70 protein-coding genes and 1 pseudogene are annotated in these 95,923 nt (G+C 42.1%); 38 read left to right on the plus strand and 33 right to left on the minus strand.

All coding sequences use genetic code 11. The features are described 5' to 3' along the window. Nucleotides 1-240: 240 nt before the first annotated feature. Nucleotides 241-4,668, minus strand: a complete 4,428-nt coding sequence (locus VB836_RS07215) for a CHAT domain-containing protein (RefSeq protein ID WP_323218692.1) — start codon at nt 4,666-4,668, stop codon at nt 241-243. Between the two features lie 275 nt (nt 4,669-4,943). Between VB836_RS07215 and VB836_RS07220 the strand changes: the two genes are divergently transcribed. Beyond that, on the plus strand, nt 4,944-5,177 hold the full coding sequence (locus tag VB836_RS07220) for a type II toxin-antitoxin system Phd/YefM family antitoxin (RefSeq protein WP_323218693.1): 234 nt from the start codon (nt 4,944-4,946) through the stop codon (nt 5,175-5,177). Further along, nucleotides 5,174-5,560, plus strand: coding sequence for a type II toxin-antitoxin system VapC family toxin (locus VB836_RS07225; RefSeq protein WP_323218694.1), 387 nt, complete (start codon nt 5,174-5,176; stop codon nt 5,558-5,560). The genes VB836_RS07220 and VB836_RS07225 overlap by 4 nt, the downstream gene beginning before the upstream one ends. A gap of 115 nt (nt 5,561-5,675) precedes the next feature. On the opposite strand, the gene VB836_RS07230 is transcribed toward VB836_RS07225, so the two are convergent. The 3 genes from VB836_RS07230 to VB836_RS07240 are packed head-to-tail and all read right to left on the minus strand — an operon-like array spanning nt 5,676 to nt 6,802. Next, nucleotides 5,676-6,083 (minus strand): HNH endonuclease, encoded by a 408-nt coding sequence (locus VB836_RS07230; RefSeq protein ID WP_323218696.1) that lies wholly within the window; start codon nt 6,081-6,083, stop codon nt 5,676-5,678. Nucleotides 6,084-6,104: 21 nt separating this feature from the next. After that, nucleotides 6,105-6,497: a hypothetical protein gene (locus VB836_RS07235; RefSeq protein WP_323218697.1), complete on the minus strand. Its 393-nt coding sequence runs from the start codon at nt 6,495-6,497 to the stop codon at nt 6,105-6,107. A gap of 50 nt (nt 6,498-6,547) precedes the next feature. Further along, nucleotides 6,548-6,802, minus strand: a complete 255-nt coding sequence (locus VB836_RS07240; protein ID WP_323218698.1) for a hypothetical protein — start codon at nt 6,800-6,802, stop codon at nt 6,548-6,550. 268 nt (nt 6,803-7,070) lie between these two features. Between VB836_RS07240 and VB836_RS07245 the strand changes: the two genes are divergently transcribed. Continuing rightward, nucleotides 7,071-9,008 (plus strand): lipoxygenase family protein, encoded by a 1,938-nt coding sequence (locus tag VB836_RS07245; protein ID WP_323218700.1) that lies wholly within the window; start codon nt 7,071-7,073, stop codon nt 9,006-9,008. Between the two features lie 102 nt (nt 9,009-9,110). On the opposite strand, the gene VB836_RS07250 is transcribed toward VB836_RS07245, so the two are convergent. Together VB836_RS07250 and VB836_RS07255 are read right to left on the minus strand one after the other, a co-directional pair. Beyond that, nucleotides 9,111-10,151, minus strand: a complete 1,041-nt coding sequence (locus tag VB836_RS07250; RefSeq protein WP_323218701.1) for a catalase family protein — start codon at nt 10,149-10,151, stop codon at nt 9,111-9,113. 603 nt (nt 10,152-10,754) lie between these two features. Further along, complete coding sequence (locus VB836_RS07255) at nt 10,755-11,939, minus strand: NAD(P)H-quinone oxidoreductase subunit H (RefSeq protein WP_323218702.1); 1,185 nt, start codon at nt 11,937-11,939, stop codon at nt 10,755-10,757. 292 nt (nt 11,940-12,231) lie between these two features. On the opposite strand from VB836_RS07255, the gene rsmH reads away from it, so the two are divergent. The 5 genes from rsmH (at nt 12,232) to VB836_RS07280 (ending at nt 17,362) form a co-directional block, all read left to right on the plus strand. Then, a complete protein-coding gene (rsmH, locus tag VB836_RS07260) occupies nt 12,232-13,134 on the plus strand; it encodes a 16S rRNA (cytosine(1402)-N(4))-methyltransferase RsmH (RefSeq protein ID WP_323218703.1) in 903 nt (300 codons plus the stop codon). Between the two features lie 220 nt (nt 13,135-13,354). Continuing rightward, complete coding sequence (locus tag VB836_RS07265; RefSeq protein ID WP_323218704.1) at nt 13,355-14,542, plus strand: RNA-guided endonuclease InsQ/TnpB family protein; 1,188 nt, start codon at nt 13,355-13,357, stop codon at nt 14,540-14,542. A 76-nt stretch (nt 14,543-14,618) separates the two neighbouring features. Next, nucleotides 14,619-16,313 (plus strand): SpoIIE family protein phosphatase, encoded by a 1,695-nt coding sequence (locus VB836_RS07270; protein WP_323218705.1) that lies wholly within the window; start codon nt 14,619-14,621, stop codon nt 16,311-16,313. Continuing rightward, entirely contained in the window at nt 16,303-16,749 is a 447-nt protein-coding gene (locus VB836_RS07275) for an ATP-binding protein (RefSeq protein ID WP_323218706.1), read from the plus strand. The genes VB836_RS07270 and VB836_RS07275 overlap by 11 nt, the downstream gene beginning before the upstream one ends. Nucleotides 16,750-16,927: 178 nt before the next feature. After that, complete coding sequence (locus VB836_RS07280; RefSeq protein ID WP_046282047.1) at nt 16,928-17,362, plus strand: hypothetical protein; 435 nt, start codon at nt 16,928-16,930, stop codon at nt 17,360-17,362. Nucleotides 17,363-17,375: 13 nt separating this feature from the next. Here VB836_RS07280 and VB836_RS07285 read toward each other — a convergent pair whose 3' ends face one another. The 3 genes from VB836_RS07285 to VB836_RS07295 form a co-directional block, all read right to left on the minus strand. After that, entirely contained in the window at nt 17,376-17,822 is a 447-nt protein-coding gene (locus tag VB836_RS07285; RefSeq protein WP_046282048.1) for a nuclear transport factor 2 family protein, read from the minus strand. A gap of 87 nt (nt 17,823-17,909) precedes the next feature. Next, entirely contained in the window at nt 17,910-18,422 is a 513-nt protein-coding gene (locus VB836_RS07290; RefSeq protein ID WP_323218754.1) for an orange carotenoid protein N-terminal domain-containing protein, read from the minus strand. Between the two features lie 20 nt (nt 18,423-18,442). Then, a complete protein-coding gene (locus VB836_RS07295) occupies nt 18,443-19,579 on the minus strand; it encodes an RNA-guided endonuclease InsQ/TnpB family protein (RefSeq protein WP_323218707.1) in 1,137 nt (378 codons plus the stop codon). Nucleotides 19,580-19,893: 314 nt separating this feature from the next. On the opposite strand from VB836_RS07295, the gene VB836_RS07300 reads away from it, so the two are divergent. Continuing rightward, complete coding sequence (locus VB836_RS07300; RefSeq protein ID WP_323218708.1) at nt 19,894-20,118, plus strand: hypothetical protein; 225 nt, start codon at nt 19,894-19,896, stop codon at nt 20,116-20,118. 43 nt (nt 20,119-20,161) lie between these two features. Here VB836_RS07300 and VB836_RS07305 read toward each other — a convergent pair whose 3' ends face one another. The 3 genes from VB836_RS07305 to VB836_RS07315 all read right to left on the minus strand — a co-directional run bounded on the left by VB836_RS07305 (nt 20,162) and on the right by VB836_RS07315 (nt 23,925). Further along, nucleotides 20,162-20,353 carry a hypothetical protein gene (locus tag VB836_RS07305; RefSeq protein ID WP_323218710.1) on the minus strand — a complete coding sequence of 64 codons (192 nt, stop codon included), beginning with the start codon at nt 20,351-20,353 and terminating at the stop codon, nt 20,162-20,164. Between the two features lie 409 nt (nt 20,354-20,762). After that, entirely contained in the window at nt 20,763-21,941 is a 1,179-nt protein-coding gene (locus tag VB836_RS07310) for a DNA sulfur modification protein DndB (RefSeq protein WP_323218711.1), read from the minus strand. A 409-nt stretch (nt 21,942-22,350) separates the two neighbouring features. Next, nucleotides 22,351-23,925: a DGQHR domain-containing protein gene (locus VB836_RS07315; RefSeq protein ID WP_323218712.1), complete on the minus strand. Its 1,575-nt coding sequence runs from the start codon at nt 23,923-23,925 to the stop codon at nt 22,351-22,353. A 92-nt stretch (nt 23,926-24,017) separates the two neighbouring features. Between VB836_RS07315 and VB836_RS07320 the strand changes: the two genes are divergently transcribed. The 8 genes from VB836_RS07320 (at nt 24,018) to VB836_RS07355 (ending at nt 32,552) form a co-directional block, all read left to right on the plus strand. Further along, a complete protein-coding gene (locus VB836_RS07320) occupies nt 24,018-24,986 on the plus strand; it encodes an HNH endonuclease (protein WP_323218714.1) in 969 nt (322 codons plus the stop codon). Between the two features lie 26 nt (nt 24,987-25,012). Next, nucleotides 25,013-26,578, plus strand: a complete 1,566-nt coding sequence (gene dndC, locus VB836_RS07325) for a DNA phosphorothioation system sulfurtransferase DndC (RefSeq protein WP_323218716.1) — start codon at nt 25,013-25,015, stop codon at nt 26,576-26,578. 286 nt (nt 26,579-26,864) lie between these two features. After that, on the plus strand, nt 26,865-27,305 hold the full coding sequence (locus VB836_RS07330; RefSeq protein WP_323218718.1) for a GxxExxY protein: 441 nt from the start codon (nt 26,865-26,867) through the stop codon (nt 27,303-27,305). A gap of 92 nt (nt 27,306-27,397) precedes the next feature. Further along, entirely contained in the window at nt 27,398-27,637 is a 240-nt protein-coding gene (locus VB836_RS07335) for a hypothetical protein (protein ID WP_323218719.1), read from the plus strand. Further along, nucleotides 27,634-29,619 (plus strand): DNA sulfur modification protein DndD, encoded by a 1,986-nt coding sequence (gene dndD / locus VB836_RS07340; RefSeq protein ID WP_323218720.1) that lies wholly within the window; start codon nt 27,634-27,636, stop codon nt 29,617-29,619. Before VB836_RS07335 ends, dndD begins: the two co-directional genes overlap by 4 nt. A gap of 199 nt (nt 29,620-29,818) precedes the next feature. Beyond that, nucleotides 29,819-30,379 carry a hypothetical protein gene (locus VB836_RS07345; protein ID WP_235440866.1) on the plus strand — a complete coding sequence of 187 codons (561 nt, stop codon included), beginning with the start codon at nt 29,819-29,821 and terminating at the stop codon, nt 30,377-30,379. A gap of 89 nt (nt 30,380-30,468) precedes the next feature. Further along, nucleotides 30,469-31,644, plus strand: a complete 1,176-nt coding sequence (locus tag VB836_RS07350) for an NAD(P)/FAD-dependent oxidoreductase (RefSeq protein WP_323218722.1) — start codon at nt 30,469-30,471, stop codon at nt 31,642-31,644. A gap of 116 nt (nt 31,645-31,760) precedes the next feature. After that, nucleotides 31,761-32,552 (plus strand): calcium-binding protein, encoded by a 792-nt coding sequence (locus VB836_RS07355; RefSeq protein WP_323218723.1) that lies wholly within the window; start codon nt 31,761-31,763, stop codon nt 32,550-32,552. On the opposite strand, the gene hisA is transcribed toward VB836_RS07355, so the two are convergent. After that, the gene (gene hisA / locus VB836_RS07360) at nt 32,549-33,322 is read right to left on the minus strand and encodes a 1-(5-phosphoribosyl)-5-[(5-phosphoribosylamino)methylideneamino]imidazole-4-carboxamide isomerase (RefSeq protein ID WP_046278452.1); all 774 of its coding nucleotides are present in this window, start codon (nt 33,320-33,322) and stop codon (nt 32,549-32,551) included. The two genes, VB836_RS07355 and hisA, sit on opposite strands and share 4 nt — an antisense overlap. Nucleotides 33,323-33,351: 29 nt before the next feature. After that, nucleotides 33,352-33,957, minus strand: coding sequence for a dephospho-CoA kinase (gene coaE, locus VB836_RS07365; protein ID WP_323218724.1), 606 nt, complete (start codon nt 33,955-33,957; stop codon nt 33,352-33,354). Nucleotides 33,958-34,257: 300 nt separating this feature from the next. On the opposite strand from coaE, the gene VB836_RS07370 reads away from it, so the two are divergent. Then, entirely contained in the window at nt 34,258-39,651 is a 5,394-nt protein-coding gene (locus tag VB836_RS07370) for a CHAT domain-containing protein (protein WP_323218725.1), read from the plus strand. A gap of 117 nt (nt 39,652-39,768) precedes the next feature. Here VB836_RS07370 and VB836_RS07375 read toward each other — a convergent pair whose 3' ends face one another. The 3 genes from VB836_RS07375 to VB836_RS07385 all read right to left on the minus strand — a co-directional run bounded on the left by VB836_RS07375 (nt 39,769) and on the right by VB836_RS07385 (nt 42,280). Next, nucleotides 39,769-40,122 (minus strand): DUF1257 domain-containing protein, encoded by a 354-nt coding sequence (locus tag VB836_RS07375; protein ID WP_046278450.1) that lies wholly within the window; start codon nt 40,120-40,122, stop codon nt 39,769-39,771. Between the two features lie 171 nt (nt 40,123-40,293). Continuing rightward, the gene (gene ycf46 / locus VB836_RS07380) at nt 40,294-41,814 is read right to left on the minus strand and encodes a stress-responsive protein Ycf46 (protein WP_046278449.1); all 1,521 of its coding nucleotides are present in this window, start codon (nt 41,812-41,814) and stop codon (nt 40,294-40,296) included. 115 nt (nt 41,815-41,929) lie between these two features. Next, nucleotides 41,930-42,280: a hypothetical protein gene (locus VB836_RS07385; RefSeq protein ID WP_046278448.1), complete on the minus strand. Its 351-nt coding sequence runs from the start codon at nt 42,278-42,280 to the stop codon at nt 41,930-41,932. Between the two features lie 214 nt (nt 42,281-42,494). On the opposite strand from VB836_RS07385, the gene VB836_RS07390 reads away from it, so the two are divergent. The 3 genes from VB836_RS07390 (at nt 42,495) to VB836_RS07400 (ending at nt 47,338) form a co-directional block, all read left to right on the plus strand. Then, the gene (locus tag VB836_RS07390) at nt 42,495-42,929 is read left to right on the plus strand and encodes a hypothetical protein (RefSeq protein WP_235440865.1); all 435 of its coding nucleotides are present in this window, start codon (nt 42,495-42,497) and stop codon (nt 42,927-42,929) included. A gap of 42 nt (nt 42,930-42,971) precedes the next feature. After that, entirely contained in the window at nt 42,972-44,105 is a 1,134-nt protein-coding gene (locus tag VB836_RS07395; protein WP_323218726.1) for a glutathionylspermidine synthase family protein, read from the plus strand. A 221-nt stretch (nt 44,106-44,326) separates the two neighbouring features. Further along, nucleotides 44,327-47,338 carry a response regulator gene (locus VB836_RS07400; protein ID WP_323218727.1) on the plus strand — a complete coding sequence of 1,004 codons (3,012 nt, stop codon included), beginning with the start codon at nt 44,327-44,329 and terminating at the stop codon, nt 47,336-47,338. Nucleotides 47,339-47,405: 67 nt separating this feature from the next. Here VB836_RS07400 and VB836_RS07405 read toward each other — a convergent pair whose 3' ends face one another. Both VB836_RS07405 and VB836_RS07410 read right to left on the minus strand, forming a co-directional pair. Next, entirely contained in the window at nt 47,406-47,747 is a 342-nt protein-coding gene (locus VB836_RS07405) for a hypothetical protein (RefSeq protein WP_046279445.1), read from the minus strand. Between the two features lie 110 nt (nt 47,748-47,857). Further along, on the minus strand, nt 47,858-48,151 hold the full coding sequence (locus VB836_RS07410; protein WP_323218728.1) for an SH3 domain-containing protein: 294 nt from the start codon (nt 48,149-48,151) through the stop codon (nt 47,858-47,860). Between the two features lie 508 nt (nt 48,152-48,659). Here VB836_RS07410 and VB836_RS07415 point away from each other — a divergent pair. Continuing rightward, complete coding sequence (locus VB836_RS07415; protein WP_323218729.1) at nt 48,660-50,621, plus strand: ABC transporter ATP-binding protein; 1,962 nt, start codon at nt 48,660-48,662, stop codon at nt 50,619-50,621. A 132-nt stretch (nt 50,622-50,753) separates the two neighbouring features. On the opposite strand, the gene VB836_RS07420 is transcribed toward VB836_RS07415, so the two are convergent. Together VB836_RS07420 and VB836_RS07425 are read right to left on the minus strand one after the other, a co-directional pair. After that, complete coding sequence (locus VB836_RS07420; RefSeq protein ID WP_152964736.1) at nt 50,754-51,497, minus strand: WecB/TagA/CpsF family glycosyltransferase; 744 nt, start codon at nt 51,495-51,497, stop codon at nt 50,754-50,756. A gap of 221 nt (nt 51,498-51,718) precedes the next feature. Continuing rightward, nucleotides 51,719-52,825, minus strand: a complete 1,107-nt coding sequence (locus VB836_RS07425) for a DUF1611 domain-containing protein (protein ID WP_323218730.1) — start codon at nt 52,823-52,825, stop codon at nt 51,719-51,721. A gap of 180 nt (nt 52,826-53,005) precedes the next feature. Here VB836_RS07425 and VB836_RS07430 point away from each other — a divergent pair, with 180 nt between their 5' ends. The 3 genes from VB836_RS07430 to VB836_RS07440 all read left to right on the plus strand — a co-directional run bounded on the left by VB836_RS07430 (nt 53,006) and on the right by VB836_RS07440 (nt 55,042). Then, entirely contained in the window at nt 53,006-53,416 is a 411-nt protein-coding gene (locus tag VB836_RS07430; RefSeq protein WP_323218732.1) for a heavy metal-responsive transcriptional regulator, read from the plus strand. After that, entirely contained in the window at nt 53,409-53,654 is a 246-nt protein-coding gene (locus tag VB836_RS07435) for a thioredoxin family protein (protein WP_046279835.1), read from the plus strand. Before VB836_RS07430 ends, VB836_RS07435 begins: the two co-directional genes overlap by 8 nt. Before the next feature lie 62 nt (nt 53,655-53,716). Beyond that, nucleotides 53,717-55,042: a permease gene (locus VB836_RS07440; RefSeq protein WP_323218733.1), complete on the plus strand. Its 1,326-nt coding sequence runs from the start codon at nt 53,717-53,719 to the stop codon at nt 55,040-55,042. Between the two features lie 321 nt (nt 55,043-55,363). Here VB836_RS07440 and VB836_RS07445 read toward each other — a convergent pair whose 3' ends face one another. Continuing rightward, nucleotides 55,364-55,666 carry a hypothetical protein gene (locus VB836_RS07445; protein WP_323218735.1) on the minus strand — a complete coding sequence of 101 codons (303 nt, stop codon included), beginning with the start codon at nt 55,664-55,666 and terminating at the stop codon, nt 55,364-55,366. A gap of 199 nt (nt 55,667-55,865) precedes the next feature. Next, nucleotides 55,866-57,998, minus strand: coding sequence for an NB-ARC domain-containing protein (locus tag VB836_RS07450; protein ID WP_323218736.1), 2,133 nt, complete (start codon nt 57,996-57,998; stop codon nt 55,866-55,868). A 222-nt stretch (nt 57,999-58,220) separates the two neighbouring features. Here VB836_RS07450 and pap point away from each other — a divergent pair, with 222 nt between their 5' ends. Both pap and VB836_RS07460 read left to right on the plus strand, forming a co-directional pair. Beyond that, nucleotides 58,221-59,720, plus strand: a complete 1,500-nt coding sequence (gene pap / locus VB836_RS07455; RefSeq protein ID WP_323218738.1) for a polyphosphate:AMP phosphotransferase — start codon at nt 58,221-58,223, stop codon at nt 59,718-59,720. 243 nt (nt 59,721-59,963) lie between these two features. After that, a complete protein-coding gene (locus VB836_RS07460) occupies nt 59,964-60,950 on the plus strand; it encodes a YdcF family protein (RefSeq protein ID WP_046281709.1) in 987 nt (328 codons plus the stop codon). Between the two features lie 155 nt (nt 60,951-61,105). Here VB836_RS07460 and VB836_RS07465 read toward each other — a convergent pair whose 3' ends face one another. After that, entirely contained in the window at nt 61,106-61,390 is a 285-nt protein-coding gene (locus VB836_RS07465) for a hypothetical protein (RefSeq protein ID WP_046281708.1), read from the minus strand. A 351-nt stretch (nt 61,391-61,741) separates the two neighbouring features. Then, a complete protein-coding gene (locus VB836_RS07470) occupies nt 61,742-65,500 on the minus strand; it encodes a PAS domain S-box protein (RefSeq protein WP_323218739.1) in 3,759 nt (1,252 codons plus the stop codon). 292 nt (nt 65,501-65,792) lie between these two features. On the opposite strand from VB836_RS07470, the gene VB836_RS07475 reads away from it, so the two are divergent. After that, nucleotides 65,793-67,382, plus strand: coding sequence for an Hsp70 family protein (locus tag VB836_RS07475; protein ID WP_049559638.1), 1,590 nt, complete (start codon nt 65,793-65,795; stop codon nt 67,380-67,382). Between the two features lies 1 nt (nt 67,383). Here the strand turns inward: VB836_RS07475 and VB836_RS07480 are convergent, their stop codons facing one another. From VB836_RS07480 to VB836_RS07490, 3 genes are all read right to left on the minus strand, one after another. Beyond that, nucleotides 67,384-68,181, minus strand: coding sequence for a circadian clock KaiB family protein (locus tag VB836_RS07480; protein WP_323218740.1), 798 nt, complete (start codon nt 68,179-68,181; stop codon nt 67,384-67,386). Between the two features lie 166 nt (nt 68,182-68,347). Then, complete coding sequence (locus VB836_RS07485; RefSeq protein ID WP_323218741.1) at nt 68,348-69,637, minus strand: type IV pilus twitching motility protein PilT; 1,290 nt, start codon at nt 69,635-69,637, stop codon at nt 68,348-68,350. A 203-nt stretch (nt 69,638-69,840) separates the two neighbouring features. Continuing rightward, nucleotides 69,841-71,067 carry an RNA-guided endonuclease InsQ/TnpB family protein gene (locus VB836_RS07490; RefSeq protein ID WP_323218742.1) on the minus strand — a complete coding sequence of 409 codons (1,227 nt, stop codon included), beginning with the start codon at nt 71,065-71,067 and terminating at the stop codon, nt 69,841-69,843. Nucleotides 71,068-71,118: 51 nt separating this feature from the next. Here VB836_RS07490 and tnpA point away from each other — a divergent pair. Next, nucleotides 71,119-71,511: pseudogene (gene tnpA, locus VB836_RS07495) on the plus strand (IS200/IS605 family transposase); the annotation flags it as partial. 252 nt (nt 71,512-71,763) lie between these two features. Beyond that, nucleotides 71,764-73,164 carry an amidase gene (locus VB836_RS07500; RefSeq protein ID WP_323218743.1) on the plus strand — a complete coding sequence of 467 codons (1,401 nt, stop codon included), beginning with the start codon at nt 71,764-71,766 and terminating at the stop codon, nt 73,162-73,164. Between the two features lie 47 nt (nt 73,165-73,211). On the opposite strand, the gene VB836_RS07505 is transcribed toward VB836_RS07500, so the two are convergent. Further along, nucleotides 73,212-78,683 carry a trifunctional serine/threonine-protein kinase/ATP-binding protein/sensor histidine kinase gene (locus tag VB836_RS07505; protein ID WP_323218744.1) on the minus strand — a complete coding sequence of 1,824 codons (5,472 nt, stop codon included), beginning with the start codon at nt 78,681-78,683 and terminating at the stop codon, nt 73,212-73,214. A gap of 606 nt (nt 78,684-79,289) precedes the next feature. On the opposite strand from VB836_RS07505, the gene VB836_RS07510 reads away from it, so the two are divergent. Both VB836_RS07510 and VB836_RS07515 read left to right on the plus strand, forming a co-directional pair. After that, the gene (locus tag VB836_RS07510; protein ID WP_407659592.1) at nt 79,290-81,542 is read left to right on the plus strand and encodes an APC family permease; all 2,253 of its coding nucleotides are present in this window, start codon (nt 79,290-79,292) and stop codon (nt 81,540-81,542) included. 8 nt (nt 81,543-81,550) lie between these two features. Next, nucleotides 81,551-81,685, plus strand: a complete 135-nt coding sequence (locus VB836_RS07515; protein ID WP_323218745.1) for a hypothetical protein — start codon at nt 81,551-81,553, stop codon at nt 81,683-81,685. Nucleotides 81,686-81,754: 69 nt separating this feature from the next. Here the strand turns inward: VB836_RS07515 and VB836_RS07520 are convergent, their stop codons facing one another. Together VB836_RS07520 and VB836_RS07525 are read right to left on the minus strand one after the other, a co-directional pair. Further along, nucleotides 81,755-81,961 carry a hypothetical protein gene (locus VB836_RS07520; RefSeq protein ID WP_152964728.1) on the minus strand — a complete coding sequence of 69 codons (207 nt, stop codon included), beginning with the start codon at nt 81,959-81,961 and terminating at the stop codon, nt 81,755-81,757. 535 nt (nt 81,962-82,496) lie between these two features. Beyond that, a complete protein-coding gene (locus VB836_RS07525; protein WP_323218746.1) occupies nt 82,497-82,769 on the minus strand; it encodes a hypothetical protein in 273 nt (90 codons plus the stop codon). A 710-nt stretch (nt 82,770-83,479) separates the two neighbouring features. Between VB836_RS07525 and VB836_RS07530 the strand changes: the two genes are divergently transcribed. The 5 genes from VB836_RS07530 to VB836_RS07550 all read left to right on the plus strand — a co-directional run bounded on the left by VB836_RS07530 (nt 83,480) and on the right by VB836_RS07550 (nt 90,210). Next, nucleotides 83,480-86,377 (plus strand): WD40 domain-containing protein, encoded by a 2,898-nt coding sequence (locus tag VB836_RS07530; RefSeq protein ID WP_323218747.1) that lies wholly within the window; start codon nt 83,480-83,482, stop codon nt 86,375-86,377. Nucleotides 86,378-86,918: 541 nt separating this feature from the next. Beyond that, on the plus strand, nt 86,919-87,971 hold the full coding sequence (locus tag VB836_RS07535; protein ID WP_323218748.1) for a chlorophyll a/b binding light-harvesting protein: 1,053 nt from the start codon (nt 86,919-86,921) through the stop codon (nt 87,969-87,971). Between the two features lie 399 nt (nt 87,972-88,370). After that, on the plus strand, nt 88,371-88,880 hold the full coding sequence (gene fldA, locus VB836_RS07540) for a flavodoxin FldA (protein ID WP_323218749.1): 510 nt from the start codon (nt 88,371-88,373) through the stop codon (nt 88,878-88,880). A 172-nt stretch (nt 88,881-89,052) separates the two neighbouring features. Continuing rightward, the gene (locus VB836_RS07545; protein ID WP_323218750.1) at nt 89,053-89,811 is read left to right on the plus strand and encodes an alpha/beta fold hydrolase; all 759 of its coding nucleotides are present in this window, start codon (nt 89,053-89,055) and stop codon (nt 89,809-89,811) included. A 48-nt stretch (nt 89,812-89,859) separates the two neighbouring features. Further along, nucleotides 89,860-90,210 carry a hypothetical protein gene (locus VB836_RS07550; protein WP_323218757.1) on the plus strand — a complete coding sequence of 117 codons (351 nt, stop codon included), beginning with the start codon at nt 89,860-89,862 and terminating at the stop codon, nt 90,208-90,210. On the opposite strand, the gene VB836_RS07555 is transcribed toward VB836_RS07550, so the two are convergent. Then, complete coding sequence (locus VB836_RS07555) at nt 90,150-92,009, minus strand: hypothetical protein (RefSeq protein WP_323218751.1); 1,860 nt, start codon at nt 92,007-92,009, stop codon at nt 90,150-90,152. The two genes, VB836_RS07550 and VB836_RS07555, sit on opposite strands and share 61 nt — an antisense overlap. Before the next feature lie 327 nt (nt 92,010-92,336). On the opposite strand from VB836_RS07555, the gene VB836_RS07560 reads away from it, so the two are divergent. Beyond that, the gene (locus VB836_RS07560; RefSeq protein WP_046277555.1) at nt 92,337-92,621 is read left to right on the plus strand and encodes a hypothetical protein; all 285 of its coding nucleotides are present in this window, start codon (nt 92,337-92,339) and stop codon (nt 92,619-92,621) included. A gap of 1,044 nt (nt 92,622-93,665) precedes the next feature. Here VB836_RS07560 and VB836_RS07565 read toward each other — a convergent pair. Beyond that, the coding region (locus VB836_RS07565; protein ID WP_323218752.1) for a CHAT domain-containing protein at nt 93,666-95,923 on the minus strand (2,258 nt) is incomplete at its 5' end.

Raw genomic sequence — 95,923 nt, forward strand, 5'->3', positions numbered from 1 at the left:
CTCTCCCCCAACCCCTCTCCTACGAGGAGAGGGGAGTATTTTTTTTTATTATTAAATGTCTAAAACTATTAATTACTCCTCCTTCCCTTGCAGGGAAGGGGGTTGGGGGGTTAGGTCATCAAATTTCGGGTCGAGAATGAAACGGCCCTGCCCTTAAAAAGGGGGGTTGGGGGGTGGGGGGTGGGGAGGCAAGGAATGTGTTGAAAGTCCCCCTTTTGAAGGGGGATTTAGGGGGATCAATCACCGGGTTGAAAGTCCGGTTTTCCACTCTCCCTGAAACACAAACGGCGCCCAATAGAAAGGTGCATTGTAGTTATCAGATTGAATCATTTCTAACTGAACTTCTCGCATCGCTGTAGCGGGATTTGAACCCGCTTCCAATATTTTTCGATAATAATTTTGCATAAATTCCGAGGTTGAATTATCCGCAACCGCCCACAAACTCACCACAACCCGTTCCGCACCCGCATACATAAAACCCCTCGTTAAACTCACCAATCCTTCACCCCGAATATCCTGACCAATTCCGGTTTGACACGCACTTAATACCACTAATTCAGCCGAAAGGGTTAAGTTAAAAATATCACTCAATTGTAAAAATCCCGCTTTTTCTGTTCCTTGTTCATCATATAAAGAAAACACCAATCCTGATAATTCCGGTTGGCTTTCATTTAAGAGTCCGTGTGTGGCAAAATGAACGATTTGATATTGAGATAAATTAGAGTCAGTTGCAGTGTTACGGTTAGCATTAAAATCCAACGCCAATCGTTTTAAACCATCAGGAACTAACGCTAAAATGGCTTCTGCTTCTTGGCGAGTGTGTTGTAAACGACCAAAAGATTTACCCAGAAAATCCTCTAGAGATTGTCTTAATACGATTGTATTAACATCATTAGTTTCAGTTTTGGGTTGAGAAGCAATTTGAAAACGAGGGTCATTTTCTTCAAAAACGGGGTCAGCAATAACCACAACTTTTTTCGGGGCGGGTGTTCGTCCTTGAACTTGTTCTCGGAGAATTGCTAAACTGGAAGCGGAAGGTAATGTGATAATTTCATGTTGAACAATTAACGGTTTGTAACCCCTATTTTGACTTACTTTGATCCCCCCTTCCCCCCTTAAAAAGGGGGGTGAGAAAGGGGTTGGGAGTGAGGTCGAATTACCCCCCTCAGTCCCCCCTGAAAGGAGGGAAGAATTACGATTTTGACCCCCCTCAATCCCCCCTGAAAGGAGGGAAGAATTATCCCTTTTCTGACTCCCCTCGCCTTCTAGTGAAGTAAGTTTAGCCCCCCTAGCCCCCCAAGTTTGGGGGGAATTAATCTTTTCCAAGTCTCCCATTTTTACAAGTCCCCCATCTATGAAAGCCCCCATTATTGGGGGTTTGGGGGCGGAGGGATTTAGGGGGCGAGAAACGGGGCTTGAAATCGGTAACGCCGCAAAGGGAACAGTTTGTAAAATACCATCCCCAACGATAACTAACCGTTTATTTCCTAACTGATTAATAACGGGAGATAATAACATTTCACTCAACTTTTCACCCGAAGGCGGAACCACAGCCAGAGATTGAATTTCTTCTAAAAAAGATGTTGCTAACGCTTCAATATCTGAACGTTTGGGGAGTTGATAACTTTTCACTTCCGTTGTACTGACGAACCATAAAAAACTGCGTTCAGTTCCCAACGAATAAACCAACAACACCGTCTCATCGTCGAGAACTTGTTGCTGAATTTCCGAGGCGGTTAACGGTTCGGGATATTGTAAGTTGGCATATTGGGGACTGTTGCGTTTGATTTCAACTTCTAGGTTTCGGAGTTCGCCGCGAACCGCTTCAATTTCCTGCTTCAATTCCTCAAAATCTCTTTCCCCCGGATTGAGTTGTCGAGTTTGGTCTAAGGCATTGAGTCGTTGCAGCAACCTCTTTTCTTCCGCCAACAATTGCGGGTCAACCCCTTTTTTAATATCCGCCCCCGACTCCGCTAAAATATCTAATAAACTTCTCGCCCGACCCCGTTCGCTGGCATTTAAAGCTTTAGCATCATAACCTTGATTGGGGTTTTGTTGGTGCAACTCCATCAACAAATCAATATAAAATTGATAATAACTAAAAACACTGGCAAAGTAAGAGGTTCGCAGGTCTTGACTAATAATTTTGGTGCGGAGTTCTTCAATAATATTAATTGCTAATTCCATATCGGTTAAAGCTTCGGTGAGGTTGCCTTGACTGCGTTTTAGGAAGGCAAAATTAGAGAGAGTGGTCGCTTCCTGTGCTTTATCTCCCACCTGTCGCGATAGGGGAAGGGATTGGTTGAGGTAATCGAGGGCGGTTTGTTTGTCTCCCAAATCTGAGTAGACCATGCCAATATTGTTGAGAGTGGTGGCTTCCTGTGCTTTATCCCCCACCTGTCGCTTTAAAAGAAGGGATTGGTTGTAGAAATCAAGTGCTTGTTGTTTGTCTCCTAAAGCATAGTAGATGCTGCCAATATTGTTGAGGGTGGTGGCTTCCTGTGCTTTATCCCCCACCTGTCGCGATAGGGGAAGGGATTGGTTGTAGTAATCGAGTGCGGTTTGTTGGTCTCCCAAAGCATCGTAGACAACGCCAATATTGTTGAGGGTGATGGCTTCCCCCGCTTTGTTACCCACTTGTTGCCATAAAGGAAGGGATTGGTTGTAGAAATCGAGGGCGGTTTGAAAGTCTCCCAAAGCATTGTAGACATTGCCAATACTGGCGAGGGTGGCCGCTTCCCCCGCCTTATTCCCCACCTGTCGCATTAAAGGAAGGGATTGGTTGTAGAAATCAAGTGCTTGTTGTTTGTCTCCTAAAGCATTGTAGACAAGGCCAATATTGTTGAGAGTGGTGGCTTCCCCGGCCTTATCCCCCACCTGTCGGAATAGGGGAAGAGATTGGTTGTAGAAATCGAGGGCGGTTTGAAAGTCTCCCAAATCTGAGTAGACACGACCAATATTATTGAGAGTAGCCGCTTCCCCGGCCTTATCCCCCACCTGTCGGAATAGGGGAAGGGATTGGTTGTAGTATGAGAGCGCTTGCTGCTTGTCTCCCAAATCTGAGTAGACAAAGCCAATATTGTTGAGAGTGGTGGCTTCCCCGGCCTTATCCCCCACCTGTCGCCTTAAAGGAAGGGATTGGTTGTAGAATTCGAGCGCCTGCTGTTTGTCTCCCAAATCTGAGTAGACAGCGCCAATACCAGTGAGAGTCCTCGCTTCCCCCGCCTTATCCCCCACCTGTCGCGATAAAGGAAGGGATTGGTTGTAGAAATCGAGCGCCTGCTGTTTGTCTCCCAAATCTGAGTAGACCAGGCCAATATTGTTGAGGGTGGTGGCTTCCCCGGCCTTATCCCCCACCTGTCGGAATAGGGGAAGGGATTGGTTAAGGTAATCAAGGGCAGTTTGTTTATCTCCCAAATCTGAGTAGACAAAGCCAATATTGTTGAGAGTGGTTGCTTCCCCCGCTTTATTCCCCACCTGTCGCTCTAAGGCAAGGGATTGGTTGTAGTATTCGAGGGCGGTTTGTTTGTCTCCCAAATCTGAGTAGACACGACCAATATTGTTGAGGATGGTCGCTTCCTGTGCTTTATCCCCCACCTGTCGCGATAAGGGAAGGGACTGATTGTAGTATTCGAGAGCTTGTTGTTTGTCTCCTAAATCTGAGTAGATTCTACCTAGTAAAGACAAACTCAAAGCTTGTCTTTCCAGGTTCCCGGCTTCTTGATAAAGTTTTAGCGCCTTTTCCGAAACTGCAATTGCCTGTTTTAGAGATTCTGCTGTCCTTTGCTGAAAGAGTTCAAGTCCCTGCTTTAATAATCTTTCTGCTTCTGCATTGGGGTCTGTAGAGTTATTTTTTCCGAGATCTCTAATAAGAGCAAGAACTATAACTTCCCTATTTTTATCCCCCAGTTGTCGCCATAGGGAAAGAGATTGATTGTAATAATCGAGCGCTTTTTGTTTGTCTCCCAAATCAGAGTAGAGTTTGCCAATATTAGTGAGAGTGTTTGCTTCCCCCGCCTTATCACCCACCTGTCGCCTTAAAGGAAGGGATTGGTTGTAGAATGAGAGCGCTTGCTGTTTGTCTCCTAAATCTGAGTAGACACGGCCAATATTGTTGAGAGTTATGGCTTCCCCCGCCTTATCCCCAACCTGTCGCGATAAAGGAAGGGATTGGTTGTAGAAGTCGAGGGCAGTTTGCTTGTCTCCCAAATCTGAGTAGACACGGCCAAGATTGTTGAGGGTGGCCGCTTCCCCCGCCTTATCCCCAACCTGTCGCGATAAAGGAAGGGATTGGTTGTAGAATGAGAGCGCTTGCTGTTTGTCTCCTAAATCTGAGTAGAGTTTGCCAATATTGTTGAGAGTTATGGCTTGTCGTTGCAAGTTTCCGGCTTGCTGATAAAGTTGTAGTGCCTTTTCCCAAACTATAATTGCCTGTTTTTTAGATTCTGCTGTCCCTTGCTGAAATAGTTCAAGTCCCTGATTAAATAACCTTTCCGCTTCTGCATTGGGGTCTGTTTGGGCGATAACTTCTCCCCGATGAAGGGTTGGGGGTAGGGTTAACAAAGGGAAACCCAAGTTCAACAGAAAAATGCTGTTAACGCTGAGAATAGATAGCCACTGTTGGGGTAGACGCATGGATGGGATTTCCTCACCGCAAGAACCACTCATCACAATATATGTCTGATGTTCGGGAGCTTATGCAAATGGGGGCAGAGGGCTGTTTGATTTGACTCCACTTGTTAGCCCCCTAAATCCCCGCCCCCTAAATCCCCCAATTCTGGGGGTAGCTGGGGGACTTTGAAAATTATTTTCCCCCCAAAGTTGGGGGGCGAGGGGGGCTATCCCAAAGTTGGGGGCTGGGGGGCTTGAACAACCCTGTCAGACTCAAATCGGCTTTGTCGGGAGATAATGATAGAAGAACAAGAAAAGGAAATCTTGAAGCCATGTCAGACAAAACATTAGATATTACTCAATTATCCGATCACCTGTTAGATTTATTATCAGATATTCAGAATCAGATCGAAGTGATATTAACCCGTGATGGTGTTCCCTTGGCGAAAGTTGTACCTTTGTCTACTAAACCTCCAATAATTCCTCAACCGGGATTACATCCAGGTTCAATGATAATGAGCGATGATTTTGATGAACCGTTACCCGATTCATTTTGGGGCTTATGAAAATTTTATTAGATACCCATGCTTTTATTTGGTGGAATAGTGAACCGACTCAGTTCTCACCAGAGAGTTTAGCAGTGTTGTTACAACCCGATACAGTGCGAGTGGTCAGCGTTGTGAGCCTATGGGAAATTCAAATAAAAAGTCAGTTAGGAAAATTAACCCTAAGCCAACCGTTAGAAGAAATCTACAAAAGTCAGACTCAAAATGGCATCTCTTTTCTACCTGTCAATCCGTCCCACGTTTTTCAGTTAAATTCATTACCATTACATCATAAAGATCCATTTGATCGATTGTTGATTGCTCAGGCAATTACAGAAGAATTAACTATCCTAACAAGAGATGAAATGTTTAAGCTATATAGTGTACCACTGTTATCCGTTTAATAGGCAGTGTCTCGGTAAACGCATCATTCGGATTTCCTTACCGCAAGAACCACTCATAACACAGTATGTCTGATGTTCGGGAGGTTATGCAAATGGAGTTTGATTGAGGCAAATTTTACCCATTCCCAAAAATTCCCAAAGCCACCCAAAGCGACCTAGCAGTAATTTGTTCTGGGGTGTTCATGCGTAACCGTTCTACTGTAGCGCGACCAATCGGAGTTCTGCCCTGAATTTGATAACTTTCTCGATTAAAAACAAAATGTTCCTCCCAAGTATCAAGACGGGGGTTAAATAAGCGAACTTGCTCTTGAGTTTCGGTATCAATTCCATCGATAAAATCCGACTTCCGAAGATTACAAATTCGACAAGCCAATGCTAAATTTTGTAGTTCATTTACTCCTCCTTTGGCAATAGGAATAATATGCTCAACTTCAAAAGCCAGATTAAAAATGACTTCTGGCGCACAACAATATTCACACTGATGTCTAGCCCGGGCAGCAACAAATAGATAGTTGGGGTTCATCAAGTTTAAAGTTAATTAAAACTAAATATTCTCTTGAGATGAGGATTGCTGATGTTTAATTGTCTCTAAGAGCTTCTTTGCTCGTTCGTTGGCGGCTGCTAACTCGGCTTCCGCTAGAGTTTCTAATTCGTTCTGTTCTTCATTTGATAAGTCTTTTTGATGGTCTTTACTTTCGTGATATTTATTCATTAATTGTTGTAATTTCTGATGTTGTGGCTGAGGAAAAAAGCGATCCGGTAAAAATCTCTGAACGATGATTAGCGTATTTGTTTCGAGTGCTGAGAGTTGTTGTTCTAACTCATCCAAGGCTTGACCTGGAGAACGACCGAGAGCTTGTTTTTCTCCACAAATCGCCCGATAAGTTATTGGCTGATTCGGTTCTGATTCTTGAATAATTTCAATTGTGTTCATCATTGAAAATAATAAAGGAGTGATTGACAAAGGACGTTAAATTTCAAAATTGATTACTGTTTCTCAATATATTGGTATGCTCTGGCTTTGATTAATCTCATCAAATGTTCCAATTGCAAAAACTGATTTAATTCTGATTTTTCTTCTGTTGATAAGCCTGTCGTTTTCTCTCGTTCGATTAAATCTCTGACCCTTTCTTTGATGGGTTCAGAAGCTTGAAAAGAGACAATTTGCTGGGGTGTTGCTCCCGATGCGATAAAATCTATCAGTTCTTCAGAGGCTTGAGGAATTGTGATCGGCTGACTCATCGTTAAATCTGATGATATTAATAGCTTAATAATATAACACTTGATCGTTACTCTTAAACCATAAAGAATTGTTTAGGCGATACGTCTGACGACACGCTACGCGATCGCAGAAGGGTTGACTCTTTTAACCCGAGATGAGATATTTAAGCTATTAATATAATTTTAATTGTAAATTGGGGATGACGATCAAAAGTCACTGAATGATAATAGAACTGATTTAGGTTTGCTACATCAGTATCAGAACCCATCAAGTCTTTTGGAGCAATTTATGGTTTTCGATTTATCTCGCAGTGAGCAACAAGGCCAATATCGCTACAACCCAGACAGTTTGAAGACGGGCGGGCCGGCACGCATTTTTCCCCATGCAGGAGAGGATGGCATCCTGCGTTATATTTTAACCGAACTACGGCTTAATTTGACCAATAAGGGGCAGGTTTCCCAGCCTTTTAGCATGATTTTGGAACAGTTAGAAAAAAGCTTGGCAGCACTTGAAGAAGGTTGGTCTACATTAACGACTTTTCTAGCAGATGTAGAGTTTTTACACGAGGGATTGTTGAATTTTAATCTACCACCTAACGAACAGTTTAATAGTGATTTTATTAAACTCCGTAAGGAAATGGCAGAAGCGTTGAGGGCTGCTATTAACGCCGCAGAAGAAGTTCAGCGAGAGAATCGCTCATCTCAACTTTCTATCACAGAACAAGCCAAACGTCAAAGAGATAAATTCTACGAAGCACTGGAGAAAAAAGGACGTTCCCGCCCCCAAGTTAGCCTGATTCACGAACGAGAAGGGGGGTTAAGCGATCGCGAATTTACCCGTCAGCGCTTGGCCGGGCCGAACCCAATGATCTTGCGCCGCCTGCAACAACCCGAGAAAACAGTCCTAGAAAGTTGGGCATCATCCCCATCCTATCAATTGGTGAACGGCGAATCACTGGATTTGATCAATGCTGCCACAGCCAATCGCCTGTTTATTGCTGATTATCCCCTTTTAGACCAACTGACGGCAGCCGATTTGCAAGTCGATCGGTTTGTTCCCAGTCCCAAAGCCTTATTTTACAACACCGGGCGGAAACTCGAGCCAATTTTGATTCAATTGGAACCGGGCGGCATCTTTACCCCCGCAACTTCCGCAGATGCCGATGAATGGATGCGGGCAAAACTCTATTTTCAGGTGGCAGATATTACCCACCACGAACTGATCGATCACCTCTGTTACACTCACTTGGCGATGGAAGCCTTTACCATTGCCACCTCCCGACAACTGCCTTCCCATCACCCCTTCTATCGTCTGATCAAGCCCCACTTTCAGTTTTTATTGGCGATCAATACTCGCAGCAATGCCGTCCTTTTGGACGACGCCGCACTGGTGGATAACCTGATGGCGCCGACGAGAGAAGTATCCTTAGATCTGATCAACCAAGCCTATCGTCAGCGGCCCTTCTCAGATTATGCCCTCCCCAATGATATTAAAAACCGAGGGGTGAGTTCCGAGTTTTTGGCCGAGTTTCCCTATCGCGACGATGCCCTACTGTTGTGGAATGCGATCGCCAAATACGTCAGCGCTTACTTACAGCGATACTACCGCGATGACCAAGCCGTTAGTCAAGACCCTTACCTACAAGCGTGGGCGGCGGAGTTGGGCGCCCCGTTAAACACTCGCTCTTTGGCGGAATTTCCTCAAAAACCCGCCTGGTTGCCCTCGCAAGTGTCGGGGATGGTGGGTCTGGAAATAGAATCCTTGCCAGACTTTCCCCGTGTTCCCGGCTTTTCTGCCCAAATTACCACACTGCAACAGTTGATCGACATCGCCACCCAAATTATCTTTACCAGTGGCCCCCAACACGCCGCAGTGAACTTCAATCAGTTCGACTACGCCGGCTATGTACCCAATTTTCCCCTGGCTGCCCACGCCCGACCCGACGTTATTACCTCTACGGAGGAGATGTTGCCCTCTGTCGAAAAAGACTTGCAGCAGATGAAGATTACTTTTGCCCTCAGTGGGATATTTTTTGGAGAACTAGGCCGTTCTGATTTAATGGGATTTGTCGAAGACGGCGATCGCAAAATTCTTGCCAATTTCCAGGCTGAATTGTTGGAAATAGAGAAACAAATTAAAACTCGAAATCAGCAGCGTCTTTCCGACGATGGGGTAGACTATCGCTACCTGCTTCCTTCCCAAATTCCCAATAGTATCAACATTTAGCGATCGCGTATATTAACCGAAAAATTTGAGTTTTTGACACTCCCCGCCATTCGCTGACGTTCGGTGTCAAAAACTCTACAACCTGACCAGATTTACCCGATTTCACTGGGGAAAACGTTCTTCACCGTTGGGTTCTTGGGGAGAAACTTGATTGAGTTCGCGCCGTCGCTCGGATATCGTTTTATAGACTAAATTTCGAGCGCGATTCACTCCCCCTAAAGGTTGATGTGCCTCCAAACTGTGCCAGGGATTGTAGGAAAGATGTTCGCAGAATTCCATCTGTTCATCGGAGTCAAAAGTCTGAGGGGAAATTTTAATCGTAGCCACTTTAATAAAAGGGGAATCCCACTCAACAGTCGGATCTTCTATGGGCATTTTCACCGGATCGGTTTGCAACTGCACCAAAAAATCAAAACAAGCTTCCTGGGTTTTCAAATATTCAACCATCGCTTCTCGAAGGTAGTTTTCAGACTCAGGAATCGTTAGATTTTCGGGAGCGGGAGAAGTGGGTTTGGCAGAATATTTCATCGCCTGCGAACCCAACTTGTAGGGCGTTGTACTCCAATACTGAACGAGGAGCGGATTAACTATTTTATTACTTTGAATCCCTCGGATAATTCTAAATTCTGACAAACGCCATTTAAAAGGATTCAGACTCGGAAAGAAAAACTTCAACGGTGCTTTCCCCGGAGATTGTTTAAGCACATTAAAGAAATCCACATAGTCGGGGATATTGCGAATAAAAAACACCGGATGATTGATCATCAAAAAGTCCTGGGTGTGCTTTTCGTCATCCAACAACTTTTTCCCTTCCACGCCCATCAATTTAATCGTCATTCCCCTACCATCGCCTTTGGTATCGGGCTGTTGAGCATTCCCCGAACCGTTGGAAAAACGAATCCAAGCCGGGAAAGTCGCGGGTTCTTTAAAAACACCAACCCTGAGATTTTCAGGTAGGTTAGCCTCAACAATAAATTCCGCTTTCACACAACCGTGATGCTTGGCGTGTTGTCCTCGCCGAACGGGTTCTTGATCGGTTTGAAGACCTGCTTCTATAATAGCAGTCATGTTTGCGATCGCTTCTGCTTCACCTGGGGCGGGATATTCTTTGCCAATTTCTAAGGTTTTTGCTGGACTTGACATTGATTCCTCCGAATTGATTTAAGTATAGGGGGGTTATTGTTACTATCATTGCCACGACAGCAACCGCCTCCTATTTATCTTTTACGGTTCGATAACAGCGTTCCAGTTAAAAACTCCCTAAATTCACGGCGATCGCATCACAGCAGATTTATTTTATTTTATCCCCATTTTGCCAACAGTTCACCCAATAAACTTAAAAATTCCCTAAATTCCCCGTCTGGGCGCAAGGCCTTGCGCCCCTACTTTGTGGCTTAAAAAGATAGAATGAATTGGATTAGGATGATGTATATTTGTAGCCCAAAACCTGATTGTGAAAGTTAAAGGAATTATTCGATAATCATTTGGGGAACATACTCCTGTGAACATCTCTTAATGCCCTACCTACTATCCTACTTACGCTTCTACTCATGTTTATAACCATGCTCGTCAAAGTATGAACTATTGAATCATAAGAATATTTGATTTGATTATCGTCTAATATTTTTTCTAGGTGACAAATCATTTGTCTAAAATCAATCTCAGATTAAAATTAAAATTCCATTTTATCAAAACAAAAATAGGGGCAAAAAGCCCCCATCTTGTCAATGAATGTAACTCGATAACTTATCGATCCACTGAACCCATAATGATATCGATACTTCCCAAAATTGCAACGATATCCGCAACTTTTGTACCCTTCACAATGTCGGGGAAAATTTGTAAATTGCAGAAGTCAGCCGCCCGAATTTTGAACCGCCAGGGGAAGATATTGTCATCGCCAACAATATAAATTCCCAGTTCACCTTTCCCGCTTTCAATGCGAACATAATGTTCACCGGAAGGAATCTTGAATGTTGGGGCAATTTTCTTCCCAATAAACTGATAGTCAAAAGCATTCCATTCAGATTTCGGCCCTCCCATCATCCGTTGTGCTTCGAGGTTCTCGTAGGGGCCGCCAGGGAGTCCATCAAGGGCTTGATAGAGGATTTTAACCGATTCGCGCATTTCCCGAATTCGCACGAAATAACGGGCTAAACAATCGCCTGCGGTTTCCCAATGAACATCCCAATCGAAATCATCGTAACATTCATAATGGTCAACTTTTCGTAAGTCCCATTTCACACCCGAAGCGCGTAACATCGGGCCAGATAAACCCCAGTTAATGGCTTGTTCACGGGTAATGGTGCCTAACCCTTCAATTCGACGCAGGAAAATGGGATTATTGCTAATGAGACGTTCGTACTCATCAACTTTCGGTAGAAAATAATCGCAAAAATCCCGACATTTATCGACCCAACCGTAAGGTAAGTCAGCCGCTACACCGCCAATGCGGAAATAGTTGTTATTGACAAGACGATAACCTGTTGCCGCTTCCCAGAGGTCATAAATCATTTCCCGTTCCCGGAAAATATAGAAAAAGGGAGTTTGGGCGCCAACATCTGCGAGGAATGGGCCAAGCCATAACAGGTGGTTGGCGATGCGGTTCAACTCCAGCATAATCACCCGAATATAGCTGGCGCGTTTGGGAACTTCAATATTAGCGAGTTTTTCTGGTGCATTCACCACAACCGCTTCGTTGAACATTCCCGCAGCATAGTCCCAACGGCTAACGTAGGGAACATACATGATGTTGGTGCGGCTTTCGGCGATTTTTTCCATTCCGCGATGGAGATAGCCGATAACGGGTTCACAGTCTACGACATCTTCTCCGTCTAGGGTAACAATTAACCGCAATACCCCGTGCATAGAGGGGTGGTGTGGCCCCATGTTCAGAACCATCGGTTCGGTGCGGGTTTCTATTCGACTCATCGGTGTTTGCCTCTCAACCTCTATGTTTTATGCTGGTAGTTGTAGAAATAGGCGATACAACAAATGTATAGCGTTCCCTTGTCATTATAGGGAGTTTAGACCGTTTACAGTGAACGTAGGGGCGGGTTCGACAAAGATATGTGTTTTCCCACAGACAACTCATATAAACCCGCCCCTTGTATGTTGTAACAAGAAAGATAGGGCGGGTTGATATCGGTTATTAGTTTGTGACAGATATCTAGGCCTCACCCGCCCCAACTCCCAACTCCCAACTCCCAACTCCCAATTTCCTATGCCTGAATTGAATTTGAGTGAATTATCGACTAATTTTGTTCATGTTCCCGTATTGAGTCGAGAATTGATCACGGGGTTATCTGTGGTTGCGGGGGGACATTATCTGGATGCGACGGTGGGTGGTGGCGGTCATAGTTTGTTGATTTTACAAGCGGCGGCGGATGTGCATTTAACAGCCCTTGATCAAGATGAAGTGGCGATCGCAGCAACTCAAGCTAGATTAGCAGAAATTGAACCCAGTTTTGTCGAGCGAGTGCAGTTTTGGCGGGGAAATTTTGCGGAGTATCAACCGAAAGGTATGGAGTTTGATGGCATTATTGCAGATTTAGGCGTCAATTCCTACCAACTCGATACCCCAACTCGCGGGTTTAGCTTTCGTCATAGCGCCCCGTTAGATATGCGAATGAATCAACAACAATCGTTGAGTGCTGCTGATATTATTAATACTTACGATGAGGTTGAGTTAGCCGATATCTTTTTTGATTATGGCGAAGAACGATTGTCCCGTCGGATTGCCAGAAAGATTGTCCAACAGCGTCCGTTTGAGACAACCACTCAACTGGCGGATGTGATTGCCTCTTGTTACCCACCCAAGTCCCGTTATGGTCGCATTCATCCGGCGACTCGTGTATTTCAAGCCCTCAGAATTGCGGTTAACCAAGAACTAACAGCCCTGGAAACCTTTCTCAGCAAAGCACCGCAATGGTTAAAATTGGGGGGTAGAATTGGAGTGATTAGTTTTCACAGTTTAGAAGATCGCAGAGTCAAACAGAGTTTTAAAAGTGATTCGGGTTTGCAGGTGTTAACCAAAAAGCCCATTCAACCGCTAGCTGATGAAATCGCTGATAATCCTCGCGCTCGATCTGCTAAACTCAGACTGGCTGAACGAATAACGATCTGATGACTCACCAGTAGATTGAAATATTATTGATAAACACGGGAAACAGTCCGGTAGAGTGGTAGCCCATTGAATTTATTCAGGGGCGGAAACTTGCCACGAGCGACTAAAGGTCGCCTAAATACTACCAGTTATCAAACTGAATTCAGGAGTCAGGAGCAGTAACTTAGTTGACAATTTATGGTACAACACGGTACTATCTGTAAGATAACAGAATACATCTATGCAACGAGCCTTCAAGACCCAACTCAAACTTAATAACCGTCAAAAGACCTTAATGGCTAAACACGCGGGATATTCTAGATGGGTCTGGAATTGGGCCTTAGCGATGTGGAACGAGGCTTATAAAGAAGGACTAAAACCTTCAACAAACAAGCTTAAAAAATTATACACCAATCACATTAAACCTCAATACTCCTGGCAGTCAACGCTAAGTTCTAGAGTTTATCAATTTGCTTTTATGCACTTGGGAGAAGCATTTAGCCGATTTTTTCAAGGCATTGCCAAACATCCTAAGTTCAAGAAAAAAGGCAGAAATGATAGCTTTACTCTCGATAATTGCGGTAAGGTAATGAAGTTTTCGGGGAAGAGATTGAAGCTTCCTTTTATTGGATGGGTATTCACTTATGAACCCCTCCCGGAAATTCAGACTAAACGAGTCACAATTAGTCGAGTCGCTGATTCTTGGTATCTGTCTGTAGCCTACGAATTTGAACCAGAACAGACTGTTAAATCAAGAGTTTATCTGGGTGTTGATGTTGGGGTTAAGGCATTGGCGACCTGTTCAGATGGTACTGTTTTTGCCAATCCCAGAGCTTACAAAAAAGCACAGAAAAATCTGGCCAAACTTCAGCGCGAACTCTCGAGAAAACAGAAGGGTTCCAATAACAGGAATAAAGCCAAACTTAAATTAGCGAAAGCTTATCAGCGAGTCACAAACATCCGAAAAGATGCAATTCATAAACTTACCTCATGGCTATGCAAAAATCACGCAGTCATCGGGTTAGAAGACTTGAATGTTTCTCGGATGTTAAAGAATCATAAGTTAGCGGGTGCTATTGCTGATTCTGCTCTTTATGAAATTCGCCGCCAAGTTGAGTATAAGTCCGAGTGGTACGGCTCAGTTGTAGTTTTTGCTGATAGATTTTACCCGTCAACTAAGACCTGTTCAAGTTGCGGTCACGTTCAACAAATAGCACTGAAAGAACGAGTTTTTAACTGTAATAATTGCGGTGTAAGCGTTGACCGCGATTTGAATGCCAGCCTGAATTTAGAAGGTTATGCCGAGGGCTTCTCGGTAAAAAGCCTGTCTGACCGGGTGCTGCCGACAGTCCGGGGTGATGCAGCGCAAAGTCCGATCTCGGCGGTTTCCGTCGAGAAGGAACTTTGCAAGACAGGAACGAAACATTAATACGGTTTATACCGCGTTATATCAGTTTTCGATAGCAGTAGAAACCTAATCCATTCACCTGGGAGTAACCAATCGCATGAGTCGGGGAGAGCAGTCCAAGCTAAAACTAATGGTAGTTGATGACGAACCAGATAACTTGGATTTGTTGTACCGGACGTTTCGGCGTGAGTTCAGAGTATATAAAGCAGATAGCGCCCGAGGCGCTCTTTCCATTCTGGAAAAAGAAGGAGAGATGGCGATTATTATCTCAGATCAGCGAATGCCTGAAATGTACGGTACTGAGTTTTTAAGTCAGACGGTTGATCGTTTTCCAGATACGATCCGCATTCTGCTAACGGGGTATACTGATGTCGAAGATTTGGTCGAAGCGATAAACTCCGGTCAAGTCTTCAAATATATTACCAAGCCTTGGAGTCCAGAAGCGCTCAAATCAGTGGTTCAGCAAGCCTCAGAAACTTACAACTTTTCAAAACAGCGTACCCTGTCGTTGCGTCGTGCTTTACGTCGAGAGTCTCTTTACAATGATGTAATGAGCGCTCTACGGGAATCGTTAGATTACTCAAGTATGCTGCAAACGATAGCACAAACTATTGGAGAAACGTTTGAGGCGAAAGGCTGTCACATCCGAGCGGTCGAAGATGGACATCTGTCGCCGGAAGTGTTTTATTATACACCAACCCAGGGGGAGTCGCCCGAGTGGTTGTCTGATAGTGAATCGTTAATGCTGGCGGTTTTAGAAACTCGTGAAACGAAAATTCTACAAACTCTTGACCAGAATAATCTGATTCAAATTATTATTCCTCTAAGCTATCAATTTAATCTTCTAGCTGTGTTGGCTCTCTATCAAGAAAGTGATGCTAATACTTGGTCTGATAATGATATTCAACTCTTAGAAGCGGTCAGTGAACAAGCCGCTTTGGCTTTGTCTCAGGCTCGACTTTATCAGCGTACCGTTCAACTAGCTGAACAGATGCGCTCGGAGTTAGAAGTCGCTCGTCAAATTCAAACGAATTTACTGCGACAAAGCTGGCCGGATTTACAAACCGTCAAGGTGCAAGCTTGTTGCTATCCCGCGCGAGAAGTTGGAGGTGATTTTTTTGAGGTTTATGTTCATTCTCAGGGTGATGTTTGGGTGGCTGTAGGAGATGTTTCGGGTAAAGGCGTTCCGGCGGCTTTGTTTATGGCGAGTGCGATGTCAGTCATTCGTCGAGAACTTTCTCAAGATGCTTCCCCTGACCCCGAACAAGTGATGCACAATCTTAATAGGATTTTGGCTGATGATCTGATTGGCAATAATTACTTTATTACAATGGTGCTGGCTCGTTATACTCCGACGACCGGAGAGTTAATTTATGCCAATGCCGGACATATTTATCCTCTTGTTTGGTCTCAAAAAATGCTGATGGAACAGGCGGTTGATCCTGACTCCTCTATTACGGTAGAACCCTTATTTCTCAAAGCGCGAGGTATTCCTCTGGGGATTCTTCCGGCTTGGCGAGGGAAGATTGGGAATTTGATGCTGTCTCCTGGAGATATTTTTCTGCTTACCAGCGACGGGATTACAGAAGTGATGGTCGCTCAACCCAGTACAAATGAGGGACAAACTCATCGCACGATGCTTCATCAAGAGGGATTATGGAAGCTTTTGATGCAGCAAACTGAGCCGTTAAACTTGGAAAATTTACTGGCCTCTGTCCGAGAGCATAGTTCCGTTCAGGAAGATGACCAAACAATACTTGCGCTGGAGGTCTTGTTGACAGATGAAAACTGAGCTTCATGTGCCGAGCGACATTCGATTTTTAACGGTTGTCGAAAATTGGCTGTTGAGTAGTTTGGAGGTGGAATTGGGTCATCACATTGATTGGCCCCGTCAATCCAATCGCTTTCGTTTGGTACTGGCTGAAGCCTACTCAAACGTGATTCGTCATGCTCACAAAGACCAGCCCCATCTACCGATTATCATCCGCCTCGAATTGCAGGAGCGAGATATTGCTCTGGAAGTTTGGGATTGTGGAAGTGGTTATGAAGTAGATGAATATACCCCTCCCAACCCGGAAGATCGGCAAGAAAGCGGCTATGGCTGGCTGATTATGAATCGATTGATGGATAGAGTTGACTACTGTTTACAGATTAATGGTCATAACTGTCTGCGTCTAGAAGCCAGTCTGGGAGAAAAAGTCAATGAGTCTGAACAACTCCAAGCTTGAAGATTTACCCGGTTTTTCGGATGAAGCTTAAACCGTTATGCTGTCATATTCTTAACAAAACTTAACTGAAATCTACACAATTTTAATTTTTGTAAATTTTAGTTGCAATATTTTCGAGGGGTAAGTCAATAATATCTGAAATCAGTTTTGATGATATCTCAAGGACAGGAGACGCTCAGTGAATCAGCTTTTTCCACTTGCCCCCCGCTATCGCTTAGATGACGAAACTCCTTGGTTAAAGGGAATTGATCCGTCTCGCCATTATTGGATTAATATCAATGGAGATCAACAACTCACCGTTATTATACCGGGATTAATGGTATCTTCTGCCAGTGAGTTTAAACAAGCCATTCTGTATTGGCGATCGCTGCAACCGGGAGATCAGATGACGATTGAGCGAGCCGCCGGAAGCTGTATTCTCTATTGTATTAGTGAAAACTGCTACGCCATTGAAGATCAAAATGCACCGATCAAAGTTTGGCATTTATTTGATCAAGAAACCATTGAAAGCTTATTGATGACGAGCCATCCCGACTGGAAATGTTCGGCGAAAGATCTAGAACTCGGACGAGAATTACTCACTCGTTCTCTACAACTTCCCAGTAAAGCTTAGATTTAAACGGCTTTCAATCCGAATTTTCAGATGGGTTTTGAGAGGGGTTCTTGAAATTCAACAACTCCTGCAAAGAAGCCAACAGTTTAACCGTCACAACGGCAATTTCCCCATTGGGATTTAAAATAAATTGCCAAGCGACATTCACCCAAAATAAAGGCGTTTTCACTTTCCCAAACACTTGCACTTGTTGTTGACCATTCTCTAAGGTTTGGCTGACTCCCTCTTGGGGTTTAAGCTGCATTCCTTGAGCTTCTGCTGTTAGGTAGATGGCGATCGCTTCTTTTCCGTGCAGGGAATCTTCAAAGGGTGCTTCTAAGATGCCATCTTCTGCAAATAAAGCCGCAGTTGCTTGAAAATTGCCAGCGTTGAGGGTTTCAAAATATTGGAGAACTTGGGGTTCTGTAATTCCTTCGATTTGCAGTAGACTATCTGAATTTGATAAGGTTCTTGTCGGCATAACGTTCAATTCAAAACAGCAAATAAAACAAGAGAACAGCGATCATTTATGTATTTAGATCGCTGCTCTAGATCAATTATAGATTAACTAGGCGAGGGGATCGATTCCCATCCCTGAAACGACATTCCGCAGTACCGTAATTTGTTGACTGAATTCTAACTGCTCAATGGCAGCTAAAACTTGACTTGAAGCGCGAGAAACGGGATAACCTGCGGGTACTCCAATCACAGAGCCTTCTTTCATCCATTCTGCTAACTGATACCAAAACGCCAGTTTAGTGTTAGCGCCAAGAACACCGTAGGCGCGACTGACTGGGGTGTTAACAGAAGCCGCAATGTCACGCATTGCTTTGAGTTGATCTTGGGGAGGCATCTGCTTGATATCATTGAGCAGACCTTCTGCAAATTGGAGACGAGCTGCACCGGGAGCCGCAGGGGTAACAGTCCGACCCATTTTGGTATAGAGGAACCAAAGCACTCCAAGCTGCTGATCGACATTGAGAGCTTTAAAGCTGGCAGTTACACGAGCAACAGCGTTTTGATCGCTGGAAACGAATACTTGGCTAAAACTTGTAGTTGAGGACTGCTTTATAAAACTGATATAACGCGGTACAAACCGTGTTAACGTTTACTTCCTGCATCACCCCGGACTGTCGGCAGCACCCGGTCAGACAGGCATTTCACCAAGAAGCCCTCGGCATAACCTTCTAAATTCAGGCTGGCATTCAAATCACGGTCAATGCTTACACCGCAATTATTACAGTTAAAAACTCGTTCTTTCAGTGCTATTTCTTGAACGTGACCGCAATTTGAACAGGTTTTAGTTGACGGATAGAATCTATCAGCAAACACTACTCTTGAACCGTACCACTCGGACTTATACTCGACTTGGCGGCGAATTTCATAAAAAGCAGAATCAGCAATAGCACCCGCTAACTTATGATTTTTCATCATCCCAGAAACATTCAAATCCTCTAACCCGATGACTGCGTGGTTTTTGCATAGCCATGAGGTGAGTTTGTGAATTGTATCTTTGCGAATGTTGACAATTCTTTGATGTGCTTTTGCCAGTTTCAGTCTAGCTTTATTCCTGTTATTTGAACCCTTCTGTTTTCTCGAGAGTTCGCGTTGAAGTTTTGCCAGATTTTTCTGTGCTTTTTTGTAAGCTCTGGGATTGGCAAAAACAGTACCATCTGAACAGGTCGCTAATACCTTAACCCCTACATCAACACCCAGGTATTCTCTTGATTTTACAGTCGGTTCTGGCTCAAACTCATAGCCTACAGAGATATACCAAGAATCGGCAACCCGACTAATTGTAACTCGTTTAGTCTGGATTTCGGTTAGGGGTTCGTAAGTGTTAACCCATCCAATAAAAGGAAGTTTTAACCTCCTTCCTGAAAACTTCATTACCTTACCGCAATTATCTAAAGTAAAGCTATCATTTCTGCCTTTTTTCTTGAACTTAGGATGTTTGGCAACGCCTTGAAAAAAGCGACTGAAAGCTTCCCCTAAGTGCATAAAGGCAAATTGATAAACTCTAGAACTTAGCGTTGACTGCCAGGGATAGTTTGGCTTAATGTGATTGGTGTAGAACTTTTTTAGCTTATTCGCAGAAGGTTTTAGTCCTTCTTTATAAGCCTCATTCCACATCGCCAAAGCCCAATTCCAGACCCACCTAGAATATCCCGCGTGTTTAGCCATTAAGGTCTTTTGACGGTTATTAAGTTTGAGTTGGGTCTTGAAGGCTCGTTGCATAGATGTATTCTGTTATCTTACAGATAGTACCGTGTTGTACCATAAATTGTCAACTAGGTTACTGCTCCTGAAAATCACCCAGTTTGACTGAAGGTGCAAGCTGAGACTAAAATCAATTTAGGACTCAATGTCAATTGTGATACTTCTCACTCGTTAACCTGATCGAAATCACCAAATTAACTCATTTAAAATCACAACTTTTATTGATATATCTCACTTGCGATAAAGATCAAAATCAATTCCTCTTAACCCCCCTATCACTGAAACTATAGGAAATCTCGACTATAGATAAGGTGGGGAGAGGAACAACTTTTATGCAAAAATGTACAACTTGTCCGAAAACACAATGTCCTTTTAGATCTTCGGAGGTTAAAATATCGGGATTTTCACTCTTTATAGTCGGGTGTAAAATTAGCTATCGAGGAGAACAAATCTTTGATTTGAGTTGGCTACTTGCAGGTAAACCCATTATGCGCTTGCGAGAATCTCAAGTCAAAAAAGCACTGATTAAACTCAAAAACAATCAAATTGCTAGTTAATAAAAATCCCTGAATACCCAGAAAAAATCTGGAAAAATCCGTTTTAAAATACTCGATTTAGTAATTTTTTATCCAGTTCTCTAATGTAATCTCGACCATATCTTCCATTTTCTAAACCCTCAAATAAATGAGAGGGTAAATCTTGAGTGACTTCCTCACTACAGGAAGCCACCCCCATGGCGATCGCCTGAGTTCCATTTATAGCGCTACGCGCTAGGCAAAAGGCAACAGGCAAGAGGCAAAAGTGCCAGCAGAAAATATTTTCAGCATTTACCAATGTCCTAACCGTTATGCGTAGTGCTATAAAATAAAACAGTAGGGTAAACATCATTACAAAAAGTAAAAATGGTACAAACACCCGCCTGTTTGCCAGAGATTGAAATCTCTGTCTAATAGATGAAGTCCTGTTAACAGGACTTGGGGTTTTAGTCAGGGAATAAATTCCCTGAGTTTTGGGGACTTGGGGTTTTAGTTCCCCAGCCAGTTTGCCTGTTTGCCAGAGATTGAAATCTCTGTCTAATAGATGAAGTCCTGTTAACAGGACTTGGGGTTTTAGTCAGGGAATAAATTCCCTGAGTTTTGAGGACTTAGAATTTTAGACGGGGAATTTATTCCCTGATTAACTAACTCTGACTCAAGAGCAATTACATCCAACCTAACTGGGCTTTTGCTGTATTCACAGCGATTTTAATATTACTAGAACCAAATGACATCTTATACCGTTTAGCGGCATTTTTGGGATTTGGATCAATTGTAATCACATTATCCGCCCAAAGACTGCTACTGCGTGACCAATCCAGTTGAGCGAGTTGAGAAATTTTCTGTTCATCAAATGAAGGCTCATTTTCATTATAGCATAAATGGAGCAATCGAGCTAAAATTTCTAACCCAACAGCCACCCCTAAAATCGATTTTTCCTTGAAATCATTAATTTCATCAACCGTTAAATCTTTGGGGCTTTTACTGGCAATATATTGAGTTTGAGGGCATTCAGAAAAGAACTGATTAAACGCATCAGCCAAAGCCTGAGACGCTTCATCAACATCATAATCTTCTAACTTTGCGTCTGGATCATTTTCAAACGCACAACTGACCGCAGTCGCAATATATTTATTGGTATAAATCAACTTTTTCTTGGAATTAGGAGTGCGGTTAATCTTTTCGGTTTTTCCTCTAAACATTGACACTTTTTCAACCAATTGTTTCATAATGCCAACTAGACCTGTAAACTCTCCGAAGGACAATAACAAAGATTCAGCAAGTTCTTTGGTTTGTGCCATATCTCTAAAATCTTTCTGACACTGGTTTAAATTTCCTTCTAAAACCAATGTAATTGGAAAGAAATTTTTCCCGATTAATTTAATTTGTTTGTTTCGGTATAACTCATCAATGGCTTTCCAGCGATGCTGTCCGTCGGTAATATCAAGCGGTGTATCACGGGGAATGGCAACAAAACACATCCCTAAACCCAATTCAATCACTTGTATTTGTTCAGGATCAATATTAGCCGTTAACGTTCCTAAAATCCAAGGCTTATCTTGTTCGGCATGATGCACAATATAATCTTTGATTTCTTCGGCATGACCTTTCACAACCGGACGATTTTTTCCAGAATCAGGGTCATTATCTTCAGAGGGTTTTGCTTCTAATAGCGTAGGAATATCTCTAGCCGGAACATTGATTTGAATCATTTGCCGTTTTCCCTGTGGGAAAGTCAAACCCAGATAGCAGCAATATTCCTGACTATATTTTGAAAAAAGGGGGGCAAGTATAGCATCAATGCGGGGGTTTTGTTCGGGAAAATTATCACTAAGATCGTTCATGTTGGGTGAGGTCATGCTGTCGGTGATCAATAAAAATTTGTGAGGTCTATCTTTATATTGTAGGCGTTAAAATCCTCAGATGACTACTCCTAACAAACTGTATCAAACACCGTATATTATTGTCGGAGTTAATATCAAAAAAAGTTGTAATGTTAATATCTTTTGACCTCTCCCCCAACCCCTCTCCACCTCTCCCTAACCCTCTCCTACGAGGAGAGGGAAATGGTGTCCCTAATGGGACTATTATTTAATGGCGAGGGGAGGCACGATTTTCTTCCCTCCTTTTAGGGGGGACTGAGGGGGGTAAATTTGACCTCTCCCCCAACCCCTCTCCTACGAGGCGAGGGGAGGCACGATTTTCTTCCCTCCTTTTAGGGGGGACTGAGGGGGGTTGGTGGGGGTTCTTCAACTACAATATTTTTGGTAATGTAATCTCTCTCGGCTTGACAAACCGCCCCTCAAAACTGATCGCCCTATTTTCAAACGTCCTCGCCTCAGCCAACCCCCGTCGCAACTCCGCCCGATCCATCGGTTCATCTATTCCACCCAATATATAAACCAACAACTTCGCCGCCAGATCTCGTCCTGCTACTCGGATACGCCGTTTATTCGGATCAAATAACACCCCATACCACAAAGACTCGGGGTATTCTATCCCCTTAAAGCCGCCCATTGCATCAAAAGATCGTAACTTTTCAAACAAACTGACTATCGGTTTTTGCTGCTGAAACACCAACACCCCTAACCCCTGGGCGATCGCCACTTGACCGACGGGACGAAACAAAATATTACTCTCACCCCCCGGTTTCTCAAAGCTAAACCGTCGCAACACAGGCGTTTCTTCGCCCCTTTCTAAACGTTGATAACTCGGTAAACTCGCCAACGCATCCAACAACCGTCGCAACTCCTGCATCCCCTCCTCTAGTTCATCATCATCGGGACGCATGGGAACTAACCCCGGTTTGGGCGAAAACCAATGGGGAAAGCGATCGCCTAAATAGCGCTGTGTCATCTCTTTGAGGGCTTGTAACGTCGTTAAAACCGTAGACTTAGAAGCCACCGTCGCACTATCCCAGTTTATTCTAGGGTTGCGATCGCGTTTTTCTTTTAACAACGGATGAGTCACTGCCACCTGGCGCGTTACAATAGAAAATCCGTCATCTTCATCGAGTAGGGCTAACTGACCTTTACTCAGTTTCACCGCCATCAGGTTAACGTGAACAAAAATAGATCGAACTCGCTGACGGGCTTGTTGACGGGTTTCTCCAGTTACCACTGCGGGAATAAATTCTATCCCAATGGTTTCGGAGGCGAGGTTTTTGATCTCCTCTGGAGTTAACGCCGAAACCTCTGTCATATCCTCGAGGGTTATGGCTTCCCCGACTGCTTTTTTGATCTTGCTGTAGGGTTGCAGTTTTCCGGTTCGCAGAAGTCGCATCAAGCCTTGTATCCCCATCAGGCGATGTTGTCCGTCTAAGGCAAAGACAGCCTCATCGGAGTCTAACTGTAACAGTCCCAGTTTTCCTTGATGGTCTAACCCCTGAAAAGCGATCGCAGACTCGGTGGCCCGTCCGTCCTCATCCCACTCAAATGCTTTCGGGTTATTTACCCAAGAGGGACAGATAACAACTAATAAAGCGGGGAACTTATGGGCTTTGTGGGTTGCCAGGTATTGGGCGAGGGGAAGTTGACGAGACCAGTCTAAAGGACGTTGTAAGATATCTTCTACGGTGTCTGCGACTCGTTCGACATTTCCGGTTTCTGGGTTCAGGTGACGTTTAAATAGGGGAAGTTGGGAAGCATAACCCACATTGCGATCCAACCAGTCCAATGTTACTGAACCGATAAACGCCTCTGTTCCTCCCATCTGGGTTTTGTGTACGAGGAGATGCTGAGGGGAGTTGAGGAAGGGTTCAAGAAACTTCGCGATCGCTTCTGGGTCTTGGGGGTTGGGTTTTGGGGTTGGATCGGTTGCAGATTTCATTCGTAAGTATTAAGCTATGAGAACAAGTTTTTAAAAACTTTGGAATATAAGGTATTATAACTGAACAGGGTGCTAGTAAAGAGGCAACAGATATGAGTACCGCAGAACATTCGGAGGACAAACGAACGTTACTGGACTATTGTGAACGATTTTCAGAGTTGAAGGTTAGTAGTAACCGAAAGCGGGGTGATGCACCCTACAAGCCTATTTTGCTATTATCTATTATTGATCTGATTGCCCAAAGAATTATTAAGAATAACTACATTTTGGTTTCAGATGAGTTGATAGACACATTTAATAAGTATTGGAAAATATTAGGAAATCCATCTTATAAAGGGGGTTTACATTATCCATTCTTTTATTTACAAAATGAACAATTTTGGTATTTAGAATTTAAGCCGGATTTTAAGGGTTTACAACCTAAAACTACAAACAAGTTAAAAGAGGCTGTGGAGTATGCCAAATTAGATGATGAACTGTTTGAGCTATTACTAGATAAAACTTCTAGAAATGAACTCACTGATACCTTAATAGCGGTTTGGTTTTTTGAGAGTCAGCGAGAATTATCAGAAATTTTAAATGTCAATCAATCTTTCCAAAGTCAGATAGAGGAAGATAGTGTTAACGTTAGAGAAGTAGAGGAGGTTTCATTAAAACAATTTAGACTTCAAAAGTCCGTAGTCAGAAATGCGTTTTTTCGTAAAGCAGTTGTACATACTTATGGATATCGATGTGCATTCTGTGGTTTAAAGGTAACTCGAAAAATAACTCAAAGTATAGTAGATGGCGCACATATTAAACCCTTTTCGAGATTTTATGACAGCAGGATTGATAACGGAATCTCATTCTGTAAAAATCATCACTGGGCATTTGATAGAGGTTGGTTTACTATTGACGATGACTATAAAATTGTAGTAGCTAATGATTTACAAGAAGTTTCACCCAATGCTAAATCAATGCGAGACTTTCACGGCGAACACATAGCTTTACCAGTCTTAGAGGAATACTTTCCTAGACTAGATGCGCTTGAATGGCATCAAAAAAATATATTCAGATCGTAAAAAAAACAAGAGGACTTAAAACAAAAATGAGAAAAACTAAAGCACCACTAATTCCAAATCGTACCATAGCTGAGTTTGTAGAATATCTAGAAAAGTTATCTTTAGAAGTTCAAGAGTTATATTGTATCGATCAAATTCCTTGGGTAATTGGTTATTCAGGCGGAAAAGATAGCACTGCAACATTACAACTGATATGGAATGCGATCGCAGCACTTCCACCAGAAAAGCTGATCAAACCCATTTATGTCATCAGTACAGATACACTTGTAGAAAATCCAATAGTTTCTGCTTGGGTTGACAACTCTTTAAAAAGAATAAAAATTGCCGCTCAAGAGCAAAATCTTCCAATAGAAGCGCATCTATTAAAACCACAAATGACCCATACTTATTGGGTTGGTTTAATTGGAAAAGGTTATCCCGCTCCTAGACATAGATTTCGCTGGTGTACACCTCGGTTGAAAATTGATCCTTCAAACCGTTTTATTCGTAATGTTGTACGATCAAACCGGGAAGCAGTCGTTGTGTTAGGAACTCGCAAAACGGAGAGTTCAAACCGTGCGAAAATTATGGAAAAGCGGGAAGCTAAACGACTACGAGAGCGCCTTTGTCCCCATCCCCATATACCAAACTCTTTACTTTACACTCCTATTGAAGAATGGCGAACAGATGAAGTTTGGCTTTATCTCATGCAATGGGAAAACCCCTGGGGACATAGTAATAAAGATTTATTTGCTATGTATCGAGGGGCAACCGCAGACAATGAATGTCCGTTAGTTGTTGATACCTCAACGCCTAGCTGTGGAAGTTCTCGTTTTGGCTGTTGGGTTTGTACATTGGTGGATAGTGATAAATCTCTGACAGCAATGATTCAAAATGATGAGGAAAAAGAATGGTTACAGCCTTTGGTTGATATTCGTCTCGAATTAGATATTAGAAATGATCGAGACAAGAGAGATTTTAGACGAATATTTGGAACAGTACAACTGTTTGAACGGAATGTCAATGGTGAAGTCTCCGTCGAACCCATACCCGGCCCGTATGTCAAAAAATGGCGGGAACATTGGTTAAGACGAGTATTAGAAGCGCAAACGAAAATTCGTCAAACCGCCCCCGAAGAAATGCGAGATATTACGTTAATTCAACCGGAAGAACTCAGCGAAATTCGCCGAATCTGGTTAGAAGAAAAACACGAATTTGATGATAGTTTACCGAGGATATATAAAGAAGTGACAGGAGAAACCTTTATAGATACCTATCGTGGTAATGAAACGAGTTTGTTAGGTAGTGATGAATGGACAACCCTAGAAGATATTTGTGGGGAAGACGCCATGCACTTAGAATTAATGGCAAAATTATTAGATACCGAACGACAATATTATACCAAAGCCCGTCGTGTAGGATTGTTTGAAGACCTGGAAAAATGCTTTGAAACCAGTTCACGAACCAAAGAAGAAGCTATTGCAAATGCCCACCTGAAACGCAACTTAAAAATAGCTGCCCAAGAAGGAGATGTTGAAACCATTAAACAACTGACTTGGGAAAATCTGAAGTATTCCAATAATTCAGAAACCAACGATGAGGAGGAGGAATAACATAAAAAAACCACTGGTAACGGATTAAATTGGGGCGGAGACTGGTAACGGATTAAATTGGGGCAGAGACTGGTAACGGATTAAATTGGGGCGGAGATAATTAAACCAATGCCAAGATCAAAACGGATAGATCATCTGAAACCATACTCACCCCCGATCCATCCAACCACCCAAAGTTAACCTATCCGTTTCCAAAAGCATCAACCTCAAAAACCCCACCATTAATTCATCCGTTACAATATCCGTTACAACACCCCCTCCGTTTCCAGATCCGTTTCTAATCGCCATGTACAAACCCACAATACCCCATCAAGAACTAACCTATCAAATAATTGGCTGTGCAATGCGAGTCCATAGCCGCACCCAAAGAGGGCTACGAGAAAAACACTATCAAAGGGCATTAACTCTAGAAATGCGACAAGCAGGATTAACAGTAGAAGAAGAATACTGTAAAGAAGTGTATGATGGAGAAAACTGGATAGGAAGACTCTACCTAGACCATTGGGTAAACAACAGTATTGTCGTCGAAGACAAAGCCGTTTCCCGTAAAATAGAAGGTAAAGACATCGCCCAAATAGTAGCTTACTTGTCCATTACAAACGCCGAAGTCGGACTCTTCCTAAACTTCGGGCGATCGCGATTAGAATATCATCGAATATTACCCCCAAAATCGGTACAAGACTGGCGAAAAACCATTCAACCCTATCTATGGCAACCCAGATATTAAAATAACACTAAAATCAAAAACCCCACTGGTAACGGATTAAATTGGGGCGGAGACTGGTAACGGATTAAACTTCTGCTGAGATAATTAAACCAATGCCAAGAGCAAAACGGATAGATCATCTCAACCCACCCAAAGTTAACCCATCCGTTACAACACCCTATCCGTTTCCAAAAGCATCAACCTCAAAAACCCCACCATTAATTCATCCGTTACAATATCCGTTACAACACCCTATCCGTTACAACACCCTATCCGTTTCCAAAAGCATAAACCTCAAAAACCCCACCATTAATTCATCCGTTACAATATCCGTTACAACACCCCCACCATGATATTTCTCGAACTCGTCCTACAAAACTTCGGCCCCTACCAAGGTAGACAAACCATCAATCTTCGCCCCGAAGAAAATGGCAACCTACGCCCTATTATTTTATTTGGGGGGATGAATGGAGGCGGAAAAACAACCCTGATGGATGCTATTCGCCTCGCCCTCTACGGACAACGCGCCCAATGTTCAACAAGAGGAAATCTCAGCTACAACGACTTTTTAACTCAGTGTGTTAATAGCAACGCTTCACCCATTGAAAAAACCCGGGTTGAACTTGTATTTGAACACGTTAAAGATGGGAAAATGGCAGAATGGCGAATTGTGAGAACCTGGACAAAAAACCCCAAAGATGGTAAAGATGAATTAGGGATTGTCATTGGAGAATGGCCGGATAAATCCATTGCAAGTATTTGGGATGAATATATTGAGAATATTTTACCGTTAGGGATTTCTAAGTTATTCCTGTTTGATGGTGAACAAGTTAAAGAATTAGCCGAATTAGAAACACCTCCACAAGCTGTTATTGATGCGATTTATAACCTCCTGGGATTGGAACTGGCAACCCGTTTATCAATAGATTTAAGCATTCTCTCTCAACGCAAACGAAAAGACGTTGCAGATATTCAAGAACGGGCGGATATAGAAGAAATAGAACAACGCCTCGCCCAACAACAAGAGGAAAAAAAAGCGGCTCAACAGAAGTTAGATGAACTCAAACAGCAGTTAGTGTTAGCGGAGAAACATCAACAGAAAGCCTCGGATAAATTTGTTTCAGAAGGGGGAAAAATTGCTCAAGAAAGTTCTCAACTTCAAGCCAAAGTCAAAGACTTAGAAGAAGCCCGTGATAGCCTACGTCAAACCCTGCGAAAACTAGCAGCCGAAACTCTACCTTTAAACTTAATTTATCCTCTGCTTATTCAGGCTGAAATTCAAGCCGACAAAGAAATAAAGCGTCAACAATCTATCGCCGCCCGTGAAGTTTTACAAGAACGAGATAGCCGTTTAATTGATTATATCACTAAAATATCTCTGGATGAACAATCAGTTCATCAAATTCAATCCTTTCTTCAAGAAGAAAATCAAGCCCTAGAACAAGAAATAGAAACAGAAATTCAGCCCTATTTAGAGGTTGATACAGAAGCCGTTAATGACTTAAAAACTGTTCTTAATATTCAATTACCGAGTCAAAATAAACAAGCAAAAGACTGTTTAGAACAACTCAAAACTCTCCAAGATGAAATTGATGCCACTGAAACTAAACTTCAGACGGCTGCTGCACCCGAAGTCTACAAAAAATTAGAAGAAAAACTCAAACTCTCTCAAACAGAACTCCTGAAAGCCCAAGCCGCCTATGAAGAAGGACAACGCAACTCTGATCAAATTCAACGGGCATTTACCCAAACGAAAAAACAGTTAGATACTTACGGGGGTGAGACGTTAAAATCTAAAAGTAGTCAAGATCTGGTTAACCGAATTCAAAAAGTACAAGAAACCCTCACGCAATTTAAAGAAAAATTAACCCTAAAAAAGCTGAATAAACTTGAAGTTGAAGTTGCAGAATGCTTTCGATATTTATTACATAAATCAGATTTAGTTCATCGAGTCACCATCGATACGGAAAACTTTAGCCTCTCTCTCTACAACCTCGAAGGAAAACCCGTCCCCAAACATCGCCTTTCTGCTGGAGAAAAGCAACTTCTGGCGATCGCATTTTTGTGGGGACTCGCCAGAGTATCGGGACGCAACCTCCCCGTCGCCATTGACACTCCCCTCGGGCGCCTCGACTCCTCTCACCGCCACAACCTGATCGAACGTTATTTTCCCTCAGCGAGTCATCAGGTTATTTTGCTGTCAACCGATACCGAAATTGGTGAAGCAGAAGTTCAAACCCTGCGAGAACAAGAAGCGATCGCCCACGAATATCTGCTGAAGTATGACTCCCGCAGCAGCCAAACCGTCATTGAAGCGGGTTACTTCTTTTCTTGAGTCTGGAAGTTGTCTCAGCCAAGCGGTAAAGTATTCACCTTTAATTGATAAAACTTCTTAATAAACTTTCAACAAACAGAAAAAACTTTTAATAAGCTTTTGAAAGTTATTTCTAAAAGTTAGATTTTCTCCATTTTTTGCTAAACTTTTTATATCTCACAACCAATGATATCTCCTGCAAAAATTAGGGTAAAAATCGTTGATAGAGCGATCAAACAAAAAAGATGTAGACGAAAAAACCCTAGCAAGCTTTGAAATTAGCCATAATTTGTGGCAACGTTTTCGGGCTAGGTGTATTGAACATGACATGACAACAGCAGAGGTTTTAAGCCAGTTAATTGCTGACTACTTAGATGAAACAGGCGAATCTTCTCCAGGGAGTTTAGATGAACTCCTCACAGAGAAAGTTAAAAAAACGGTTCAACAGTATTTAGAACAAAATCTAGATCTACAACTCTTGCAAAATCTAGAAAATCGCTTAGAACAACTGATTCAACAATCAATAGAAAATAATCTCAACTCTAATGTTAGTGAAACCTCATCTTCTCCCCCATCAGTCGAACCGCCCCAAGCTTCGCCACCCCAACCAAAAACCAATGTTCCCATCCTAAAAACAGCGAAAGAATTGGGAGATATTTTAGGTGTTTCTGCTCCTTATATTACCACTCTCAATCGCATTGGGGAACTACAACAAAGAGGTTGGGAAGACTCAGGAAAACGACGCGGAAAGACGATTCTATACAAACCTATTGATCAGTAAAGCCACATCAAAACCTAAAACTTAATCAAAATATTGGGTCAATTTAGGGCAGAATATAAATAGATGTCAACTTCACTCACCCTCCTCTTATGATCAACTATGACTGGATTATAGTCGGTGCTGGAATTACAGGAACAAGCCTCAGTTATGAACTGGCAAAAAAAGGCTTGAATGTTCTTCTGATCGAAGAAAATCCAACGTTTGAAAATGCCACTCGCTACAGTTACGGTGGACTGGCTTATTGGTCTGGAAGTACCCCGTTAACTCGTCAACTCTGTGAAGATGGAAAACAACGTCATCAAATATTATCCGAAGAATTAGAAGCCGATACCGAATTTCGAGAAGTTGACCTCGTGTTAACTGTTTCCCCTGAACAAAACCCCGAAAAAATAGCCGAAAATTATGCTAGATTTATCACGCCTCCTCGTTTATTAACCCCAGAAGACGCTTGTCAAATTGAACCGCTTCTCAACCCCAATGGTATCGCCGCAGCCTTTACTGTCCGTCATGGTCATATCTCCCCCGAAAAAACAAATTTCGCTTATTTAGACGCTTTTAAACGACTGGGGGGAACGTTAGAAATTGCCAAAGTTACAGAATTCGTAAAACAAGAAAATCGTATTACTGGCGTTAAAACTAAAAATGACACTTATTTAGCTGAAAATACTGTGATTTGTGCAGGGGGTTTAAGTCGCAGTTTATTAGCCTCTGCGGGAATTTCCATTCGCTTACATTTTACCCATACAGAAGTCTTAGAAACACCACCTGTTGAGATTAACCTCAGAACCGTTGTTATGTCTGCGGGAATGGAACGGTTTCAACTCGAAGCCGACGCCGCCAAGCCCGAATTTGAACGCCTCTGGGATGAACCCGGACATGAATTTGTGCCTTTAATTATTGATGGGAGTGCGGTACAATTTTTAAATAATAAAATGCGAATCGGTCAACCGTCTCGGGTTTTAAGTGATCCGAATGCTAAAATTAATCCAGCAGAAAGTGAAGCCCAAATTCGCAACGCTATAGGTAAAATATTACCCCCATTGCAAGATTTACCCGCTCATTGGTATCATTGTTTAGTGGCGTTTACAGCCGATAGTTTGCCTTTGGTTGGAGCAATACCCGGTTTAACTGGAATTCATATTTTTTCAGGCTTTAGTAACCCGTTAGTTTTTGTTCCGCCCCTCGCCCAACGATACGCTAATCATCTCACCGAACAACCCGATGAACTCATTGAACAGTTATCGCCCCTGCGTTCAACCCTGTAAGGTCTAGTGTAGCCCCAACTCCAAAAAAAATTTTTGCCGATATCCGTAAAAAGTCACAATCTCAACTGATAGAGAAATAGGAACCAATGACTTTTTGATTTAAAGGAAAGATTGGCATGGTACTACAACCCGATCCCTCTGGAGAAGCTCGTTTACTGGGTGATTCTACTTCTGAATTTGTTTTTGTGACCGCTCAACAAGCAGCAGATTTTCCATTAGGAGTCTTGCTTTTAGAAGGAGATGATACCGCTTATGGTGCAGCTTTTGCTGATGATCTAATTATCGGAAATCAAGGAGAAGATGTAATCTATGGTTCAGGCGGCCAAGATTCTCTGTTTGGGGGTCAAGATAGAGATTTAATGAGTGGAGATATCGGTAATGACTCTATATTTGGGAATAGAGACAATGATGCTTTAATAGGGGGCGAAGGTGATGATTTAATGTTTGGAGGTCAGGGAAATGACTTCATAAGCGGTTCGCTGGGGAATGATACTTTATCCGGAGATCAAGGCAGAGACTTTATATCAGGTCGAGACTTTTTTACGGATTTTGGTAATAAGCTTTATATTTTGGAAGTAGAGTCAAATGCACAGGATATTAATGATGCAGATTTGATTACTAACTTTTTAACAGGTACCGATCAATTGGGATTAACCGGAGGATTAACCGAAGAAGACCTAACCTTAGAACCCGCACAAAATATATCTCTGTCTATCAATCTAGAACTCTCAACCGCAATTACAGAATTATTCGACAGTTTTGGTCTTCTTCCTCTGTTTAGTGGAGAGCCTTTGCTAACTTCAGGAACGATAATCCGGGCAGAATCTACCGGAAATATTATCGCTTTTGTAGAAGCGGTTACTCCAGAAGATCTAGAAGGGAATTTTGTCAGCGTTGACGGATTTTAAGCGAAACTTGAACCCCCAAAGTCGGGCGGGACATCCTGCCAACGTCCCTGACCAACGGCCTGAATTGCTTCTTTCAAGTCAACATCTCCGGTGTATAAAGCGCGACCGACAATCGCCCCCGTTACCCCCAACGGTTCTAAGGATAACAAACTCAATAAATCAGTCACCGAACTAATTCCCCCAGAGGCGATAACAGGAATAGCGACAACGTTTGCAACTTCCCGCAGCGCCGCTTTATTTGGGCCTTGTAAAGTACCATCCCGATGAATATCAGTATAAATAATAGCACTGGCGCCTAACTGTGCCATTTGATGGGCGAGTTCAGTGGCTAATACTTCTGAAGTTTCTAGCCAACCTCTGGTGGCAACTTTACCATCACGGGCGTCAATTCCCACGACAATTTTTTCAGGGAATTCTTGACACAACTCCGCCACTAATTGGGGGTTTTCCACTGCAACCGTCCCTAAAATTGCCCGTTTTACGCCCAAATTTAACAACGTTGCAACGGTTTCTCGACTGCGTAACCCGCCGCCCACTTGTACGGGAATATTAACCGCATTGACAATGGCTTCTATGATATGATGATTCGTGGGTTGACCTGTTTTGGCTCCATCGAGATCAACCAAGTGTAACCAAGTTGCGCCTTGATCTGCCCATTGTTGAGCCACTGCAACCGGATCATCGTTGAAAGTTTGGGCTTGATCGTAGTCGCCTTGATAGAGTCTCACACAACGCCCTTCGAGTAAATCAATTGCAGGGATGACATCCATTTGTTATTCGAGTAACAGTTAACGCTATTTTAGATGGTTCTGGCGATCGCCAGATCGACTTGTTGCCAGAGAACTTCCAAAGTTGAGGAGTTATCCAACACCACATCTGCCATTTTACACTTTTGCTCAAGAGGCATCTGGCTGTCAATTCTTGCTTGGGCTTGTTCGGGAGTGAGAGAACCGTTACTGCGTTGTATCAAACGTGACTGCTGTTGTTGAGGAGAACAAGAAACCACCCAAATTTCTGTCACTAAATCAGTCATTTCCGCTTCAAACAACAGAGGAATTGCCAGAACTGCGGTAGCATTTTTATCCGCTTGATGCTGAAACTGTTGAATATTTTCGCAAAAGCGATCGCGGACAACCGGATGAATTTGCTGCTCGACCCAGTGACGTTCTGTTAAGCTACTAAAAATAATACTACCAAGTTGCGGACGATTTAAGCTACCATCAGAGAGTAAAATCTCAGTACCATACCGACCAACAAGGGCTAGCAACACAGGGGAGTTCGGTTGCACGGCTTCGCGAGAATAGACATCTGCATCCCAAATGGGGAATGAGTAGGTCTGGGCTAAGTAGTTAGAAACCGTCGTTTTTCCTGTACTAATTCCCCCAGTTAAGCCAATCAAACGCATGATGGTGGTTTCAATCGGTTAATTTGCATCAATGGCTATTATCTACTATACCTAACGACAGCATCAAGGTAGGGTTGATCAAATTTTACCAATTTTTTCTGAAAATCAGGTTAACAGTTTGATGAACCTTACGAGAACTCCTGATTTTAAGTATTATTGCAGATTGAACCGATAAAGAATGTAAAAATTTAACCCATTTACAGATGAAGTTTAGCAAGATTTGTGATATTAAATCAGGAGTATCGTTGTAACTTTTACTGTTAAACTGGTTGATACGGGAATTTCCCAGGAGGATTTTAGATGAACCGCAGCTTAGACTTTAAGCTAGTCCTATTCTCCCTACCGTTAACGCTCCTTTTCGTTTTGGACACTTCTGAATTTCCCGATATCGGGCGATGTAAAATCCTCTCTTCCTTCAAATCAACAAAAGTTGTTGCTCAACCGATTATTCCTGAACCCAACAGCACAAATACGGTAACAAATCAACAGGGAAATCAGACTAACATTGAAGGGGGAAAGGTGTCGGGAAATGGGGCAAATTTATTTCATAGTTTCACGGAGTTTAATGTAGAGTCGGGACAAGTTGCAAACTTTTTATCAAACAATTCTATTCAGAATATTTTAACTCGAGTTGTCGGGGGAAATGCTTCCGTTATTAATGGGTTAATTCAAGTGACGGGCGGAAATGCTAATTTATTTTTAATGAACCCGGCTGGGGTAATATTTGGATCAGGTGCAAGTTTAAATATTCCCGGTTCTTTTACCGTCACAACTGCGACTGGAATTGGACTCGGTTCTCATTGGTTTAACGCCATTGGAAGTAATGACTATACCAACTTAGTGGACAGTCCCAACGCTTTTCGCTTCTCAACAACCTCATCAGGAAGTATTATTAATGCAGGTCAGCTTGCAGTAGCAGCCGGAGAAAATATCAGCTTATTAGGAAATAATGTTATTAATACAGGAGAATTGAGCGCCCCTGGTGGCAAAATTACCATCGCCGCCATTCCCGGTGAACAAATTCTCCGCATCAGCCAAAGCGGACATTTACTCAATTTAGAAGTAACAAGCGTAAACGGGGGGAGTCATTCCCCGGAAATTGCGGCTTTATCCTTACCACAACTGTTAACCGGAGGCGATCGCCACCACGCAACCGGAGTGACGGTACTGGCCGATGGTCGGGTACAATTAACAAATTCAGGAACAGAAATTCCTAATTCTAGCGGTGTCGCCGTCGTTTCAGGAAATACCACCGCAGAAGCCGGAAACGTTAATATCATCGGGGAAACCGTCGGGTTAGTCGATGCAAAAGTAGACGTTTCAGGGGTGAATGGTGGAGGTACCGTCAGAATAGGCGGAGATCAGCGAGGAAGTGGTTTAATTCCCAATGCCAATCATACGTTTATTAATCGTAATTCCTCTATTTTAGCCAATGCCGAAGTCACCGGAAATGCTGGACAGATTATTATTTGGTCAGACTTAGAGACTCGGTTTTTTGGGAATATTAGCGCCCAGAGTGTTACCGGAAATGGGGGATTTGCGGAAATCTCCAGTTATGGGAATTTAACCGTAGAAGGAAACGTCGATTTGCGAGGGGTAAATGGAAGTGTTGGAACGTTGCTTTTAGATCCCCTTAATATTACCATTATTGATGGAAATGAAGCAATAGAAAATGAAAATTCTCTGCGAGATAATCAAATTTTAGCCGAGAATAATCCTTCAGAGTTTACCATTTCAGAAACCACGTTAGAACGAATTGGGGAAACTGCCGATATTGTTTTAGAAGCGCGAGATAATATTACGATTAATGACCTTGCAGACAATCAACTGAATTTTCAAGCTTCAACCGGATCAGTCACGTTTACCGCCGATGCAGATGGGGATGGAACCGGATCATTTGTTATGAGTTCTGATGATACCATTCAAACGGCTGGCGGGTCTATTACCATTACGGGAGTGGATATTGAAATTGGCGAGATTTCAACCAATGGCGGTAATATTTTTCTAAGTTCGGATTTTAATGGAAAGATTGAAACAGGTCAACTTTCTGCCGCTAATACTTTGGGGGAGGGTGGAAATATTACAATCACAACAAATCAAGGAGAAATTTCGACCGCCGATTTACAAACCAATGGTTTAAATAGTAGTGGGAATATTAATCTTGAGAGTGGAAATAGCATTAAAACAGGTGAAGTTTCGACTCAAACCTTGAATTCTACTTCGGGTAAAGCGGGTGATGTGACTGTGAATGCCGTTGAAAATATTGAGATTGATTTAATCAATACTTCGGGTTCGCAGCAAGCGGGAAATATTACGATTAATAGTCAAGAAGGAAATATTAATTTCTCATCCGATTCTTATAGTTTAGATGCGACTTCTGCTGAGGGAACGGGCGGAAATATTGAGATTCAGACCTCTCAAAGCTTGAGTTTAAATTCAGTTAATGCCAAGGGAAGAAGTGCCGGAGGAAATATTAATTTAGAAGCCGAAGTCGAACTTTCTGCGGAAACCATTCGGACAGGTTCATTTGATAATAACAGCCAACAAGGGTCAGGGGAAAACTCAGCCAGTTTAAACGGGAATATTACCCTCACCAGTGATGAGATTAACCTCACCAATCTAGTAGAAGGAACGGGAATTTTAATTCTACAACCCGCAACAGATGCCCAGGATATTATGATTGCAAATCGCAGTAATAATTCTGGCTTAACCTTGAATTTGACAAGCGATGAAATGTCAACTCTCCAAGATGGTTTTTCTCAAATTATTATCGGCAGACCTGATAGTAAAGGAACGATTTCAATTGTTGGAAATGTGACGGTTCAAGACCCAATTTTGATTCAATCTCCTTTTGGTCGAATTAATATGGGAACAACTTCATCCGGTAGTCCTTATACGCTGACGGGGGTAGATAATGCTAGTTTGACCTTAAATGCGTTGAATGATATTAGCTTGGGAAATTTGATGACAAATGGTCAAGATATTACAATCACCAGTCAGTCAGGACGAATTATTTCCCGACAAATTCAAAATACAGGAAACCAAGCAGCAACAATACAATTAACAGCCAATGAGATTGATTTCGTTGGTGGAAATAACTCCATTATTGGGAATGGGTTTTTAGTCTTACAACCCTACAATAACCGACAAGCAATTACGTTAGGAAATGAGGGAAATACAGAGGCTTTAGAATTGAGTGGGACAGACTTAAATGCACTCGCCAATGGGTTTGAATTGATTACAATTGGTCGGGAAAATAGCAGCAGTCCTCTGACAATAGCGGGAGATATTACCTTTCGTGATCCCGTGATTTTGCAAGCACCTAATTTTCCCGGTTTTGTCGTTGCACAAGGAAGTATTACAGGGGTTGATAATGCAAGTATTCAAATCAAAGCCGATGGAAACCTATTTCTCAGCAATATTAATACCACAGGTCAAACGTTGCAATTAACCAGTACAAGCGGTCAAATTACCACCGGAAATTTACAATCTGAGGCTGAGATTAATCTGCAAGCCGCAGAAGCCATTGAAACCGGAAATATCCGCATTTCCTCAAATTCTGTGTCCAATTCAGCCCTAGAAAATCCACAAGTAAATCTCGTCAGTCAACAGAGTAATATCATTGTTAGAGGGAATATTAGCACCAATCAAAATAGCAATCAGACAGGTGTAAATATTCGGGCAAATGGTAGCATACAAACCAGTAATATAACTTCAAATCAAGACATTAACTTAACCAGTCAACAGGGTGAAATTGTTACGGGAAATCTAACATCAGCCACAACAGAAGATGCAGGAAATATTACCCTTCAGTCCGGCGATCGCATTAAAACAGGAACCTTAGAAGCCCGTTCTTCTCAGGGAAATGGGGGAAATATTCGCTTAGTTTCTCCTAATGATATTGAAGTCATTTCGATTAACACAGAAGCCGCTAAAACCGGAGGAAATATTGAAATTAATACCCAGCGTTTCTTTCGGGCAACCGGAACATTTACAGCCGCAAATCAAATAGAAGCGAGTTTATCTGCCATTGGTTTTGATGAAGCAGGAAACATCATTTTACCGCAATCTACAAGCAACATCTTTGAGATTGGCGATCCGAGTTTAAACGGTACAGTTGGGGCAATTACCAATGGAGAAATAACAGCCTTACCTACTGCAAATAACTCTGTAAATCCTCCTCAAAAACCCGAATCTAATCAAGATGATATTCCGACAGAAAATCCAAATCAATCCTCAGAAAATCAAGAACCCGTTATTCAAGATAATGTACTACAACCCACAACCGAAAATCCCTCTACCCCTTCCGGTGAGGTTCCAAGCAGTGAAGATTTAGATTCATCAACAAATGTGATTACAGAAGAGGGAAATTTAGGTAATAACGAAGAATTATCTCAAAATATTGAAAATATTCCGATTCAACTCCAAGGAACAACGATTTCAGCCGATCAAATGGCGACATCTTCCTTGACGTCATCCGTCTTACAAATTGATTTATTTCGCGGTCAGGAATTTATTAAATATTTTGGTGAAAACCTCAATAAAAATCCAGTTAGTGATCAAAGTATTCGTCAGACTCTCAGCGATATTACTAAACTAACAGGACATAAACCTGCTATTGTTTATGTTTCCATACAAGCCAATCAATTAGAAATGCGATTAGTTTTACCCGATGGTCAACCTTTATTTAAAAGTACCCACATCAAACGAGAAGAACTGTTAAAAGTGGTTCGAGAGTTTAGCAATCAAATTAGAACCCCAAAGAGTTTAAGTGATACTGAATATAAAATTACCGGAAAAAAACTCTATGATTGGTTGATTTTACCCTTAAAAACTGAGTTAGAAAAACATCAAGTTAAAACGTTAATTTTTTCGATGGATGCGGGGTTAAGAACCTTACCCATTGCTGCATTATACGACGGCGAAAAGTTTCTCTTAGAAAATTATAGTTTAGCTTTAATTCCCAGTTTGAGTTTAACCGATACCAGCTATGTTAACCTGAAAAACTCAAAAGTTCTGGCGATGGGAGCGTCCAAATTTACCGACCCCACTCAAGCCCCCCTGCCTGCTGTTCCCGTTGAATTGAGTTTAATTGTACAGGAAAATCAATGGCCGGGTCAATCTTTTCTCAATGAAGAATTTACCATTGATAATCTCACCAGCCAACGCAAACAAAAACAATTTGATATTATTCATTTAGCCACGCATGGGGAGTTTTTAGCAGGGGGTGCAAACCGTTCTTATATTCAATTTTGGGATCAAAAATTATGGTTAGATGAACTGCGTCAGTTACGCTTAGATCAACCAACCGTCGAACTATTAGTCTTGAGTTCTTGTACCACCGCAGTCGGCGATGAAGATGCCGAATTAGGCTTTGCAGGACTCGCCATTCAAGCGGGTGTTAAATCAGCCCTCGCGAGTTTGTGGTACGTCAGTGATGTGGGAACCTTGGGACTGATGAGTACATTTTATGATGCGTTGTTACAGAGTCCCATTAAAGCAGAAGCCCTCAGACAAGCTCAACTGGCAATGTTAGAAGGGAAAGTTCGTTTAGAAGATGGAAAATTAGTCTATCAGAAAAAGACCATTACCGCAGATGTGGAGTTACCCCCAGAAATTGCCGTTCAAGGTGATGTTAGCCTAAATCATCCGTTTTACTGGGCAGGTTTTACTCTCATCGGTAGCCCTTGGTAATCTTAGCAAAATCCAAAAATCTTCGTGTCGAGCGTGTCGAGCGTGGTGAGTTTCTTCACACAAAAAAACGGGCTAACCCGTATGGTTAACCCGCAAGCTTGGGAACGCTCAGAGCGACTATTTTTGAACGATCAATTTAACGTTTGCATTTTGCAGACCACGCTGCTTAACTTCAGACAGAGTTTTGTTAACAGCGTATTTTTGGTTGATTGCATTGATCAATTCAGTTTGGTTGTGCTTTTTAGCAACGCCCCACAGGTCAGCGATCAGGTCAAAAGTACCATCGCTATTGCGAGACCAACCTAAATCATATTCGCCTTCGAGAACTGCAACTAAGTCAGCGCGTACACGTTGGCCGTTGTAGCCACGAACATCTGCGTTGCTTTTAACAGAGATCCCTAAATCGCGTAAAGAAGTCTTCAGGATTTCGGCATCAGAGATTTTGGTACGCAGAGTGCTGAAATGAGACATTGTGATATCCTCCTAGTGGAACTGAAAACGAAACAACAACGGTTTTGGCTTTTAACGGATGCCCTCTTGAACTTGTAGCGTAGACGCTGATGACAAGAGCGGCGTTCTTTCTAGAAACTGCTAGCCTTTAATGTGCTAGCCTTTCCTCCTGTTTGGACCAGGAGAAAGCTTTTAAAATTCCATACGCTGATATTCAGCGACGGAAGATGCAGCTGGCCGCGCCCTCTGACGAGCCCAATCGCGCAGGGCAGTCACTTGTTCGTTCATCGTTTTCGACAGAGGTAGTGTCGCTTTAATGGCGGCGATGATATCAAGCTGCGTAAACTCTCGATCTTGAGCAAAAGCTTCGTACATTGCAGCGACGAGCGCTTGCTCAATTTCTGCCCCAGAGAACCCTTCAGAAACTGTAGACAACTGATCTAAGTCGAAGCGGTCAATTTCTGAACGTCGTTTGGACAGGTGAATTTTGAAAATATCTTGCCGTTCCTCTTTGGTGGGAAGGTCAACGAAGAAAATCTCATCAAATCGTCCTTTCCGCAAGAACTCTCCCGGTAGCCGTTCAACACGGTTGGCTGTCGCCATCACAAACACAGGTGAGGATTTTTCTTGCATCCAGGTGAGGAATGAACCAAAAATCCGGCTAGATGTTCCGCCATCCGAATCGGCTGAACCTGAACCGCCTGCGAAGGACTTGTCTAACTCATCGATAAACAGAATCGCGGGTGAAATGGATTCTGCTGTTTTCAATGCGTTTCGCAAGTTCGCCTCAGAGCGACCCACCATTGAGCCATCATAGACTCGGCCCATGTCCAATCTCAGCAGGGGTAAACCCCATAACCGAGAGGTGGTTTTCGCAATTAGAGACTTTCCACAACCGGGTATCCCTAATATCAGCATTCCTTTGGGCTGTGGTAAACCGTACTCTCTGGCTCGTTCGGTAAACGCATTAGAGCGTTGTTTTAACCAGCGTTTGAGTTCTTCTAAGCCTCCAACCGCATCAATCGTTTCATCCACATCGATATACTCTAATATTCCGTTGCGCCGAATTAGCTGCTTTTTCTCGGATAAGACAATATCGACTTCTGTTTCTGTTAAACGACTAGCGGTGACGTAAGCTTTACGGTAAACTTTCTCCGCCTCATCTCGGGTTAACCCGAGCGTTGCTTTTAACAACTTCTCCCGTGTTTCTGTACTGATTTTCCGGGAACGGGTTTGCTCTAACTGAGCCGATAACACCTGGTTAAGCTCCTTCATATCGGGTAGAGCGAAGTCTAAAACAACAACTTCTTTCTCTAGCTCGATGGGGATTTCTTGTACCGGAGACATCAAAATGATAGTCTTGTTGGTGTCTTTAAAACTGGCGATCGCATCCCGCAAACACCGGGTCACTTCTGGAGAATCCTTGAAGGGATGCAAATCTTTGAAAATGTAAATACTGCCGCTAACATTGGGTTCTCGATGCCGAATTACCCATTCAACTGCCGCCTGGGGAGAAACCGTATTTGACTGAACAGTTGTGCGCGGTTGATCGTATTTGACTAAGCCACGGGTAACTGTCCATATATAAACTTCTCGCTGACGCTTGGCTTGTGCGATTTTGGCGATTGTCTGCTCAGACCGCTCCTCCTCGGATGTGACGAGGTAGATCAGAGGATATCGAGCTTCAATTAAGATTCCTAATTCTTCTTGCATAGTCCTCGATCCATTAGAGACGGTACAACATTTGGTGTGAAGGATTAATTTTAACTCTTTCACTCAAATCTGAACACGACAGGAGCGCCCAAACTGCGATCGAGAGTTTATTGAACTAACAGGGAACCAGCTTTTCTTCTCCTTGTTGAGCTGGGGGAGTATCAACCTGTTGCACCTGTTGAAGATCCAGTTGATCTTCGGTTAGTATGCTGGGTTGGTTTCTCAGTGAAACTAACTCACCATCCCTGATAACAACAGAATTGGCACATTCGGGACAAGAATATACCCGATGAGTTTGCCCATGCGATGCTTCCAATTCATCCACTACCTCTGGATTATTGAGATAGAAAATAATTGCTTTTTCAGCTAGAGAAGACATCGGTTCAGATTCAACTGCCGCTTTAATTTTGAGTTTGCGATGCAGTTGGGGCGGAATATATAACGTTACCTTTTGCTTGCTTTGCATAGGACAGTGAACTTGTGTACCCGGGTATGTATTTAAAGATAAAGGTATTTCTCAAAGATGTCAAGACGTTATGCTGCTATAGCGCTGTTTTTTTAACATTTCGTTACATTATGCTTCAACTAAATCCCCTCAAACCCTTATTAGACTAGCATTTGAGCTATTTATTCTTGAGCGGGTCATAGGTTAAGCTGAAGGAAGAAGCTTTGGTAAGCTCATGATGGATAAAACAACTCCCCGCAAATCCCGAAAAACCGCAGTTATTACCCTCGTTTTGATCGCATCAGTCGGTCTGAAAGCCTGCGAATCTTCTAATAAAAGACGAGAAGTGTACCGCAACCTGCCAGACTGTCAGCAAGAATGGGGTAAACCCGAACTCTGTGAACCCATTACCGATAACTCCTATCCCGTCGGTTATTATTACGGCCCCTACTACCGATATCGTAACGGCAACTACTATTATTACCGCACCTACAACAGTCCTCCTCGCGTGATTCCTGTTAACGCTGGAGTTAGAACCAGCCCTCCACCTCGTTCCGGTTTATTCGGTCGTTCAAGTTCCCCGAACCGCTCCCGTTCATCCGTTGGGAATACTAGACGAGGAGGGTTTGGTTCAGGAGGACGAGTGGGTACTGGGAGCCGAGGCGGTTAACACCTGTTTAAGTCTTAAAAATTTACCAATAAAAGGTTTTGTATGAAACGCATCCCCCTCAAACCCCGTCCTCACTGGGAGCAAAAATGCGATGAGGTTGGATTTCACTATTACAATCTCGATGGACTCTACTGGAATGAAAGCGTCTGTTATCAGTTTACGTCTAAACAAATAGACTCACTCGAAGCCGCAACCCAAGAACTCCATCAGCTTTGTCTAGAAGCCGTTGACTGCATTATTACCGAAAACCGTTATACTCAACTTTCCATTCCGCCCGAATTTTTTCAACTCTGTCGCCAGTCCTGGGAACGGGGCGACCCCAGCCTGTATGGTCGCTTTGATTTTGTCTATGATGGCATCCATCCCCCCAAACTTCTCGAATACAACGCCGATACTCCCACCGCCTTACTTGAAGCTAGCATCGTTCAGTGGACGTGGTTAGAAGAAAATTTCCCCGACGCTGATCAGTTCAACTCCATTCACGAAAAACTACTCGAACAATTCCAACAAATCTATTTTAATTTATCTCCAACCCAAAGATATCTACACTTTACCTGTGAACGTGATACCGCAGAAGACCTCGGAACCGTTGAATACCTGAGAGATGTCGCCATTCAAGCTGGCTTTGAAACCAAACATCTTTATATTGACGAAATGGGTTGGAACTCTAATGATCAGTGCTTTTGTGACTTAGAAGATTATCCCATTCAAGCACTCTTTAAACTCTATCCCTGGGAATGGATGATTGAGGATGAATTCGGAAAACATCTTTTAAGTGAACCGATGCTGCTGTTAGAACCCGCCTGGAAAATGATTCTCAGCAATAAAGCAATTCTGCCTATTTTGTGGGAACTTTTCCCGGATCATCCTAACCTCTTACCTGCCTATTTTGACTCCAGTCAACTTTCTCATCCCTACCTGAGTAAACCTATATTCTCCCGTGAAGGTGCTAACATTAATATTTATTATGGCGATCGCTCCTATCAAACGGATGGCATCTATCAAGACGAACCCCTGATCTATCAATCCTACTGCCCATTGCCTCAATTTGACCGTTATTATCCTGTTATTGGATCATGGATTGTAGGTGATCAACCTGCTGGGATTGGGATTCGAGAAGATCAAACTCCGATTACGCAAAATACCAGTCAGTTTATCCCCCACTACTTTATCTAAATTTAAAAATATCCTCAAATCTTTAGGCTTTTTTGAGCGTTAAATCAAGTTAAAAACTCGCCGAGGGTCTTCATAAAACTTAACTAAAATTTTGGCGATAAAATATTTTATTAACCGTAATTTTATGAAAGTTATAATCATTATGCTTTAAACAAATACCAAGAAAATTTGATATATTTAGAATAAACACATCAATTAAAAACTTATTGGAATGACAATCGATGGAAATCATAACAACAATTTTCACGGACTCTAACAACAACTTGATCATGCTTTCGTTAATGATCGTTGTAGTCGCTAGTTTTTTAAACCAAAAATTCAATAAGCATCAAGTACAAGAAAAAGCTTTAGCAGAAAGTGAACGCCGCTTTCAGATGCTGATTCAAGAAATGCAAGTCGGCGTATTACTCCTCAATAATCGTGCAGAAATCCTGATTAGTAATCAATCCGCACAAAGCTTATTAAAGCTGCCAGCAGAAGCTAAAAATCCTCAAAAATTTGGTGAAAATTGGCATCTTATACAAGAAGATCTCAGTGATTTAAAAAAAGAAAAACTTCCCGTACAATCCGCGATTAATCAACGTCAACCGATCCGAAACGTGATCATTGGAATTTGTGAATCAGAACCGACTCATCAATGTAAATGGCTATTAGTTAACGCCACTCCACAACTTGCAGAAAATGGCAGCGTTGAACGAGTTATTTGTACCGTTAGTGATATCACCCAACAAAAGCAAACCGAAGCCGCTTTAAGAGCCTCAGAAGAACGATTTTCCCTCGCAATAGAAGGGGCAAATGATGGTATTTGGGACTGGGATATTGAAACCGGAAAAGCTTGTTTTTCCCCCCGTTGGAAAATGATGTTAGGTTATTTGTACGAAGAACTCCCTAACCATATGGAATCCTTTAAAAAAATCCTTCATCCCGACGACTCAGAGCGAGTTTTTGGCATTTTAGAACGTTATCTCAATCGAGAAATTCCTTACTATGAAGTCGAGTTTCGAGCAATTAGTAAGCTTGGAAGCATTCGTTGGATTCTCACTCGAGGTGTCGCTTTATGGGATAATAACAATAAACCCTATCGCATGGTGGGTTCTAATACTGATATTACCGAGCGCAAACAAGCCGAACAAGCCTTACAAGAAAGCGCGAAACGAGAAAGATCAATTGTTCAAGTCATGCAAAGAATGCGCGAAACCCTCGAACTTAAAACCATATTTAATGCAACGACTGAAGAACTTCGACAAGCCTTATGTTGTTCACGGGTTTTGGTTTATCGTTTCAATGCAGATTGGAGTGGAGAAGTCATTGCTGAGTCTGTCATGTCAGGGTGGACAAAATTAATACCCGCTACAGAAGATCAATCCTATTTGACTCAAGTGACAGTAAATCAAAGAAATTGTGTGGCGAAACTACTGGATAGTGGCGAAGCTTTGATAGAAGATACTTACCTACAAGAAAATCAAGGCGGATTTTATCGCCAGGGAAAAAGTTACTATCGCTCTGTACGAGATATTTATACAGCCGGATTTGATGAATGTTATCTCAATTTATTAGAGCAATTGCAAGCTCGTTCCTATACCATTGCACCCATTTTCTGCGGAACAAATTTGTGGGGATTACTCTGCGCCTATCAAAATGGAACGCCGAGAGAATGGACAAAAGCAGAAATTAAAATTGTTACCCAAATTGGCAGTCAGTTAGGGGTAGCTGTTCAACAAGCCGAATTATTTGCTAAAACACAGCAGCAAGCCATAGAACTTCAGCAAGCTAAAGAAGCAGCAGATGCAGCTAACAGCGCCAAGAGCGAATTTCTCGCCTCAATGAGTCACGAACTGCGAACACCTCTGAATGCGATTTTAGGCTTTGCTCAACTCATGAATAACGACTCGAGTATAAAAGTTGAACATCACCAACATCTTGATATTATTAGTCGAGCAGGTGAACATTTACTGCAACTAATTAATGATATTTTAGAAATGTCCAAAATAGAAGCAGGTCGAGTGACATTAACAGAAGATGATTTTGATCTCATCTGTCTGCTTGAAAATTTAGAAGAAATGCTGCGCCTGAAAGCAAAATCAAAAGGACTAACCCTCAGTTTTGAACTAGATAATACATTACCTCAATGGGTGATAGGAGATGAAAAGAAATTGCGTCAGGTGTTGATTAATCTCTTAGGCAATGCTACTAAATTTACAGAATCAGGTGATGTCAAATTACGAGCCTTTAGAGTTGAGGAAGCAAAAGATAGACAAACAGAAAATAGTCTCACAATTGGCTTTGAAGTTTCCGATACAGGCCCAGGTATTGCTGAAAATGAACTGCATCGTTTATTTAAAGCCTTTTCTCAAACTGAAACGGGTTTAAAGTCTTCTGAAGGGACTGGTTTGGGATTATCTATTAGCCAGAAATTTGTGCAACTTATGGGAGGGGAAATAGTAGTACAATCTCAAATCGGTGTGGGGAGTACCTTTGCTTTTGAGATTCCAATCACTTGTACAAAACCGCCAGAAAATTACAGAAATCCTACTTCTCAGAAGATTATAAGTTTAGCATCCGAACAACCTAAAATTCGTATTTTAATCGCCGAAGATAAACCCAATAATCGTTTGCTACTCGTCAAGTTGCTGTCAGAAATTGGCTTTGAAATTAGAGAAGCGAGTAATGGTCAAGAAGCTGTTGAAATGTGGTCAAGTTGGCAACCAGATTTGATTTTAATGGATATCCGAATGCCTGTAATGAATGGTTTTGAAGCGACTCAACAGATTAAGGCTTTATCTGTGGAGAAGAAAACGATTATTATTGCACTGACAGCCAGTGCATTTGAAGAAGACAGAGAAGCTGTTTTTCAGGCTGGATGTGATGATTTCGTGGGAAAACCATTCAAACTCGAAGAACTATTAGAGGTGATTGGAAAACATTTAAACATTCAGTATATTTATTCTCAAGATCAATTGAAAAACCTCAACTTCTACAATCCTTATTCAGATTCAGAACAGATGCAGTTTATCTCAAGTATTGAGGCATTAGAAACAATGCCGAACGAGTGGATTGAAGAACTTTATAAAGCCGCTCAAGCTTGTAGTGATTTATTAATTTTGGAACTGATTGATCACATTCCCTCAGAAAATAAAATATTGGTAGATACCTTAAAAGAGTTAGTGAATAACTTTCGTTATGATTATATTATGGAACTCGCTAAACCTCAAATGGTAGTGCAATCATCCTAATGAAGTACATCCCAAAAACCCGGTAACTCATGGGAAACCGGGTTTTTAAATAAGTCCTCAGATGAAATTATTTCATCGCCTCAAAAATCATATTTAATAGACGTTTTTGAACACCGGGAGTTTTTAAGACTTCTTTATTGGCGCTGAAAGGTTGCAAACCAAACAAAAACACATCATATTTAGTCCCAATTTTATACCCGCTAGCCTTGAAGGTAGTTTCGTATTCTGGGGGAACCATAATATTTTCAATCCAGTATTCACCGTGAATGGTTTGATTGTCAAAAAAAGCGATTCCCATGCTTCCTTTTTTGTCGCGAAAAAACTTGATCTGTCGAATTTTACGTTCTTTTGCACCTGCCAAATCAGAAATTAAATCAGCCGCTCCAAAAAGTTGATTGAGATTAAACATTAAACTCGCTCCTGTTTGTGAAAATTACGCTAAATTGGTCGAGAATAAAAATTCCTCTCCGAGTCTGAAAGGAACACAACAGAGGTTACAACAATGGTCGAATAAAGTTATTAGAAAGACAGGAAATCTGAACGAACCCAGCCTTCAGCGCCGGATTGATAAAATCGAATATAATACCAAATATATCCATCTCCTCCGTCAGAAGCATTCAATACTTCTACCCAGTCTCCGGCTACACCATAATGAGGAGTATTAGCTTGAGTCGTTGGTGCAGTCCGAACATTAATTTGAGCGCTAGGATCACTAGCAGTTAAACGAGCAGAAGTAGCCAATCCAGGTAATGCAGTAGCAGCACACAAGGTAACAGCAGCAGTGATTGTCAATAAAACTTGCTTCAATTTCATTGGTTTCTCCTAAAGTTTAATTAATGAATTTTACTCAAGCTTTTGGCTTCCTTGGTTCCATTATTGCCTCTGACAAACAGGAATGCCATCAGTAGATTTTCGGAAAAATTAAAAATTTTTTGTGATGATAAAGTTCAGTATTTTCACGGAGGTCAGATGAGGTTAAACAATGCTAAACCTCAAAAATGGGTAGGGTGGGTCAAAGAATTTCTGATGATTAAGTCAAGAGCAGTGGGATTTGACCCTCTAAACCTCAAAAATGGGTAGGCTGGGTCAAAAATTAATTTCTGATGATTAAGTCAAGAGCAGTGGGATTTGACTCTCTAAACCTCAAAAATGGGTAGGGTGGGTCAAACAATTAATTTCTGATGATTAAGTCAAGAGCAGTGGGATTTGACCCACCCTACTACAATTGTCTCTGTTTAAGCTATTCTGTAGTCAATGATCTATCTCTACTGCGGTTAGTTGATAGAATAAGCAAAATTTAGAGATTGAGTTTAAAGCTTCCATGCAAAATATTGTTTTAGATGTCAAAAATCTGCGAGTTCAGTTTCAAAGTGACGAAAAAGTTGTTCAAGCAGTCAACGATATTTCATTTCAAGTCAAACGCGGACAAACACTCGGTATTGTCGGTGAATCCGGTTCGGGAAAATCCGTCACCTCTCTCGCCATCATGGGGTTGCTTTCTCCCGATACCTCTCAAGTCAGTGGAGAAATTTTGTTTCGCTTCAGCAACAATCTCAACGAATCTCAGCCGAATTCCGAAGCAATCAATTTATTGAAATTGTCACCGCAAGAAAAGCAGAAATTTCGAGGCGGACAAATTGCGATGATTTTTCAGGAACCGATGAGTTCTTTAAATCCCGTTTATACGATTGGATTTCAACTCATAGAAGCGATTAAACAACATGAAGATGTTTCGCCTCGACAAGCGATGTGGAAAGCGACTTCTTTGCTTCAAGAAGTTCAACTTCTCCCTTCAGATGAAGAATTACTCGCACGAGTTGAAGCCGAATTTTCTACAGCCGATACAGTCAATAATAATCAAAAAACTGCCAAAGCAGAACGAAACGATAGACGAGAACTTAGTGAATATGTTAATGATCAAAAACGAGCCATGCTTAACCGTTATCCCCACGAACTTTCAGGCGGTCAATTGCAACGGGTAATGATTGCGATCGCCATTTCTTGTAACCCTACTTTATTAATCGCAGATGAACCCACAACCGCTCTGGATGTGACGGTACAGGCGACGATTTTAGAGTTATTACGAGAACTCTGTAGTCGTCGTGGAATGTCGATGATTTTTATTACCCATGATTTAGGAGTCATTGCTGAAATTGCCGATACAGTCGCCGTCATGTATCGCGGTAAAATTGTTGAATCTGGTACAATTCGAGAAATGTTTTTAACCCCGCAACATCCCTACACCAAAGGTTTATTAGCCTGTCGTCCTCCCCTTGATATTCAAGTTGAACGTCTGCCGACAATTTCTGATTTTATGGATGTTGAAATCACGGCAACCGGAGAGTTAGAAATACGAGAAAAGAACGCTGAAAAAAATGTTATTCAAGCGTTGAATTATCAAACAAAAGAGAGACAACCTTCGACAACCCCTTTACTTTCGGTTGAACATCTGCGAGTGGGTTTCAAAGTGGCGGGAATGTTTGGGGAAACGAAACGTCTATTGATGGCGGTGAATGATGTTTCCTTTGAAGTTTATCAAGGTGAAACATTAGGTTTAGTTGGAGAGTCTGGTTGTGGGAAAAGTACCTTAGCCAGAGCGTTATTACAACTCATTCCCGTTGTCGGTGGTCAAGTAACTTTTCAAGGGGAAGATATTACAAAACTCTATTCTCAAGCTTCCGTTTTGGAAAAAATTAAAAATTATAAAAAACAAAAACAATATCATCACAAACGACAAGGGTTAAGACGAGAGATGCAAATTGTTTTTCAAGATCCTTTTAGTTCTCTCGATCCTAGAATGACGATTGGTGATACAATTATGGAACCGATGCTCATTCATGGAGTCGGGAAAGCCGGGAAAGAACGACGCGATCGCGTGGCTTATTTATTAGAACGAGTCGAAATGAAACCCGACTGGATGGGACGTTATCCCCATGAATTTTCCGGCGGACAAAGACAACGAATTTGTATTGCGAGATCTTTGGCTTTAAACCCTAAATTTATCATCTGTGATGAGTCAGTATCGGCTTTAGATGTTTCGGTTCAGGCGCAGGTTTTGAACCTCTTAAAAGAACTACAAGCCGAATTTGGGTTAACTTATATCTTCATTTCCCACGACTTGAGTGTAGTCAAATTTATTAGCGATCGCATTATGGTGATGAATCGGGGTAAAATCGAAGAAATCGGTCAAGCTGAAGACATTTACCACCGTCCTCAAACTGAATATACTCGTCAGCTTATTGCTTCAATCCCGACGGGGAATATTAAACAATTAGCGAGTTAAATTTAGGAAGAAAAACAAAAACACGCTCGACACAGAGAACACCAAGAGCAAATCAAGCAGCAATTTGATTAAAGAATAGGCTGAAGTAGTCTGATCTCTACTCCAGCCTTTCAAGGTTATGATTAACTATAATTAACTCAGTAAAGCCTTGACTGCAAACTGAGGTAAAGCCATCATTCGTCGCCAACGCCAGGGTTCTTGATAGAGTCGATAAAGCCACTCTAAATGATTGTTACAAAACCAAGCCGGCGCCCGTTTTTTTGTACCCGCCCAAATATCAAAACTTCCCCCTACTCCAATCCAAATTGAATCCGGACATAAATGACGATTTTGAGCAATCCATAACTCTTGACGCGGTACTCCTAAACCCACAAAAATCACTCGCGGTTGTAAATCTTTTAGAGTATCTTTTAACTGTTCTTCTTCTGAAGCAGAAAGATAACCGTGATAAGATGCGATCGCTAAGTTGGGAATTTTTTGTTGAAAGAGATCAGCCGCCCGTTGAGCAACTCCCGGTTTTCCTCCATAGAAAAAAACCAGATCAGAAAAATTTTGCTGACCAACTTTTTGTAAGAAAGACTCGGCCAGTTCAATTCCAGGACAGCGTTGTGTTTGTTTTCCTTTTAGGCGTAGATAAAGAACAATTCCCGCCCCATCAGGTATAACTAATTCAGCGCCACGAATTACATCTGCTAAATGGCGATCACGATCAGCTTGCATTGCCATTTCAGCATTAAGAGTAATCACATGAGTTCCTAACCCTTTATACAAACGGTTAAGCAACCAGTTATGATAATTATGATGCAGATGAACGGGAAGTCCTAAAACTGGAAATTTGCTAGCAGTAGATTCACCCAACAACATCACATCATTCATAAGATTTTTTAACCACCTCACACACACTACTATTGAGACTAACCCATCTGGTATCGATTGGCTAGTATAAACGGGTTTATGATCGGGAGAAGGGACAGTGAAGACAGTTTACAGTGACCAGTGACCAGTGACCAGTGAACAGTTACCAGTTACCAGTTACCAGTTTCTCCTCTGCTTCCCCATTCCCTATTTCCTATTCCCCATTCCCTATTGCCTATTGCCTATTGCCTATTGCCTATTGCCTGTTCACTGATTAGTAGTGCATCTAATAAAATACTCGCCCCAAACCGAACTGTATCCGTACAAGGTAAACCCGTTTCTGATTGAATTTGCGCGATCGCCTCCCTAGCTACATCTTCCGCTAAACCATAAGTATTCAGGCTAATTCCTACAATTTTTGCAGATTGCATCGCACCGCCCACACTGGCAATTTTTTCGTATAATTCAATCACCTGAGATAGAGGGGGAATAACCACATGAGGATGATTGCGAATATGGGTTTGTCCGGCACGATGGGCTAAAATTAAATCAGTCGGTTGACTTCCTCGCAACAAGGGTAAAGTCGCCGTTGAACCCGGATGAATCAGCGAACCCTGTCCTTCAACTATTAGTAAATCACAATCTTTTCCAAACCGCATCACCATTTGTTCAACTGCACCTGCTGCAAAATCAACTCGTACAGAGTCTAAGGGAATGCCATCTTCTCCTAACATTAACCCCCCTTGACCTGTGGCGATAAATTTAGAACGAATTCCCCGTTTTTGGGCGGCTTTATTGAGTTCTAAACCTGTTGACATTTTACCAATTGCCATATCCGTTCCAACGGTTAAAACTCGCCGACAACTGAGTTGACGCGCCGCAGCACTAGCAATTCCTAAAGCGGGGGGTTCTTGACGAATATCCCAAATCCATTGTTGAGGCTTTAGAAATTGGTTAATATTCGTTTGATGGCGTTGTTCAACTAGGGGAATTAATTTAGTATGTAATCCATTAACAATTGATAATCCTGCTTCTAAAGCGTCATCAAGATCAAGCCACCATTCCTCCGGTAAAGCCCCTCCTGACGGTGCAATTCCAATCATTAGAATATTGGGATGAAAAGCCAAAGCATCTTTAACTGAAGCAACAATCGGCACATTTCGGTTAATTCCGGTTAATTCAGAGAGGGACTTTCCCGCACAGTCTCGGTCAATAACTGCGACAATATTAGCTTGAGAATAACGCAGCAAAGACAGTCCTGTTTTACCCGTCGCACCGAGAATACCTCCATGTAACAGGATGGCTAACCGCCCCGCTTGAATTTGAGATTGGGGATTTTCAGGGGTCATATTTTTGAGTTTGAGATAACGAGCGATCGCTTTAATATAGTCTCATATCTGTTGAACTTAATCATACCTCAAGACTGACAACCGTTTGTAGACTCTTGCAATTTTTTTAGGCTGACCCCTTGACTTTATACTATAGTACAAGGTTTAAGATCAAGATCAAGTTGAATCGAGAAGGTGATCATGCTGCAAGTGGGTGAAGTCTCTCGCAAACTCGGAATTAACGCCCAAACGATTTATTTTTATGAGCGAATTGGGTTAATTCCATCACCGCAGCGTAGTGAATCTGGCTATCGTTTGTTTAGTGAACAAGATATCGAAAGACTCCTATTTATTCATCGGGCTAAATCTCTCGGATTAACTTTAGAGGAGATTAAAGATATTTTAGCACTAAAAGATGGAAAAAAGCTCACTTGTCAAGCGTTGCATCAGCGATTAATCAACAAAATTAAACAGATTGAACAACAAATTTTTCAACTGCAAATGCTGCACGAGGAACTTTTACCGCTCGTTGAACAATGCGAAGTAAACTTAAATCACCCCGATCCAACTCACGAATGTATTGTCTTAAATAAAGGTCAAAATAATGAGTAGTACACTAACCGTTGAAATATTGGGAACAGGTTGTAAGAAGTGCCATCAGTTAGAAGAAAATGTGAAAGAAGCGATCGCATCGTTAAACATAGAAGCGGTGGTGCTGCATATTAAAGATCCGATGAAAATTGCTGAACGAGGCGTGATGTCTACTCCGGCTTTAGTCGTCAATGGCAAAGTTGTGAGTCAGGGAAAAGTTGCCACACCGGAACAAATTCAACCCTATTTAACGGCTTAATTTATATCAGTCTGGGGGCATAACATTCATGTCCCCTCTAGATAAACTCAGAGGATGAACCGATGCAAATTACAGCATTTTGGCGATCGCAATGGAAAGCACTCACCCTAATGATTTTGGGGTTTGTGTTATGTTTCTATCTGCCTGTTGAAATTTTACAACAATCTGAACGTTTACAAAATGCCTTTTGGGAGGCGCTTTATCTCGTTCGTTGGTACGCTCAAGAACACGTTTTATTGTGTTTAATTCCTGCTTTTTTTATTGCTGGAGCGATTGCGACTTTTATTAATAAAGCCTCGGTAATGAAGTATTTAGGGCCTCAAGCAAACCCGATTATTGCCTATGGAGTCGCTTCAATATCGGGAACTATTTTAGCCGTTTGTTCTTGTACTGTTTTACCCTTATTTGCAAGTATTTATCGCATGGGAGCGGGATTAGGCCCTGCGATGGCTTTTTTGTATTCCGGCCCTGCAATTAATGTTTTAGCGATTATTTTAACGGCGAGAATATTAGGCTGGCAATTGGGTGTTGCGAGGGCTATTGGTGCGATGATTTTTAGTCTTGTGATTGGTTTTGTAATGGCGTTTTTGTTCCGCCAAGAAGAACTGGAAAAACTGAATACTGAACTCACGTTACCCGATGTTGAAGACAGTCGTCCCTTATGGCAAACGGTTGTATTTATTGGGGTATTAGTCGGAATTTTAGTCTTTGCTAATTGGGCTGAACCGGGTACAACAGCAGGATTTTGGTATAGTATTTATTCAGTTAAATGGTTGATAACCGGAGTATTAGGATTCGGTTTATCAGCGATTTTAGTCGCTTGGTTTGATCTCAATCTCGGAAAAGTTGGTTTAATTGTTCTCGTGACAATAGTATTATCTTGGCGTTTTTCTAACTATCCTCTTGTTCCGTTTACTTTTTCAATGATAGGATTATCTTGGTTAACCAGTACCAACAAAGACGAAGCGGGAGAATGGTTCACCGAGTCTTGGGAGTATGCGAAACAAATTTTACCTCTATTATTGATTGGAGTTTTAATAGCAGGCGGTTTACTGGGTCGTCCGGGTCAAGAAGCATTAATTCCGTTAGAATGGGTACAATGGGCGGTTGGTGGAAATTCATTATTTTCTAATTTCTTTGCTGCATTTGCTGGGGCTTTTATGTACTTTGCCACGTTAACAGAAGTTCCCATTTTACAGGGGTTAATGGGGAATGGAATGGGTCAAGGGCCAGCATTAGCATTATTATTAGCGGGGCCAGCTTTATCGTTACCCAATATGTTGGTGATTCGCAATATTATAGGAACGAAAAAAACAGTAGTGTTTGTGGCGTTAGTGGTGATTATGGCAACGTTAAGTGGGGTGATTTATGGGGCGATTATCAGGTGAGGTTGATGGAGGAAGAAAACTATTAAAACAGAACCAAGACTTTTTGGATAAGCCGGGTTTTTATGAGTGATTATTTTGAATAAGTTTGAGGAAAATTATTATTTATAACTAATCTTAAAAAAACAGAAATTAATCCATCCGTTGTAATTTCCGACAACTTAATCCTCGGCAAGATTGGGTGATCAAAAATCCTCAGCTTTTTGAAAAAGCCGAGGATATCAACCCATAGATTTCACAAATTGAATCCAAACAGAAAGTCAAGTCAATGATAAAATATCAGCCCAATAAAATAGAAAGCTGTAACAGAAAAATGAAGCGTAATTACTGTTTACAAACGGCTACACCATCGGCTTTCGTAATTGAAAACGCATCAAATTCTCCCATCTCAAACTCACCCACGACAGTCACCTGTTCCCCTGTTGACAGATGACGAGTCGTATGATCTCCGCAAACATCCCAAGAATCAACGGTAATCCCCCGATTTTCACTTTGCAAGCGGAAACCATCTTCCCAAACCCGTTCAATTGTACCGGAAAAAGAACCATTATTGGCTTGAACAACAGAAGGAAAAACAGTCACCGCAACCACACCGAGTACAATTGTGCCGATGATTTCTAATTTCATGGGAACTCTCCACAAAAGAATGATTTTCAACAGATGTATTGGGAAGTAGGCAGTTGAGACTGGCTAACTTCTTATGGTTTCAACAATAACCCCACAAAATGACAAGAAAATGACAACTCTAAAATCCTTCTATATTTTGGGTAAAGGTCGGAAAGTCTGCGATACGGGCTACAGGGCTACACTCACGCTGCGCGATCGCTTATTTTGAAGTAATCTTATCCCTGAACTGTTGTAAACGCTCAACGGATTGCTTTTTTGTTGATTGACCAAAAAAAGATTCTATGCGCTTGTCAATCTCTAGAACAACTTCTTCTACTTCAATTCTTTCTAAAGCTTTATAAATCACATTAATTAGGTCATCGTCAGCTACCAAGATTAGTTCAATTAATTCTGCAATTCTTTTTAGGTTTGTTAGTGCGTCTACAGCCCATATTTGTAGCCATCCACTAGATATATATCTATCATCAAAAATATCACTTATAGCAATATGTTTTATGTTGTAAATAGCTTCATCATTAGCAAAATATTCAAGCGAATGAATGCAATAACCTACTCCTGTTTCATCACCATGATCATACCATTGCCACATTTTATCGACTACAATATCCGTAATTTGTTTCTTTATTAAGCTCATACTTTGTGTTTCAAGAATTTTATTTTTCTCGAAAATAACAATAACGTTTCTTGCCGAAGGTGCATAGTTTATTGATATTCTTATAGCTATTTCTTTTAGTTCATCGACCGAAATACTAGAAAGCTTATAGATTATGTATTCTTTAACCAGCGAAAGGATACTAAATTGATTTCCATTCTTATTGATCAATGATAGCTTTTCTAAAGCCACCAATCCTTCATCTCGATCAAGTTCGGATAAATCAGCTATGTATCCTAATTCTTGCCTGCTGAGAGAACTCTTAATGTAAGAACCTGTGGATAGAGCCAGACAAATGATTAGCTTAAAAGCAGGTTGATCTTGAATATCTTGTACCGCATTTTCAAAGCAAAATCGAGCTATATCACCTTTAGCATCACCTAAACGTCTTAAAACTGTATCAATACCATATCCAAAGAAACTGACCTGTGCAATGCTCCACACAACTGCTAGGGGAACTCCTGCTGTTCTCCTATACAAAAGTTCAGCTTGTTCTTCTGTTAACTGAACATCTTTTTTCTGACATTCTTGCTGAATTAAGGATAACGCATCCTCACGAGGCATAGCAGATAGACGAATGGGATCGGCGATATCAATACGGTGTCTGGTCGTAACAATACACTTTGTAGGATTTGGAAGTTCTCGGATAAAGCTATTAACTTGCTCATCATCTATGGTTTCGTAGTTATCAAGGATTAATAGGGTTCTTTGCCGAGATAAAGCACGCTTGATCAATATATTTTTTTCCGAATAATCGTTACAATTTTTATCACTGTTTTTGTCAACTGTTATAAAAATTTCTTGATAAATCTCGCCAATGGTATTAGTAAAATGATAACGGGCTTTTACTCCTTCAGCAGTAAGAACTGAAGTTTTAGCCGAAATCCAAATAATTGCTTCAAATCTCTCTTCTGGTGGAAGAAAATCATACGGGCGGAGATAACGATAAGCAACTTCTAGAGCCAAGGCTGATTTCCCAATGCCGCCGATGCCATCAATAACAATAGTCCAAACTCTATCTTGCGGATGAAGTAATTTATGTAACCGTTCAAGTTCATTTTTTCTACCTACAAATTTGAGGTAATCCGGTTGAGGCAAGTTGTGTAAAACCTTTTGTTGTACTTTTACCTCTTTTTGATATCTCAAATCATACTCTTGTTTTAAAGCACTAATTTCTGTTGGATCGGCAACCTCAACATCTTGACCAACACGAATCAACACAGTACCTTTTTTAAATCTAATTCCTCTTGTATTCAAATCCCGATCTAGTTTTACAACATCAACAGGAGGAAAAATTTCGATGATCAGCAAATTCTTATTATCTTCTAACTCAAAAAAATACATCTTGATATCAGAAGGCGATGGACTACAGGCTTGACGAAGCTTTCTGAGTGTAGTATCTCGGAGCATTTGAAGATCGGATAACATTCCACTATCATTTACATGAAATGTTTCTCTAAGTTGGTCGGGGTCTGGATCTTTGTTAGAAGCACCAATAATTAGATAAGCAGTCTGCCCGGTGTATCCTACATTCCCGTTGGCCAGAGCAATTATATCCTTGAGAAACTCACCCCATCCTTTATCGTCAAGTTTGTCTGCACCACAATACCAACTACTTTTAAACTCAAGTTTGGGATTTTCAACATCGGCAAGTAATTTTTTAAGCTGACTATTTTCCATAAAGACTATGGGGTAAATGACTGTAGCTAATGAAACATAGTAGCATTTTCATTAACTAATCATAGATTGGGTTCACTTAAACCACACTCAAACCTAGTTATGTCGCTCATGGAGCCTTGAACAATCAAGCTAAAACTTCTTTCGGAAAAATTTCAACTTCAACTGTGCAGAACTCCCCGCAGAACAGTTAGACTGGACTTTTATGGTGACAACGATCAATTCATGCTCAACACCCTTGATCTTAGTTTATCTTTCGACAAAGAAACCTATCAAAGCCAGATTGAAAGCTTAATGCAAAAATTGCGATCGCTGCAACAAAGCTGCTGGGAAAAAAAGCTAACTGCAATGATCGCCTTAGAAGGTTGGGCAGCAGCAGGAAAAGGGGCGCTCGTCAAAAAAATGGTCGGCTACATGGACCCGCGAGGATTTATCGTCCATCCGATATGGCCACCAACGCGAGAGGAACGTCGGTATCCGTTTATGTGGCGATTTTGGCAAGTGCTACCTGCTGAGGGTCAAATTGGCATTTTTTATCACAGTTGGTATACTCATGTTCTTGAAGATCGCCTGTTTGGACGACTTCCTGAAGCGGAAGTTTCCATAGCGATGCGACAAATTAACGCCTTTGAACGCCAAATGGTGGATGATGGTGTAGTGATGGCGAAATTTTGGATTCATCTCAGCCAAAAAGAACTCAAACGTCGCCTCAAAAAAGCAGCCAAAGATGAGTTGAGAGCGTGGCAAGTTCGTTCAGAAGATTGGCAACAAGAAAAAGATTATGAAACCTATTCTGCCTTTGCCGAAGAAATGTTAATTCAGACCAGTACAGGAGATGCACCCTGGACGTTAGTAGAAGGCGATAGTCAACGCTACGCCCGTATTAAAGTGCTTTCAACGATGGTAGCGACTCTCACCGAAGCATTAGATAGGCTACAGGTTCAGCTTCCGCCTGTGAGAACACCCCTACAAGACCATCTTGACCCCACAGAACCCAATCCTCTGTCTCAAGTCGATTTAAAGCCCTCTCTACTAGAGGATGAATACAAACAGCAACTCTCTCAACAACAAGCGCGTTTAGGTAAACTCCAAAAAGAGATTTATCAACAGGAAGTTCCGGTCTTAGCAATCTTTGAAGGGTGGGATGCAGCCGGAAAAGGGGGAGCCATTAAACGGTTAACGGATATTTTAGATCCCCGGAGTTATCAAGTCCAACCTTTCGCCGCGCCCACAGACGAAGAAAAAAGCCATCATTACCTGTGGCGGTTTTGGCGACGTTTACCGCCTGCCGGAAAAATTGCTATTTTTGATCGCAGTTGGTATGGTCGGGTTCTCGTCGAACGAGTCGAAGGGTTTGCGACAGACGAAGAATGGCGACGGGCTTATCGAGAAATTAATGAATTTGAAGAACAACTAACCAGTGCGGGTTATGTATTGGTGAAGTTTTGGTTACACATCGATCCTGACGAACAGCTCAAACGATTTCAGGCGCGTCAAGACAATCCTTTTAGACAGTATAAGCTCACCGATGAAGATTGGCGCAATCGCCAACAATGGCCTTTTTATGAAGTGGCGGTTAATCAGATGATTCAACGGACTCACACGCCGACCGCCCCTTGGACAATTGTAGCCGCTAATTCTAAGTCTTCCGCTCGGGTGCAAGTGGTGGAAACGGTTGTAGAAGCCATTCAACGTGAACTACAACGTCGATCAAAGCAAAAGTAGTCGGAAATCGATTGATTATTCCATCCACTTTACTAATATTGACAAGAGGCTTTCAGCTTCCCACTATTTTCTGTAAACTTTAGCCATATCCAAATCGGAATTGTCATCTCAGTTGGCCCTCAAACCGGGTAAACTGCCCTGGAGAAAGCGGAAGTTTCTGTTCTCTCCAGTTGGCACCGAGTCGGATGGTCTGGGTTGTGAACAAAACACACCTCTAAAAACTCATCTTGAACAACAGACAAAATGTTTGTACAACTCACTCGACTTTTATTGTTGCTGCTAATTGGAACCATTATCTTTAGATTATGGAGACTTTTAGTAAGCAAAGAGGGGAATCTCGTTGGTCGGCTGTGGTTCCTATTGGCTGTATTTTTGTTACTGATTGCCTTTACCGCACCCGATAGCCCCATTGGACTCTCCATTTTGAGTCTTTTGTCCGTGTTTATCAAGCCCCTCGGTTTGTCGATTTTATTGTTGATTTTTGCCGCGACTCAAATTAATAAGGGGGGAATTTCTAATCCAGGCCCGAACTTGATTTTAACGGCTTTACTGATTTTGATTTTATCGAGTATGCCGTTTGTTGCTCAATGGTTGGCTTTTCAATTAGAAAGGACTGCCATTGAAACGGTTCAAAGTGATTTATGTTGTGGAGAAAGAGCCGAAGCTATTGTTTTACTCGGTTCGGGAACCACTGAACCGAAACTTCCCTATTCCACTCAAGTTCAATTAACTCGTATTGGCGATCGCATTCCCTATACTGCTAAACTCTACAAGGATGGTTTAGCTCCTGTGGTTATCGTCAGTGCGGGTTCAAGAAATGAATACATTCAACCCGTTGTGGAGGCAGACTATATTGCCCGATTGTTGGTCGGAATGGGGGTTCCTTCTCGATCTATTATTAAAGACACATCAGCAGGAACGTTGTATGACAGTGCGGTTTCTATTCAACAAATTGCCAAAAAACAAGACTTAGGACGGGCGATTATTTTGGTGACTTCTGCACTGGAAATGCGTCGAGCGAGCTTAACGTTTGCCCAAGTTGGATTCAAAGTGATTCCGGCTCCGACTAACTTTTATGCTCCTCTACCCAATGAAAAATACCAGCGACGAGTTTCGACGAAAGACTTTTTACCCAGTGCTGAAGCTCTTTTGTTAACGACGGATGTAGTTGAAGAATATATCATTACATTCTATTACTTTATTCGTGGTTGGTTGGCTGCTGGGATTTAACGACTCACAAAAAATTAGCGATTCACAATTCACAATTATTTGGAAATTTTCAAGGGTGCTATCAATTTTCTAAGGCTTTGATTGGGGAGATTTAACCCAGAAGTTGTGAATTGTGAATTGGCTCTAATTCTTCGGATAAAATCAGGGACATTCGTTTACCAATTGGGTTGGGATAAAGAATTCATATTAGGAGATGTAGGAGAAAGTGCATCTTGAAAAGGATTTGAATTTGTCCCCGCCGTATTTCCAACAAAAAAGACTAAGCTAAATAACAGGAAAAACAAATACCAAATTGAATCCCATTCATCAGAAGAATTCCGATAGGATGATTCCCCTTTTCCTCGAGTGGGTTTGACATCAAATTCGATTTCAATTCGCTTCCCTTGAACAGGGCCAGAAACTCGAAAGCCATCAATTTGAACTTGTTCACGCTCTGACATTGGATTTCCTCAAAAACTTACAATCACTTCAACTATTAAGTGAGTACGGGGTTATCATGCGGCTCTCAGGATAAAATCTATAACAGTTATCAGTTCTAGGGATAACTGATGAATTACCCCTATAGCAGAGAAAGAGTTGATTAGGACACTGTTTTTCTGTCAAATCCTTTTATGATAAAGGTTTCAATTCTGTCTCCTGTCTCCTGTCTCCTGACTTCTGCTATAGCAGTTATAGCGCTACGCGCTAGGGAACAGGGAACGGGGAACAGGGAACAGCAGACTATGAAAGGGTTTCAGAATCTAAAAATGTCCTAACCAATTTGCGTAGTGCTATAACAGTTTTGCCTTTTGTTATAACGAACTCTCATCCGCACAAACCACACAATTTCGCCCTCTCGTTTTTGCTTGATAAAGAGCGGTATCCGCCATCCGCAACACCGTTTCTAAGGTTTCTCCCTGTTGCGGAAAACAAGCCACACCAAACGAAGCCGTAATTGCACCTAAAGATTGATTTCGATGATGTAATTGTAAATGTTCAATCGTATAACGAATTTGTTCGGCTCGGGTTTGTGTATCCTGAAGAGAAGCTTCTGGTAAAATTAACGTCAATTCTTCTCCCCCATAACGACAAGCAATATCAGAACTCCGTATATTATTTTTGAGTAATCGAGCAATCGTTTTGAGAACTTCATCTCCCGCATCATGTCCAAACTGATCATTAAACCGTTTAAAATGATCAATATCAATCATCACAATCCCCACAGAATAGTTATTTCGTCTCGCTCGATGAATTTCTCGCTCTAGACATTCTTCTAAATAACGACGATTAAACAATCCCGTCAACGCATCCCGCATACTTTGGGCTTTAAACGTTTCCTGAAGCTTGACATTCGCCAGAGCAACCGCTAAATGTTCAGCAACGGTACGGGCTAACTGTCGTTTGGCTTCGGTTAATTCTCCCGGTGTTGACGCGCTAATATAAAGCAATCCTAAGGTATTTCCTAAAGCCATCATGGGTATACAAAGGGACTCAGCCGGAAGCGGGTGAGCCTGAGTATGTTGACAAAATAAATTTGGAGATTCTGCTTCTACCCAATGAGTTCGTCCCCGTCGCAACGCCCAACATTCATCGAGTCTAAATAGCGTTGGTGTCGTAAAATCTTCTCCCCAAGTGGCAACCACTTCAACATAATTTTCTGACTCTCCCAACATAAACACACCCCCCCCACAGTCTGGAAATAACGGTTTGAGTAAATCCGCTAACATCTGATAAGCTTCTTGCAGAGAACTGGAAGCTTGCAGAAAACTATTCATTTCTCCTAACAACACCATCTCTTGATGACGCTGTTCTAAAGCATTCATCCCATCCTTTAACTGTTTATTAATTTGGCGTAACTGTTCGCGGGTTTGTTTATTTTCAGTAATATCAATACAAGAGCCAATATACCCAGCAAATTCTCGATTACTCGTTAATTGCGGAAGTCCGGTATCCAGCAGCCAGCGATAGTCCCCATCTGCCCGTCGCAAGCGATATTCTAAAGAAAAGGGTTCCTTAACTTGAAACTTCCGTTGATAGATTTGTAAAAACGCTTCTTTGTCGTCAGGATGAATATTTTCTGTCCAACCGTTACCGATTTCTTCTTCTAAGGTTCGCCCCGTAAACGATAACCAGCTTTGATTAAAAAAGTAACGCAAACCATCGTTTCCGGAAATCCAAATCAACACCGGAGCATGATCCGCCATCAACCGAAATCGTTCTTCACTCTCGCGTAATGCTTCTTCTATCTGTTTGCGTTTACTGATATCTGTCACCCAAGCAAAGGCGCCGACATATTTACCGGATGTATCGAAAATCGGTGCAGTAGAAACAGAGGTCCAAAGACTTTCCCCGCTTGAATGGCGAAATTTCAAATCATGTTGTTCGGAGATTCCTAAACGCCGACGTTCAACGTTTGTTACTGCCATTTGCCAATTGTCTTGATCGATAAACTCAAAGATAGATTTGCCGATCATCTCCTCAACAGGATAACCGAGCATTTTCGCCATTTGCGGATTAACAAATGTGGTTCTGTTGGCGGTATCAATCATCCAAACTCCTTCAATGCTGGTTTCAATTAAACGACGGTAACGTTCCTCGCTTTCACGTAATGCTTGTTCGATTTGTTTCTGTTCACTAATATCACGGCTACTGACTCGTCGCCCTAACCAACGTCCATCGCTGCTATAAACAGATTGACAGTGATGAGCAAGCCAGCGAATTTGTCCGCTACAAGTAACAATGCGAAAATCCATGAAGTGGGGTTGATTCTCGTGCAAATGTTCTTGCAAATATTCTAAAACTATCCCTCGATCTTCGGGATGAACAATGGCGATCAAAAGTTGTGGGTTGCGGATAAATTCTTCGGGAGAGTATCCTGTAATGCGTTCACAGGAGGGAGACACATACAAAAAGTTGCCTTCGGGATCAATCCATGATTCCCAATCATAGGTGAAGTTGGCGACGGTTCGGAAGCGTTCTTCTCTCTGACGAAGTTCGACTTCTACTTGTTTGCGTTGAGTGATGTCTCGGGCGACAGCATAAATTCGATTCTCTTCAACAACAGGCGTTGCAGTCCACAACAGCCAACGATAAGTTCCGTCATTGCAGCGATAACGATTTTCAAATTCTAGGGTTTTTTTACCATTTTTTAAGCGTTCGAGTTCTGCGATAGTACGATCATAATCTTCGGGGTGAATCAATTCCAAAAAAGGTTGTGAAAGCAGTTCATTTTCAGTGTAACCGAGTGTTTGTTCCCAAGCGGGATTAACTCGTACAAAATTACCGTCAAAATTCGCAATACACAACAAATCACCGGAAAGATTAAAAAAGCAGTCTCGCTCTTCTTGAGTTTGAATGCGTTCGGTAATATCGGTTTGAATACTGACATAATGGGTGAGTCGTCCTTCGGGATCTCGCACTGGAGAAATGGTGAGTTCTTGCCAAAATAATGTTCCGTCTTTCCGATAGTTTCGTACAATCACAGAACAACTTCGTTCTTCACGTAAAGCTATCTCTATTTCTTCTAAACCGGGTTGATTGAGATCTTCTCGATACAAAAAGCGAAAATTTTTCCCAATTACTTCCGCCATCTGATAGCCTGTCATCTGTTCAAAGCCAGAATTGACGTAAATAATCGGATTATCGGCTTGTGTTGGATCGCTAATTATAATTCCACTATGACTGGATGCGATCGCTCGTTCTAATAGTCTGAGTCGGGTTTCTTTCTGATTTCGCTCCCAAATTTCTCGGTGTAAACGCAGGTTTGTTTCTTCGACTGCTAGGGTTCGTTCCCGCACTTTGACTTCTAAATTCGCTTTGGACGTTTTTAAGGCAAGTTCTGCTTTTCGTCTTTGTGCTAATTCATTTTGAAGCTGTGTAACTAAGGAGGCTTGCTGTATCGCGATCGCCACTTGTACGGCTAATTGTCGCAAAAAATCTATTTCCCAATCCATCCAATTTCGAGGTTTTGAGCAGTTTTGAGCCATTAATAATCCCCAGAGTTGATGATCGCAAGCGGTTGATTTTTTTCCGGTGTGAGTCGGTGTTAGTAAAATCGGTAAGACTAAATTGGCTCGGATTTCTAATTGTTCTAAAAATTCATCATAACACAAGATTAAATTGGCTTTTTCTCTATCTTCAAAGACATGAATACTATCCGGTTGATAAAATTTTTCTTTAATGCTTTCCCAACAAGGATCGTAGATGTTTCTACCTTGGAGTGACCATCTCGGTGTTTCTACGGATTCCACGATAATTTCTCCATCCCAATTCGGTTCAAAACGGTAGAGAATCACTCGTTCGTTTTGTAAAAAATGACGCACCTCATTCACCGTTGTCTGCAAGATTTCACTGAGATTTAAAGATTGACGAATCCGTAAAGATACGGAGGATAATAGATGATCTCGTTGAGATTGTAACTGAAGAGTTGTCATATATTCTTGCAGTTGTCGTTCTAGATTTAACCCGAGACAATCGAGTAGTTGTTTCTTTTCTGCTCGTAGCTTCTGCACCTGATCACTGAGATTTGAGATGATCGTGTTGACTTCTTCTTTTTTGTCTTCAGAGTTCATCGTATTTTTCCTTGAATAACTGCTTCTCGGTGAATTCTCTAATTCAAAGATAGAAATAAAAAGATCAATTTAGTTATCAATGTAATTTTTTTTTCATAAATCTTTATATAAGAATATTTTAGCTCAATTTATAATTGATCCAAATCAATTTATACCTGAGAAAAAAAGAGTCGCGTTCAGAGGAGTTCAAGAGCGGAAAATCAGCGAACTCAGGGATTTTTCTGCGGTTCAACGCCGGAGACAGAGATCTTTTGGGTTAAACTGGTTTAGACTTGTTGTACAATTAGAGTGAATGACAATCGCGATTGATTTTGGCACCAGCAATACTGTTGTTTCCCGTTGGAATCCAGCCACACAACAGCCTGAAACCTTGCGGCTTCCCGGATTATCCTGGATTTCGGCTCAAAACCCTCCCCTGATTCCCAGTTTACTTTATGTTAAAGATGCCACTGCGGATCAGGTCGTTTTAGGTCAGCAAGTGCGAGATCAAGGTTATGATATCAGCAGCGATCACCGCTTTTTTCGCAATTTTAAACGGGGAATCGGCACGAACATTCAGGGATTTCTCCCCGAACTTGATGGTCAGGTTGTCACTTTTGAACGGGTCGGAGAATGGTTCCTCACTCAAGTTTTAGAAGCAGTTCGAGGGATTCCTTTACCGATAGACTCCTTGGTGTTTACGGTTCCGGTTGACAGTTTTGAAGCCTATCGCTACTGGTTAGGTCAAGTTTGTCAGTCTCTCGAAGTTGAACAGGTGCGAATGTTGGATGAACCAACGGCTGCGGCTTTGGGATATGGACTGACGGAACAAGATGTGGTATTGGTAATTGATTTTGGGGGCGGAACACTCGATTTATCTTTAGTTCGTTTAAACACAACGGTACAAAATAAACCGTTAGGGTTTATTCTCAAATGGGGTCAAAAATCCTTTGCAGAATCTTCCGGACAAAAGCCAAAAACAGCCCGAGTTTTAGCAAAAGCAGGTCAAAATTTGGGCGGTTCGGATATTGATCATTGGTTAATTGATTATTTTGCCCAAACCCAGGGATTAGAAAAAACCCCGCTAACGACTCGTTTGGCTGAACGCTTAAAAATTCAGCTTTCCTTACAAACTCAAGCGACGGAAGTGTATTTTAATGATGAAACTTTAGACAGTTATGAATTGGAGTTGAGTCGAGAAAAATTTGAGGAGATTTTAACCCAACATCAGTTTTTTAAAAATCTGGATCGGGCGATGAATCAAGTGTTACAACAAGCCCTGCGTCAAGGAATTGAGAAGAGTAATATTAGTAGCGTTTTATTAGTGGGGGGAAGCAGTCAAATCCCATCCGTTCAAACTTGGGTAAAACAATATTTTGAACCTGAAAAGATACGCTGTGAGAAGCCTTTTGAAGCCATTTCTCATGGAGCATTACAACTGAGTCTCGGGACTAAAATTGAAGATTTTCTCTATCATAGTTATGGGATTCGTTATTGGAATCGTCGGGATAATTGTCACAGTTGGCATCCGATTATTCAGTCGGGTCAAGCTTATCCGATGACTGAACCTGTAGAATTAGTTTTAGGGGCTTCTTTAGAAAATCAGCCCAGTATTGAATTGGTGATTGGAGAATTGGGGGCGGAAACGGGAGGAACAGAAGTCTTTTTTGATGGCGATCGCTTAGTCACACGCAGTACCGCCGGAAAAACCCCCGTACAGGCGTTAAATGATACCCCAGAAGGGCGCAGTATTGCTCGATTAAATCCCCCAGGACAGCCCGGACGCGATCGCATTAAGGTGTTATTTTCAGTCGATGAAAAGCGATTTTTGCTCATCACCCTAGAAGATTTACTCACCAATGAAATGTTAGTGAATAATCAGGCGGTGGTGCAGTTGAGTTAGTTTACTGCTCTAAAGTTCCGAGCAACCGCAAAATCATGTCAACATCATTCAATTCTCCCACAATTCGCCGGATCGGTTTCGGCCAGACTTTAATTAAAGTGGGAGTGGCAGAGATTTGATCGACTTCTGCTTGTTCAGGATGCTTCAACACGTCAATGACTTTTAGGGTGTAAGGGTGACTTACGGATCGTTCTAAAAGTTGATGAAGTGTCGCTAAAGTGCGTTCAGTGGCTAAACTATGACCGGAAACAAATAAACGTAAAACATAACCCGCCGTTTGTGGTGAATTGACTTCTGAAGATTGATCAGCACGCAAACTTTGCGATCGCAATGTCGAAGTCACTTCTCGTCGGTCAGCATCAAGTTGAGTATCCATTTTTTGAAACTGTACAACCAGGTCGTGATTTTCCCAGAGTTGGGGAAATTGATGATAATAAGTAGAAATGACGAGAGGATTGCATAATTCTTCGGGTTCTCGAGTGGGTTGCCAAATTAAATTATCTGTACCAAACACGGCATTGAGTAAGGTTTGATAACGCAATACCGGAGGATAGGCTTCGGCTGATCGTTTAACGGTTTGGGTATTGGGATCAAGCCACTGGTCGAGAGTTGCCGTATAACAAGGAACTAAAAAGTGAGGGGTTTCTGACAACCCCAAAATTTCCTGTAAAGCCGCACATAAATGTAGATGCCATCGACGCCGTTTCGTGGGGTCGATACAGTAGATTAAATCTCCCCCAGGTGTAAAAAGTGCAATTCCTTTGAACAAAAGGGGATCTGTAGGTTTAGCAGAATTCAAGGATGCCTATTGAGGAACCAAAGGAATTGGATATTTTCACAAATCAATACAATTGAAGTGTGAACTGCGATCGCCAAATTCGGCTGATAGAATACCTCACAATTCACACTTTACCCCAGAGTTGACAGCAAGGGGTTAAAACTTCAGACTTTTCTTAGAGTTGAGACTAAACCCGACCTCGCAGCATTTGACCCATCTCATTCGGGTAGGGCGACATTTCTAAACAGGTTTCTTCGGTAATCCGACCTTCTTGATAGAGGATGTAAAGAGATTTATTCATCGTGGTCATGCCCTCATAAGTATCTTTGAGCATGATTTGGTTAATTTCTTCGTACTGATCTTTAACGATGTATTCTTTGATGACATCAGTATTGATTAAGATGTCATGGAAAGCCGCCCGTTTTCCATCGGTTGTTTTACAGAGTAACTGAGCAATAATCGCGACTAACGTTTCAGAAATTGACACTTTAATTGATTGTTGTTCTTCGGCGGAGAACATATCCAAAATCCGAGTTAGGGTTTTAATTGCGCTGTTCGTGTGTAAGGTTCCGGCTACCAAGTGACCTGTCGATGCGGCTTTTAGGGCAATTTGCATCGTTTCTTTATCCCGAATTTCTCCGACCAGCATCATGTCCGGGTCTTGACGCAACGCCCCTTTTAAGGCATTAAAAAACTTCAACGTATGGCGTCCGACTTCCCGGTGTTTAATCAAGGCTTTTTTACTTTCGTGAACAAATTCTACCGGGTCTTCAATGGTGATAATATGATAGGCAAAAGCTTTATTCATGTAGTCAATCATCGCCGCCAGGGTAGTAGACTTACCTGAACCCGTCGGCCCGGTGATTAACATTAATCCTTTGTGATAGTGACAAATCTTTTTAAAGACTTCCGGGAGATTGAGTTGCTCCATTGTCAGAATTTTAGCCGCAATCAATCGTAATACCATTGACGGGCCTCTCAACGTATCAAAGGCACTAATCCGCACCCGCACAAAGCCAAAGTCAAAAGCACCGTCAAAGTCTAAATTTTGTTGGAAATATTCGATTTCATCATCGCTCATACATTCGCGCAACCAACTCATAAACGTATTCAAGTCGGTGACGGGATAGCCTGTGGGGGAAATATCACCCCGTTTGCGGAACCGAGGTTCTTCATTCACCCCGATGTGAATATCTGAAATTCCTTCTTCATTGGCTCGAATCACAATTTCTTTGAGGGTGGGATTTCCAGGCGTTGGGCCTGATCCTCGGGGAGAACCTGCGGCACCTGTTGCGACAGGTTGAGCCAATTGAGGGGCGGAAGGGACTGTCTGTTGAGAGACGGTTTGAGGCGCAGTCGGAACAGCAACTTCACCGGAAACCCCGTCAGTGCGAGGGGCTTTTGGGGGTGCAGGGGGCGCGGGTGGACGGGGTGCTTTCGGTGGCGGTGGAACAGGCGGACGAGGTGCTTGTGTCATAATTGCACGACCTTGATGGATGAGAGGACGAACGGGGTAGAAATTTACTTTCAGTCTAGCCTTGAATTCTTTGATATCGCAAAGAGACTTAAGAAATGACGGGCATTTTTCAACAGGTAAAAGCTCAGGGTGTAGCGGTATCGTAAAGGGGTGAATTTTTGACATCCTCCCCGTCGTAAACAACGGGGATTCCCAGCAGAAGACTATTGCAAAATATCAAATATTGATAATTGAACAGGATTCTCTAGGTGGGTTGACGTTTCACGGGCTGCTGCTTCAATGACCGAAGTCTTATGCCTGCCTCCGCGTCCGTTTGGAATCTCCGAGTGTCCCCCGGCGATTAGTATATTTACGGCAGCATTGCCGTCTCTGTCGTGAACTGCACCACAGTCCAAACAAGTCCATTCCCGAACAGAAAGGTCTAATTTACCACCTTTAAAGCCGCAGCACGAACATTTTTGAGTTGTCGGTTCCCACCGACTTATTACTCTAAATTCTCGGCCATACTTTTCGGCTTTACCTTCAAGAAGGGTTCTAAACTGTCTCCACCCTAAATCGCTAATTGCTTTTGAAAGCTTACGATTTTTGACCATTCCCGACACATTTAAGTCTTCCAAAACAATCACTTGGTTTTCGATGATTATTTGGGTTGATAGTTTGTGGAGGAAGTCTTTGCGGGTATCTTTCATTTGGGCGTAGATTTTAGCTTTTCTAACTCTCGCCCGTTCGTATCTCTTAGAACCCTTCTGTTTTCGAGACAGATTGCGGTTAAGTTTTCGTAGACGGCTAATCCGCTTTTTTAAAGGTTTGGGAGCATCTATTTTTTCTCCTGAACTCAGAACCGCAAACGCCTTAATTCCTAAGTCTATCCCAACGCTGTTCGGAGACTCAGGTAATAATTGTTGATTAACCTCAACAACAAAGCTGAGGAAATAACGGTTTGCAGCATCTTTAATGACTGTAACTGAACTTGGTGAACTGGGTAGAGGTCTGGACCAAATTATCTTGAAATTTCCAATTTTGGCTAAAGATATTTTGTCTCCATACAGTTTAAAGCCACCAACTCGAAACCTGGCTGACTGCTTGGCGTTTCGTTTCTTAAACTTAGGCAGTCTAACTTTTCTCCCTTTCCGATCACCTTTACACGACTTAAAAAAGTTTTGATAAGCCTGTTCTAGATCGTTCAAAGATTGTTGCAAAGGGATATTAGAAACTTCTGATAACCATTCCCGTTCTGCCGTTTTCTTCGCTTGGGTAATAAACTGCTTTTGGAGTTGAGCATTACTAGGCTTTTTTTGCCCAGTTTTGTACATTTCGATACAGTGAGCCAGTGCATCGTTCCACACGACACGGCAACAGCCAAATAGCTTTGCTAGTTCGGTCTGCTGTTGAAGTGTCGGTTGGATTCGGTATTGATAGCTGGCTTTCATTGTCCGTGTTCAGATTGGTCTGTAAATTGATTGTATATTGGTTCAAACAAAATGACAACCCAATTTAGGAGAGAAAGGCATAGCGTTACAAACCTCAAGATTCACTTGGTCTGCGTAGCTAAATATAGAGATAAAATATTTAGCGGCGAAGAACTCAAGTTAATTGAGGACGTATTTCGCCACGTAGCAACACAAATGAACTTTCAAATCTTAGAAATCAATGGCGAGGATGAACACATACACGCATTGATTGAATACCCTCCCAAACTTTCTGTGTCTAAAATTGTGAACGCCTTAAAAGGTGTTTCAAGTCGCCGTTATGGGCAAGCAGGGTTTAAAAAACCATATGGTAAAACAGCTTTGTGGAGTCCTAGTTATTTTGCTATCTCCGTTGGCGGCGCACCTATTGACGTACTGATTCAATACATTAAGAATCAAAAAAAGCGCACCGCCCACTGCGAGGAAACCTCGCCTTGTGGACGGAGCAAGAAGCCGTCCGCGCATGACGGGGCTTGTATCCCATTATTTTCGGTCAATTTTTCAAACCCAAAAACAGCAGCATTAAGTTAAGTTGCTGACAACGATACCCTCTCAAGGGTTTAGTATTCCCCAAATCACATGAGAAAATAAACTTCTTCAGGAAAAATCCTCAATATTGAGGAAAATCAAGATGAACCACTACACTACAGATCAAACATGAATTTGGATGATTTAGTCTTTAGTTCTGCTCTAGAGCAAGCCCAACGGATTCGCAGCAAACAACTCTCACCCCTTGAATTAGTTCAACTTTATCTCGATCGCATTGAGTTGTTAAATCCGAAACTGGGTTGCTACTTTACCATCATGGCAGAAGAAGCGATCGCCTTGGCTCAAACTCAAACCGAACAATTGACGGCAAACGATCCTTTAGAATTACCTCCCTTTTTTGGGGTGCCGATTTCCATCAAAGATCTTAATCCAGTAGCGGGAGTTCGTTGTACCTACGGTTCTCGGATGTTGATCAACCAAGAAGCCACCTACGATGATGCAGTTGTTACACGGATTCGCCAAGCCGGATTTATTATTATCGGTAAAACAGCAACTTCGGAAGTCGGTTCACTGCCCTATACTGAACCCCAAGGCTTTCCACCCGCTCGTAATCCCTGGAATTTAGACTATACTCCCGGTGGTTCGAGTGGGGGTGCGGCGGCTTCTGTGGCAGCCGGACTTTGTGCGATCGCTCACGGTTCGGATGGGGGTGGCTCTGTACGTGGCCCGGCTTTTTGTTGTGGGTTAGTCGGTCTTAAACCCTCACGGGGTCGAATTTCTCATGCTCCCGTTGGGGACTATCAAAATGGTATTTCGACTCACGGGCCGATCGCTCGGACGGTTGCAGATGCGGCGGCATTGCTGGATGTAATGTCAGGTTATGTGACGGGAGATCCCTATTGGTTGCCCACTCCGACAATATCATTTCTGCAAGCGACTCAACAACCCATAGGCTGTTTACGAATTGCCTTTTCAACGAAAATTCCCCCGGTTGGTGAGGCTTCAGAGGGTTGTGCAGAAGCAGTGACGCAAACGGTGCAGCTTTTAGAAGAAATGGGACACCAAGTTGAACGGGGTTGTCCAGATTTTACCGAGTTGATTGAACCGTTTAAAGCGGTTTGGCAGGCGGGTGTGGCGGCATCGGGCATTCCCAAGGATTTACTGACGCCGATGAACCAATGGCTACTCGAACAAACGGGTTCAGCCGGGGATTATTTACGGGCTGTTGGTCAAATGCAGGTGGCGGCTCGTCGGATTGTGGCATTTTTTGATCAGTTTGATGTGTTGGTACTGCCGACTTATATGCACACCGCCATTCGGGTGGGAGAATATGAAGATTTGACTCCCGAAGAGACGATCAAACGGATTATCAATTGGATTGCGCCTTGTCCGCCTTTTAATGCCACAGGTCAACCTGCGATCGCTATTCCCACAGGTTTGAGTGCTGAAGGATTACCTGTTGGGGTGCAATTGATCGGTAAACCGGCTGACGAAACAACGTTGATTGCAATCGCCGCACAACTCGAGGCGGCTAGACCTTGGAATTATCGTCCTACGGCAATTTATTAGACCTAGCAATCCAGGGTGAGGGGGTTGGGGAAAAATAGAGTCTGAATTTATAGGGGTATTTCAATTAAAAATTCGGCTCCCTCTCCCGGTACTGAAATGCAGCTTAACTGCCCCTGATGTTTTTCGACGATAATCGAGTAGCTAATGGATAATCCCAAACCCGTCCCACTTCCCACAGGCTTGGTGGTAAAAAAGGGATCAAATATCTTATTAAGCACTGAGTTTTCCATCCCGGGTCCGTTATCAGCAATACTAATCACCACGTTTCGAGCCTCATTAACAAAAGTCCGAATAATAATGGTTGGTTTTTGAGGACTATCGGAGCGGTTTTCTGGTGTCTGTCGCAAAGCGTCTATGGCATTACTGATAATATTCATAAACACTTTATTGAGTGCGGATATGTAGCACTTGACTAAAGGCAGTTTACCATATTCTTTAATTAATGTAATTTCGGGATCTTGATCATTGGCTTTCAGGCGATGCTGCAAAATTAACAGCGTGTTATCAATACCGGAATGAATGTCAACGGGTTTTATTTTGGCTTCGTCTAAGCGGGAAAAGTTCTGAAGAGAGTTGACAATTTTGCAGATGCGATCGCTGCCGATCTTCATTGATGCCAAAAGTTTAGGCAAATCATTAAGCAGAAATTCTAGGTCAATTTCTTCTATTTTGGCTTGAATTTCCGGTTGGGGTTGAGGATAGATTTCTTGGTATAAGTTAATCAACTCAATTAAGGAGGTCAGATACTCATTAGCATAGGTGAGATTGCCGTAAATAAAGTTAACTGGATTGTTAATTTCATGGGCTATTCCGGCAACAAGCTGCCCTAAGCTCGACATTTTTTCGGTTTGAATGAGTTGGGATTGAGTGGAGTAAAGTTTTTGCAGAGTCGTTTCGAGTTGCGTTGCCTTAGTTCTTAACTCTAGGGTGCGTTCTTCTACTTTCTGCTCTAAAGTATAGGAATATTCCTCTAATTTGTTATAAAGATTCGCATTTTCTAAGGAAATAGCGGCTTGGGTGGTTAAGACTTTGAGAATTTCTAGGCGACTTTGGGTAAATACTCCGGGTGTCAGATTATTTTCTAAATAAACAATCCCTATTAATTTTCGGGAGTTGATGATCGGAACACAGAGTAAACTTTTGGGTCGTTGCTGTTGAATATAAGCATCTGATGCGAAAGAAGTCTGAGTGCTGGCATCATCAATGACTAAAGTTTCCTGAGTACGAGACACATAATTAATCAAAGAAAGGGGAATATCTGGGCTTGATTCTATCGGCAGTGATTCCAGTACCAGACTTTGAATCTCTGTATTTTCTCCTCTAAAAAATGCCGTTGCTTCTATGACTAAATTGTTCCCTTTGAGTAAAATTAAAACACATTTATCTGCCCCAGCATTTTCCATCACCACTTGCACTAAAGTCGAAAATAATTGCTCGAGTTGAATTTCACTCGAGAGGGCTTGAGAGGCTTTGAGAATAGTCGCGAAATCAAGGAAGTTAGAATTATTAGTAGAGAGATTTGTTTGGATGGTTTGATTGAGGAAGTCAGATTGCTTGACGGTTGAAGTGCAGTTTTCGCCCTGGCGAAAACGATTCTGTTGTATTTGCCAAATCGCAGTTAGAAGTTGGGGATAGCGTTTTTCTAGGTCTTCAATTTTGGCTTTTGCTCCCCAATAGGAATAGCAGTAGTAGGCTTCTTGCAGATAAGTGCTTGCGACTTTTTCTTTACCCCAATCCAGGTAAAATTTAGCAGCGAGTTCATTAGCGAGTGCTTCTTCTTGGATATATTGATTTTCTTTTGCACCCGAAATAGCTTGGTCATAAAGATCAATTGCTTCTAATTTTTTTCCCAAAACTCTGCATTTTTCGGCGGCTACTAAATCAACTTTATGCTGGTGATTCATCGGAGCATAATCCGCCCAATGCAGTAACTGAATTTGGTTTTGTGCGACTCGTTGTAATCCTTCTGATTCCTCGTTTAATGGCTGACGCAATTGTGCTAGAGCAATCAAAGAATCGTAGAAATAAAACACAGCTTCACCAAAGGTTCCAGCCCCTACTTGTAAATACTTTCTAAACTCTGTGGTATAGTTTTCTGCTTGCTCGATTTCTCCAAACCAGAAGCAAAATGTCAGTTTATACAAATAGAATAAATACACGCCATAAAGATCGTTATTTGAGAGCAGCACAGATAGAAATTCTGTTTCTTGAATGGCTTCTCCTGATAAAATTTCAGGATGCTCATCTCCCTCCAATAAATTTAAAATTGATTGCCAAGTAATCCGACAATAATTGGCTGCTGTTAATTGGTTTAACTGGGCTAAACCCTGAGTATAGGTGCGAGTTTCTTGTTGCAAAATCCCCAAAGGCTGACTGCACCAAAAAGAATAGTTGCAAACCGTACTAGCACTATAACCCGCATATTCTAGATAGCCAAGTTCTACACCAATTGTATAACTATCTTGTAAGAAAGGCAAGGTTTCTTTAATATGAAAGGTTCGGTGCAACATAAAGGTTCCGACGATATTAAAGACTTCAGGTTTGACTGATTTTAGATTTAATTTAGCAATAACTTTCAGGGCTAACTGACTAAACTTTGTGGCAGTATTGACATCTTGAAATAGATTACATAAAATAATACTATAAGACGTATAACCAAAAGCCGAAGCTGATGTGTTTCCGTACTGAATGGAGAGTTTGACGCACAAGGAAACTAACAACGGGTACAAAGGAGAACCACTGATGTAAGCGGCTGCCATAATGCTACTCCCAATCTGAATAATCGCCAGTTTTTCAACATCCGTCATCACAGATAAGTTAACTAAATCTTCGATTTCTCGGTTGCCAATCAGTTCTGTTATCTCTTGAAATGACTGTTGAATATCTGTTTGAGTCGGTGTTTCAGGAAATATTACATCGAGTTGTTGGAGGAGAGATAGAGCAATTGCAACGGCTTCAGCAGATTGATTTCGGGAGACATTAGATTGAACTTTGATTCGGTAAACATTCACTTGTTCGAGTAAAGAATGGGCTTGTTCAATCACAAGATTAATAAACGTTTCCATCTCTTCAAAGTCACCGCATAGAGAAGCAATTTCTGCCGCTAATTCATGCAGATCCAGGGTCATTTGATAATGTCGTTGCCAAGCTTCACTTCCGAGCAAATTTAGCCCAATCTGGGCATATTCACGGGCGGCTTGATAGGCGGTGGCGGTTCTAGCTTTACGACAGGCTGTAAGATTAAGTTGAGCTAATTCATCTCGTTCTGTTGGTTCAGTAATCAGAGAGGTTCCATAGTTTAATTGATTCACCAGTTCAAAAATTCGTTCTTCTCTTGTTTCTGGGCAAATTTGTTGTAAAAGTAGTTTTCCGATGCGATAATGGGTATGCTGTTTTTGGTGAGCAAGAATTAATGAATAGGCGGCTTGTTGAATGCGATCATGCAGAAATCGATAAGGAACGGTAATCGTTTGATCGATTGGCTGCATCTCCGTTTCTGCTTGGAAAAACTTGTAGCTTTCATTAATGGGTACAATTAATCCTTCTTGCAATGCTCTCCATAAATCAGTCGCCGTTTCTACTTCTGACTGTTCGGAAACAATTGCCAAAGTCTGCAAATCAAATTGCGCTCCAATACAAGCGGCTAATTTCAAAATATTTTGAGTCTCAGTTGGCAATTTTTGTAACTGTAAAGCCATAAACTCAACGACATCATTCGTCAAACTTTGGGCTTTAACTTTGCTAATATCACATTGCCAATATCCTGCATCTAAATTGAATTTAATCAGTTGATCATCATACAGTGCTTTCAGAAACTGGGTTGTAAAAAAGGGATTTCCCCGAGTTTTTTGATAAACTAATTCGGTTAAGGGTTGCGCTAGGGCTAATTGACAATTCAAGGTATCCGCTATCAATTGATTAATATCTCTCTGACTCAAGGGATTTAGGGTAATCGTGTTAACAGTTACCCCGGTTTTTTTGAGTTCATTGACAGCAAGAATAAACGGATGAACAGGCGACACTTCGTTATCCCGATAGGCTCCCAAAATTAACAAGTGATCTGCATCATTCATTAGCAGTTGTAATAACTTGAGCGATGCTAAATCTGACCATTGCAAGTCATCCAAAAAAATCACCAATGGATGTTCAACACTGGTAAAAACTTGAACAAATTTTTGGAAGAATAGATTAAACCGATTTTGAGCCGCACTTCCCGATAGTTCTAGGATTGCGGGTTGTTTTCCAATTAGGAGTTCAAGTTCGGGAATGACGTCAATAATAACTTGTCCATTTTCTCCTAATGCTTGCAATATTTTTGCTTTCCATTGTTGCAATTTAAGAGCGCTTTCCGTCAAAAGCTGCCCGATTAAATCTCGAAAGGCTTGTACAAATGCACTAAAAGGAATATTCCGATTAAATTGGTCATATTTTCCTTTGATAAAATAACCTCTTTGCCTGACAATCGGTTTATGAACTTCATTAATCACTGCGGTTTTACCAATCCCCGAAAATCCGGCAACTAGCATCAGTTCCGCTCTTCCTTCTGGGGGATTACTAACTCGTTCAAAGGCATTTAATAACGTTTCAACTTCAGTTTTTCGACCATAGAGCTTTTCAGGAATCATAAAGCGCTCTGATAAATCTCGTTTTGCAATCGTAAAGCTGGCAATTTCACCTGTAGATTGAAGTTGATACCAACAAGTTTCTAAATCCTGTTGAAGTCCCAAAGCGCTCTGATAACGATCTTCAGCATTTTTTGCCATCAACTTCATCACAATATCAGACAATACGCTAGGGATTTCGGGATTCAATTGTTGCAAAGTTGGGGGAAGTTTGGCGATATGACAGTGAACCAATTCCATTGGATCATCCGTATTAAATGGCAATTTGCCGCTCAATAATTGATAGAACGTTACTCCCAAAGAATAGAAGTCACTGCGATAATCAATTCCTCGATTCATTCGTCCTGTTTGTTCGGGTGAGAGGTAAGCGAGTGTGCCTTCAAGGATGTTGGGATTCTGAATTTCTTGAGTTTCTTTTGGTAATAATGAAGAAATAGAAAAGTCAATAATTTTGATTTCAAGACTTGTCGGGTTAATCAGAATATTGGCGGGTTTGAGATCTTTGTGAATCACTCGCGCCCCTTGTAATTTGTGTAGAGTCTCAACAATTTGAATGGCGATGGGCAGAAATTGGCCGACTGTTAGGGGTTGTGTTTGAATGTATTGGCTGAGAGAAATTCCGCCAAAATCTTCCATGACTAAAACATAACCATTTTTATAGGGTTCGAGACTATAAGGTTTAATAATATTGGGAATATTTACTAGGTTGTGAGTAATCGTATATTGGTTTTTAAACTGTACTAAATCGCTAAAACTCGGATAGGGGTTTCGTAAAATTTTCAGAACAACAGGTTGATCATTCCTGTTTTTTCTCCCTCGATAAACCAAGGTTCGAGAACCATTATGCAGTTGTTCTATAATTTGATATCCGGTAATTTTGGGTGTGTTCATTTTCATAATAATTTTGTGTATTTTAAGAGGTTTTTTGGAGATAGCAATCACTTGGACTTAGGAACTATTTTTCAATCCTGAATTTTTAATTATTAAAGATTTTATCCAATTAATTTAACAACTGTCATCTGAACAAATTCTGCGGCTCATTCTAGCACCCGATTCGCCAAGGTAGTGTATTTTACATCGCATCCATCCCGACTTTAAACGACGCTTAACCCCCTAAACCGATCAAAACGCTTGGGAAACTGGCTAACTACCACTTTTCCGACTGAAGTCTTTCTCTATATTATTAATTATATTTTTCAGTTTTAAAAATAAAAAAATATTAAAACTCTAGGAAACATTAAAAATTCGGAAAAGATAATATTCTTTACAATTAGAGATCAAATTAAAGACATAGCAGTACCTATTAAGTTTAGGACATTCTTTTGTTCCCAAGGAAATTCGCTGGGGACTCACCCACAGCCAACACCCCGCCAGACTCTCAAGCTGTTTGTCAACCTGTTAACTTGAGCTGTTAAGCTAGATTGTCAGCATTTAGCTGCACAAATAAGATAGACAAGGATTTTAGTTAATCTTTGTTGTTTGTATTAGAACTCAACTAAAAACGTGAAATTCCTTGTGTTTCGTCGTTCGGAACCATCAACTCCTAAACCTCAAAAGCCACCCGGATCAGGTTTAGGAACGTTTGGTGGTGTTTATACACCCTCGATTCTAACAATCTTGGGGGTGATCATGTACTTGCGGTTTGGGTGGGTTGTTGGACAAGTTGGTTTAGGCGCAACCTTGCTCATTGTTACCCTCTCAACCTCCATTACCTTTTTAACATCCCTATCCATTTGTGCGATCGCCACGGATCGAGTGGTTCGTACTGGAGGCGCTTATTATATGATTAGTCGCTCCTTGGGGATAGAGTCTGGCGGTGCTGTCGGTATTCCGCTTTATTTTGCTCAAGCTATTTCAGTGGCGTTGTACACCATTGGTTTTGCAGAAAGTCTGAAGATTACATTTCCGCAGTTGGATGTCCGGGTTGTGGCGTTAATTACTACAATTCTGGTAACGATTGTGGCGATCAAATCCGCAGAAGTGGCAATTAAAGCTCAGTATTTCATTATGGCTGCGATCGCCTTATCGCTGGTTTGTTTCGTCGGTGGAGCCATCTCACTTCCCCTACCTGTAGCCGTCACAGACATCGAATTAGAAATTGTCAATAACACGGCTAAAGTGGGATTTTGGCCTGTATTTGCGGTGTTCTTTCCGGCTGTTACCGGAATTATGGCGGGGGTGAATATGTCAGGAGATTTACGAGATCCGACAAAATCCATCCCGGTTGGCACCTTAGCGGCGGTGATTACGGGTTACATCATTTATATGGTGATTCCGATCTTTTTGTGGAAAGGGGCGGAAACGGGGGCTTTATTGGCTGATCCGTTGATTATGAAGCGCATCGCCTGGTGGGGGCCTTCGGTTTTATTAGGCGTATGGGGAGCAACATTATCGAGTGCTTTAGGCAGTATTTTAGGGGCGCCTCGGGTATTGCAAGCCTTAGCGCGAGATGGAATTTTACCCACTTGGTTACGTTTCATCGGAACCGGAAGCGGAGAACAAGATGAACCCCGGATTGCGACGGTGGTGACTTTGGGTTTTGTGTTAGTAGCAGTAGCAGTGGGAGATTTAAACCTAATTGCTCCGGTTCTCAGTATGTTCTTTCTGACTACTTATCTGGTTTTAAATTTAGCCGCAGGAATTGAAAGTTTCCTCAGAAGTCCTTCCTTTCGTCCCTCTTTTAAGGTTCATTGGCTGTTTTCTCTCTTGGGTGTAGTCGGCTGTTTGGGCGTGATGTTTTTGATTGATGCTGTGGCGACGGTTATGGCGGCGATGATTGTGTTTAGCATCTATATCTGGCTGGAACGTCGAGAACTGGAGGCGGCTTGGGGAGATGTTCGCCAAGGAATTTGGATGGCGTTAATCCGGCGGGGGATCATGCAACTGAGTTATGCTCCCGATACCAAAAATTGGCGTCCTCACATTTTAACGTTCTCCGGCGCTCCGACGAAACGATGGCATTTAGTTGAACTGGCATCTACTTTTACTCACAACCGCAGTTTATTTACGCTCTGTACCGTTTTACCGAGTGGTTCTCGTGATCCCGTTCAATGTAGTGAAATGGAGGCTACACTGCGCGAATATTTGGAGAAGCGAGGGATTCAAGGGTTGGTACGAGTGATTACGGCAGTTGATCCGTTTATTGGCGCTCAACAGTTGGTTGATGCTTATGGGATTGGGCCACTTATTCCCAATACAGTGCTGTTAGGGGATAGTCAATCTTCTCAACGCCGGGATTCATATTGTCAGATGATTGCTGAACTCAATAAACGAGAACGAAGTATCATTATTTTTCGCTCCAATCAGTCTGAGTTTAAAAGTCGAAAACGAATTGATCTGTGGTGGGGAGGCTTAAATGCGAATGGGGGATTGATGTTAATTTTGGCTTATCTGTTACGAACGAGTATTGATTGGCGGGGTGCGGAGATTTATTTGAAGTTAGTTGTTCCTGATGAAATGGCGGCTCAGGCGGCTCGTTTGAATTTAGCAGAACTTGTCCAACAGTTGAGGATTGGAGCAACGCCCAATGTGATTGTTTCTCAGGGAAAAACGTTTCCTGAAATTTTACATTCCTCTTCAGCAAATGCCGATTTAGTTTTCTTGGGGATGGCTCAACCGTCTCCTGAGTTAAATTATCCTGAATATTACGAAGGTTTGCAACAAATGGCTGAAGGTTTACCGCCAACAATTTTTGTTTTAGCGGCTCCGAATTTTGCCTTCGCTGAAATTTTGCAAGAAACAACTCCCCCTAAATAGTCAAGGAGATGATCAGAGCTGCAATTCCTACAGTTTATACTGATAATCCGACGCCTGAGAGTCTATTTTCTCTCAAATCTCGTCGGATTTTATTTGGGTATAGCAATCTTGACAAGCAGCAAGCTTCATCTAACTACAAATAAGTTGTAAACACGCTGCCTGCTCATGGCTGGATTTACCTATTTTGGGGTAGAATTTTGCCGTTTATTCTATTAGATTAGTTTGAGTAAACCCATCTGTAGCCGATCTCGTAATCGCTGAATTTTATGATTTTCTTCATGGCTGATTGAAGGCTGGATTCGGCTCAAAGTATGCAGTAATTTTTGATCGCTGCGAGTCAGTCGCCCGGTGGCGATAATCCGATCAATGACTTTCCCAATGGTGAGAGGGTTTAAAGCAGACATAGCTTGAGAATTCATACTCAATTCAGGTGCGAGGGTTTGTTTTGTCTGTAGATAGGCACAAAAAAACTTAAAATCTTGCTCTCTTGTTCATCCCTGCTTTCTCAAGCAATGAGAATTTTAAATTTAGTTCTGCCTTCTACTTGCCTTATTCTTCAGATTAAGTCGAACAAAATGTTCTGTCAGTAAGAATTAAGTGATGAACTGTTTAACTGTCTAGAGCTAAAAGTAAGCTAAAAGTAAGCTAAAAGTTATATATTTGTTAGATATTTTTCCAACAGTGAGTGAGTGCTGACGATTAGCAACAAAAATAGGTAATTCTTACAGTTATGGCTTAAAAAATTAAGAATAATTTTGTTAAAATAGGCTTCAAAAGCTTTTTTAGAGGGATTAACAGGTTTTTTTATACACTGTTAAATATTGTTGTTCGCTTTTTTACCACGAAAAAACTAGGGAGCTATAACCACGAGGCTACAACTCCATATTTTGATTTTTAACACCTTTTAAAAACCGAATCTAGACAAGGCTTAAAAATCCTTAAATTAGAGATAACTTACTTGGTTCTTTTGTTGGAGTCGTCCTCAAAGGTACTCTCGGCAACTTCTGGATACAATTCACCCCATTCTTTTAAGGCTTCTGCTGATTCTCCCGCGATTCTTTTAATTCGTTGACCGGGCGCATTTTCTGTTTCCATTGCTTCGGCTTGCCATTCACCTGTTGTTTTTGGGCGTTCGGAATCGTCTTGATGTATAATGTTATCAACTTTATGGGTAACAGCTTGGCTCTGGCGTTCAGAAAGACCTGTTGTTAATAGTAGAGATCCCACTAATATCACACTTAGAAAATGTTTAACCTGAAATGTCTTAGCCCAATTGGTTATGTGAGTATATATTCCTGACAGAAAATTGATCATGTGAAAACTCCTGTAGTTCATTTTTCATACTTCTGTTATCGTTTCGGAATTCGATTCATTAACTCAAAGCACAGACTAGCTCTGATTTTTAAGTCAATTGAACGATCCGAGAACTAACTTAATATTACCGATGGAGTCGGAAGTCCGCCTCTAACGAAAGTGATAGATTTTCACTCAACAACAGAGTCTCCAAGGGTGAGGCTACCGAAGACCCTAATTTTTGAGAAGAAAACCGTTATCGCTCTGGGTTTTGATGATGTTAAAGCCTGATTGTGATATCATGTGGGGTTAAACTCATTCACCTCAATAAAATTTGTTGACAATTGCCTGAAAAATTTCAAACATTTTTAACTTCTATTAAAGAAATATAAATCGTGCAGAAATCTAAGAGATCCGGGACAAAAAAGCAATCATTTACAGAGGTAATTCTCCCAGCAGGCATCGCCAGACTGTAGCGAGTTAATCACATTTCTGTAAACAAGCGTGATATAAATCAATCGGCAATCCTGCTTTAACAAAATATGCAACTTCGCGCCAATGTCTCGATCCGGACAATCTCTGCTGAGAATGAGTAAAGTAAAATCAGAAAAAGAAAAAACAAATGCCAGAAAGTGTGAGAGCGAATGAAAGTTGAGGAAGCCTTAGCCATTTTAGAGAGAACTTTACCCCCAGGTTCGTTAAACACCGTTAAAACCCTCGTCTTTCGACAGTCCTGGGAAGGGAAAGGCTATGCCGATATTGCTGAAGATGCAGGTTATGACCCCGATTATATCAAGGGCGTGGCAGCAGGACTGTGGCATTCACTCTCAGAGGTACTCGGACAAAAAGTCACGAAGAAAAATTTTCGCTCTCTGCTGATTCAGCGCTATAGTAGTACCGTAGAAGCGATGCCGGCAACAGCACTCCCCTCACTCGCCCCCATTCCACACGAAAGCTATCTTTCCCCAAGTCGCAGTTTTGAGGACAACCGTTCATCCCCCCTGCAAAACCGTTGGGAATGGGGAGAAGCACCAGATGTATCGGTTTTCTATGGACGTACTGCTGAACTTGCTCAACTCCAAGAGTACATTCAAACCGCTTCGGTACGACTGTTAGCGGTGATGGGGATGGGCGGTATGGGAAAAACAGCCCTCGTGGTTAAACTGGTGGAACAACTCAAAAGCGAGTTTGATGTGGTCATTTGGCGATCGCTGCGTTACGCACCTGCACCGGAAACCGTTTTAACTCAGCTTTTGTCTTTTTTGTCTCCTTCAAGTTCCGAAACCACCACCACACTAACACCTGCGACAACGGCTTCTACGGGTTCAACATCTCTCAGCGAGATGGGAGAATTAATTCGCTTGTGTCGGACTTATCGTTGTTTAATTGTCTTGGATAATGTCGAAACGATTTTGGAGGAAGGCACCACAGGACGCTATCGCCCCGGATATGAAGGATATGGTGAACTCTTTCGAGTCATGGGAGAAACAGTTCATCAAAGTTGTTTGCTTTTGACTTCCCGAGAAAAACCCCCAGAAATTGCAGCGTTTGAAGGAACCGGACAGGCGGTGCGTTCATTTTTATTGGAAGGTTCACCCGATGCGGCGATCGCCTTACTTGATCCTTTGTACGGTTCACCGGAACAAAAAAAATGTCTGTGTGAACTCTATAGTTACAGTCCTCTGGCGTTAAAGATTGTTTCGAGTTCAATTCAAGATCTGTTTGAAGGTGAAATTACTCAATTTTTAGAACATCGTTCGGTGATTTTTAACGGAATTCGCCGACTCCTTGATCCGCAATTTCAGCGTTTATCTGCGTTGGAAATGACAATTATGTTCTGGCTAGCCATTGATCGCGGACAAACGACTGTTAAACAGTTGCATCGAGACTTAATTCCGCCTGTGTCTCAAGCGAGTATTTTACAGGCTTTAGAGTCTTTAAGCTGGCGATCGCTTGTTAAAAGAGAAGGACGAAAAAGGGCGGATACCAGCAAAAAAAAGACGGAAGAAAATTATTATATCATCGAACCGATGGTGATGGAATACCTGACTCACTGTCTAACGGAAGAAATTGTTCACGAGTTAACAACTGGAGAAATCAAGCAATTTTTTACTCATACGCTGATCAAAACAACCGTTGATCGAAGCGTGCGAGAACATCAACGGGCTTCGATTTTAGAACCAATTGCCCGAGCGCTGCAAATGACCTTTAGTTCTTCAAGAGCCTTATTAGAACAACTTCAAACCATTTTAGAGCGACTGCGACAAATGGAAAAGCAGGGATCGGGTTATGGCGTGGGAAATTGGCTGAACCTTTGTGTCAGACTGCAAATTGATCTCAGTGGTTATGATTTTTCTCATCTAACAGTTTGGCACGCCGATTTACAGCAGGTGAATTTACATCATTGTAATTTTGCCTATGCGAATCTTTCCCATTCTATTTTTGCCACCAATGGGGGTGAGATGACAGCCCTCGATTTTAGTCAAGACAATACTGAATTAGCAACGGGAAATATCTGGGGGGAAATCCGGCTTTGGTCACTGCGGTCTGGGAGTCAGCAACGGTTGATCAGTCCATCCCATCGTGGGGCTGTAACGGCAGTGGCTTGGAGTCGGGATCAACAAACCCTTGCTAGTAGTAGTCAAGATGGCACGATTCGTCTCTGGGATGTACAGACAGGTCATTGTCGTCAGGTGTGGTCAGGACATCATGGCGGTGTGAATGCTTTGGCTTGGAGTCCTTTGGGGCAGATGTTGGCAACCTGTGGCGAGGATGGGATGATTCGGTTGTGGGATGTCCGCCGAGGGACGGTGTACACCGAGATAGAAGTCAAAAGTCAGGTGAATGCGATCGCGTTTAGTTCTAATGGTATCTTGGCGAGTGGCAATCAGGACTCAACGATTGAGTTATGGGATGTCAACACTGGGGATTGTTTGAGAAGCTGTAGCGGACATCAAGGGGGGGTGAGTTGTGCGATCTTTGCCTCGGTTCATTCTCCCTGGGAGGGTTTAGAGATGGCAACCTCACCGAATGGCACGGCGTTATTTGCAACAGAGGGATTAAGCGATGAGGTGAATAGTCTTAAACGACTTGAGGTTGCACCGATTTTGGTGAGTGCAAGTCGCGATTGCACGCTGAAACTGTGGGATATTAGTACAGGAAGCTGTTTGCAAACCTGGCGGGGTCATACTCACGGGATTGAGTCGATCGCCAATAGTCTTGATGAACCGATTTTAGCCAGTGGCAGTGAGGATGGTACGGTGAAATTGTGGAACCGACACACGGGACAGTGTTTGAAAACGTTACACCACACCCCTGATCCGATTCGTGCTTTAGCCTTTAGTCCGAATGGTCAGATCTTAGCAATTGGCACGGGTGAAGGGACGATTCAGCTTTGGAATGTACAAACGGGGCAGTATCAAGAGACGTTGAGGGCTTCGGGTGCCTACGAACAGATGAATATTACAGGGGTGACTGGTTTAACGGTTGAACAGATCAATCGGATTGTTGCCCTGGGTGCCTTGACCTCAAGTGCTGATTGACTTTCAGCGATTCTCTGGAAACTAATGAGAAAGACTTGCAATAAACTAAAAGTTCTGTTAATCTAGAATTGAGGTCAAAAGTTTGGTGGGTGCAAGCTTTGAATGGGTCAGAACTTCTCAAGTGTTGGAAGTGATAGGCTGATACTGAGTAGATCTGACTTGCTCTCAATTGGAATGTTCCAATTAATGATAAAAACTCTTAATAATTTAAGAGCGATAAATTTAACCAAAACAGACAACCTCTATGTTGGTGAAGCGATAAAAAGTTTGCGGAAAGTGCAATTGTTCGCAATTCAATTGTGATTCTAGCAATAACTCAGACAAAAAATACAGAGGAGAAATGGGCTTGACATCCCCATCTCCTCTTTTTTTTGAGAAGAAAAACCACCAAGGCACAGAGACACCAAGATCTTGTGTTTTTTCTCTGAAAAAATGAATTTTTTAATGACAATAACTCTTAAGAAAAACAGAATAAATAAGAATGAGTCGCATTTAGCTGGCATCATAAGCCTATGCAGTTACAGAAGGAGACCCGCTAACAATGCAAAGTTACGGCAAATCTGAAATTCAATACGGTTGGTGGGCTGGAAATGCCCGCTTCGCGAACCAATCTGGTTTGTTTATTGCTGCCCACGCCGCCCAAGCTGCTTTAATTACTTTTTGGGCGGGAGCGTTTACTTTATTTGAAATTTCCCGGTTTTCCCCGGAAATTCCGATGGGTGAACAAGGTTTAATTCTTCTGCCCCATCTGGCAACGTTAGGCTTTGGTGTGGGTGAAGGGGGTATGATTGTTGATACCTATCCCTATTTTGTGATTGGTGTGGTTCACCTGATTTCCTCGGCGGTTTTCGGGGCGGGAGCGTTGTTTCATACGTTCAAAGCGCCTGAAAATCTCAAAGATAGTTCCAGTCAGGCGAAAAAGTTTCATTTTGAGTGGAACAACCCCAAACAATTGGGGATTATTTTAGGGCATCACCTGCTATTTTTGGGTGCTGGGGCGTTATTGTTGGCAGCAAAAGCCATGTTTTGGGGCGGACTTTACGATGCCACAACTCAAACGGTTCGCACAATTAACCATCCTACCCTTGATCCGTTTATTATTTACGGCTATCAAACCCATTTTGCCTCCCTCAATAGTTTAGAAGACTTAGTAGGGGGTCATATTTATGTGGGTGCGCTGTTGATTTTAGGCGGAATTTGGCACATCGTTAAAGAACCCTTACCTTGGGCGAAACGGGTGTTAATCTTCTCTGGAGAAGCGATTCTTTCTTATTCTTTGGGCGGAATTGCTTTAGCGGGGTTTGTGGCGGCTTATTTCTGTGCCGTGAATACTTTGGCTTATCCGGTGGAATTTTATGGCCCTGTTCTCGATATTAAGTTGGGGATAACGCCCTATTTTGCCGATACGGTGGAACTTCCACTCGGCGCCCACACCTCTCGCTGTTGGCTGGCTAATGCTCATTTCTTTTTAGCGTTTTTCTTCTTGCAGGGCCATCTGTGGCACGCTTTACGGGCAATTGGTTTTGACTTCAAACGGGTTGAACAAGCTTTTGATGGGGCGGGAACTCCCCCGACAACGGTTGTTGAAGAATAACTGATTTAGCCATAAACCGGGTTTTTCTCACCCTGATTGATTTTTCTGGGGTAAGGTGATAGATTTAGTTATTGAGAGAGTCTATCAACTTTACCCCACTTTTCACCCATAAAGCTAGCTAAATCAGGGTTTTTAGCAACAAACGGGTGCAGATTTAAAAAAATAATTGCAAAATACTTGCAATAAACTATCAGATCTGTTAATTTAGAATCAAGGAGAGTGAGAAAAGTTAGTCAAGGCACAGACCAACAACAACTCAGCAAATCTTCCTAGTTATTGAGAATTTATTCTATTAATCACCCATAAATTCAGCCCAAGTTGAAGAACAGAACCCTTTCCTCTGTTTAAACCTTAACGCTGAAGACTATTTTGGGGTCTAACTTTACTCAAGGAGAAATCATGTCAAAAATCGGTTTATTTTTCGGGACAACAACCGGAAAAACAGAAGGTGCGGCGGAAATGATTCAAGCAGAATTTGGAGAAGACATTGTTGAGATCCATGATATTGCTGAAGCAGAATTAGAAGAATTCCAACAGTATGATTGTCTAATTATTGGCTGTCCGACTTGGAATATTGGCGAACTTCAAAGTGATTGGGATGGCTTGTTTGATGAACTGGATCATGTCGATTTTACCACAAAAAAAGTCGCCTATTTTGGGACGGGAGATCAAATTGGTTATGCCGATAACTTTCAAGATGCGATGGGAATGTTAGAAGAAAAAATTGCCGGTTTAGGCGGAACAACTGTAGGACACTGGCCTGTAGAGGGTTATGAACATGAAGCCTCAAAAGCCGTTAAAAATGGTAAATTCGTGGGTTTAGCCTTAGATGAAGATAATCAGTCTGAACTGACAGAAAAACGGATTAAAAGTTGGGTTAAACAACTTCAGACGGAGTTTGGAATTTAACCCTTAAAAACCACAAGATCGAGATGAGTTAGAGTCATAGCTTCAGACAATATCCTCAACACACCTTAACTCATCTCTAACTGCATGAAGTTTTTTTAAAATAGAATATCAAAAACCGTTTTATTAAAAACAGTTTGCTGTTTAAACCGTCAATCTATCCAATGGAGTAACAATGATGTCACGTCTACCTGATGTTCTCTGGTTGAATACGAGTCCGAGTTTACGACACTTTGACCAAGAATTAGTCAATCAATTATCCCAAACAGTTCGACTGGGGTATTGGGAATATCGTCAAACTTTAGACGAACCCAGTTGTCTAAATACCGCAGTAACATTAGTCCATGATTATCTCAAATCCCATGATAAACCGATTCATTTAATCGGTCATAGTACAGGGGGATTACTGGGATTAATGTATGCCAAAAAATATCCAGAACGAGTTAAATCTTTAACGTTATTATCAGTTGGAGTTCATCCCACAGTTGACTGGAAAGCGCATTATTATGTGCAGCTTCAATTATTACCTTGTAGTCGTCAAGTTCTGCTTGAACACACCGTTGAAACGTTGTTTGGATATCAGAAACCCACAACCCGACAACGTTTAATGTCAATGCTAGATCGAGACTTAACACAGTCCCTTTCAGTGCATTCTTTAATGCAGCGAATGAGTATGACACCCATCCCGGTTTCGGTGCCTTTGATGGCTTGTGGAAGCGAAGATGATGTGATTGTTGATGAGCAGGAATTACAAGGCTGGAGAAGTATGTTAAAACCCGGTGATCGCGTTGTTCAAGTGCCTCAAGGGGGTCATTTTTTCCATCACTTTTTTCCTCAATTGATTCAAGACAAAATCCTCAACTTTTGGTCAGATATTGAATCGTTCTCTAATCAAGGTGAATCTCGAACTCCGATGATTTCCCTGAAACACTAAGTTCTTCGCAAAAAACCATGAACTGTTGATTTTGAGGTCATAACTTTGATGATTCCAGTGGTTCTACTGAGTGTAATTCTACATCCTGTTCGCTTGCTTTATTCGATGAGTGCTTTGGGATTAATGGTATTGTTTTTTTGGAGTCTACAGCTAGCCTTTAGAGAAGGAATAATTCATCTCAAACGCTTACATAGCATTCCTTGTAGTGGCTGTGCTTACTTTACCGGAGATTATCGCCTAAAATGTACCGTTCATCCCAAAATGGCACTCACAGAAGAGGCATTAGAATGTCGTGATTTTGAGTTAAACCGAGACAAAAGATTACGCTTACAAGAAGTTTATTCTTCCCATTGTGGTGCGGCTAATGTTGTGCGTAATTTCCAACGTCCTTCAGGATGAATCAGTTCTAAAACACCACTGGATAATTCTTGTTTGAGATAGGGACTCTCTAACACCGCCCAATTTCCTAAGACCCTTTCTTGATCATTAACAGTTCCCCCTCCAATACCGCCATTGGGTTCATAAATCAATTCTAAGCGATCGCCTGTGACCGATTTATAGGATAATTGACCTAGATTCGTCCATAGGCGATCATTAATTTGTGTTTGGTCTAAACGACGAGTTAAAGCTTCCAAAGTGGGCGCATCCTTGAGAGAAACAACTTCAGTGATCCAAGCAGTATTCACCCCATTCGCAGCTAATACTTGGGTGTCAGCATATTTTTCGGAAACTTGCGGTTTCCAGTCTATTGTGTCTCCCCAAACCCTAACACATAACCAAACATTTTCAACTTGCCAAATATACCAATTATTATGTTGTTGGGGTTCACCATAACGAGTCGGAAGCACTAAATGAGAACGAGTTGGAACTCCGGCAGAAATATCCCGTTCATTCAATCTTAATTGATAGACAACGGTTCCTTTTTCCTGCAAAAATTGATCACCCGGAGAATTCCCCGCAGCTATCGGACTGTGATAGGTTCCGCCCAAACGCACCACCGCATTCTTAACGCCTTTCGGGTCACGAATCACCAGTTTATAAGTCGTGTATTGAGCGTTAATGGTTCCTGTTACTTGATAAGAACGTTGGGGAATTAACAGCGTCGCTAAACTGTAGTCTTCAGTGATATAAAACGTTTCCCAAAATTGATTACTTTGATGATAACTATAATAATTAGGATGACTCGCTTTCAATAAAAACGGCAACCGCACTTCTTTCTTCGCTAAAGCCGTCATTTCCGCCGGAGGACGGTAGGAACTCAACGCCGCCGGAACCCCAACCCAGGCGTAATTTTGCGGGATACGGGAAGCCGTTTGCGGGTCCGAACCCCACCACACCCAAGCCACCGTACTCAACTCGCTACCATCCCAAGTTCCGCGATCAAACCCTCGACTTTCGGCGCCGCCTGCGGTTCCCCAACTCATACGAACCGCCATATTTGCTGCAAACCAGTCGAGAGAGGCTTTAGCCAGTTGTCGGAGTTCGGGAGTTTTGGCAAAATCATAGATATTCAGTAACCCTGCGATCGCATAACCGTAGTAAGTTGAAGAATGAAACTCACCCTGACCAATTGTCAGAAATTTATTCAGTTCAGCCCGCAGCCACGCTTCATTAGTTGCAGCAACACCGGGCGCCCCATTCGGCCAACCGCTTCCATCCATTAAAGCCAGTCCCGAACCCCGTTGCATGAACATATGATTTTCAGTGCCTTGTTCCATCCATTCGATCACTTCGGGACTGTCTAACATTTGACGATAGGTGTTTTCTACGTCTGGAGGAAGTTGATCGCGAAACAGGAAAAACAGGCGAATATCGTGTATCGCCCGAAAATGGTACAAGTCAGGGCGATCTTTGTCCAAACTGCGTAAAAACGGCCAAAGCGTGTCGGGGTTGTATTGTTCGGGTAAACTCAGACGGGCGAGAATAACAGGAAGCAAGTATTTGTGAGGATCACCGAGTTTAACTCGTCGCCACCACGCATCAAGCTTATTTAGGTCTTCAGAAGCCACTCTCTGACGAATGGCGAGGCTACGCTGTTGAAAGGCTTGTTCGGCATCGTTATCCCAGAGGCGAGGGGAAATAGAGGCGTTTTCAGTCAATGGCGTTTTGGGGGTCTTCTCAGTCGTCTGACTCGAACAACTCAGTGTACCACTAAGTATGAAGACAAACAGACTGATAGCGAAGGGTTTTAGCTTCATCGGGTATTCTCCAAGCAGGTTGGTGAGGGGGTAATTTTTCGCCTCAATGTATCTATTCTGAAAAAATAGCTGCAATTTCTACGTGTTTTCACGGAGATGGCGTTTCACAACTCGAAAAAAAATCCGTATTTCATACATTGTGGCGGAAGAGGTCTCCTTGATATCTTATTTACAGATGCATAGAGAAACACCCCAGATTGACCCCGTTCCATCAGACGGGGTTTTATTTATGTTAGAACGTCCCCACTCAAACTTGATGCGATTAAAAATTCTGGAGATATAATAGAAAGCAATTAATCAACCAACTTTTTAGACAAATAATACGCCATGTTCAAGTACCTGATTGCCGCTTTAACAGCTTTGGTGCTGGTGTTTTTGGGTTCTGGGACGTTCACACCCGCCAACGCAACAATAAACCCAACAACAAACGATCCTCAAGTCTACATTTGGGATTATGCTGCAATTGGCAGTAACCAAGTCGTCTGTAAACAGGTGGCTTTTCATACCCTTTCTCGCCCTCTACCCAAAGGTGTAGACGTTCAACCCGCTCACATTTCCTCGAAAGTGGTTGATCAAGGCTATTGTGCTAATTTAACCAAACCGAAAGCTTAATCTTACTCTTCCTTAAACAGAAGAAGAACCCGGTTTCTCAGAGATCGGGTTTTTCAGATTAAAATCGATTTTTGGGAGCAAGTTTAAAGAATTAATTCCAAGGGTAGCGAGGGCTGAACCCGCAAATTCAATGAAACGCCGACGAGAAAGGATTGACATTTTGGGTAGTTAATCGTAGGTTGGGTTGAGCGAATTAACTAGGGGAGAAAAGCGATGAATTAGTAGTGCGAAACCCAACGAATTCTCTCCGTTACCTGTAGGTTGGGTTGAGCGAATTAACTAGGGGAGAAAAGCGATGAATTAGTAGTGCGAAACCCAACGAAGCTTTTAATATTGGGTTTCGTTCCTCAACCCAACCTACTGAGTTACCTGTAGGTTGGGTTGAGCGAATTAACTTGGAGAGAAAAGCGATGAATTAGTAGTGCGAAACCCAACGAAGCTTTTAATATTGGGTTTCGTTCCTCAACCCAACCTACTGAGTTACCTGTAGGTTGGGTTGAGCGAATTAACTTGGGGAGAAAAGCGATGAATTAGTAGTGCGAAACCCAACGAAGTTGTTAATGTTGGGTTGAATATTGGGTTTCGTTCCTCAACCCAACCTACTGAGTTACCTGTAGGTTGGGTTGAGCGAATTAACTAGGGGAGAAAAGCGATGAATTAGTAGTGCGAAACCCAACGAAGCTTTTAATATTGGGTTTAATGTTGGGTTTCGTTCCTCAACCCAACCTACTGATAACTCAAATTCCTGTAGGTTGGGTTGAGCGAATTAACTAGGGGAGAAAAGCGATGAATGAGTAGTGCGAAACCCAACGAAGTTGTTAATGTTGGGTTGAATGTTGGGTTTCGTTCCTCAACCCAACCTACTGATAACTCAAATTCCTGTAGGTTGGGTTGAGCGAATTAACTTGGAGAGAAAAGCGATGAATGAGTAGTGCGAAACCCAACGAAGTTGTTAATGTTGGGTTGAATGTTGGGTTTCGTTCCTCAACCCAACCTACTGATAACTTTAAGTCCCCCTTTTTAAGGGGGATTTAGGGGGATCAATCACCGGGTTGAAAGTCCGGTTTTCCATTCTCCCTGAAACACAAACGCCGCCCAATAATAGGGAGCGTTATAATTATCCGATTCAATCATTTCTAACTGAACTTCTCGCATCGCAGTAGCCGGATTTGAACCTGTTTCTAATATTTTTCGATAATAATTTTGCATAAATTCCGAGGTCGAATTATCAGCAACCGCCCATAAACTCACCACAACTCGTTCCGCACCCGCATACATAAAACCCCTCGTTAAACTCACCAATCCTTCGCCCCGAATATCCTGACCAATTCCCGTTTGACACGCACTTAATACCACCAAATCAGCCGAAAGCGTTAAATTAAAAATATCACTCAATTGTAAAAATCCCGGTTTTTCTGTTCCGGTTTCATCATATAAAGAAAACACCAATCCTGATAATTCCGGTTGGGTTTCATTTAACAGTCCGTGAGTGGCAAAATGAACGATTTGATATTGAGATAAATTAGAATCCGTTGCAGTGTTACGGTTAGCATTAAAATCCAACGCCAATCGTTTTAAACCATCAGGAACTAACGCTAAAATGGCTTCGGCTTCTTGGCGAGTGTGTTGTAAACGACCAAAAGATTTACCCAGAAAATCCTCTAGAGATTGCCTTAATACGATTGTATTAACATCATTGGTTTCAGTTTTTGTTGATGATGCAATTTGAAAACGAGGGTCATTTTCTTCAAAAACGGGGTCAGCAATAACCACAACTTTTTTCGGGGCGGGTGTTCGTCCTTGAACTTGTTCTCTGAGAATTGCTAAACTGGAAGCAGAAGGTAATGTGATAATTTCATGTTGAACAATTAACGGTGTGTATGTTGCCCCCCTAGCCCCCCAAATTTGGGGGGAATTAATCTTTTCCAAGTCCCCCAGAATTGGGGGATTTAGGGGGCGAAAAGTTTTTAACTGAGGGTTGATAGCCCCCCTAGCCCCCCAAATTTGGGGGGAATTAATCTTTTCCAAGTCCCCCAGAATTGGGGGATTTAGGGGGCGAGAAGTCTTTAACTGAGGGTTGATAGCCCCCCTAGCCCCCCAAATTTGGGGGGAACTAATCTTTTCAAAGTCCCCCATTTTTACAAGTCCCCCATCTATGAAAGCCCCCATTATTGGGGGTTTGGGGGCTGGGGGATTTAGGGGGCGAGAAACAAGGCTAGAAATCGGTAACGCCGCAAAGGGAACGGTTTGTAAAATCCCATCCCCAACGATAACTAACCGTTTATTTCCTAACTGATTGATAACCGGAGATAATAAAATTTGACTCAACTTTTCACCGGAAGGCGGAACGACAGCCAGAGATTGAATTTCTTCTAAAAAAGATGTTGCTAACGCTTCAATATCTGAACGTTTGGGGAGTTGATAACTTTTAACTTCCGTTGTACTCACCAACCATAAAAAACTGCGTTCAGTTCCCAACGAATAAACTAATAAAACCGTCTCCTCATCGAGAACTTTTTGCTGAATTTCCGAGGCGGTTAACGGTGAGGGATATTGTAAATTGGCATATTGGGGACTATTGCGTTTAATTTCAACTTCTAGGTTTCGCAACTCACGGCGAACCGCTTCAATTTCCTGCTTCAATTCCTCAAAATCTCTTTCTCCCGGATTGAGTTGTCGAGTTTGGTCTAAGGCATTCAGTCGTTGCAATAAACTCTTTTCTTCCGCCAACAATTGCGGGTCAACCCCTTGTTTAATATCCGCCCCCGACTCCGCCAAAATATCTAATAAACTCCTCGCCCGACCCCGTTCACTGGCGTCTAACGCTTTGGCATCATACCCTTGATTGGGGTTTTGTTGGTGCAACTCCATCAACAAATCAATATAAAATTGATAATAACCATAAACGCTAGCAAAGTAGGTTGTTCGTAGGTCTTGACTAATAATTTTGGTGCGGAGTTCTTCAATAATATTAATTGCTAATTCCATATCGATTAAGGCTTCAGTGAGGCTACCTTGACTCCGTTGGAGGACAGCAAAATTATAGAGAGTGTTGGCTTCCCCCGCTTTATCTCCCACTTGTCGCCTGAGAGGAAGGGATTGGTTGTAGAATTCAAAGGCCTGTTGTCGGTCTCCTAAAGCATGGTAGACCAAGCCAATATTGTTGAGAGTAGCCGCTTCCCCCGCTTTATCTCCCACTTGTCGCCTGAGAGGAAGGGATTGGTTGTAGAATTCAAAGGCCTGTTGTCGGTCTCCTAAAGCATGGTAGACCAAGCCAATATTGTTGAGAGTAGCCGCTTCCC

The organism is Limnoraphis robusta BA-68 BA1 (assembly GCF_034932365.1).
GTDB lineage: Bacteria > Cyanobacteriota > Cyanobacteriia > Cyanobacteriales > Microcoleaceae > Capilliphycus > Capilliphycus robustus.

What these genes read in the sequence shown, in the direction of transcription:
- VB836_RS07215 (WP_323218692.1), bottom strand. Translation starts at nt 4,668, where the DNA reads ATGAGTGGTTCTTGCGGTGAGGAAATCCCATCCATGCGTCTACCCCAA.
- VB836_RS07220 (WP_323218693.1), top strand. Translation starts at nt 4,944, where the DNA reads ATGTCAGACAAAACATTAGATATTACTCAATTATCCGATCACCTGTTA.
- VB836_RS07225 (WP_323218694.1), top strand. Translation starts at nt 5,174, where the DNA reads ATGAAAATTTTATTAGATACCCATGCTTTTATTTGGTGGAATAGTGAA.
- VB836_RS07230 (WP_323218696.1), bottom strand. Translation starts at nt 6,083, where the DNA reads ATGAACCCCAACTATCTATTTGTTGCTGCCCGGGCTAGACATCAGTGT.
- VB836_RS07235 (WP_323218697.1), bottom strand. Translation starts at nt 6,497, where the DNA reads ATGATGAACACAATTGAAATTATTCAAGAATCAGAACCGAATCAGCCA.
- VB836_RS07240 (WP_323218698.1), bottom strand. Translation starts at nt 6,802, where the DNA reads ATGAGTCAGCCGATCACAATTCCTCAAGCCTCTGAAGAACTGATAGAT.
- VB836_RS07245 (WP_323218700.1), top strand. Translation starts at nt 7,071, where the DNA reads ATGGTTTTCGATTTATCTCGCAGTGAGCAACAAGGCCAATATCGCTAC.
- VB836_RS07250 (WP_323218701.1), bottom strand. Translation starts at nt 10,151, where the DNA reads ATGTCAAGTCCAGCAAAAACCTTAGAAATTGGCAAAGAATATCCCGCC.
- VB836_RS07255 (WP_323218702.1), bottom strand. Translation starts at nt 11,939, where the DNA reads ATGAGTCGAATAGAAACCCGCACCGAACCGATGGTTCTGAACATGGGG.
- rsmH (WP_323218703.1), top strand. Translation starts at nt 12,232, where the DNA reads ATGCCTGAATTGAATTTGAGTGAATTATCGACTAATTTTGTTCATGTT.
- VB836_RS07265 (WP_323218704.1), top strand. Translation starts at nt 13,355, where the DNA reads ATGCAACGAGCCTTCAAGACCCAACTCAAACTTAATAACCGTCAAAAG.
- VB836_RS07270 (WP_323218705.1), top strand. Translation starts at nt 14,619, where the DNA reads ATGAGTCGGGGAGAGCAGTCCAAGCTAAAACTAATGGTAGTTGATGAC.
- VB836_RS07275 (WP_323218706.1), top strand. Translation starts at nt 16,303, where the DNA reads ATGAAAACTGAGCTTCATGTGCCGAGCGACATTCGATTTTTAACGGTT.
- VB836_RS07285 (WP_046282048.1), bottom strand. Translation starts at nt 17,822, where the DNA reads ATGCCGACAAGAACCTTATCAAATTCAGATAGTCTACTGCAAATCGAA.
- VB836_RS07295 (WP_323218707.1), bottom strand. Translation starts at nt 19,579, where the DNA reads ATGCAACGAGCCTTCAAGACCCAACTCAAACTTAATAACCGTCAAAAG.
- VB836_RS07300 (WP_323218708.1), top strand. Translation starts at nt 19,894, where the DNA reads ATGCAAAAATGTACAACTTGTCCGAAAACACAATGTCCTTTTAGATCT.
- VB836_RS07310 (WP_323218711.1), bottom strand. Translation starts at nt 21,941, where the DNA reads ATGAACGATCTTAGTGATAATTTTCCCGAACAAAACCCCCGCATTGAT.
- VB836_RS07315 (WP_323218712.1), bottom strand. Translation starts at nt 23,925, where the DNA reads ATGAAATCTGCAACCGATCCAACCCCAAAACCCAACCCCCAAGACCCA.
- VB836_RS07320 (WP_323218714.1), top strand. Translation starts at nt 24,018, where the DNA reads ATGAGTACCGCAGAACATTCGGAGGACAAACGAACGTTACTGGACTAT.
- dndC (WP_323218716.1), top strand. Translation starts at nt 25,013, where the DNA reads ATGAGAAAAACTAAAGCACCACTAATTCCAAATCGTACCATAGCTGAG.
- VB836_RS07330 (WP_323218718.1), top strand. Translation starts at nt 26,865, where the DNA reads ATGTACAAACCCACAATACCCCATCAAGAACTAACCTATCAAATAATT.
- VB836_RS07335 (WP_323218719.1), top strand. Translation starts at nt 27,398, where the DNA reads ATGCCAAGAGCAAAACGGATAGATCATCTCAACCCACCCAAAGTTAAC.
- dndD (WP_323218720.1), top strand. Translation starts at nt 27,634, where the DNA reads ATGATATTTCTCGAACTCGTCCTACAAAACTTCGGCCCCTACCAAGGT.
- VB836_RS07350 (WP_323218722.1), top strand. Translation starts at nt 30,469, where the DNA reads ATGATCAACTATGACTGGATTATAGTCGGTGCTGGAATTACAGGAACA.
- VB836_RS07355 (WP_323218723.1), top strand. Translation starts at nt 31,761, where the DNA reads ATGGTACTACAACCCGATCCCTCTGGAGAAGCTCGTTTACTGGGTGAT.
- hisA (WP_046278452.1), bottom strand. Translation starts at nt 33,322, where the DNA reads ATGGATGTCATCCCTGCAATTGATTTACTCGAAGGGCGTTGTGTGAGA.
- coaE (WP_323218724.1), bottom strand. Translation starts at nt 33,957, where the DNA reads ATGCGTTTGATTGGCTTAACTGGGGGAATTAGTACAGGAAAAACGACG.
- VB836_RS07370 (WP_323218725.1), top strand. Translation starts at nt 34,258, where the DNA reads ATGAACCGCAGCTTAGACTTTAAGCTAGTCCTATTCTCCCTACCGTTA.
- VB836_RS07375 (WP_046278450.1), bottom strand. Translation starts at nt 40,122, where the DNA reads ATGTCTCATTTCAGCACTCTGCGTACCAAAATCTCTGATGCCGAAATC.
- ycf46 (WP_046278449.1), bottom strand. Translation starts at nt 41,814, where the DNA reads ATGCAAGAAGAATTAGGAATCTTAATTGAAGCTCGATATCCTCTGATC.
- VB836_RS07385 (WP_046278448.1), bottom strand. Translation starts at nt 42,280, where the DNA reads ATGCAAAGCAAGCAAAAGGTAACGTTATATATTCCGCCCCAACTGCAT.
- VB836_RS07390 (WP_235440865.1), top strand. Translation starts at nt 42,495, where the DNA reads ATGATGGATAAAACAACTCCCCGCAAATCCCGAAAAACCGCAGTTATT.
- VB836_RS07395 (WP_323218726.1), top strand. Translation starts at nt 42,972, where the DNA reads ATGAAACGCATCCCCCTCAAACCCCGTCCTCACTGGGAGCAAAAATGC.
- VB836_RS07400 (WP_323218727.1), top strand. Translation starts at nt 44,327, where the DNA reads ATGGAAATCATAACAACAATTTTCACGGACTCTAACAACAACTTGATC.
- VB836_RS07405 (WP_046279445.1), bottom strand. Translation starts at nt 47,747, where the DNA reads ATGTTTAATCTCAATCAACTTTTTGGAGCGGCTGATTTAATTTCTGAT.
- VB836_RS07410 (WP_323218728.1), bottom strand. Translation starts at nt 48,151, where the DNA reads ATGAAATTGAAGCAAGTTTTATTGACAATCACTGCTGCTGTTACCTTG.
- VB836_RS07415 (WP_323218729.1), top strand. Translation starts at nt 48,660, where the DNA reads ATGCAAAATATTGTTTTAGATGTCAAAAATCTGCGAGTTCAGTTTCAA.
- VB836_RS07420 (WP_152964736.1), bottom strand. Translation starts at nt 51,497, where the DNA reads ATGAATGATGTGATGTTGTTGGGTGAATCTACTGCTAGCAAATTTCCA.
- VB836_RS07425 (WP_323218730.1), bottom strand. Translation starts at nt 52,825, where the DNA reads ATGACCCCTGAAAATCCCCAATCTCAAATTCAAGCGGGGCGGTTAGCC.
- VB836_RS07430 (WP_323218732.1), top strand. Translation starts at nt 53,006, where the DNA reads ATGCTGCAAGTGGGTGAAGTCTCTCGCAAACTCGGAATTAACGCCCAA.
- VB836_RS07435 (WP_046279835.1), top strand. Translation starts at nt 53,409, where the DNA reads ATGAGTAGTACACTAACCGTTGAAATATTGGGAACAGGTTGTAAGAAG.
- VB836_RS07440 (WP_323218733.1), top strand. Translation starts at nt 53,717, where the DNA reads ATGCAAATTACAGCATTTTGGCGATCGCAATGGAAAGCACTCACCCTA.
- VB836_RS07445 (WP_323218735.1), bottom strand. Translation starts at nt 55,666, where the DNA reads ATGAAATTAGAAATCATCGGCACAATTGTACTCGGTGTGGTTGCGGTG.
- VB836_RS07450 (WP_323218736.1), bottom strand. Translation starts at nt 57,998, where the DNA reads ATGGAAAATAGTCAGCTTAAAAAATTACTTGCCGATGTTGAAAATCCC.
- pap (WP_323218738.1), top strand. Translation starts at nt 58,221, where the DNA reads ATGCTCAACACCCTTGATCTTAGTTTATCTTTCGACAAAGAAACCTAT.
- VB836_RS07460 (WP_046281709.1), top strand. Translation starts at nt 59,964, where the DNA reads ATGTTTGTACAACTCACTCGACTTTTATTGTTGCTGCTAATTGGAACC.
- VB836_RS07465 (WP_046281708.1), bottom strand. Translation starts at nt 61,390, where the DNA reads ATGTCAGAGCGTGAACAAGTTCAAATTGATGGCTTTCGAGTTTCTGGC.
- VB836_RS07470 (WP_323218739.1), bottom strand. Translation starts at nt 65,500, where the DNA reads ATGAACTCTGAAGACAAAAAAGAAGAAGTCAACACGATCATCTCAAAT.
- VB836_RS07475 (WP_049559638.1), top strand. Translation starts at nt 65,793, where the DNA reads ATGACAATCGCGATTGATTTTGGCACCAGCAATACTGTTGTTTCCCGT.
- VB836_RS07485 (WP_323218741.1), bottom strand. Translation starts at nt 69,637, where the DNA reads ATGACACAAGCACCTCGTCCGCCTGTTCCACCGCCACCGAAAGCACCC.
- VB836_RS07490 (WP_323218742.1), bottom strand. Translation starts at nt 71,067, where the DNA reads ATGAAAGCCAGCTATCAATACCGAATCCAACCGACACTTCAACAGCAG.
- VB836_RS07500 (WP_323218743.1), top strand. Translation starts at nt 71,764, where the DNA reads ATGAATTTGGATGATTTAGTCTTTAGTTCTGCTCTAGAGCAAGCCCAA.
- VB836_RS07505 (WP_323218744.1), bottom strand. Translation starts at nt 78,683, where the DNA reads ATGAAAATGAACACACCCAAAATTACCGGATATCAAATTATAGAACAA.
- VB836_RS07515 (WP_323218745.1), top strand. Translation starts at nt 81,551, where the DNA reads ATGATCAGAGCTGCAATTCCTACAGTTTATACTGATAATCCGACGCCT.
- VB836_RS07520 (WP_152964728.1), bottom strand. Translation starts at nt 81,961, where the DNA reads ATGAATTCTCAAGCTATGTCTGCTTTAAACCCTCTCACCATTGGGAAA.
- VB836_RS07530 (WP_323218747.1), top strand. Translation starts at nt 83,480, where the DNA reads ATGAAAGTTGAGGAAGCCTTAGCCATTTTAGAGAGAACTTTACCCCCA.
- VB836_RS07535 (WP_323218748.1), top strand. Translation starts at nt 86,919, where the DNA reads ATGCAAAGTTACGGCAAATCTGAAATTCAATACGGTTGGTGGGCTGGA.
- fldA (WP_323218749.1), top strand. Translation starts at nt 88,371, where the DNA reads ATGTCAAAAATCGGTTTATTTTTCGGGACAACAACCGGAAAAACAGAA.
- VB836_RS07545 (WP_323218750.1), top strand. Translation starts at nt 89,053, where the DNA reads ATGATGTCACGTCTACCTGATGTTCTCTGGTTGAATACGAGTCCGAGT.
- VB836_RS07550 (WP_323218757.1), top strand. Translation starts at nt 89,860, where the DNA reads ATGATTCCAGTGGTTCTACTGAGTGTAATTCTACATCCTGTTCGCTTG.
- VB836_RS07555 (WP_323218751.1), bottom strand. Translation starts at nt 92,009, where the DNA reads ATGAAGCTAAAACCCTTCGCTATCAGTCTGTTTGTCTTCATACTTAGT.
- VB836_RS07560 (WP_046277555.1), top strand. Translation starts at nt 92,337, where the DNA reads ATGTTCAAGTACCTGATTGCCGCTTTAACAGCTTTGGTGCTGGTGTTT.